This is a genomic window from Alteromonas sp. R7 (genome assembly GCF_055755235.1).
Genome location: NZ_JBVTQX010000007.1, coordinates 173,014 through 288,356, shown reverse-complemented (window position 1 = coordinate 288,356; position 115,343 = coordinate 173,014). Strand labels below are relative to the sequence as shown.

The 115,343-nt window shown below is 45.9% G+C and carries 102 protein-coding genes, 1 tRNA gene and 1 riboswitch (2 of these 104 only partly in view); of the genes, 57 read left to right on the top strand and 46 right to left on the bottom strand.

Annotation, left to right across the window (positions count from 1 at the left end; all coding sequences use genetic code 11):
- Together coaD and AC0J2X_RS13575 are read right to left on the bottom strand one after the other, a co-directional pair.
- Nucleotides 1–155, bottom strand: partial view of a pantetheine-phosphate adenylyltransferase gene (coaD, locus tag AC0J2X_RS13580; protein WP_014947760.1) — the start only. The gene continues 334 nt to the left of window position 1, outside the view; the window shows 155 of its 489 coding nt (coding positions 1–155); its start codon is at nucleotides 153–155; its stop codon lies beyond the left edge, outside the window.
- A gap of 98 nt (nucleotides 156–253) precedes the next feature.
- Nucleotides 254–976, bottom strand: coding sequence for a 3-deoxy-D-manno-octulosonic acid kinase (locus tag AC0J2X_RS13575; protein WP_231513016.1), 723 nt, complete (start codon nucleotides 974–976; stop codon nucleotides 254–256).
- 488 nt (nucleotides 977–1,464) lie between these two features.
- On the opposite strand from AC0J2X_RS13575, the gene AC0J2X_RS13570 reads away from it, so the two are divergent.
- From AC0J2X_RS13570 to glpG, 7 genes are all read left to right on the top strand, one after another.
- Nucleotides 1,465–1,938: a hypothetical protein gene (locus tag AC0J2X_RS13570; protein ID WP_156077648.1), complete on the top strand. Its 474-nt coding sequence runs from the start codon at nucleotides 1,465–1,467 to the stop codon at nucleotides 1,936–1,938.
- Nucleotides 1,935–3,110, top strand: coding sequence for a hypothetical protein (locus tag AC0J2X_RS13565; protein WP_014947763.1), 1,176 nt, complete (start codon nucleotides 1,935–1,937; stop codon nucleotides 3,108–3,110). The genes AC0J2X_RS13570 and AC0J2X_RS13565 overlap by 4 nt, the downstream gene beginning before the upstream one ends.
- 9 nt (nucleotides 3,111–3,119) lie before the next feature.
- The gene (locus AC0J2X_RS13560; protein ID WP_472996111.1) at nucleotides 3,120–5,564 is read left to right on the top strand and encodes a putative bifunctional diguanylate cyclase/phosphodiesterase; all 2,445 of its coding nucleotides are present in this window, start codon (nucleotides 3,120–3,122) and stop codon (nucleotides 5,562–5,564) included.
- Nucleotides 5,565–5,727: 163 nt separating this feature from the next.
- Nucleotides 5,728–6,924, top strand: a complete 1,197-nt coding sequence (locus AC0J2X_RS13555) for a glycine C-acetyltransferase (protein WP_014977894.1) — start codon at nucleotides 5,728–5,730, stop codon at nucleotides 6,922–6,924.
- On the top strand, nucleotides 6,921–7,946 hold the full coding sequence (tdh, locus tag AC0J2X_RS13550) for an L-threonine 3-dehydrogenase (protein ID WP_069943483.1): 1,026 nt from the start codon (nucleotides 6,921–6,923) through the stop codon (nucleotides 7,944–7,946). Before AC0J2X_RS13555 ends, tdh begins: the two co-directional genes overlap by 4 nt.
- Nucleotides 7,946–8,257 carry a thiosulfate sulfurtransferase GlpE gene (gene glpE, locus AC0J2X_RS13545; protein ID WP_014947767.1) on the top strand — a complete coding sequence of 104 codons (312 nt, stop codon included), beginning with the start codon at nucleotides 7,946–7,948 and terminating at the stop codon, nucleotides 8,255–8,257. Before tdh ends, glpE begins: the two co-directional genes overlap by 1 nt.
- Before the next feature lie 140 nt (nucleotides 8,258–8,397).
- The gene (glpG, locus tag AC0J2X_RS13540) at nucleotides 8,398–9,261 is read left to right on the top strand and encodes a rhomboid family intramembrane serine protease GlpG (protein WP_069943484.1); all 864 of its coding nucleotides are present in this window, start codon (nucleotides 8,398–8,400) and stop codon (nucleotides 9,259–9,261) included.
- Between the two features lie 55 nt (nucleotides 9,262–9,316).
- Here the strand turns inward: glpG and AC0J2X_RS13535 are convergent, their stop codons facing one another.
- On the bottom strand, nucleotides 9,317–9,730 hold the full coding sequence (locus AC0J2X_RS13535) for a flagellar basal body-associated protein FliL (RefSeq protein ID WP_069943485.1): 414 nt from the start codon (nucleotides 9,728–9,730) through the stop codon (nucleotides 9,317–9,319).
- A 148-nt stretch (nucleotides 9,731–9,878) separates the two neighbouring features.
- Here AC0J2X_RS13535 and AC0J2X_RS13530 point away from each other — a divergent pair, with 148 nt between their 5' ends.
- The 4 genes from AC0J2X_RS13530 (at nucleotide 9,879) to AC0J2X_RS13515 (ending at nucleotide 12,150) form a co-directional block, all read left to right on the top strand.
- A complete protein-coding gene (locus tag AC0J2X_RS13530; RefSeq protein ID WP_014975276.1) occupies nucleotides 9,879–10,448 on the top strand; it encodes a chorismate--pyruvate lyase family protein in 570 nt (189 codons plus the stop codon).
- Complete coding sequence (gene ubiA, locus AC0J2X_RS13525) at nucleotides 10,445–11,305, top strand: 4-hydroxybenzoate octaprenyltransferase (RefSeq protein ID WP_069943486.1); 861 nt, start codon at nucleotides 10,445–10,447, stop codon at nucleotides 11,303–11,305. The genes AC0J2X_RS13530 and ubiA overlap by 4 nt, the downstream gene beginning before the upstream one ends.
- 163 nt (nucleotides 11,306–11,468) lie before the next feature.
- Nucleotides 11,469–11,843 carry a type II toxin-antitoxin system RelE/ParE family toxin gene (locus tag AC0J2X_RS13520; protein WP_069943487.1) on the top strand — a complete coding sequence of 125 codons (375 nt, stop codon included), beginning with the start codon at nucleotides 11,469–11,471 and terminating at the stop codon, nucleotides 11,841–11,843.
- Nucleotide 11,844: 1 nt separating this feature from the next.
- On the top strand, nucleotides 11,845–12,150 hold the full coding sequence (locus tag AC0J2X_RS13515; RefSeq protein WP_069943488.1) for a helix-turn-helix domain-containing protein: 306 nt from the start codon (nucleotides 11,845–11,847) through the stop codon (nucleotides 12,148–12,150).
- A gap of 110 nt (nucleotides 12,151–12,260) precedes the next feature.
- Here AC0J2X_RS13515 and ubiK read toward each other — a convergent pair whose 3' ends face one another.
- On the bottom strand, nucleotides 12,261–12,512 hold the full coding sequence (ubiK, locus tag AC0J2X_RS13510; protein WP_069943489.1) for a ubiquinone biosynthesis accessory factor UbiK: 252 nt from the start codon (nucleotides 12,510–12,512) through the stop codon (nucleotides 12,261–12,263).
- A gap of 112 nt (nucleotides 12,513–12,624) precedes the next feature.
- Between ubiK and rep the strand changes: the two genes are divergently transcribed.
- Nucleotides 12,625–14,640, top strand: coding sequence for a DNA helicase Rep (gene rep / locus AC0J2X_RS13505; protein ID WP_039226949.1), 2,016 nt, complete (start codon nucleotides 12,625–12,627; stop codon nucleotides 14,638–14,640).
- A gap of 45 nt (nucleotides 14,641–14,685) precedes the next feature.
- Here rep and AC0J2X_RS13500 read toward each other — a convergent pair whose 3' ends face one another.
- Together AC0J2X_RS13500 and AC0J2X_RS13495 are read right to left on the bottom strand one after the other, a co-directional pair.
- Nucleotides 14,686–17,286, bottom strand: coding sequence for a sensor domain-containing phosphodiesterase (locus AC0J2X_RS13500; protein WP_014947774.1), 2,601 nt, complete (start codon nucleotides 17,284–17,286; stop codon nucleotides 14,686–14,688).
- A 103-nt stretch (nucleotides 17,287–17,389) separates the two neighbouring features.
- Nucleotides 17,390–17,797, bottom strand: coding sequence for a c-type cytochrome (locus AC0J2X_RS13495; protein ID WP_014947775.1), 408 nt, complete (start codon nucleotides 17,795–17,797; stop codon nucleotides 17,390–17,392).
- A 264-nt stretch (nucleotides 17,798–18,061) separates the two neighbouring features.
- Between AC0J2X_RS13495 and AC0J2X_RS13490 the strand changes: the two genes are divergently transcribed.
- The 4 genes from AC0J2X_RS13490 (at nucleotide 18,062) to AC0J2X_RS13475 (ending at nucleotide 22,385) form a co-directional block, all read left to right on the top strand.
- Nucleotides 18,062–18,138: transfer RNA gene (locus AC0J2X_RS13490), tRNA-Arg, on the top strand.
- Between the two features lie 192 nt (nucleotides 18,139–18,330).
- On the top strand, nucleotides 18,331–19,743 hold the full coding sequence (gene nhaC / locus AC0J2X_RS13485; RefSeq protein ID WP_472996110.1) for a Na+/H+ antiporter NhaC: 1,413 nt from the start codon (nucleotides 18,331–18,333) through the stop codon (nucleotides 19,741–19,743).
- Between the two features lie 103 nt (nucleotides 19,744–19,846).
- On the top strand, nucleotides 19,847–21,616 hold the full coding sequence (locus tag AC0J2X_RS13480; protein WP_014947777.1) for a BCCT family transporter: 1,770 nt from the start codon (nucleotides 19,847–19,849) through the stop codon (nucleotides 21,614–21,616).
- 139 nt (nucleotides 21,617–21,755) lie between these two features.
- Nucleotides 21,756–22,385, top strand: a complete 630-nt coding sequence (locus AC0J2X_RS13475) for a hypothetical protein (RefSeq protein ID WP_472996109.1) — start codon at nucleotides 21,756–21,758, stop codon at nucleotides 22,383–22,385.
- A 136-nt stretch (nucleotides 22,386–22,521) separates the two neighbouring features.
- Here the strand turns inward: AC0J2X_RS13475 and AC0J2X_RS13470 are convergent, their stop codons facing one another.
- Nucleotides 22,522–22,770 carry a DUF2960 family protein gene (locus tag AC0J2X_RS13470; protein ID WP_472996108.1) on the bottom strand — a complete coding sequence of 83 codons (249 nt, stop codon included), beginning with the start codon at nucleotides 22,768–22,770 and terminating at the stop codon, nucleotides 22,522–22,524.
- Between the two features lie 114 nt (nucleotides 22,771–22,884).
- Between AC0J2X_RS13470 and AC0J2X_RS13465 the strand changes: the two genes are divergently transcribed.
- Nucleotides 22,885–23,055: a hypothetical protein gene (locus AC0J2X_RS13465; RefSeq protein WP_472996107.1), complete on the top strand. Its 171-nt coding sequence runs from the start codon at nucleotides 22,885–22,887 to the stop codon at nucleotides 23,053–23,055.
- Between the two features lies 1 nt (nucleotide 23,056).
- On the opposite strand, the gene AC0J2X_RS13460 is transcribed toward AC0J2X_RS13465, so the two are convergent.
- Genes AC0J2X_RS13460 through dcm form a run of 3 tightly spaced genes read right to left on the bottom strand, consistent with a single transcriptional unit; the run spans nucleotide 23,057 to nucleotide 28,452 of the window.
- Nucleotides 23,057–25,288, bottom strand: coding sequence for a DUF2357 domain-containing protein (locus AC0J2X_RS13460; RefSeq protein WP_472996106.1), 2,232 nt, complete (start codon nucleotides 25,286–25,288; stop codon nucleotides 23,057–23,059).
- A 15-nt stretch (nucleotides 25,289–25,303) separates the two neighbouring features.
- Complete coding sequence (locus AC0J2X_RS13455) at nucleotides 25,304–27,238, bottom strand: McrB family protein (protein ID WP_472996105.1); 1,935 nt, start codon at nucleotides 27,236–27,238, stop codon at nucleotides 25,304–25,306.
- Nucleotides 27,235–28,452 (bottom strand): DNA (cytosine-5-)-methyltransferase, encoded by a 1,218-nt coding sequence (dcm, locus tag AC0J2X_RS13450; protein ID WP_472996104.1) that lies wholly within the window; start codon nucleotides 28,450–28,452, stop codon nucleotides 27,235–27,237. The genes AC0J2X_RS13455 and dcm overlap by 4 nt, the downstream gene beginning before the upstream one ends.
- A gap of 331 nt (nucleotides 28,453–28,783) precedes the next feature.
- Here dcm and AC0J2X_RS13445 point away from each other — a divergent pair, with 331 nt between their 5' ends.
- Nucleotides 28,784–29,269, top strand: a complete 486-nt coding sequence (locus AC0J2X_RS13445; RefSeq protein WP_472996103.1) for a very short patch repair endonuclease — start codon at nucleotides 28,784–28,786, stop codon at nucleotides 29,267–29,269.
- Here the strand turns inward: AC0J2X_RS13445 and AC0J2X_RS13440 are convergent.
- The 7 genes from AC0J2X_RS13440 to AC0J2X_RS13410 all read right to left on the bottom strand — a co-directional run bounded on the left by AC0J2X_RS13440 (nucleotide 29,256) and on the right by AC0J2X_RS13410 (nucleotide 42,441).
- A complete protein-coding gene (locus AC0J2X_RS13440) occupies nucleotides 29,256–31,370 on the bottom strand; it encodes a 3'-5' exonuclease (RefSeq protein WP_472996102.1) in 2,115 nt (704 codons plus the stop codon). The genes AC0J2X_RS13445 and AC0J2X_RS13440 overlap by 14 nt on opposite strands.
- Nucleotides 31,371–31,406: 36 nt before the next feature.
- The gene (locus AC0J2X_RS13435; RefSeq protein ID WP_472996101.1) at nucleotides 31,407–32,819 is read right to left on the bottom strand and encodes a hypothetical protein; all 1,413 of its coding nucleotides are present in this window, start codon (nucleotides 32,817–32,819) and stop codon (nucleotides 31,407–31,409) included.
- Between the two features lie 3 nt (nucleotides 32,820–32,822).
- Nucleotides 32,823–34,193 (bottom strand): AAA family ATPase, encoded by a 1,371-nt coding sequence (locus AC0J2X_RS13430; protein WP_472996099.1) that lies wholly within the window; start codon nucleotides 34,191–34,193, stop codon nucleotides 32,823–32,825.
- The gene (drmB, locus tag AC0J2X_RS13425) at nucleotides 34,190–35,989 is read right to left on the bottom strand and encodes a DrmB family protein (RefSeq protein ID WP_472996097.1); all 1,800 of its coding nucleotides are present in this window, start codon (nucleotides 35,987–35,989) and stop codon (nucleotides 34,190–34,192) included. Before drmB ends, AC0J2X_RS13430 begins: the two co-directional genes overlap by 4 nt.
- Entirely contained in the window at nucleotides 35,986–39,123 is a 3,138-nt protein-coding gene (locus AC0J2X_RS13420; protein WP_472996096.1) for a helicase-related protein, read from the bottom strand. The genes drmB and AC0J2X_RS13420 overlap by 4 nt, the downstream gene beginning before the upstream one ends.
- 89 nt (nucleotides 39,124–39,212) lie before the next feature.
- A complete protein-coding gene (locus AC0J2X_RS13415; protein WP_472996095.1) occupies nucleotides 39,213–41,789 on the bottom strand; it encodes a DEAD/DEAH box helicase in 2,577 nt (858 codons plus the stop codon).
- A gap of 37 nt (nucleotides 41,790–41,826) precedes the next feature.
- Nucleotides 41,827–42,441 carry a class I SAM-dependent methyltransferase gene (locus tag AC0J2X_RS13410; protein ID WP_472996094.1) on the bottom strand — a complete coding sequence of 205 codons (615 nt, stop codon included), beginning with the start codon at nucleotides 42,439–42,441 and terminating at the stop codon, nucleotides 41,827–41,829.
- Nucleotides 42,442–42,632: 191 nt separating this feature from the next.
- On the opposite strand from AC0J2X_RS13410, the gene AC0J2X_RS13405 reads away from it, so the two are divergent.
- From AC0J2X_RS13405 to AC0J2X_RS13395, 3 genes are all read left to right on the top strand, one after another.
- Nucleotides 42,633–44,726 carry a TonB-dependent siderophore receptor gene (locus tag AC0J2X_RS13405; protein WP_472996093.1) on the top strand — a complete coding sequence of 698 codons (2,094 nt, stop codon included), beginning with the start codon at nucleotides 42,633–42,635 and terminating at the stop codon, nucleotides 44,724–44,726.
- A gap of 167 nt (nucleotides 44,727–44,893) precedes the next feature.
- Nucleotides 44,894–45,424, top strand: a complete 531-nt coding sequence (locus AC0J2X_RS13400; RefSeq protein WP_039227006.1) for a hypothetical protein — start codon at nucleotides 44,894–44,896, stop codon at nucleotides 45,422–45,424.
- Between the two features lie 24 nt (nucleotides 45,425–45,448).
- Nucleotides 45,449–45,976, top strand: coding sequence for a hypothetical protein (locus AC0J2X_RS13395; protein WP_278343626.1), 528 nt, complete (start codon nucleotides 45,449–45,451; stop codon nucleotides 45,974–45,976).
- 73 nt (nucleotides 45,977–46,049) lie between these two features.
- On the opposite strand, the gene AC0J2X_RS13390 is transcribed toward AC0J2X_RS13395, so the two are convergent.
- Nucleotides 46,050–47,270 (bottom strand): acyl-CoA dehydrogenase family protein, encoded by a 1,221-nt coding sequence (locus AC0J2X_RS13390; RefSeq protein ID WP_187446326.1) that lies wholly within the window; start codon nucleotides 47,268–47,270, stop codon nucleotides 46,050–46,052.
- 213 nt (nucleotides 47,271–47,483) lie between these two features.
- Between AC0J2X_RS13390 and AC0J2X_RS13385 the strand changes: the two genes are divergently transcribed.
- The 4 genes from AC0J2X_RS13385 to AC0J2X_RS13370 all read left to right on the top strand — a co-directional run bounded on the left by AC0J2X_RS13385 (nucleotide 47,484) and on the right by AC0J2X_RS13370 (nucleotide 52,019).
- On the top strand, nucleotides 47,484–48,407 hold the full coding sequence (locus AC0J2X_RS13385) for a LysR family transcriptional regulator (RefSeq protein ID WP_472996092.1): 924 nt from the start codon (nucleotides 47,484–47,486) through the stop codon (nucleotides 48,405–48,407).
- A 137-nt stretch (nucleotides 48,408–48,544) separates the two neighbouring features.
- The gene (locus tag AC0J2X_RS13380; RefSeq protein ID WP_472996091.1) at nucleotides 48,545–49,306 is read left to right on the top strand and encodes an MBL fold metallo-hydrolase; all 762 of its coding nucleotides are present in this window, start codon (nucleotides 48,545–48,547) and stop codon (nucleotides 49,304–49,306) included.
- A gap of 212 nt (nucleotides 49,307–49,518) precedes the next feature.
- On the top strand, nucleotides 49,519–50,904 hold the full coding sequence (locus AC0J2X_RS13375) for a YcjX family protein (RefSeq protein WP_075177657.1): 1,386 nt from the start codon (nucleotides 49,519–49,521) through the stop codon (nucleotides 50,902–50,904).
- Between the two features lie 2 nt (nucleotides 50,905–50,906).
- Nucleotides 50,907–52,019: a DUF697 domain-containing protein gene (locus AC0J2X_RS13370; protein WP_472996090.1), complete on the top strand. Its 1,113-nt coding sequence runs from the start codon at nucleotides 50,907–50,909 to the stop codon at nucleotides 52,017–52,019.
- A gap of 98 nt (nucleotides 52,020–52,117) precedes the next feature.
- On the opposite strand, the gene AC0J2X_RS13365 is transcribed toward AC0J2X_RS13370, so the two are convergent.
- The 11 genes from AC0J2X_RS13365 to hemC all read right to left on the bottom strand — a co-directional run bounded on the left by AC0J2X_RS13365 (nucleotide 52,118) and on the right by hemC (nucleotide 64,552).
- Nucleotides 52,118–53,344: a threonine/serine exporter family protein gene (locus AC0J2X_RS13365; RefSeq protein ID WP_014947791.1), complete on the bottom strand. Its 1,227-nt coding sequence runs from the start codon at nucleotides 53,342–53,344 to the stop codon at nucleotides 52,118–52,120.
- Nucleotides 53,345–53,572: 228 nt separating this feature from the next.
- On the bottom strand, nucleotides 53,573–54,706 hold the full coding sequence (thiH, locus tag AC0J2X_RS13360) for a 2-iminoacetate synthase ThiH (protein ID WP_472996089.1): 1,134 nt from the start codon (nucleotides 54,704–54,706) through the stop codon (nucleotides 53,573–53,575).
- Nucleotides 54,703–55,473: a thiazole synthase gene (locus tag AC0J2X_RS13355; protein WP_239259961.1), complete on the bottom strand. Its 771-nt coding sequence runs from the start codon at nucleotides 55,471–55,473 to the stop codon at nucleotides 54,703–54,705. Before AC0J2X_RS13355 ends, thiH begins: the two co-directional genes overlap by 4 nt.
- Nucleotide 55,474: 1 nt before the next feature.
- The gene (gene thiS / locus AC0J2X_RS13350) at nucleotides 55,475–55,684 is read right to left on the bottom strand and encodes a sulfur carrier protein ThiS (protein ID WP_014977924.1); all 210 of its coding nucleotides are present in this window, start codon (nucleotides 55,682–55,684) and stop codon (nucleotides 55,475–55,477) included.
- Entirely contained in the window at nucleotides 55,681–56,475 is a 795-nt protein-coding gene (locus AC0J2X_RS13345; RefSeq protein WP_472996088.1) for a HesA/MoeB/ThiF family protein, read from the bottom strand. The genes thiS and AC0J2X_RS13345 overlap by 4 nt, the downstream gene beginning before the upstream one ends.
- Complete coding sequence (gene thiE / locus AC0J2X_RS13340) at nucleotides 56,468–58,069, bottom strand: thiamine phosphate synthase (RefSeq protein ID WP_472996087.1); 1,602 nt, start codon at nucleotides 58,067–58,069, stop codon at nucleotides 56,468–56,470. The genes AC0J2X_RS13345 and thiE overlap by 8 nt, the downstream gene beginning before the upstream one ends.
- A complete protein-coding gene (gene thiC / locus AC0J2X_RS13335; RefSeq protein WP_472996086.1) occupies nucleotides 58,066–59,976 on the bottom strand; it encodes a phosphomethylpyrimidine synthase ThiC in 1,911 nt (636 codons plus the stop codon). The genes thiE and thiC overlap by 4 nt, the downstream gene beginning before the upstream one ends.
- A 274-nt stretch (nucleotides 59,977–60,250) precedes the next feature.
- A riboswitch (TPP riboswitch) is annotated at nucleotides 60,251–60,362 on the bottom strand.
- A gap of 111 nt (nucleotides 60,363–60,473) precedes the next feature.
- Nucleotides 60,474–61,649: a heme biosynthesis HemY N-terminal domain-containing protein gene (locus tag AC0J2X_RS13330; protein ID WP_039226928.1), complete on the bottom strand. Its 1,176-nt coding sequence runs from the start codon at nucleotides 61,647–61,649 to the stop codon at nucleotides 60,474–60,476.
- Complete coding sequence (locus AC0J2X_RS13325) at nucleotides 61,646–62,818, bottom strand: uroporphyrinogen-III C-methyltransferase (protein WP_472996085.1); 1,173 nt, start codon at nucleotides 62,816–62,818, stop codon at nucleotides 61,646–61,648. The genes AC0J2X_RS13330 and AC0J2X_RS13325 overlap by 4 nt, the downstream gene beginning before the upstream one ends.
- Nucleotides 62,819–63,550, bottom strand: coding sequence for a uroporphyrinogen-III synthase (locus AC0J2X_RS13320; protein WP_014947800.1), 732 nt, complete (start codon nucleotides 63,548–63,550; stop codon nucleotides 62,819–62,821).
- A 63-nt stretch (nucleotides 63,551–63,613) separates the two neighbouring features.
- On the bottom strand, nucleotides 63,614–64,552 hold the full coding sequence (hemC, locus tag AC0J2X_RS13315) for a hydroxymethylbilane synthase (protein WP_156085717.1): 939 nt from the start codon (nucleotides 64,550–64,552) through the stop codon (nucleotides 63,614–63,616).
- A 196-nt stretch (nucleotides 64,553–64,748) separates the two neighbouring features.
- Between hemC and AC0J2X_RS13310 the strand changes: the two genes are divergently transcribed.
- On the top strand, nucleotides 64,749–65,810 hold the full coding sequence (locus tag AC0J2X_RS13310; protein WP_472996083.1) for a GGDEF domain-containing protein: 1,062 nt from the start codon (nucleotides 64,749–64,751) through the stop codon (nucleotides 65,808–65,810).
- Nucleotides 65,811–66,005: 195 nt separating this feature from the next.
- Here the strand turns inward: AC0J2X_RS13310 and AC0J2X_RS13305 are convergent, their stop codons facing one another.
- Nucleotides 66,006–66,677 carry an alpha/beta hydrolase gene (locus AC0J2X_RS13305; protein WP_239302037.1) on the bottom strand — a complete coding sequence of 224 codons (672 nt, stop codon included), beginning with the start codon at nucleotides 66,675–66,677 and terminating at the stop codon, nucleotides 66,006–66,008.
- A 206-nt stretch (nucleotides 66,678–66,883) separates the two neighbouring features.
- Between AC0J2X_RS13305 and gmk the strand changes: the two genes are divergently transcribed.
- The 13 genes from gmk (at nucleotide 66,884) to AC0J2X_RS13240 (ending at nucleotide 80,880) form a co-directional block, all read left to right on the top strand.
- Nucleotides 66,884–67,525 (top strand): guanylate kinase, encoded by a 642-nt coding sequence (gmk, locus tag AC0J2X_RS13300; protein ID WP_156077709.1) that lies wholly within the window; start codon nucleotides 66,884–66,886, stop codon nucleotides 67,523–67,525.
- Between the two features lie 169 nt (nucleotides 67,526–67,694).
- Nucleotides 67,695–67,967: a DNA-directed RNA polymerase subunit omega gene (rpoZ, locus tag AC0J2X_RS13295; protein ID WP_014947805.1), complete on the top strand. Its 273-nt coding sequence runs from the start codon at nucleotides 67,695–67,697 to the stop codon at nucleotides 67,965–67,967.
- Between the two features lie 142 nt (nucleotides 67,968–68,109).
- The gene (spoT, locus tag AC0J2X_RS13290) at nucleotides 68,110–70,221 is read left to right on the top strand and encodes a bifunctional GTP diphosphokinase/guanosine-3',5'-bis pyrophosphate 3'-pyrophosphohydrolase (protein WP_039226917.1); all 2,112 of its coding nucleotides are present in this window, start codon (nucleotides 68,110–68,112) and stop codon (nucleotides 70,219–70,221) included.
- Between the two features lie 24 nt (nucleotides 70,222–70,245).
- A complete protein-coding gene (locus AC0J2X_RS13285; RefSeq protein WP_014975316.1) occupies nucleotides 70,246–70,632 on the top strand; it encodes a RidA family protein in 387 nt (128 codons plus the stop codon).
- Between the two features lie 3 nt (nucleotides 70,633–70,635).
- Nucleotides 70,636–71,343: a tRNA (guanosine(18)-2'-O)-methyltransferase TrmH gene (gene trmH / locus AC0J2X_RS13280; RefSeq protein ID WP_039226916.1), complete on the top strand. Its 708-nt coding sequence runs from the start codon at nucleotides 70,636–70,638 to the stop codon at nucleotides 71,341–71,343.
- Nucleotides 71,344–71,537: 194 nt separating this feature from the next.
- The gene (gene recG, locus AC0J2X_RS13275) at nucleotides 71,538–73,610 is read left to right on the top strand and encodes an ATP-dependent DNA helicase RecG (protein ID WP_014975318.1); all 2,073 of its coding nucleotides are present in this window, start codon (nucleotides 71,538–71,540) and stop codon (nucleotides 73,608–73,610) included.
- On the top strand, nucleotides 73,603–74,388 hold the full coding sequence (locus AC0J2X_RS13270) for a class I SAM-dependent methyltransferase (protein WP_456251989.1): 786 nt from the start codon (nucleotides 73,603–73,605) through the stop codon (nucleotides 74,386–74,388). The genes recG and AC0J2X_RS13270 overlap by 8 nt, the downstream gene beginning before the upstream one ends.
- A gap of 1 nt (nucleotide 74,389) precedes the next feature.
- Nucleotides 74,390–74,863 carry a peroxiredoxin gene (locus AC0J2X_RS13265; RefSeq protein WP_014947810.1) on the top strand — a complete coding sequence of 158 codons (474 nt, stop codon included), beginning with the start codon at nucleotides 74,390–74,392 and terminating at the stop codon, nucleotides 74,861–74,863.
- A gap of 431 nt (nucleotides 74,864–75,294) precedes the next feature.
- Nucleotides 75,295–76,104: a hypothetical protein gene (locus tag AC0J2X_RS13260; protein ID WP_014947811.1), complete on the top strand. Its 810-nt coding sequence runs from the start codon at nucleotides 75,295–75,297 to the stop codon at nucleotides 76,102–76,104.
- 9 nt (nucleotides 76,105–76,113) lie between these two features.
- A complete protein-coding gene (locus AC0J2X_RS13255) occupies nucleotides 76,114–77,148 on the top strand; it encodes an extracellular solute-binding protein (RefSeq protein ID WP_014975320.1) in 1,035 nt (344 codons plus the stop codon).
- A complete protein-coding gene (locus tag AC0J2X_RS13250) occupies nucleotides 77,145–78,665 on the top strand; it encodes an ABC transporter permease (RefSeq protein ID WP_014975321.1) in 1,521 nt (506 codons plus the stop codon). Before AC0J2X_RS13255 ends, AC0J2X_RS13250 begins: the two co-directional genes overlap by 4 nt.
- Nucleotides 78,665–79,696, top strand: a complete 1,032-nt coding sequence (locus tag AC0J2X_RS13245) for an ABC transporter ATP-binding protein (protein ID WP_239302035.1) — start codon at nucleotides 78,665–78,667, stop codon at nucleotides 79,694–79,696. Before AC0J2X_RS13250 ends, AC0J2X_RS13245 begins: the two co-directional genes overlap by 1 nt.
- Before the next feature lie 2 nt (nucleotides 79,697–79,698).
- Nucleotides 79,699–80,880, top strand: a complete 1,182-nt coding sequence (locus tag AC0J2X_RS13240; RefSeq protein WP_472996082.1) for a BaiN/RdsA family NAD(P)/FAD-dependent oxidoreductase — start codon at nucleotides 79,699–79,701, stop codon at nucleotides 80,878–80,880.
- A 53-nt stretch (nucleotides 80,881–80,933) separates the two neighbouring features.
- Here the strand turns inward: AC0J2X_RS13240 and AC0J2X_RS13235 are convergent, their stop codons facing one another.
- On the bottom strand, nucleotides 80,934–81,134 hold the full coding sequence (locus AC0J2X_RS13235; protein ID WP_171336960.1) for a LapA family protein: 201 nt from the start codon (nucleotides 81,132–81,134) through the stop codon (nucleotides 80,934–80,936).
- A gap of 152 nt (nucleotides 81,135–81,286) precedes the next feature.
- On the opposite strand from AC0J2X_RS13235, the gene AC0J2X_RS13230 reads away from it, so the two are divergent.
- Nucleotides 81,287–81,499, top strand: a complete 213-nt coding sequence (locus AC0J2X_RS13230) for a hypothetical protein (RefSeq protein ID WP_061438965.1) — start codon at nucleotides 81,287–81,289, stop codon at nucleotides 81,497–81,499.
- A 43-nt stretch (nucleotides 81,500–81,542) separates the two neighbouring features.
- A complete protein-coding gene (locus AC0J2X_RS13225; protein ID WP_061438967.1) occupies nucleotides 81,543–82,061 on the top strand; it encodes a hypothetical protein in 519 nt (172 codons plus the stop codon).
- Between the two features lie 72 nt (nucleotides 82,062–82,133).
- On the opposite strand, the gene AC0J2X_RS13220 is transcribed toward AC0J2X_RS13225, so the two are convergent.
- The 5 genes from AC0J2X_RS13220 to AC0J2X_RS13200 all read right to left on the bottom strand — a co-directional run bounded on the left by AC0J2X_RS13220 (nucleotide 82,134) and on the right by AC0J2X_RS13200 (nucleotide 85,719).
- Nucleotides 82,134–83,006 carry a mechanosensitive ion channel family protein gene (locus AC0J2X_RS13220; protein WP_171336958.1) on the bottom strand — a complete coding sequence of 291 codons (873 nt, stop codon included), beginning with the start codon at nucleotides 83,004–83,006 and terminating at the stop codon, nucleotides 82,134–82,136.
- 48 nt (nucleotides 83,007–83,054) lie between these two features.
- Nucleotides 83,055–83,882, bottom strand: a complete 828-nt coding sequence (locus tag AC0J2X_RS13215; protein ID WP_171336957.1) for a glucosaminidase domain-containing protein — start codon at nucleotides 83,880–83,882, stop codon at nucleotides 83,055–83,057.
- Nucleotides 83,883–83,976: 94 nt separating this feature from the next.
- Entirely contained in the window at nucleotides 83,977–84,576 is a 600-nt protein-coding gene (locus AC0J2X_RS13210) for a sigma-70 family RNA polymerase sigma factor (protein ID WP_171336956.1), read from the bottom strand.
- Nucleotides 84,577–84,584: 8 nt separating this feature from the next.
- Nucleotides 84,585–85,445, bottom strand: a complete 861-nt coding sequence (locus tag AC0J2X_RS13205; protein WP_061438978.1) for a mechanosensitive ion channel family protein — start codon at nucleotides 85,443–85,445, stop codon at nucleotides 84,585–84,587.
- A 1-nt stretch (nucleotide 85,446) separates the two neighbouring features.
- Nucleotides 85,447–85,719, bottom strand: a complete 273-nt coding sequence (locus tag AC0J2X_RS13200; protein ID WP_203229262.1) for a hypothetical protein — start codon at nucleotides 85,717–85,719, stop codon at nucleotides 85,447–85,449.
- A 203-nt stretch (nucleotides 85,720–85,922) separates the two neighbouring features.
- Here AC0J2X_RS13200 and AC0J2X_RS13195 point away from each other — a divergent pair, with 203 nt between their 5' ends.
- The 4 genes from AC0J2X_RS13195 (at nucleotide 85,923) to AC0J2X_RS13180 (ending at nucleotide 90,491) form a co-directional block, all read left to right on the top strand.
- A complete protein-coding gene (locus AC0J2X_RS13195; RefSeq protein WP_061438980.1) occupies nucleotides 85,923–87,263 on the top strand; it encodes a magnesium transporter in 1,341 nt (446 codons plus the stop codon).
- Between the two features lie 32 nt (nucleotides 87,264–87,295).
- The gene (locus AC0J2X_RS13190) at nucleotides 87,296–88,408 is read left to right on the top strand and encodes a DUF21 domain-containing protein (RefSeq protein WP_239302033.1); all 1,113 of its coding nucleotides are present in this window, start codon (nucleotides 87,296–87,298) and stop codon (nucleotides 88,406–88,408) included.
- A 127-nt stretch (nucleotides 88,409–88,535) separates the two neighbouring features.
- Nucleotides 88,536–89,444, top strand: a complete 909-nt coding sequence (rimK, locus tag AC0J2X_RS13185; protein ID WP_061438984.1) for a 30S ribosomal protein S6--L-glutamate ligase — start codon at nucleotides 88,536–88,538, stop codon at nucleotides 89,442–89,444.
- Between the two features lie 3 nt (nucleotides 89,445–89,447).
- Complete coding sequence (locus AC0J2X_RS13180) at nucleotides 89,448–90,491, top strand: succinylglutamate desuccinylase/aspartoacylase family protein (protein ID WP_061438987.1); 1,044 nt, start codon at nucleotides 89,448–89,450, stop codon at nucleotides 90,489–90,491.
- Between the two features lie 34 nt (nucleotides 90,492–90,525).
- On the opposite strand, the gene AC0J2X_RS13175 is transcribed toward AC0J2X_RS13180, so the two are convergent.
- The 3 genes from AC0J2X_RS13175 to AC0J2X_RS13165 all read right to left on the bottom strand — a co-directional run bounded on the left by AC0J2X_RS13175 (nucleotide 90,526) and on the right by AC0J2X_RS13165 (nucleotide 93,794).
- Nucleotides 90,526–92,340 carry a cation:proton antiporter gene (locus AC0J2X_RS13175; protein ID WP_239244778.1) on the bottom strand — a complete coding sequence of 605 codons (1,815 nt, stop codon included), beginning with the start codon at nucleotides 92,338–92,340 and terminating at the stop codon, nucleotides 90,526–90,528.
- 177 nt (nucleotides 92,341–92,517) lie between these two features.
- On the bottom strand, nucleotides 92,518–93,189 hold the full coding sequence (locus AC0J2X_RS13170) for an OmpW/AlkL family protein (RefSeq protein WP_239302032.1): 672 nt from the start codon (nucleotides 93,187–93,189) through the stop codon (nucleotides 92,518–92,520).
- Nucleotides 93,190–93,326: 137 nt separating this feature from the next.
- Nucleotides 93,327–93,794 (bottom strand): hypothetical protein, encoded by a 468-nt coding sequence (locus tag AC0J2X_RS13165; RefSeq protein WP_014947817.1) that lies wholly within the window; start codon nucleotides 93,792–93,794, stop codon nucleotides 93,327–93,329.
- 224 nt (nucleotides 93,795–94,018) lie between these two features.
- Between AC0J2X_RS13165 and AC0J2X_RS13160 the strand changes: the two genes are divergently transcribed.
- From AC0J2X_RS13160 to AC0J2X_RS13150, 3 genes are all read left to right on the top strand, one after another.
- Nucleotides 94,019–94,327, top strand: a complete 309-nt coding sequence (locus AC0J2X_RS13160; protein ID WP_014975326.1) for a hypothetical protein — start codon at nucleotides 94,019–94,021, stop codon at nucleotides 94,325–94,327.
- A 150-nt stretch (nucleotides 94,328–94,477) separates the two neighbouring features.
- Nucleotides 94,478–95,665, top strand: a complete 1,188-nt coding sequence (locus AC0J2X_RS13155) for a diguanylate phosphodiesterase (RefSeq protein WP_041693652.1) — start codon at nucleotides 94,478–94,480, stop codon at nucleotides 95,663–95,665.
- 208 nt (nucleotides 95,666–95,873) lie between these two features.
- Nucleotides 95,874–97,421, top strand: coding sequence for a GGDEF domain-containing protein (locus tag AC0J2X_RS13150; RefSeq protein ID WP_239302028.1), 1,548 nt, complete (start codon nucleotides 95,874–95,876; stop codon nucleotides 97,419–97,421).
- A gap of 41 nt (nucleotides 97,422–97,462) precedes the next feature.
- On the opposite strand, the gene AC0J2X_RS13145 is transcribed toward AC0J2X_RS13150, so the two are convergent.
- Nucleotides 97,463–98,347: an ArgP/LysG family DNA-binding transcriptional regulator gene (locus tag AC0J2X_RS13145; protein ID WP_039226907.1), complete on the bottom strand. Its 885-nt coding sequence runs from the start codon at nucleotides 98,345–98,347 to the stop codon at nucleotides 97,463–97,465.
- A 177-nt stretch (nucleotides 98,348–98,524) separates the two neighbouring features.
- On the opposite strand from AC0J2X_RS13145, the gene AC0J2X_RS13140 reads away from it, so the two are divergent.
- Together AC0J2X_RS13140 and AC0J2X_RS13135 are read left to right on the top strand one after the other, a co-directional pair.
- Nucleotides 98,525–99,127 (top strand): LysE/ArgO family amino acid transporter, encoded by a 603-nt coding sequence (locus AC0J2X_RS13140; RefSeq protein ID WP_472996080.1) that lies wholly within the window; start codon nucleotides 98,525–98,527, stop codon nucleotides 99,125–99,127.
- Between the two features lie 115 nt (nucleotides 99,128–99,242).
- On the top strand, nucleotides 99,243–99,560 hold the full coding sequence (locus AC0J2X_RS13135; protein ID WP_014947823.1) for a DMT family transporter: 318 nt from the start codon (nucleotides 99,243–99,245) through the stop codon (nucleotides 99,558–99,560).
- Between the two features lie 74 nt (nucleotides 99,561–99,634).
- Here AC0J2X_RS13135 and AC0J2X_RS13130 read toward each other — a convergent pair whose 3' ends face one another.
- Nucleotides 99,635–100,351, bottom strand: a complete 717-nt coding sequence (locus tag AC0J2X_RS13130) for a DUF1499 domain-containing protein (RefSeq protein ID WP_014975331.1) — start codon at nucleotides 100,349–100,351, stop codon at nucleotides 99,635–99,637.
- 196 nt (nucleotides 100,352–100,547) lie between these two features.
- Here AC0J2X_RS13130 and AC0J2X_RS13125 point away from each other — a divergent pair, with 196 nt between their 5' ends.
- The 6 genes from AC0J2X_RS13125 to AC0J2X_RS13100 all read left to right on the top strand — a co-directional run bounded on the left by AC0J2X_RS13125 (nucleotide 100,548) and on the right by AC0J2X_RS13100 (nucleotide 109,287).
- On the top strand, nucleotides 100,548–101,219 hold the full coding sequence (locus AC0J2X_RS13125; protein ID WP_472996079.1) for a DNA-J related domain-containing protein: 672 nt from the start codon (nucleotides 100,548–100,550) through the stop codon (nucleotides 101,217–101,219).
- A 316-nt stretch (nucleotides 101,220–101,535) separates the two neighbouring features.
- Nucleotides 101,536–102,681 carry an efflux RND transporter periplasmic adaptor subunit gene (locus AC0J2X_RS13120; RefSeq protein ID WP_014947826.1) on the top strand — a complete coding sequence of 382 codons (1,146 nt, stop codon included), beginning with the start codon at nucleotides 101,536–101,538 and terminating at the stop codon, nucleotides 102,679–102,681.
- A 21-nt stretch (nucleotides 102,682–102,702) separates the two neighbouring features.
- Nucleotides 102,703–105,801 (top strand): efflux RND transporter permease subunit, encoded by a 3,099-nt coding sequence (locus AC0J2X_RS13115; protein WP_014947827.1) that lies wholly within the window; start codon nucleotides 102,703–102,705, stop codon nucleotides 105,799–105,801.
- A gap of 56 nt (nucleotides 105,802–105,857) precedes the next feature.
- Nucleotides 105,858–106,355: an alpha/beta hydrolase gene (locus tag AC0J2X_RS13110; protein ID WP_014947828.1), complete on the top strand. Its 498-nt coding sequence runs from the start codon at nucleotides 105,858–105,860 to the stop codon at nucleotides 106,353–106,355.
- Between the two features lie 113 nt (nucleotides 106,356–106,468).
- Nucleotides 106,469–108,310, top strand: a complete 1,842-nt coding sequence (locus AC0J2X_RS13105) for a bifunctional acetyl-CoA hydrolase/transferase family protein/GNAT family N-acetyltransferase (protein ID WP_014947829.1) — start codon at nucleotides 106,469–106,471, stop codon at nucleotides 108,308–108,310.
- A complete protein-coding gene (locus AC0J2X_RS13100; RefSeq protein WP_014947830.1) occupies nucleotides 108,307–109,287 on the top strand; it encodes a histone deacetylase family protein in 981 nt (326 codons plus the stop codon). Before AC0J2X_RS13105 ends, AC0J2X_RS13100 begins: the two co-directional genes overlap by 4 nt.
- Nucleotides 109,288–109,382: 95 nt before the next feature.
- Here AC0J2X_RS13100 and AC0J2X_RS13095 read toward each other — a convergent pair whose 3' ends face one another.
- From AC0J2X_RS13095 to AC0J2X_RS13085, 3 genes are all read right to left on the bottom strand, one after another.
- A complete protein-coding gene (locus AC0J2X_RS13095) occupies nucleotides 109,383–110,123 on the bottom strand; it encodes a MauE/DoxX family redox-associated membrane protein (protein ID WP_014975335.1) in 741 nt (246 codons plus the stop codon).
- 122 nt (nucleotides 110,124–110,245) lie between these two features.
- Nucleotides 110,246–110,764 (bottom strand): DUF6436 domain-containing protein, encoded by a 519-nt coding sequence (locus AC0J2X_RS13090; protein WP_014947832.1) that lies wholly within the window; start codon nucleotides 110,762–110,764, stop codon nucleotides 110,246–110,248.
- A 36-nt stretch (nucleotides 110,765–110,800) separates the two neighbouring features.
- Complete coding sequence (locus tag AC0J2X_RS13085) at nucleotides 110,801–112,282, bottom strand: methyl-accepting chemotaxis protein (RefSeq protein ID WP_278345906.1); 1,482 nt, start codon at nucleotides 112,280–112,282, stop codon at nucleotides 110,801–110,803.
- 173 nt (nucleotides 112,283–112,455) lie between these two features.
- Between AC0J2X_RS13085 and AC0J2X_RS13080 the strand changes: the two genes are divergently transcribed.
- On the top strand, nucleotides 112,456–113,328 hold the full coding sequence (locus AC0J2X_RS13080; RefSeq protein ID WP_278345907.1) for an ATP-grasp domain-containing protein: 873 nt from the start codon (nucleotides 112,456–112,458) through the stop codon (nucleotides 113,326–113,328).
- Nucleotides 113,329–113,409: 81 nt separating this feature from the next.
- Here AC0J2X_RS13080 and AC0J2X_RS13075 read toward each other — a convergent pair whose 3' ends face one another.
- The gene (locus tag AC0J2X_RS13075) at nucleotides 113,410–114,852 is read right to left on the bottom strand and encodes a DUF3300 domain-containing protein (protein WP_282764750.1); all 1,443 of its coding nucleotides are present in this window, start codon (nucleotides 114,850–114,852) and stop codon (nucleotides 113,410–113,412) included.
- 135 nt (nucleotides 114,853–114,987) lie between these two features.
- Nucleotides 114,988–115,343, bottom strand: partial view of a GTP cyclohydrolase II gene (gene ribA, locus AC0J2X_RS13070; RefSeq protein ID WP_014947836.1) — the 3' portion only. It continues 259 nt past the right edge of the window; only the last 356 of its 615 coding nucleotides appear in the window; its start codon lies beyond the right edge, outside the window — the gene reads right to left on this strand; its stop codon occupies nucleotides 114,988–114,990.

Genomic DNA, 115,343 nt, shown 5'->3' with positions numbered 1-115,343 from the left:
ACGCGCTCTTCTAACGTAAACAGTGGCTTTTTACTTGGGTTAGAAGCAATCGCTACAATCACATGAGAAAATAACTGAGATGCGCGTTCAATAAGGTCGGCATGACCGTTAGTGATCGGGTCGAAAGTACCAGGGTAAAGTGCTCTAGTGTGCATAAAGTCGAATCTTTTCGTTGTAGAGGGTTTATGTGTTCAACGTGGCTAATGTAACACATTATTAGCTTATACCAATCCGCTTACCACATGTGCTTTTATTACTTCACTGCCTCGCGGTAACCATTCATACACGCTGACCAGTCGCTCTCTTGCCAGTGAAAGACAGGGTTCTTCGCTTTCTCTTTATGTAAAGAACGCAGCAGACGGTCTAAATTACCTTGTTTCCAGCTGTTACCTTGACGCTGCTCGCAGCGATCGAAATCAATAAGCCAAATTTGCTTATCGCTATCAATCATGATGTTTCGAACGTTGGCATCATGATGGTACACCTGACAATTGTGCATAGCTGCTAGCGCTCGGCCAACCTCATACCACTCATCTTTATCCAGTGGTTTATCGCACAGTGCGTGGTGTAAATCTTTGCTATTTGGAATACTTAAAGTAATTAAATCGCCGCGGTAAATCAGGCCTCGGCGGTGTATACGCGCCGCAACAGGAACAGGCACAAGAAGACCTTGTGCTCGCATATATTCGAGCAGCCTGAACTCTTCAAACGGGCGAGAACGCTCAACACCAATAAACATATATTGGTCGCTCAGTACGTTGCCCACCAAGCCACCACGTTTGAAATGGCGTAAAACCCAGCGCTGACCCTCATGCTCAATGAAAATGGTTGTACCACGTCCCTTGGCTTGACCTGTTATTTTGTCTTGAAGCTGCCAAAAGTCGGGGGTAAACATCTCCGCGTTGGGATGACTGACTAAAGTGTCGTCGAAAATAAAGTGGTGCCCAGCACCTATGTCTCGTCGTATTGTCGCCATGTCGCCCACAACTTATGGTAAATTCTTTATTCTAATGATTTATTTTGGTTTTTCAGCAACGACCGCGTTTCAGAGGTAAAAAAGTCTGTTTACGCGCTCATAGTTTTTACGTACTAAGATTATTTGTTGAAATAATGAATCTAATTCAACGTCTTAAGTATAAAAAACTAAGTCGTTATGCTCATACGCGAGTATCGTTGACCATATTCATCATTTTAGAATGAGCATGTTAAATTGCGGCGGCCCGGAGAGTTCTATCTGAAAAATAAGCATTTATTTGGCGCGAATAGGTAATACTCGAGCAAATAGGCTTCACCTAGCGCATGCCAAAAGATACGAACAATAGGAAAAAATACTGTTGATAGACCAGGGCACCATCACAAGCTAATTGTCGCTTAATTTACTTAATTGTAAGGTAAAACTATCAACTATTATCTACACTTAGCGTTGCGAAGTGTTCCTTTGAAATAACAGGGAGTCGTTACTGAATGAAAAAGCCCGCTTTGCGATGGCTATCCACTGTTCTTGCTTATACTCAATTTAGACAGGTGCTATTACTGAATATTGCACTGTTTTCAGGCGTGCCTGCCGCACACGCAGCAGAACTAAACGTCATGGTTAATGAGAGTGTCATGGTTTCAGAGCTAAACCGCTCTGAGCTTCGTCAGATATTTACCGGCCATCGTCAATATTGGAGCGATGGTACCAAAATCACGGTATTTGTATTGCAGGATAACGATGAGCTCCACAAGCAGTTTTGTCGTGAAGTACTTCAGATGTTCCCTTATCAATTATCTCGCTTATGGGATCAAATCACCTATTCTGGGCAGGGCGTTACACCCGTTAGGGTCACGTCTTACCAAGCGTTGATAGAGGCGTTAGAAAGTACCACAGGCGCTATCGGCTATGTTGAACATACCGAAATTGTGAAATTAAGACGCGTAGAGGTAGGAACAGAATGAATAAATACATCGCTCTCGCGTTTGGCATGATAAGCATGCCTGTCCTTGCTTCACAGGGAGATTTTTCGTGGCACGGTTATGTCTCTCAAGGTGTAACTCAGTCACATGGAAGTAACTTTATAACTGACGATAACGCAATAACAGGTGAGCTCACCGAAGTTGGGCTAAATGGTTACTATCGAATAGCGGAAAACATCTCTGTTGCCGGGCAAATTAATTATTTAGACGGCGGGAATCGTTTTGAGCAGGGCGCTCGTTTAGATTATTTGTTTATTGACTGGAAATTGCCTGACTTGCCCGGTAAATGGCAAGGACAAGTCCACATTGGTCGCTTCAAAAATCGCCACTGGCTGTATTCAGTGACCAGAGATGTGCCACAAACACGTTACACGTCTGTTCTTCCCCAGTCTGTGTACTTTGACGGGTTTCGTGACGTTGCTTTAGGAAGCAACGGTATCCAAACCAGTTTCTCACACTATGGTGCTCAGAATATCTGGGAACTAAACTGGAGTTACGGTCGCTCTAATATTAACGACTCCCAGCGAGATTTTTTACTCGGTGACGAAGCAAAAGGCGACATCAAGCAAGACTTTGTTCATCAAGCCAGCGTATTCTGGCAACCGGCTACCATGACATGGAAACTAGGTGCCAGTTGGTTGAATTCTGATTTCAGATACACACCTTCTCAGGATGACAACCGTGTTGCAGGTAATGCAGACATAGAGCGTATTATGTTGTCTGCGCAATACTTTGCAGAAAACTGGGAAGTGTCGGCTGAGCTAATTCGAGAAGTCCAGGATAGCAAAGGGCTATTCTTCCCTGGTTTTGCCTTTAAACGCACGGGCGAGGGCGGTTTTGTTCAGTTTAGGTATTTGTTTAATAACAATGTAAGTGGTCTTATTGGCTACGACACATACATTAACGACAGGTCAGATCGAGACGGAAGGCAGTTAGAGGCTATGACAGGCGGCGTGATCCCCGCCTACTTTGGCTACCAAGATACATATACCCTAGGCTTGCGTTGGGACATTGCACCGAAGTGGCGACTTCAAGGTGAGTATCATTGGGTTGAAGGTGCGACAAGGGTAGTGAGCTTACTGAACTTAGATGTAGCGTCTCATGCCGATAAGCATTGGGAAATGTGGTCAGTGCAATTGATGTATTGGTTTTAAGGGCATTAGATGAAGGTTCAGGTATCTTTCACCACTAAAACCATCACAATTCTATTGGCTATGGTATTAACTGTGGCTGTGGTTATATCAACGGTTCTTATTCAGGAGTCTGACGCTCGAATTCTGCTCCAGCAACGGGAAAACCAAGTCAGTAATCAACGACGGGTTCAGCTTTTTGAAGACATTCTGCACGGCAGAATGATCACGCTTATTGATATCATCAGCCATAAGAGTGGAGGCAACGCAGATAGCCTTGAATCGCTACAACAAACGCTTAGCGGTCTTAGTGAATACCTAACCCTTAACTTTCAAGTTGAATCGCTGTACTTGTTTGACGAACACGGTGTTGTTGGCAAGCCGCTACAGCCAGTAAATAAAACCATTGAAAAGCTAGTGAATACCACTCGGGCGTCATTTGAAAGCCGCTCACTATTGTCCTGTGACTCGGTATGCACGCACTACATTTCTATTCCAATTATGGCAAACGGTGAAACCTTGCCTGTCATCGTTGTGTCCACGTCGATGAGAGAACTGCTATACCTGTTTAGTCGCGCTACCGATGTACACAAAGTTGCTGTCGTCCAGCACAAAGAAACCTCATCTGAGTTGTCAGAATTAAGGGTGGCAAGCCAAGTGTCTGCGGCTAATCGACAGTACTTTCAATCTCTATTTGATGCGTTACCCGAGAATTGGCGAGTTGACGATTTAGTTATTAGAGGCATGAACGTTGCGTTGGAAAATCAGCAGTTGCTGGTTAGTTTATTGCCTTTTAATCACGCATCAGGTGATCATCCTTACTTGCTTATTGTGCAAGACGTGTCGGCCATGGTGCGTCAAAACGAACAATATCAGTACATAGTTATTTCTAGCGCTATTGCGCTATTTTTTATCTTCTCTTCGCTGCTTTACCTTTTCCTAAATCAATACAGAATACGCTTGTTAGATGTAAGCGAACGTTTGCCTATGCTGGCGGAACACAAGTTTAGCGAGTTTTACACCATTGCAGCTAAACGAAGGAAGTCGCCTATTTTCAAATTCACAGATGAATTGGACGTAGTTGAAGACGCGGCAAATAATCTGGCGCGCCAGCTAGAAAGCTTTGACGGACAAATGGCTATTAACACCGCGAAGCTTGAAAAAATGGCGATGTTTGATGTGTTAACCGGACTTCCCAACCGTAATATGCTGACGTTTCAAATAGAAAAGCAGCTAGCTAGTTCAATTCGCGACGATAGGTTAGTGGCACTGATGTTCATGGACCTTGATGACTTTAAAAAGGTTAACGACAGTCACGGTCATGACGTCGGTGATAAACTCTTAAAAGCTGCTGCTATGCGTATTTCTAAGCCGATTAGAGAGTCGGATATTGCATCTCGATTTGGCGGTGATGAGTTTGTTATTTTACTTTCAAATATCGAAAGCAAAAAGCACGTAGATACGGTAGCCAAAAAGCTGATAGAAGAGTTTAAAGAGCCAATCATTGTAGATGGCGTAACCTTTTACGTTTCTATCAGTATCGGTATTGCTATTACCAACCACTCTCGCGCCACGCCAGTAGAACTGCTAAGGCATGCGGATATTGCGATGTACGAAGCCAAAGCCAAAAAAGGGGCGGAGTATCGCGTGTATGACGCCACCATGAACCTTAAAGTAATGCAGAAGGTTGAGCTAGAGTCAGAGGCGCGTGAAGCCCTTAGAGACAATCAGTTTAGCTTAGCGCTTCAGCCCCAAATTGAGATGCACACGGGAAGGCTGGTGGGCTTTGAAGCGCTATTGCGTTGGCATCACCCTAAAAAGGGTAATATTTCCCCGGCCGATTTTATACCGCTTCTTGAAAACACGTCATTCATGCTTGAGCTTGATTACTGGGTAATTACGCGCTCAACTTATTTAATCAGAGAGCTTAAAAATAGCGGCTACCCCGACGTAAAGATGGCGATTAATTTGTCAGCGGGTCAGTTCTTAGACCCGAGTTTGCCTGAATTCTTGCAGCAGCAAATTATCAAAAATGACATAGCGCCCGACCAAGTTTGCTTAGAGTTAACCGAAACGGTATTGGTATCAGATATCAAGCGCGCAACCAGCATCATGCAAAATATTCGCGACATGGGGTGCATGCTGGCTATCGACGATTTCGGCACGGGCTATTCGTCGTTGAGTTATCTTAAATCGTTACCCGCCGACTACATCAAGATTGACCGCTCGTTTGTGGCAAATATCGCCAGCAGTGCTGATGATAGAAATATTGTTCACTCTACGATTTCTATGGTGCGCAACATGGGAATGCAAGTGGTGGCAGAAGGAATTGAAACCAGTGAACAGTACGAGTTGCTGTGTCATTTCGACTGCAACCTAGGTCAAGGCTACCTTATCAGCAGACCTATTCCTGAGGTTAACATTTGGGACGTGTTAAGCGACAAAGTAGAGTTTGGTTTTTGGAAAGAATCCGCCTAGAGCTACTTTACCGTTTCAAAAGGTGCACGCTTCATCAATGTAGTGTGCTGAATAATTTACAAACTTAGTCGACAAACCCATTAAATACAGCGCAAGGGTGTGTACCCTTTACCGCGCTTTCATTAAACTAACGGTTTTAATATACCTACACTCGGAGAATGGCATGTCTGCGGCATTTATTTCTCATTTGCAATCGCAAATTGAAGCCACGAAAGAAGATGGTTTGTACAAAAAAGAGCGTGTTATCACGTCGCAACAACAAGCGGATATTGGTGTTGCTAACGGCGAGCACGTTATTAACTTTTGTGCCAACAACTACCTTGGTCTTGCAAACAATGAAAGCTTGATTGAAGCAGCAAAGAAAGGCCTGGATAGCCATGGTTTTGGTGTAGCATCTGTACGATTCATTTGCGGTACACAAGACATTCACAAGCAGCTGGAAGCCTCTATCAGCGACTTCCTCGGTACAGAAGACACCATTTTGTACCCATCGTGCTTCGACGCGAATGGCGGTTTATTTGAAACGCTATTAGGCCCTGAAGATGCCATTATTTCTGATGCCTTAAACCACGCCAGTATCATTGACGGTGTGCGCCTGTGTAAAGCTAAGCGTTATCGCTACGCCAATAACGATATGGCAGCATTAGAAGAGCAGTTGAAGCAAGCTGATGCCGATGGCGCACGTTTCAAAATTATTGCCACTGACGGTGTGTTTTCAATGGACGGCGTGATTGCTGACTTAGCCTCTATTTGCGACCTGGCCGACAAGTATGACGCCATGGTAATGGTAGACGATTGTCACGCAACGGGCTTCCTTGGCGAAAACGGCAAAGGCAGCCATGAGTATTGTGGCGTTATGGGTCGTGTAGACATCATCACCGGTACTCTAGGTAAAGCACTAGGCGGCGCGTCTGGCGGTTACACCTCGGGCAAAAAAGAAGTCGTAGAGTGGTTACGTCAACGCTCGCGTCCTTATCTTTTCTCAAACTCGGTTGCGCCACCTATCGTTTCAGCATCGCTTAAAGTGTTTGAAATGATGAAAGAAGGTGACGAGCTTCGCGCTAATCTATGGCGCAACGCCAATCACTTCCGTACGCGTATGGAAGAAGCGGGCTTCACATTAGCCGGTAAAGATCACGCTATTATTCCTGTTATGCTAGGCGATGCCCGTTTAGCTAGCGAAATGGCAGACAAGATGCTTGAGAAAGGCATCTATGTTATCGGTTTCTCTTACCCTGTTGTGCCGAAAGGTCAGGCCCGCATTCGTACGCAAATGTCAGCAGGTCATAGCCTTGAACATGTTGATAAAGCGGTAGATGCATTTATTGAAGTCGGCCGTGAATTGGGAGTAATTTCATGAAGTCGCTAGTTAAAGCGAAAGCAGAAAAAGGCATTTGGCTACAAGACACGCCAGAACCTGAAGTAGGACATAATGACCTACTGATTAAAATTCGCAAAACCGCCATTTGCGGCACCGACATGCACATTTACAACTGGGACGAATGGTCTCAGAAAACCATTCCGGTACCTATGGTTGTAGGCCACGAGTATGTGGGTGAAGTCGTTGGTATGGGCCAAGAAGTGAAAGGGTTTGAGGTTGGCGACCGTGTTTCGGGCGAAGGCCATATTACCTGTGGTCATTGCCGTAACTGTCGTGCAGGTCGCGTACATTTGTGTCGCAACACTGAAGGCGTAGGCGTAAACCGCCCGGGCGCTTTTGCTGAATACTTGGTAATTCCTGCATTTAACGCGTTTAAAATTCCAGGCAATATTAGTGACGACCTTGCGTCTATCTTTGACCCGTTTGGCAACGCTGTTCACACTGCACTAAGTTTCGACTTGGTGGGTGAAGACGTGCTGATAACCGGTGCCGGCCCAATAGGTATTATGGCTGCTGCAGTTGCAAAGCATGTAGGTGCTCGTCATGTCGTGGTTACCGACATCAACCCTTACCGTCTTGAGCTTGCTAAAAAAATGGGTGCAACCCGCGCCGTTGACGTAAGCAAGGATGACTTGAAAGACGTAATGAACGAACTTGGTATGACAGAAGGCTTCGATGTGGGGCTGGAAATGTCTGGTGTGCCGGTGGCTTTCAGAGACATGCTGAACAAAATGAACCATGGCGGCAAAATTGCCATGCTGGGAATACCTCCACAAGATGTTGCCATCGATTGGAACCAGGTTATTTTCAAAGGCTTGGTGATAAAAGGTATTTACGGCCGTGAAATGTTCGAAACATGGTACAAAATGGCGAGCTTGCTGCAGAGCGGCTTAGATCTATCGCCTATCATCACACACACCTTTTCTATTGATGACTTTCAGAAAGGGTTTGATACCATGGGGTCTGGACACTCAGGTAAAGTTATTCTGGACTGGCAATAATGACAACATTCTCACACATTAGCGTAAACGACGTTGCAAACTTTCAAGGTGACGTAACCATTGTGGATATTCGCGATCCGCAATCTTTTGCTAATGGACACATGCCTAACGCAGCGCAGCTGAACAACGACAACTTTGCAGCGTTTATCGACCAAACGCCCAAAGATATCCCAGTGGTTGTAGTGTGCTACCACGGCGTAAGCAGCCAGCAGGCGGCCCAAGTCATTGCACAGCAAGGCTTTGAAACCGTTTATAGTATGGACGGTGGCTTCGAAGCATGGCGACTGGCAAATCCGGTAGTCACGGCATAGCGATTTGATAAAGGTGCACAATGTGCACCTTTATTTTTTGCAGCTACTGCAGTATTTCAGTATAAAGAGGTTATATACCGCGCCCTTGGTATATGTCATATCGCATTCATATTCTTCTGTTTCGGGGTAACAACTAGCTTATGGCTCATCCTTTAATTGCGTTCAATCAGCAAAGTCCTGCACATCTTCTCGCCAATTATTTAACCAGTCAGCACATTCAGGCCGCTGTAGTACAGCACGATAAAGAGTTCGTGGTGGTATTAGATAATCACGACCATCTCGACCGCGCAAAAGTTATTGCAGATGGCTTTTTGGCAAACCCTACCGATCCGAAGTACCAGCAAGCAGCATGGGATAATGGCAAGAACGTACGGCTGGCGCCTTCGGGTAATGGCTTTTCCATGGGTAATATCATTGCCGATGCTGTGAAAGCGCCTTTTACCTCGGTGGTATTTATTCTGTGTGTTGCGGTTTATTTACTGTCGTTGTTTGGGCTGTTTGCCCCTATCGCACAGCATTTATTGATGCAGCCATTTTCCATTTTGTCGCAAAATCACGAATGGTGGCGATTACTAGGCCCTGCGTTCATTCATTTTTCGGCGCTACACATTATATTTAACCTACTGTGGTGGGGCATGTTGGGAGCTAAAATTGAACGCATCCTTGGCATGAGCATGCTGCTTATAGTGTTCTTAGTGTCGGCCACTATTTCGAACGCCGCACAAGCCCTATTTAGTGACCCTGTGCAAGGCAATCTGTTCTTGTTTGGCGGCTTGTCTGGTGTGGTGTATGCCGTAATGGGCTTTGTGTGGTGGCTAGGCTGGTTGCGACCAAGTTGGGGCTTGTCGCTGCCAAATTCAATTGTAGGCTTTATGTTGGTGTGGTTGGTACTAGGTTATGCCGATATTTTGTGGGTAAACATGGCGAATGCTGCGCATACAGCGGGGCTTATTTCTGGATGTTTGCTCGCCGGAGCCTTAAGTCTTGGGTCGGGTAAACGCTAGTGGCGTTTTATGTAGCTAAAAGGCGTACGTTAGCCTTTTAGCCCGTTATCTACTTTTAACCGCCTTGGTATAAGTATTTGGTGAAGATAACGTTCTTCACCACTTCGCCGCCCGTCTCTTGCTTCATGTGCTCTTGCAACGCTTTAAGAATAGCGCGGCGAATATCTTCACGACCAGTTAGTGATTTAACTTTCTCTGCCGGTTGCTGGCCGAATATTTCAATGGCAGTAGAGCGCAGTAACGGCATGTGGTGTTCAGCAATTTCAAGCTGGTTAACATCGTGGATCATCAATTCAACTGACACGCGTACATAGCCTAGCTTTTGTGCGCTATCGCTAATGTAGTTGGTAACAATCTCTGGCTCTAAGCCCAAATAAGCATAGTTGGCCTTGTCTTGCGCCACTGCTGCGTTCCAACCAAGAACCAAAAAACTAACCGCAAATACGCGTAAAACTAAAGACTTAAGCATAGTGAAGTCCGAAACACCAAAGTAATAAATTCACTTGGTAGTGTAGCAAAACTCTGATTAAACACACTACTGCAAAAGTTTAACCGAGTGAAAATAATTGAACATGACGTGTTATCATACTAACAGATTCATTATTCGGGCTTTTCGTGTGAGTTTTAATGCCACTTTTCCAGTGGGTTTGGCGGTTGACTGGCAAGCACCTTCTGGCATCACAATTCCTAATGCACAGCTAAAAAACTGGCTGTTAGACACTGGGTCGTTAACCGAGCGAGTACAGTCTTTAAGCAACCACTTTTCTCTGGAGCTTATTGGCCAGCACGAGCAGATTCCTCACGACAATGAACTGTCGTTGTTACTCGACAACGGTGAAACCCATTATCAAGCGCGAGAAATTCTCCTATGTGGCGATCATAAGCCGTGGGTGTTTGCACGTTCTATCATCCCTCAAGCCTTTGTTGACAGCGAGCTTTCAGATCTTGGTCGAGAGCCTTTAGGAAAACGTTTGTTTAACGATAAGCGCTTTACACGCTCAGAGTTTCAACTGTGTACAGTGCCAGCTTCGCAGTTTGGTATTAACAGTAATCAAACCTTGTGGGGCAGGCGCTCGTTGTTTACGTTAGGCAACTACAGCATGATAGTAGCAGAGGTATTTCTTCCTTCCTCACCGGCCTATAGCCGCTCTGCTAAAAACGAAAAGGAAAGCGAAAAGCAATTATGAAGCACAATTGGAACGCCTATGCGCGACTGATGCGCCTTGATAAACCAGTCGGTATTTATCTTCTACTGTGGCCTACCCTGTGGGCGCTTCTTATGGCCGCACAAGGCTTACCACCTTTAGGCATTACGCTCATTTTTGTGGCTGGTGTAGTTGTCATGCGTTCAGCCGGATGTGTGATTAACGATTATGCAGACAGAAAAGTAGACGGTAGTGTAAAGCGAACTGCCCAGCGTCCGCTTGCAACCGGAGAAGTGTCTGCGAAACAAGCGCTACAACTTTTTGGTGCGCTTATCGCTTTAGCATTTGTCTTAGTGTTATTCCTCAATTGGCAAACCATTGCGTTGTCGGTGGTAGCCTTACTCCTAGCAGCAAGCTACCCCTTCATGAAGCGCTATACCAATTTACCGCAGGTGGTATTGGGGGCCGCGTTCGGTTGGGCCATTCCTATGGCATTTATGGCGGTGCTAGAAACAGTACCAGCGTACGGCTGGTGGTTGTTTATTGCTAACTTACTATGGACGGTAGCTTACGACACCATGTACGCCATGGTAGACCGCGACGACGATTTGCAAATAGGCATTAAGTCTACGGCCATATTGTTCGGAAAAAACGACGTGCTAATTGTGATGTTGTTGCAGGGCTGCGCGCTAACTATTCTGTGGTGTATAGGCTTAACAATCAACGCGACATGGCCTTACTACACAGCCGTGCTGTTTTCTGCTTTGCTATGCGTGCGCCAATATCAGCTCATTAAACGCCGACAGCGTGAAGGCTGTTTCACCGCGTTTATTGAAAACCACTACATTGGTTTAGCCATTACGCTTGGTACGGCGCTGCATTTTTGTTTGGTAAGGTAAAACTTACCAACAGCAAACTTCAACCTGTACCAACGTCCCCTTATAACTTATTTATAGCCAGTCTAAAGTATTCACTAGCTTATACAGGAACGCGCTTTAATTACTAAATGTTTTTAAAGCTGTGCACAAATTATGCTACTAAGTGTTATACTTTAGGTGTCGAATGGAATCTATACGCATATATAAATTGAAGTGGTTCAAGAGGTGGGCGAGTAAGGAAGGTTTATCAGACAGCGTGCTAAAATTAGCAATTACAGAAATGCAACAGGGATTAGTTGACGCCGATTTAGGTGCAAACGTGTATAAAAAGCGAGTACCTCTTTTGGGGCAAGGCAAAAGTGGAAGTTTAAGAACCCTCATAGCTTTTCAAGTGGATAATAAAGCCTTTTTTATTTACGGTTTTTCCAAAAGCACCCGCTCTAACATTAGTGTTAAAGAGATGAAGTCTTTAAAACTCTTAGCTAAAGAGCTACTGAACTACAGCGAGGAAAAGCTTAAGAAAGCTATTGATTCAGGTAGTATTGAAGAGGTGAGATAACATGAAAGAAAGCATTTTAGATGTAGTCCATAGTACAGCAAAAGATTTGAGCGAAGCCGGAGTAATGGATAAGCAGACTATGCATAAGTTTGATGCATTATGTTTACCCAAACTCAAGCAATATGATGGACAGCGGATAAAAGCAATACGTGAAAAAGCAAGAGTAAGCCAAGCTGTTTTTGCTGCCTATTTAAATATCACGCCATCTACAATCAAGCAGTGGGAGCAGGGGAGCAAAAAGCCTCGAGGTACTTCTTTAAAGCTTCTGAGCCTTGTTGAGCAGAAAGGTCTAGAGATCTTGATGTAACGTTTCTTTTGTTCTGCGCTTTTGCAAAGACAGAAGAGCATTCTTTATCTCATCGGTTTTAACAAAAAAGCGCCATAAAGGCGCTTTCAGGTTTCTAGAAGTACCAATGTCTACTTTTCTGATAGCTTTGCTTCTAGCTCGGCAATGCGACTTTCCATAGCGTCTAGCTTTTCGCGAGTGCGAATAAGCACTTGGCTTTGAATATCGAACTCTTCGCGAGTCACTAAATCAAGTTTCGACAGCTGCGATTGCAATACTGTTTTCACTCGGCCTTCAGCTTCTTCAGCCATGTTTTTAACGCCTGGTGGTACGGCATCAGCAATTTGTTTCGCTAAATCTTCGAGTTTCTTCGGATCCAACATGGAATTCCCTTATAATGCGCAGCTCAAATTATGAAAGCTATTCTATCGGTATCGACACGACATGCAATGAAAACTGTGTCGCGCCAAAAATGTACGTTGTTCTAGGTATTAAATGAAACTAAATGAAGCTCAAGAGTCTGCCGTAACCTTTGTGTCTGGCCCATGTTTGGTGCTGGCGGGGGCGGGTAGTGGTAAAACGCGCGTAATTACCAATAAGATTGCTCATTTAGTTAGAAACTGCGATATGCCAGCTCGCTACATTGCAGCGGTAACCTTTACCAACAAAGCAGCACGTGAAATGAAAGAACGTGTAGCGCAGACCTTGGGCAAGCCGGAGGCGCGCGGGCTAAAAGTGTCGACCTTCCACACCATGGGCTTAACCATTATTAAAGCGCATGTGAAAGATCTTGGCTTAAAGCCAGGTTTCTCGTTATTCGACGATAAAGACTCGTTCGCGTTGCTTAACGATTTGACGTCCGACACCCTCGATGGCGATAAAGATCAGCTTCAGCTTTTACAAAGCTGCATCTCGAACTGGAAAAACGATCTTATCTTGCCTGATGCTTTATTAAAATCAGCAACCAGCACGGGCGAGAGAGAGTTTGCAGAAGCCTACAAGCGTTACCAAGACAACCTTAAGGCATATAACGCGCTAGACTTCGACGACCTAATTTTATTACCTACATTGCTTTTAAAAAGTAGCGAAGCAATAAGAGCCAAATGGCAGAGCAAAATTCGCTACTTGCTGGTGGATGAGTACCAAGATACCAATACCAGTCAGTACGAGTTGGTAAAGCTATTAGTAGGTGAGCGTGCGCGCTTTACCGTGGTGGGCGACGATGACCAGTCTATCTATTCATGGCGTGGCGCTAAGCCACAGAATTTGCACCTATTACAGCAAGACTTTCCGCGCTTAAACGTCATTAAGCTACAACAAAATTACCGCTCGTCAGGTCGTATTCTGCATTGCGCGAATATTCTTATTCAGAACAATCCGCATTTGTTCGATAAAACCCTGTTCTCAGAGCTGCAGTACGGCGAGCCGCTAAAAGTAATAGAGGCGAAGAACGAAGAGCATGAAGGTGAGCGCGTGGTGGCCGAACTGCTGGCGCATAAGTTCATGAACCGCACCCAGTTTAAAGACTACGCCATATTGTATCGCGGGAATCACCAAAGTCGTATTTTTGAAAAGCTGTTAATGAGTAACCGCATTCCGTACAAAATCAGCGGCGGTATGTCGTTCTTTGGTCGTGCTGAAGTGAAAGACATCATGGCGTATTTAAGGTTGTTGGTGAACCAAGACGACGATAACGCTTTGCTTCGCATTATTAACACGCCAGGGCGCGGTATAGGCCGCGCTACGCTGGAAAAACTGGGTAACTTTGCAAATAGCTTGGGCGTGTCTATGTTCGAAGCGGCGACGCACCCTAACTTAAATAGCGTGCTGCCCGACAAAGCCTTTCATTCGGTTTCTACCTTTGCCCGTTGGGTAGTAGAGCTATCGGACAATGCGGAACGAGGCAACACCGCTGACGCGGTTCGCACCATGATCCGCACGATGGGCTACGAAGAATGGCTATATGAAACCAGCGCCAGCCCCAAAGCCGCCGAAATGGCCATGGCCAACGTAAGTACCTTATTCGGTTGGGTTAACGATATGCTGGAAGGCAATGACCTAGACCAACCCATGACATTAACCGAAGTGGTGAACCGTCTGATATTGCGCGACATGATGGAGCGCGGCGAAGACGACGGGGAAGGGGATCAAGTTCAGTTAATGACGCTACACGCCTCAAAAGGTTTGGAATTTCCTATTGTATTTTTAGTGGGCATGGAAGAAGGCTTATTGCCGCACCAAAGCAGCATTGACGAAGACAACGTAGAAGAAGAGCGCCGACTTGCTTATGTGGGAATTACTCGCGCCCAGCGCGAGCTTATATTCAGCCTTGCTAAAGAGCGTCGACAATTTGGTGAAGTGATTAACCCAGAGCCAAGCCGCTTTCTGTTCGAACTGCCGCCTGACGATGTACAGTGGGAAAATCAGAAACCGAAGGCGACAAAAGAAGAGCGCCAGCAAAAGGCACAGGTGGGAATTGCTAACCTACGGGATATTCTAGGGAAAAAGTAGCCTGCTATTTGAGATGAGGTTATGCTGGCAAGTAAGTACTAACTATCAGCTTGCTAGCGACGTCATATCCAGCACTTTGGCGTGCTTCAATACTTTGCCTTGGCCATAAATGCATTCAATTTCATTAAGTGCATCTAGCTGCGCCTGTGAGTCTACGCCTTCAGCAATAACCTGAAACTTCAAGTGCTCTGAAATAAGCATAACAGACTGAATAAGTTTTAAGTTTCGTTGAGAGCGAGGCAGTGACTTAACAAAGCGATGATCAATTTTGATGAAGTCGAAGGGGTAGGCAAACAAATAACTTAATGAAGCCAATCCGCTTCCAAAGTTATCCAACACCAAAGTTACGCCCGCACGTTTTAACTTCTTAATAGCAGGAAGAATGAACTGAGAGCGGCGATTTAAGTCGTTTTCATCAAACTCAAATACCAGCTGGCTAGGCGTAATACCTGATGTTTCAATCACATTAATCATCTGGTTTACCATAGATGCCTGTAGCAAATGATTAATTGAAACGTTAACCGCTATTTTATTTATCGGGTCGTCGGTGTTTTTATAGTGGTTTAACAGCTCGCAGGCTTTGGTTAGCTGGAACAGGTCTAAATCTAGCGTAAGGCCACTATGTTCTGCCACTTGTCTAAACTGCTCTCTGGCAATCTTGCCGTAGGCAGGGTGCGACCAGCGAATATACATCTCTTTATACAGTGTGCTGTCGTCATTAAGCTTTATAACGGGCTGTAGGAAGTAATCGAACTCTTCTTCGCGCAGTGCACGTCTGAATTCATTTTCAAGCTCAAGTTCTTCAATAAGCCTGTCGCGCATGCTCTTGTCGAACATAACAAAGCGTCCGCGGCCTAGCGTTTTCGCCTGATACATGGCTGCATCGGCATCACGAAGCACTTCATCAGCGGCGCGATAGTAGGTTTCTAAGTGCGCAATACCAATACTTGCACCTGAATACATCTCTCGACCATCAAGCAAGAACGGTTCGGAAATAGATGAAATTATACGGCTAGCCACTTCTTCTACGTCTGCTTCATCTTCAAAGTTATCAAGCAGTACAACAAACTCATCGCCGCCTAAGCGCGCTAGCAGGTCGTGACCACGAATACATAGCGCAATACGTCTAGCTACTTCAATTAAGAACTCATCGCCCGCGTGGTGACCTAGGGTATCGTTAATAACCTTGAAGCGATCTAGGTCGATAAACAGCACCGCAAACATGTTTTCGCTGTAACGCTGCTTACTGGCAATAGCCAGCTCTAGGCGACTAGTGAACATGGCGCGGTTAGGCAAATCAGTTAACGAGTCGTGATGCGCATCGTGAATAAGCTTAAGCTCAATCTCTTTACGCTCTTCAATTTGTTGCTTTAAGAACTTATTAGCACGGTTTAGCTCAGCTGTGCGTTCTTTAACGCGCTCCTCAAGCTCAACGTTATAGCGCTGCATAGACTCGGTATTGCGCTTACGCTCAATGGCTACCGCGATATGGTGTGATACAAAACGCAAAAGCTCTTGGTCGCGAGAATTGTATTTAGCGTGTTTACCGTAGGTTTGTACAGCAATAACACCTGCTATTTCTCCATCTACAACAAGCGGCGAACCTAACCACGAGTTCGCACTGTTTAGCATGGTTTGCGCAACCGACACATCCAAATCGCCAGACTCTGCAAGCTCCAATACTCTGGGCGGGTTGACCAGCTCAGCTTGCCCCGTTCGCAATACGAATTCAGTTAGACCAAGCCCCAAAGGCCTTGAACTTATGTTCTTTTCTTGTGCGTCACTAAAATACGGGAATGCGAGTAGCTCTTTTTCCTTATCAAGAATGGCAATGTAACAGTTAGGTGCGCTAATTAGCCTGGCTAAAATTTCGTGCAGACTGGAGTAAAACACATCCATATCGCCTTCAAGGTTAGCCGCCAGCTCAGATATCTCGAATAAAGCCTGCTGTAGCGACTCTACTTTTTGGCGCTCTAATATTTCTTCTTGAAGGTCGTCGTTAATTTTTCGCAGTTGGCGGGTGCGTTCGCGGATGGTGCGTTCAGTGAGCTCTCGGTTTTTTACTCTATCAACCGTGGTAACAATGTGTTGAGAAACGAACAGCAGTACTTCTAAATCTTCTTGAGTATAGTGCACACCTTCATCATAAGTTTGCACTACCATGGCACCTATGACTTGGCTTCCTCGTTTAAGGGGCACGCCCAGCAGCTCAAACGGCTGCGAGCCAACTAGCTTTATATCATGCTGAGAGGCAAAGTTTTCTTCGTCGTCACGTTTGTAAAATAGATGATCGCCGGTTTTTAGAATGTAACCGGTCATGCCGTCCATTAACGATTCAGCGGGGAGCTGGCGAACGGTTTGTTCGTCGAATTCGTCAATGAAGTAAGCGAAATCGACAACGTTACTGTCGGGTTCGTAAAAGGCGACAAAGAAGTTATCGGCATTCATAAAATCGGCAATGATTTCATGAATAGCGGAATAAAGGCGATTAAGGTGACTTACAGAACTGGCAAGTTCAGAAATGTCGAAAAGCGCCTTCTGAACACGTTCAGCGCGCTTGTACTTGTCAGTGAGTTGCTGAAGCTGCGGTATAAGTTCGCGCAGTTCTTCTTCCGTCAACTCATGTTGCGTCGAATCTTGTGACATTCCGCTCGCCAGTAAAAAAGTAACGTTTCCCCAAAGAGTTAAATTACCCGATTAGAGGGTAAAACGCTACTTTTTCCATCAAGTTGTTACGATTTAGCGGGTATTAGATACCTTCAATCATATACTCGATTGCAGCTTTAATTTCGTCATCAGAACAGTTACCGCATGTACCACGAGGAGGCATAGCGTTAATACCGTTCAATGCGTTTTGCCATACGCCATCAAGACCGCGCTCATCTAGACGTGGTTGCCAGTCTGCTGCAACGTGAACTTTAGGAGCTCCTAAAACGCCTGCTGAGTGACATGCAACACATGCAGAGTTGTAAACGTCTTCACCAGACTTTGCACCGCCAGCTGCGCCAGCACTTCCTTCAGCCGCTGCGCCTGCAACGTGTACCTGACCTACCGGCTTAATGCGATCGGCAATTTCATCGTTACTCATTTCTTGTGCTTGTGCTGCAAAAACAGTTAGCGCAGTAGCAGCAACAGTTAACCAAGTCTTTAATTTCACATCTGTCTCCAGGCAATGATGAATTTGTTTAAAATATAACTGGCCAGATTATAACGGTTAATTGGGGTTGAACAACTATTTGAAGCCAATTACCCATAAAAAGTAAGGATTTTTAACACTTGTTCCAAGCCACCTAAAGAGATTTTAATAAATGAGTTGAAGCTAACCCACCGCGTAAGTATTATTACGCCCCGTTTGCAGCGTACATCTAACTGCGTATTTTTCCTTTGCGAACGTACACGGTTATTACAACCGTAGCACGATCCGCCCTTAGCTCAGCTGGATAGAGCGCGGCCCTCCGGAGGCCGAGGTCAGAGGTTCGAATCCTCTAGGGCGGGCCATTTCCTTTTCTAGTGACCTATGAAGGAATAATCTCCTTCAGCCTTTCTATATCAGAATCGAGCACGCCTACCTTAGACGTGGCTGCAACTCTAACGTCCAATCCAATGCAACATCAAAGTCATTCCAACGCATAGCAAAGTCGTTATACTGTTTTTCATTAGTTCATCTTAAAGCGTATCAACGTGCCTATAATGTCGCCGCAGTCTATTCAACGCCCAAGCTTTACTCAGTCACTACTTTGTTTTGGTGTTATTGTCGCACTGATAACAGGCGGATTATTTGGCCTGGGCATTAGCCTGCATGCATTACTATTTCTGTGTTTGCTATGGGCTGGTATCAATGCCTTTAGCTTGGGGTACACGTACCTGCAAATCCGCGATTTAATGACCAGCGCATTAACCCGGGCCATGCCAGCAATCTATATTTTTATCCTCATTGGTATGGTTATCGCCAGCTTTATGCAAAGCGGCACTATCTCAACGCTAATTTATTACGGTTTAAGCTGGCTAAGCCCCAGTATCTTCCTGGCGGTGGGATTAATTTTGTGTGCGGTAATGTCGGTGGCTACAGGCACATCGTGGGGTACGGTGGGCACTATGGGTGTAGTGCTGATGGGTATTGGCGCTGCCATGAACATACCACTCCCCATTGTGGCAGGCATGGTGGTATGTGGCGCGACGTTTGGCGATAAAATGTCCCCGGTGTCTGATACCACCAACCTCGCATCCATGAGCGCGGGTACTAACCTGTATCGGCATATGTACGCCATGCTGCTAACTACACTGCCTAGCTTTCTTCTAACTTTTGTAATTTTCTTGGTAATTGGCTTTAGCTACGCAAATCAAAGCTTAAATGTTGACGAAATAACTGAAATAAAAGCAGCACTCGCCAGTCACTATAACCTTGCACCCTATATAACACTGTTACCGCTGGTGTTGCTTACGGTAATGAGCATCAAGAAAGTGCCGGCTGAAGTAACCATGTCGTGCAGTATTCTGCTTGCCGTTATCATTGCTATTTTCTACCAAGACACCAATACCATTAGCGTGCTTAACGCATTGTGGGAAAACACCCCTCAAAATACGGGTATCGCAAATTTAGATGCCTTACTAGGACGAGGCGGCATTAGCAGTATGAGCTGGACGTTGCTCCTCGCCTTAATGGCAATCGCATTGGGCGGCATACTGCACGGTGCAGGCTTTCTAGCTGCTTTACTGACAGGCATTATTGAACGGGTAAAACGCACAGCAACCCTAATTGCCGTGACCATTGCGTCTGGTTTTCTAGGCAATGTGGCCATGGGCGAGGCCTATATCTCTATCATTTTGAGTTGCCAGCTGTTTAAACCGAAATATGAACAGCAGAACCTTGACCCCGCTGTGCTATCTCGGTCGGTAGAAGAAGGTGCCACTATGACCACAGGCCTTATTCCGTGGACAACGGCTGGTGCGTTTTACTCTGCCACCCTGGGCGTTAACGTGCTCGATTACGTGCCCTATGCGTTTTTCAACTATCTAAACGGCGTTGTTGCGGTATCTATGGCCGCATTGGGCATTGGCATGCTAACAACCAAAGCACGAATGAATAAACACACAACGATTTGAGGCAGCCCAATAGCTAACACAATTCTGATAAACTGTTTTTTAAGATCGCCCGTTTAAAGCCAAACGTATAAGGCATCTATAAAAACAAAACAAAGGATCGTGTATGAGTAGTAATACCCGAGATGCGGCCTCCTCCAAGGCCATTATTAAACAGGAAGGCGCGTTTAGCGTTATCGACAAGCCCACTTTTTTTGGCTCTCTTATTCTTCTTCTCTCTGTCACCATTCCCCTAATTATTTGGCCGGACCAAGGCGCACAGTGGGTGGCAGCCGCAAAAGACTTCGTAACCAGTAAGCTTGGGGTTTTATACCTCTTGCTTGGTGTTGGCGCTGGTGGGTTCATGGTTTACATCATGTTCAGCGACATCGGGCAAATAAAACTAGGCGACCCGGAAGAGAAGCCCGAGTTCTCGCCAGTATCATGGGCTGCCATGCTGTTTTGTGCAGGCATAGGCGCGTCTATTTTGTATTGGTCCATGATTGAATGGGTGTACTACTACCAAGCGCCACCGTTTCACATAGAAGGTGAAACCCCCGAAGCCGCAAAATGGGCTGCAGCCTATGGTATCTTCCATTGGGGCCCGCTTGCCTGGGCTATTTACCTCATTCCCGCCGTACCTATTGCGTACTTCTACTATGTGCGCAATCACAGCGTACTTAAAATCTCTGAAGCACTCATGCCGGTTATTGGCGAGAAAATGGCTCACGGCTGGCTGGGTAAAATTATCGATATCAGCTTTATCTTCGGAATGTTAGGCGGCGGGGCGACCACGTTAGGTTTGGCAGCGCCAATGATAAATGAAGGGGTGCACGAACTATTCGGCGTGCCTAAATCACTTACCACCCAAGTTCTGGTGCTAGTAACCTGTACAGCTATCTTTGGCTACAGCGCGTATGTAGGTTTAAAGAAGGGTATTAAGCTGCTGTCAGACATTAACTTTTGGCTGGCCATAGGGTTGCTACTATTTATATTTGTTGTGGGACCTACGTTGTTTATGGCCAATACCGGCCTAGATGCTTTGGGCCGAGTACTTAGCAACATTATTAAAATGGCTACCTGGCTAGAGCCTTTCGCTGAATTTAATGGCTTTCAAAACACGCATTTCCCTCAAGACTGGACCATATTCTACTGGGCATGGTGGCTGGTGTTTGCACCAAGCGTAGGGCTTTTTATTGCCCGTATTTCAAGGGGCCGGACTATTCGTACTATGGTAGCGGGCTCCATGTTCTTCGGCACTATGGGCTGCTTTTTATTCTTCATGGTAATGGGAAATTATGGCTTGTATTTACAGCTTTCGGGTGAACTAGACGTGGTGAGTATTCTTAACCAAGAAAGCCCTACGGCCGCTATTTTCGCTATGCTACACACGCTGCCATTGGACTACATAGTCATTTTTGTATTCACCTTGTTAGCGCTAATCTTTACCGCAACTACCTTCGACTCCATTTCTTACATTCTGGCAGCTGTAGTGCAAAAAGAAGTAGACGAAGAGCCATTGCGATGGAATCGTTTGTTCTGGGCATTCGCGCTATCGTTTATGCCTATAGTGCTTATGTTTGTAGGTGGGTTAGAAACGCTTCAAACGGCGTCGATAATAGGGGGCGTTCCGCTATTAGCTGTGGCCTTAATGTTATGTATTGCCATAGTGCGGGCGGCCAATTACGACATGCGTTACCAGCCCGACTACTCGGTAAAAGAAATCAATATAGGGGAATTTCCCGACGACGACCCGTGGAGCGAAGAAGGCACATGGGATATTGATGAAGAAGGCGAAGAGAGTGATGGCGAAACGCCTATTGCCGCAAAGCCTAAACAAAGACCGCCAAAAGGCCACGTTGAGGGCGACCCGCACAGCAGACCGTCGCGGTTGTAGCTTTTATCGTAACTGGATGAAACAAACGCCGCACAAGGGCGGCGTTTGTATTAGCTGAGCACAATTAGCGTACCCTAAAAAAGCGACTGTGGTACCGTAATAATCGTTTGCACCCTTTCAACTTTACGTATGTAGCAGAATGTCAGTTAAGAATTATCAGAAATTCTATCAGCCACTAAACGCGGTACATTCGGCTGATTTTAATCGCTGCATTTACTGCGGCTGCGAAGCTGCACGGCAAGACTTCATTCCACCCATAAAATTCATTCACGACTGGCAAGACGGACACCTGCAGGCCGACTTTATTTCTGTGCCTGCATGCAACGAATGCACTGATCTTTTAACAAATGAAAACAACGCCACGCTAGAACCCAGAATAACGGTGTTAAAAAAGCGTTTGGCGGAAAAGTACAAAAAGGCCATTCGGGTATTTAACCACTGGAGCATGGAAGAGATTGAAGAAATGGACGCGGCATTTCAAATAAGCCTAAAAGGCGGCATGCGATTAGGCAAAGAAACCCTTTCCCGCCTTCAATTTGCAGGGTTCGATTATGAAGTGAATGGGAGTATTACGCGGGTGGCAAAACCTCAGCGCGAGGTATTCACTGTATTCAATGAAGAATTTAGCAGCTTTAGAGAAGCACTAGCCTTTGCCAGTGCGACATACCAAATAAAGAAAAGCCGACTAAGTCAGCTTTATTTCGATAATGACGAAAGCTTTGATAGGGCGATTGAGGCTTTTCATGGGTTGGTTGAGGGTAACCCATAAGGCGCTGATTGGTAGCTTTGCACTTCGGAGTCAGAGGCTCGAACACAATCGAGCACTCGATTTTGCAAGGTTTGGCCGTTAATCACCAAAAGCAAAGTAGCTCAAAGGTCTAGTATGTGTTGAAAGGGCGCAACCATCATTCTTGCCCGTTTTTTAAAAAATACAATTCGGAAAACCCCATTTTTTCAAATTCGGTATCTCTGAAGTTTCTTACGGTTTTTTTGTCTTTACTGATAGCGGCAAGTTGCTGTTCAGTTTGCAGGAACTGGGAAAGGTCTATTCCCTCAGCTTCGGCCACGGCTTCATGCATATTTTGATGGCGGCTGTAAGAAAAGTTTATCTCTTTTGCCACACCTTTAAACTTATAACGTACTTTATGGGCCATGTTCTACTCAAGTTGGTCGATGTAATTCAAAAACTGTTTAACCGGTATTATAAACTCAATTAGTGCCAATGATTAGCGTGTTAAAAAAAGCGGGTGGCAAAACCGTAGCGTGAGGTGTCCGATGAAGAATTTAGTCGCTTTAAAGAAACGCTAGCCTTTGCCAGTGCGACATACCAAATAAAGAAAAGCCAGCTGAGCCAGCTTTATTTCGACAAGGATGAAAGCCTTGATAGGGCGATTGAGGGTTTTCATAGGTTGGTATCAAATATTCAGCAGTTAATTTGAATTATAAAAATTCTAATAAATGATGACCGTTGGGTTTACTCATAGGGGAGCTAAGTTCACCGTCGTCTTCAATACTGAACAGCCAGTAGTTTTCATTGGCACGAAGATAGTTCGATGCTCCTGTCTGCTCGACGGTCAGATCCTTTCGCATCTTCTTTGCTACTTCTTTGACCTTCCATCGCCTTGTGGCAACACGAGGTCGCTTATCATTGCAAGGTCGACTTACTATAACTAAATATTGAAGTGATCTAATGATTTGCTCTTCAATGTGCTCTCGTTGGGTTGCTTCACAGCGCATATGGAAGAAATTTGCAGATCCGTCATGAAATCGTTCGTAGTATCCATCTGTCCTTAAATCCTCAGGTCCGGTAACAAGTAAAGTTCGGCCGACATTTCTAAATTGGGTCATTCCATAAGTTGGGATTCGAGGGGGTTCTTCAACGTAAAACCGATCAACTGAGTCATAGTCAGTTGCGTAAGAGAAACGTGCACTATCTCCGAATTTTGTTTCAAGAAATTTTTTGAGCCAGTAATGACCTGTACCGTCAGTAGTTGGTAATAGTGCGAAAGCTCCAATACCTATTTCATCTATGGCAGTTTTGTAGATGTTGTTGACACTTGGGTCTGACTGTTCAAAGTATCCTGGATACAAAGCGAATGCGCCAAAGACTGGTCTGCTGTAGCCTTTTTCTGATTTGTATAGCAGCGAGTCACGGTAGCGGTGCATCTGATTTATTGCATCGTCAGGTACGCGGTCTCGATCGTCAGATTTGCTCTCAAGCCGGTACTTGGCATCAAACAGCCATATAAGCGTCTCACCTGAATCGAACCTGGCCTCGAGCACAATATCAGGCTTCTGATTGACAGTAAGCGTTCTGACCTCACCTTTCGTTTTACAGTAGGTAACTTCGTGAGAAAGACGGATGCTGATACCCTTTTTTTCCAGTCTGAACGCACCGCCGAACCCATCTTCTGTTTGCCATTCCAGTCCGGCCTGCCGGACATTAGCGCTTTCATGTGATGTGACGTCAAAGCCGCATCCTTCCAGTAGCTTCTTGATCTTAAGAAAGCACCAGACCTCATAAAGCTCATCCATGCTCTTTACTGAAGCGGACGCACCGTCACCTATGGCGTCCAGATACATCTTCAGTTCCTGCCACGCACGATAGAACCCCGAGTAACCAGTGCGTTGCTGCAGTACCAGTGACTCCTTTTTCAGGCCGTTAAACGGACTGAGTTCCGCAAACAAGGAGGCACGGTGAAGCTTGATTAATGTGTCTTTCCACAGTTTCAAATCGGAGAAAAAGTGTTCCGATAATCCGTAATCAGCACTTTCGCGGGTTGACTTTGTTTTGCGGGTCATTGTCTCCAGCTGAGACAGGCGGTTGACCATTGTGGAGATCGCAAATTTTATAAAGCGGTTCTCAGGCGTATCAACGCTCAGTTTTTTCTTTTTTACGGTATATCGTCTGGCGTACTCACCTGCAGCAAAATCTCCGGAAATCTTCTGCTCCAGACGGGCCGGAATTTTTCCTTTAATTCTTTCTGCACGGAGTTGTTTTTCGTATGAAAGTAACCTGTTATGGGGGGCGTTAATGATCAGCCGGGCTTGCTTTTGCAACTCGTGCCAAAGGCTCTTGAAATGAGCCAGCCAGAGTAGAGGAAAATCCTTTTGCTGTGAATGTTGCCGCTTAAAGCTGTGCTCAGTGGGGGCAACCAGAGCATAACGCCACTCATCGTACTCCGGTAAAAAATCCGCAAAAATTGCTTTGAAATCGCTGCGCAGATCCATCTTGGTTGGCCATACCGTGAACGAGACCGAGACTTCCTGTAGCCCGTCAGCAGTGTGGTAACGTAAGGGCAGGGTGGCCTTGCCCAGATGATTGCGGAAATTTATGGTGCCGGAAAGACTGTTTGTGCGCTTCTTAGAGTGAAACGCATCTGCAAATGCCGCATAGTGATGAGCTATTTCAGGCTTTATGTTTTCAACAAGCAGAGGGGCTTTAAATATAAATTCAAATTCATAGTCTGTATTTTCAAAAAACAGCGGCTTCTCAAACTGCTCACCGTCTTCCTCCTGATGCAAAGAAAAGTCCTGAGCAGGCAGGACAGCAGACTGCGATCTTTTAGTCAGTGCGGCCTTTAATTTTTCCTGTTTTACGCTGACATCCTTCGTCCATACAATCAGCGTAAAATCCAGCTTATCATTATCAATCGTGATAATATCCGGCATGACTGCCTTCTCCCTTTATGGCCAGAAGCTGGTAAATCCACCTGTCAGCTTTTGCTTCATCAGCTCAATTTTTCTTTTCGAGCGGCATGCTATGTACTCATTGTTTTCCCGCCAGAGATCAGGGCGAACATTATCCCCGTTCCAGATTTCACCGAGTTCCGTGTTTAACACGTTTTCAAGAGAGTCCAGGATATCTCCGAGCTTATCTGCATCACCTTCAATTCTGGGTAGCAGTTTCATCATCAGGAAGTCATCCCAGACAGCCTGTAACCTGAATTTGTCAGCCACGTCTGCGTTGAATGACTCCACTGTGAGTAACAGTTCATTCAGGGCACGGAAGGCGAGTTCAAAAGGCGATCCTTTCAGCTTTTCATTAACGGCTTTAAGGAATGAGCGGCTTGCTTTTGCGGCGTCTGTCGCTGCACCTGTATGAGAAGACAGCGGAAAACTAAGCATTACCGGATATTTTTTTTCAGCCTCTTCGTCATCAAAAAAAGCTTCAAAATCATTAGGAAAGAATTCACCAAAATCAAAGGTGATTGCGCGGTCGATGACCTTGCGGGAAAAACCGTGGGTTGTCTCATCCATATTGACAGTACCAGCCACAATCAGATTGAAAGGGATAGGCAAACCCGTTTGCAGGAACAATTCCCACAGCTCAGCATATTCCGGCGCATCCATCCCTAGCTCTTGTTTGAGTTTGACGCCACCCACGTTCAGCTTTCCGCTATCAAGCAGGGCATCGCAGGAATACATAAACGAACCATCTTCTTTATGCCATTTGCGGGTTTCCAGAACCGACAGGTAATCTGAGAAATATTGTTCTACAGGCGCAAGATTCATTTCATCCAGACACAGCCAGTGCGCACGAACACGGGATAGCGCATCCTGTTCGCCGGAAACATGCAATGATTTTATTCCATCCTGTTCTCCGGCTTCCGTTTCAAGACCTGCATCAACCAGTGCTTTCCAGGCTGCCGCAATAAATTTCAGCACTTCCGTTGAAACGTACTCAGGGCTACCGGAACCCGTCAGGCGGGTTTCGTAACCAAGTAAGTCGCCCGGCTCATGCCAGTCTGGCCTGACAGCAACCAGCTTATAGGTGCCGAATCTGGCTTGTTCGCGGACAAAGCGTGTTTTACCTGTTCCGGAAATACCTGCCAGTAGAAGAAAGGGTTTGGGAAGGTGGATGAAGGTATGCAGCGAATTTTCACTAAGGAACGCTGCTAACTTTTTACAAGCGGCACTATACATGCCGTTGCCACCTTCATCAGCCTCTTTCCAGGAAGGAATTGCGTATAGAGCCTCTAATGTTGCAGATACACCATCCGAACTAAGTTCATAAAGGCTACTTTCCTTCAGCCCAATATCAGTCAGGTATTTATCATTGAACTTTATAGCTGTACCTGAATAGGAGTTCGCAGTTCTGGGTGACAGACCGTTCTCCAACATCCATTGACGAAATAGCTCTCTGATATTTCGTTTGTCTGGGGATCTTATTTCTTTTGTCTGTGGAACATCCAGTTTGTTCCAGTTACTAAGAGCCTGCGCTATAGAACTCTTTTGGAAATATGTATTTTCTTCCGGAGTGCTGTATTTATTTCCAGTAAGATAACCAAGTAATTTGGAAATTAATAAAGTCAGCGCTTTCGTCTGGCTACTACCGGTCGAGGATATTATTTTCAGGTCAGGGGATGACGCAGTTTTAAAAATTGCTCTGTAAGACTTTTCTTCATACTGATGCAAATCAGCCTTTTTACTTGGTGTATTTCCCCACGCATTATGGATAAGGTGATAGTTCTCAACCGCAAAAACTAAAAAACTGTGAATTTTCTCTGGTGAGATACTGAATTCTTCATCTTTTGAATTAGTGAATGTGAAAAGCAGTGATTTTTCAGCATTGACCTTCTGCTTGTCTTGAGTTAATTCACAGTATTCCTCAAAGTTCATAAGATTTCCTTTCTTATTCTATTTGCAATTTTTTCGATAACAGGAACCACTACAGAGTTGCCAAATTGCTTGTACGCAGGTGTTTTGGCGGCCGGAATAATAAATGAATCCGGAAAGCCTTGTAGTCTTGAGCATTCTTTCGGAGTCAGCAATCGTGGATTTTTTCCTTCCTGTGGGATAAGGCATTCTTTTCCATCTTTCCCATATCGCGCGACGATAGTATTCGAGGGCTTATTCAGGTCTGCTGTATGAGCAGTGAAGCCGGTTCCACGCTCGAGGTTTCGCTTAGTACGGTTGATATGCCCTTGCCACAATTTATCGGAAATTGTAAATTTATCATCTACTTCTTTCTCAAGAATGGTTTTTAGTGGCTTCGACTCACCTGTAAAATCAGGAAAGGAAAAGTTTGATGAAATATCATTTCTTACCGCTACCATATAGCATCTTATTCTTCTCTGCGGTACTACAGTGCTTGAGTCAATAACCTTATAACTGAATTTATAGCCGCTCTCTTTAATCGTATTCTGGATTGTCTGAAATGTACGTCCCTGATCATGTCTTTCTAAATTGCGTACATTCTCCAGGAATACCACTTTGGGTTTTTTTGCATCGATAACTCTCATTACATCGAAAAAAAGAGTTCCCTGAGTATCACAAAGAAATCCGTGCTGTTTACCAACAGCATTTCTGGCAGATACGCCCGCGTTGGAGAAGGGCTGACATGGAAAGCCCGCTAACAGAACGTCATGGTCCGGTATTTCGATCTCATTAACCTTTGTAATATCGCCGAAAGGTAGTTCGCCATGATTGTCTTTATAAGTTTTCTGTGCAGCGCGATCATACTCAGAGGAAAAAACGCAGGCTCCGCCGTTTTGCTGAAAACCTAGTCTCACTCCCCCGATTCCCGCAAACAAGTCAATAAACCTGAACTCCGGATTCAGGACTGGTTTGAGCGATAACTGGCTGAATACCACATCATAAAACTGTTCACGGGATTCGTATAGCCTCGGTTCTTTGAGAAGAGATATCGCAGAAGTTTTCAGTGCTTCCGGGCTGGAGATATCAGGATTGCAATATAGCTGGCTGTCAGTGGCAATTGCATGTAACCACTGGTCAACGACTGCTTCGACACGACTTTCCTGCGGAACATGCGGAATTGCCAGGGGGGTAAGCAGAGCTTCTGCCTGATTAAGCGCGTCGTTTTTATTCGTCATTGTATTACTACTAAAGCTGTAAGAGTCTGGAATGATGTAAAGTTGTTTCCGTAATTCAGCGTGCTATGAATACAGATAAAGTCCGGAAAAGCCTCCCGCAGATTTTATATAGGGAAGCAAAGGAATACCAGCCTGCATGATCTGTACGGATATACATATAATCGGGCAGGTTAGCAATTATTTCAATTAAAGCAAACTTAAATATTTCGTGAAATGTTGCAGTCAGGAGGCATGTTCGGTGGCTGATCCATGTCTCTGCAGGAAAGTATGTATTTAAAACCCTCTTGCCTGATTCTGGCTTGAGCTGGTAGATAATCAGGGAGTGCCCAGAGTGACTGACGTACATTCCAAAGCAATCCGGTCAAAAAACATGAGTGCGATCCGCGCCTCTGATACCACACCAGAACTTGCCGTTCGCCGGTCACTACATGCTATGGGATTCCGGTTCCGGCTACACTGTAAAAAATTGCCGAGTAAACCGGATATTGTTCTGCCCCGCTACAAAGTTGTCATATTTGTGAACGGTTGCTTCTGGCACAAGCATGACTGTGGTGTATTCAGGTTACCTGCTACCCGCAGGGAGTGGTGGAATAGGAAGCTGACAGCAAACAGGCTGAAAGATGAAGCTGTGCAGGATAAGCTGAGAGAATCAGGCTGGCGGGTAATGGTTGTATGGGAATGTGGCTTGCAAGGCACGAATCGCATTCCGTCTGATGAAGTAAATAGCTTTCTCCGGAAATGGATCCGGGAAGCACGGAGCAGTTATGCAGAAATACCTGCTCCGGTTTTTTCTGAAAGAAAATTTATTGCTGAGTAACAAGCGCCGACAACTCACCGTAACCGCTGATAAAAAGTCTTACTATCGCCCGCGTGGCGGCCACGTGAAGAAGCGCACGCTCTCTGACAAGCCGCTCTTTTTCTGAAAATTCAAAACTGTAGTCAGCTGCCGGAATAATGTTGGCATTGGTTGATGCAATGAACAGAAATCTGAATTCCAGTCCCTTAACCCTGTGCATGGTAGACAGGCGGACTCCCCCCACGGAACGGTCATCCTGCCCTTTTTTCAGGACGACTGTCGTAATACCACGGGCTTTCAGGGCTGTGGCCAGTTTGTCTCTCACTGCCTTTGTTCTGGCTACAATACAGATATCTGAATCCCGTTCACCTGATGAACACAGCTCACCAACTGTTTCTGCAATCCAGTCCTGCTCCTCTTCCTCTGTTGTAAACTGTTTCAGTACCGGGTCATTACCGTGTGTCAGTGAATAGTAGTCACTGCCGGAATCAAGCTGCCCGTTCAGGTCGTCAATCTCAAGTCCCTGCAGCAGCTCCTGCGCGAAGAGTTTGGTTTCGTGAGTCGTTCTGTAATTAATTTTGAGCTTTCTCCCCCGGCCCTTAATACCTATGCCGGAATGACCAATAACAATCCGGTCTCCGTAAATCCGCTGGTGGGCGTCACCTACCAAAAGGATATTGTTATCTGCATCGGGTACCAGCGCATTTATGAGTTTGAGATGAGGCAGGCTGAAATCCTGTATTTCATCGACAATGACAGACCGGTACAGCGGCGATTCTGCTTTTTGCAGCATTTCCTCAATGTCGAAAACAGACTCAGGGTAGTACCTGTATCTTTTGAACTCAGAGTGCTTTTTGAAAGCTTCAAATATCTCCCAGCAGTTTATACGCTCTTTCCGCGTCAGTCGTTTACCACGGCCGTACCGTGAAACACTCAGATAAGCTTCACGGGTTGTGATTTGATTATTCACAACCACTTTCAGAAACTCTGTTTCGAGAAACTGTATTGATGGTGCTGGTTTTATTCCGGTACTTTTAATCGCCTTATTCCAGAAAAACTCTGAATTTGAATTACCGGGGAAAAGCGGGCTGAACGGATAGCTACCGGACCTGAGGAAGTTGGCTATCCACTTATCGATATGGATAACCTCGATTTTGCTGAATTCGTCAGCACTGCAAAGCGATTTAAGAGCTGTAGAAATATCAGCCGCGAGATTGGCGCTGAAGGTTGAAAACAGGATTTTTTCACCCGGCTGTAACGTATTCCCGGCCAGCCAGCGCGCTCTGTGCATCGCGACAACTGTTTTCCCGGTTCCCGCACCACCAAGAATTCTTACTGGTCCGTTCCAGTTCCGTGTAACCAGCTTTCTCTGCGCAGGATGCAGAAAAGTGCGCCAAAGCTCCAGAGGCTTATCGAGCATGTCTCTGAGCTCGTCTTCGCCATCAATTACACGGAATCCGGAAAGCGAGCGCCCTCTAGTCAGTGCAGCATCGATATCACCAGTATCGTAAAGCGGCTCGTCCTGTTCAGAATAGATTTCCTCAATACTCTGCCAGGATTCACCTTCCATATACAGCTCCAGAGCTTCTGCAACTTCCTGAGGGAGTTTGTCAAACAGAGCGGTAATTTCTCCACGCGTTCCGGCTGAAAGCAGGACACCGGTATAGTCATTCGGTGTGCCGATCCTGAGGAGCTGGTGTGTTTCAAGTCCCAGGGTATAGGACGCTTCTGCCGTGCTGGCTGTTTCATTCGCTTTGCTTTCAGCGCCGTAAGTACCCTGATTCACATGATAAGCGCTGTCATCAGAATCAGTGTGACTGAAAGACTCATAGATTTGAATCATACCGGTGTAGGCATTTACCAGACATTTTTTGCGTCGTGCCCAGGCGTAAGCGCTGTCATGACTATTTACATGTACAAGAAGAAAGTTATTCCCTTTTTCTGGTTTCAGCACAATACCGCGATGATTCTGATCGATTCTGACGGATCTGTAGCCCAGATGTGCGGCATCATTAATTTTTTCGTAGTTAATTCCCGGAGAGTCTGGGTTATCCGTAAACTTAAGAACAAACTTAACAAAACCAGCCTGTACTCTGCCCGAAAGTCGATCGATTGCCCTCATACAGTCTTTTGAAACAGCCAGACTACATTTCACTGCTTATACTTCCAAATAGTATTTGCACTTTTTAAGGTGAAGGTTCAGTGCATTGGTTACCGGGAATATGTCCGCGCTCAGGATACTGAGAATCTCATCTGGCTTTGCGTCAGCAGAATATGTGAATTTAAGGACAAACGAATTATCAATAACCTCAAACCGGCTTCCGCAAGGTAACCTGTGCTGGTTACTAATTGACGCTTTTGCTAATGAAGGAGAGAACTTTTTATTGCCTTCGCCCACTATATCGTTAATCAAAACCAGGTAAGCGCTGTTGGTTTTGCCGAGAACTAAATCTCCGCTGAAACCTTTCTTGAGGTTCAGATCGCGTACTTTGTAGTATTTATGTTCGTCGCTGGTTTCTGCAGTGAAAAACTGGATCAACGGCTCACCGGTAATACCGAGAGACATTTGGAGATCGTTACTCTCAGGTTTTTCCTCAACATGCTGAGGCAAGGAAGCAGGCACAAAACCTGACAGGCGATTGTAGATTTCAGCAGCGATATCTCTGAGGCTGTTTACCGCATCCGGGCCGGGGCGCAGACGATCCTGGTGGTCCAGACGGCTGTAGCCATAGCGGAAAATCGCCAGTTTCTGAGCCAGCTCTGTAACCAGTTTGCCGGTTTCCAGCGTTGTATCCTGCTTTATTGCGCGAAGGGCATTCTCGTCAGGATTCAACAGCAGCAGTAAAAATGCTTTTTCAACCAGGTATTCGTCGTCGCTGAAATCCGGGGTGTCTGTTACGCCCGACTCAAGTGATGCAAAGGCCGATGCTATATAGTTACCAGACTCCGGGTGAAGCTGCGAAAGCTCAGTGATAATATCTGCTGCATTCCAGCCGGCCTCCTTATCATACTTTATACACAGGCTAATCAGGTCGCAGAGTAAGTCTGTATTGCCATACCGGCTGAAATACACATCTGCGAGTGCTTCCAGAGGGTTAATGGAGGAGCCGGTCAGTTGCAATGAAAATTTTTCCGCAGAACCTTTTAACGCAGCGTGAAACAGAAAACCTCGTACTGCATCTGTCTGACGGAGGATTTCGCCGGGCTTCGTGTCCGCTGGTTCATCAGGTTCAGTTTCGCCCTGCTGCCAGTCTTCCGGTAAAACCCCGAAAGTAAACTCGCCAAAGTCATAATTAGATAGAGGCGTGGCTGTGAGCTTGTTTATGACAGCTTCGCTGGTCGCAAAAATTTTCTCTGCCAGCGAGATGGGCAGAGCGGCGTTTTCTACCGCCGGCGCTGACAACTGTATAACCAGCAGCGACCCGGTCAGCCTGACTTTCTTTAGCTGCTGCTCCGAAAAACAGGTCTGCCCATTTTCGCTGACAAACAGGTCTGGCGTTAGCAGGTCGTAAACCAGCGATACCCTTTTAAAGGCTTTGCTGGGCATAATGATAAATGTGGGTGTTTGCATTAACTATTCCCGGCTGGATATTAATTCGAGCAACTCCGGCTCACTCACCGGCAGATATTTCATCGCGCCTGCATCAGACTTTGCAGGGGTCTCTGACATCATGATCAGTTCATTTCTTGCCCGCGAACACATTACATACATGTTCATTTTAAAGGTGTCTGAATCTGTATCTTCTGCCTCATAATCCTGTAAGCAGGGAAGAAATACAACATCAAATTCAAGACCTTTGCAGCTCTGCCGGTTAAGAACGGTTACAACCCCCTGCCTATCAAATATGAGACTGTCACTTGTACTGCGGTCATTACTGTCATAAGTCTGGACGGTATAATTTGTTAGCATTCCGGTCAGTAAACTGAAGAACTGCTCTCTGAGTTTATTGTCAGGTAATACAACGCCGACTTCATGATTTCCACGGAGTCTGAGATAGCGGGCGATGTATTCAACCTGCTGCTGCACGTTTGCGTCACATACCAGTCTCGGTTTGTTTCCCTTTTTATCGGGTAAATCCGGTGTTCCGGATGGTAAGCCAGTATAAAACTTGCGTGCCAGCAGAGCGATTGGCCGGGTATTCCTGAAATTCCGGCTTAATGTAAACTTTCTGTCTTCGCCGATATTCAGCAAATCAGCAATCTGCGTTGTGGTTGAATTCTCTTCGCCCAGCCGCTGGTTATCATCAGCAAGTACCGTAATGGCAGAGTCACTTTCAGAAACGCGTGACGCGTATTTAAGAAATTTGTAGGTGTCATTGCAGAAGTCCTGCCCCTCATCAATGATCAGGTGTCCCCAGCCTTTCTGTTTTTCCGGCTCTGCATCGGTGTACAGGTCGATGAGCCTGTCCCAGTCAGGCTTAAACTTTCGTATTTCCGGCGCATCATACGTAGCCTTATTTACTCTGGTTATCGGGGTTCCGTCCCTTGGACCTGGTAACCACGGCGCAAAGACTTCGGGCGCCCTGTTTATTACTGCCTGAGTTGCAGTCCATGAACGCGCATTATTATCCCATCTTGCTCCTTTCTCTTTCACCTCTAATCGCCTTTCAAAGGGAGTCGTCAGATAGATGAGCTCCGCGCTTTCTTCATCCTGGTTTTCAATCCGCAGATTTCCCCACCAGTTATAGAACCACGAATGGAATGTGCTGCAGCTCACATTCCGCGAGTCAGCCCCTACATTCTGGGCAAACCGCTTCAGCACCCGGTTGTACATAATAACGTCAACTTTTTTATTTTCCTTTGCGAGCAGCATGGCTCTCAGGAATGCGATAACGGTTTTTCCTGTGCCCGGCGGGCCGGTAACCAGTACGCGACCATCCAGCGGAGCGTCTTCGAAAATGTCCTGCTGTTCATCGCTCATATCGCGGGCATTCGGCATTCTCATTTAACGTCCTCCTGAGTTGCGGCGACCGGGCTGAGAAGTCCTTCCAGTCCCTCATCGTTGCCGGTGAGCAGTGCTCTGTCCAGCAACAGGTTGTTGTATTCACAGCCTGTCTCCGAAATCAGTGAACAGGAATGACAGGCCGCTTTGTTCATTTCCATCACGCCCTGGGTTTCTGCCTCAGAACATACCGGATCGTTGGAACACCATTGCGCGGTTTCAACAGCTGATTCAATAGCTGCATAAAGACGATGATATTCGCCCTGCTGAACCAGGCCTCCCAGACTGCCCTCAGAGTCGCCGTCTGCGGTGTAGATCATGATGCCCGCCTGATCTTCGTCAAACGCATAAATACGTTCGCGCAGAGAGCTGGCAGAGTAGCCGCTTTCAAAAGTGAGCTGACGAATAAAAATGTGCGCAAAAGTATGCAGAGCTATAAATTTAGCTGACGGCTCAGGCAGATAAAGGCTGTTCAGCGATGCATGCTTGGCCTTTATATTTTCCAGTCTCGCAGTGAGCTGACCGTGGTTGCGGTCTTCCCAGTCGCTGATTTGCGTACTGCTGAACTCGATGAAAATGCCTTCCCCGAATACTTCAGTGGCAGGCAACCATTTCCTCTCATCTCTGGTAGTCGTTGCGGCAATAATATTACCGTCCGGCTTTATCCGTTCAAAACCACAGAAAGCACGTACTTCCCTGAGTTTATCAATCAGTACAACTCGCTTTATTAATTTTCGTAGTTCTGATGGTGAACCGGAAGGTTGTTGCTGCACCCGTGCCTTAAAAAGAGGCCACGAAAAAGATGCCGGGTCCGCAGAGGTCAGGATCTGACATTCAGCCTTTCTGATATCTTCATCCCTGGGTATTTTAAATTCCCTTTTTTCGGTGTTTTTCCCGCGGATAGCCTTGAGTACGGATTCCTTATCAGTGCCCAGTGTTTCGGCGATTTCTGAAGCAATGACTTCTGCCCGCTTCGCTTTATTTCTTCTTTCTGCCTCAATCAAATCCTCGTATTCACTATTCTGCTTTATTTTTTCAATAAGCGGATCTGTCTCAGAACTGGAACTGACCGGAATATCAAGCGCAGATTTGATAATGCCGTAATAGAGGTTGCTGGCGCCTCTCTGTAACACCCGAAGCGTTTCATTGCAGGGAGTGAAAGTTTCCCTGTATTCGTAAGGTTGCTTGCCAAGGCAGGAGCCGGGCAGGCTGCCAGGCGCCATGATGGAACCGAGAGACTGTGAACTGCCACAGCCGGGATTTCTGCAGGTTACTTTAAGGGCATCCAGGCCACTGCCTTCACCGGATTTGCTTTCAAAATAAAGTTGCGCACGGGAGTCACTGCCTTCCGTACATGTGCCGCCGGATTTTTTATGTGCCCATTTGTCCCACGGGATATCCTGAAGGTGACCGTGGTTACAGGCAGCAACAAAACGCATTGGTACCAGCGTTCTGTCTTTACAGGCAGAGTTCTTACAAACGGGAACGCCGTCAGCATTAACTGCTTGATCACTTGTTTTGCGGTATTCCAGCTTTCGGCAGCGTGAGCAGAAAAGCCAGGCAGGGAAGCGCGAAGCCCACAGCCCGTCGTGTGAATCCCTGAAGACCGGAGGGGCTTTTTTAAGATGAAACACACCGGTGGCCTCTGTAAGCCTTTTTAGTTCAATCCGCTCCAGCTTAGAGGGCCACTGATCCGTTCCGTTCATGATAAGCGACTCTTCACCAATATCCACAATGGCGCCCGGGCCGAAAGGGCTGATTAACTGTGATGTCCGGAAGGTACGACGGTTTCCGCTCATCTCTTTTCTCCTTTAACCTTAATTAATGTCTCACTATCCACGTTGCGCATGGAGTTCAGTGTGGCCCAGCCTTTTTCGTCACTTTTATCATCAAAGCTCTTTATCAGCGGCATGAACTGCTTACCTGCTTTCCGGCTTTCATAGCGGTTAATATCGCCCGATTCGGCTTTGCCGTGCCATTCATCAATTAGATTGTCCAGAAACAGAAAGATATCCTTCTGCTCTTTCCCGGTAAGGCCTTCCATTGCGTTTTGCATCCTTTCTTTAAGTGCACCGGTTACCCGTTTTATGTCCTCGTTATCCTTGCGGAAGTGCTTTGCGCTTCCGCTATCACGAAGGCCTGCCGTAGCCCGGATGGCAATGATGAGAGCAGCGTGCAGCGCCCGTTCCATTGCCGGCTCGGTCCACGGTGTCACGCTGGTGGCCTCCACATGCCGGTAAAGCGCCTGATGGTAGCTTCTGAATGTCTCGTAGTGAGAAATGTCCCGCGGCTTGTTTGGTGAATACAGCGTGACCACAAGGCCGGGAGGATATTTGCTGCTCCGGCCAACACGGCTGGATGCCTGAATATACTCAGCTGAGGACTTGGGTTGCCCGACCACGATCATCGTATTAAGCCGGCTGATGTCCACACCAACAGAAATCATGTTGGTGCAGGGCAGTGTGTCGACGGCTTCACCCGAACGCTGCGGTTTAGCAAGATTCTTAAGAAGCTCGGGAATTTTGGGCCCTTTTACGTTTGCACTCAGTTCCTCGACACGCGTAATGTCACGCGCATCCTGTTCGTCTGTTGCTATAACCTTAATCCTTGCAGGAATGTCATCCCGCGCCAGGGTCATGGTTTTCCCCAGTTCCCGGCGGCTGTTGTGATAAACCGGTAGCGTCCAGTAACTGTCAAGTACAGCGCCCTGCATGCCCAGTGAAACGGGGGCCTGCAGAATTGCTGCTGCAGACTGCACCATGGATGTCTGACCGGTATGCCCCGATGGCATTACGCCCAGATACATCCGGCCCGGCCGCGATGTATCAGACTTTGAAAAGAATGAATCATCATCCTCAATGCCGATCGGCGGGAATATATTCACTTTTCTGCCAAACAGCCGGTTTACCTGGTAGGGGGCATTTCTGATGGTTGCTGTTGCTGCCAGTATTTTGGGCCGCTTACCGGCCATACTGATGGCTGTATCGATGCCCGATTCATACACTGACGCAATGGTGCCCAGTGGCCCGGATATCAGATGCAGCTCGTCCTGAATGATCAGCGTCGGTGGTAACGTGTGTTCGGGGGCAATCAGATTGTGGGCTTCTGCAATCCAGGCGAGTTGTGCAAACTTGTCAGTGGTTGCGATCAGCAGCGTTGGTGGCTGGCTGTAAAGCTGTTCATCGATAACCGAAACGGGCAGAGATTCGTGAAAGTCACAGCCTTTGTCCGGACAGTAGAATTCAAATGAGGTCGACGTTGAATGAATACCATAATCTTCGTTGTTATCTGAGAAGTACTGGGGGATTACAGGCTTGCTGCACCACGGACAGCTTCTGAGTTGAAACGGGTTGTCGGGGTCATTCTCATTCCGCAGCGTTTCAAACTGCTGAACAGCAGCCTTATATTTATTAGGAGAAGTGTTGCTGCCTGCCCAGAACCCCAGGGTAATCTGTTCTTCGCCAAGACGTTCCGGATCCTCTTTTCTGAGTGATTCCAGCGCACAAATCAGTGTGCCGGCGCGTTCAAACTGCTGTGATGTAAGCAGTCTCAGAGTATACCGTTTGATGACGGCTGTACCGCCACCTCTGGTGCCGTGCAGTATACGGCGGGAAATAATTTCCCAGGCTGCCACTGCAAGATAGGCTTCTGTTTTTCCACCACCAGTGGGGAACCACAGCAGATCTGCTTCATCGTGTGATTCAGGGAGTTCCCCGTTTTCATCCGGGATCATCGATTCCAGTACTATCAGCTGATAAGCCAGCTGAAACGGCCTCCACCGGTATTTATCCTTAAACTGTGCAGTGCAGTAATCGGGAGCTATAAATAACCCGTCTGCGTCTCTGGATGCTGAGGTGATCTTTTCATCTGAATGAATCATCTGCATAAGCATGGCACGGTTGGCCATTCTGAATGCAAACATGGCATTCTTGTTCCGGCTCAGTTTCTCAATGCCACTGAACAGTCTTTCTGACGCCTTTTTCAGCCGCGAAAAAATATTCGCTCGTGCGGTGGCATGCTGTTCCGGAAGGATCCTGTGTTCCAGTTCCTCAATCCAGTAACTGTAGCCATTAGCCAGCGTTTCCAGCGAAGTAATAACATCTTCATCAGAACTGTAAGTGGGAAAAGCAAGTTTGTGCAGATTCAGTACATCTGCGGATATTTCCCATTTCTCAAGATCCTCATCACTGAAGTCTGCAGTAAGCGGCTGAATTTCGTAGGCTGGCAGGTGCTCGGAAAACAGAGTCTCAGGGGAGGCATTGCCCTGCGAAATCCAGTTTGCAGAAACACCGTGACCCACAGCCCATGTCACACGGTTTCTGTAGATAAGGGAGAGCTCAGCATGCTCTTCGTCATTCCTGAATCTGGCAGAATCTGGATACTTGAGAACAGCGCCTTCCACGACGGATACTTTAATACCGGCTTGGAAAAGGCAATATCCCACTTCCAGCTTTTCTGTTCCAGTATGACGGTTTGTTAGTGCAATAGTGACGATAAAATCATCGCCGCTTTTGCGTTTTTTAAGAATAAGTGCGGCGTTATTATCCCAGATTTTTTTTTCGACTTTACCGTATTCATTCAAAATATAAGTCTGGCAAAAGCTGAGAGGTTTTCTGCGCCATTCGCTTGCCTGTCCAGCAGTATATTTGCCGGCACTCAGCTCTATTTTGAGCGAAGTACCTTTTTTCACTGCGAATGAAAGCGCCATTGATGAAGGTTTGAAATCTGATTTGAGTGCATCCTCATCACTTTGTGAATCCTGCTCGTCATCAGTAATTTTTGTCGCTGCTACGGGGTAGAGTATTCCTGATAAATAGCGTTTTTGTGGCGAATCTTTGAGAAGTTCTGTCTCTGAACTATATGGGCCTGTAAGTTGCTTTCGGATAAAAGATAAAAGCTCGTTTCTTTGCGCATTGAAGTACGCTGTGTCCATTTGCACTCGTCCCTGATAATTATACTGCTAATATTTTATTATACTAAAGTCTAACGCGTAACCTAGTTTTTTTAATATGTCACTCATATTTAAAAAAATTCGCTGTCTGCTAAGAGTGTATTTCTTTCTATGTATTTATAAAAATAATCATCACCATCTTCAAACATTTGAATCCTTATCAACTCTATATCGCTGCTCTCTAGCTTGTCCCACAAAACAGCATCAAAGGCTAGTTTGTCTAAATCCTTGGCGTGGTACATAAAGCTTTTGCGCTCGAATTTTTCGAATGGGTTCTGAAGAATGCTTTTAGTTAGCCGACTTTTGTCATTTAAAAACTCTTCATTATTCAGAGGGCTGTTTGGTTTTTCAGCTTTTCCGTATTTTGTCAGTAAGTCTTTATAAAATGACTGGTAATCATCTCTTAGCAATGTAAGTGATACTTCGCCAGTTTTATCTGCGTGCTTAAGCATCAATAGCAAAAAGATGATTTTGAATGAAAACGTATAATCTCGTTGCTCCAAAAACTCGAAAAAATCATCCCTTCTCGTGGCTTCGCTACGAAGCTTCAGGTTTTTTTCTTCGCGTATCTCGTGAACTCTACTTTGTTTGTAATAGTTAAGCATTTTATTGCCAAACGGTAATTGCTTGTCAGGAACTACACTTAGGTTTTTTACCCATTTTTTTACTGTGCCCGTGGAAACAAATAGTTCTCTTGCAAGTTGTTCATCATTTACATAATCACCGAATTCATCCTCGAAATTAAATAGTTTAATAGGTCTTAGAATTCTTTCGGATTCATAAAGGTGATCTAGAACAATCTCTTCACCTACAGGTGCTGCGTTAGGGTTGAATACATCAGCGAAAGGCCTGTAATCAGTTAAATTGAATATACTGTGCAAACTCCACGGTTGAAGCGCAGGTCCATATCTATCAACCACATCAACTACGTAAAGCGCTTCTTTGCCTAGGTAGTTCCTTGTGCCTCTTCCTAACTGTTGCATGTAAAGCACTTTGGACATTGTTGGTCTTGCCATTACGACAATTGAAGTGTTAGGCGCGTCCCACCCCTCATTTAATAAATCACATGCACATAAAAACCGTAGTTTTCCATCCTTATATTTTTTAAGGCCTTCGCGGCTGTTTGCTGATACTGCTTCTGCACTAATCATGTGTTTATTTAGCAGTGCAGCAAGTCTATTAGCGTGTTTTACGTCTACGCAAAATATTACACCTTGAAGTGACGATAGAGATTGGTGGGTAGTGGTGTCTTCTTGGCTAAAGTATTTAGAAATAACATCAACGATCAGCTGATCTCGAGAAGGAATAATGACGTTTTTATTTAGGTCGCTTTTTACGAATTCTTTCCCATTGAATCGTACTTGTGAAAAATCAATATTACTCTCTAATCGAAAAGCCCGTATAGGTGGTAAGAGGCTTTGTTTTATCGCCTCTTCTAGGGTCATATTTATTTGGTATCTACCAAATATTTCAGCTAAATCTTTCTGGTCTAGCCGTTTGTCGGTTGCTGTGCAACCAAGTAGGGTTTTGGGCTTGAAGTGTTCTAAAACCCTTTTAAGACCTTGTGCTGGTGCATGGTGTGCCTCGTCCACCACAATATAGTCAAAGTAATCTGATGAAAGAGAAAAGAAGCTTCGTTGTATGGCTTGTGTTGTTTGTACAATTACATCTGCTTTGGTATCGGTTATATCCGAAGATACTACTAGGGAAGAGTTGCGCTCCAAAAAACGTGATTTTGTTTGGTCGCGAAGGTCTTTGAAAGGTACTATGACCAATGCACGTTTAGCCCGTCCCAACTTCCGCTGCCTTTGGTGGTCTGCAATAAATACTTCTGTCTTGCCTGTACCAGTAGGAAGTATCAGTAAGAAAGTATCCTTTCCCGCTTCCCTATTATTTTGTATGTCAGACAGTGCGTCTTCTTGATATTTGAAAAGTGAAAAACAGATATGACGAAACTGACTTGCTGAGGGTTTTTCGCAGAACGTTTCTGGCGCTCCAAAATACAGGTGAATTTGATCAGCAAACTTTTTTTCGTCTGCCATTCCCGCATTTGACCAACGATACACTTTTATACCGTCTTTCACTAACGAGTTCTGTTTTAGCAGTTGTGAAAGATAACGCTTCCTATCAATAACCAAAGGGTGATGAAAAGCTTCCCCATTTAGTTCAATTGCAATCTCACCGCTTTGCGTCTTTAGCATGTAGTCTACATAGCGGCTTTTACCCAGTAGATCGATATATTGATATTCACGCTCCAAAGCATAAAGATATTTAGAGCCGTAAACCTGCTCGAATAGACTTTCGAAATTGTATTCAGGCTTCGTTGGATCTATTTCGTTTATGTGCCTGTCAGTACCGTAATGTTGAAAGTCATATTCCTCGTTTGTTTCACCTAAAACAGCATCAACGAGCCACTTATTGTCCGGTTCTTGATCATCAATGAATCTGTAAAGCTTGGTAAATTTATGCATAAGCATATTTTGCCAACCCGTATATTCATGATATCGATATTGAGGCCTGTCATTGCCATAAAACTGCGTATCGAGAATAACTCCAGTCTGTTGCTCGGCGTCACTATATAGGTATGAGGTGTATTGTGAGTCGATGAGTTGAAATCCCTTTCGCTCTAACAATTTTGATAAGCTCATCCATTTAAATCCGTTGTTATGACACTTTTCACTGACACTATCTTTTCACCACTTCTACCGTAACCCACTTGACATCATCACGCTTCAAACCATCTTGGCTCGGAACAGGGTTTAAATTGCGTGCAGTTAGTCCGTTGCTTTGCGCTAAAGTCGCCAATTCTTCATAGCTAACAGGGTGCATAGGCCTAGCCTCATCATTTGGGCCGAATCGTAGACTTATATACATGATTCCATTTTCTGAAAGTAAATCAGCTAAACGGTTTAACGCGAGTGGCCTTTCAGATTCTGGTAAATGCATCCAAACAGCAGAAAGCAGTATTAGGTCGTATGTTTTTGGCGCTTGGGGGAGGGTGGTAAGCGCAGGTAAGCTGGCGTTACACCATGTAACACTGTTATGTGAATTGGCTTGTGCTAGGTTTCTTAGCTCATTTGCAGGCTCTACAGCTATTACTTTCCATCCTTTTTCGGCTAACCAATTTGCATCGCGGCCACTGCCAGCGCCTACGTCTAACGCAAAGCCTACTTCAGCTTGCTGTAAAGATGCTTTCCAATCAGTGTGCACACTTTCAGCATCAACCGAATTGTATAAGTCGAAGTAATGCTGCGCTTTTTCACTGTAATGCTTAATGGTGTTTTTTGTACTGCTAGACAAAATGTCGATGCCTCCCTGATCTGAGGTACAGATTATCGCATTCCCACAAACGCAGCTACCTTTACCATTTTGTGAAATCTCTTTTTAGAAACTTAAATAGCAATAATTATCATTTGAATTAGCTTTAATTTATCTTATACTCCCCCGCCGTAAAGTTCTTAACCCTTCATAAACAAATAACAGAGAAAACCATGAAACTAAGCAGTTTATTTGCACTAACGCCTATCGCGTTTGCTTTGTCGGTAAATGCGCAAACAACTCAAAGCGATACAGTAGAAGTTAAAGAAGCAGACGTAGAAAAAATTCGTATTGTAGGTGTTCGCCAAAACCGTGTTAGCCGCGGTGCAACTGGCTTAACCATGGAAATCAGTGAAACGCCTCAGTCTATCAGTATTCTTTCTGAAGACCTTATGCAGTCGTTCGGTGCGTTCAACATTAATGACGCACTAAAGCTAGCACCAGGTATTAACGTAGAAGAGTGGGAAACTAACCGTACTAACTACACCGCACGTGGTTTTGAAATTAAAAACACCCAAATTGATGGTGTAGGCCTGCCTAACGACTGGGGTATTGTTACCGGTTCGGTTGAAGCTTACGGTTACGAAGAAATTGAAGTTATTCGTGGTGCGAACGGCCTGCTTACTGGTGTAGGTAACGCGTCAGGCACCATCAACTATGTGCGCAAGCGTCCTACTAACGAAGAAGGCGGCGAAGTGGGTGCAAGCATTGGCTCTTACAACTTCAAGCGTGTTCAAGGCGACTACTCTATGCTGCTTACAGAAGACGGCAGCTGGGCGGCGCGTGTAGTAGGTAGCTTTGAAGATAAAGAGTCTCACCTAGATGGTTTAGAAAACGATCGCGGCTTTGTATACGGCGTTATTGACGGTCAGCTAACGGATAACGCAACGATAACCTTCGGTTTGTCATACCAAGATGCCAATACCGACGGTAACACGTGGGGCGGGCTAGTATTCAACTATACCGACGGCACGCAAGCTGAGTGGGATATTAATGACACCACTACGCAAGAATGGACCAAGTGGGATACTGAAACCACTAACGCCTTTGTTGAACTAGACTATGAGTTCGACAACGACTGGCAATTGCTACTTAGCTATAACTTCCGTGGTTACGAAGATGAAAGTAAGCTGTTTTATGCTTACGGTGCCATTGATAAAGAGACTGGCCTAGGCTTAGTTGGCTGGCCAGGTCGTTACGATTCTGAAATTGACTCTCACCTGTTAGAAGGCCGTGTATTCGGTGATTTCGAGCTGTTTGGTCGCAGCCATGAAGTTAACTTTGGTGTAAGTCACGCTACTAGCGACGACGTGTCTTTTGTTCATGCGTTTGACTACGCTACTACTCCTGCATACGGCCCAACACCAGCATTCCCGTACGGCTTAGATGCGATTGCTGAGCCAGAGTGGTTAGGTGTGTCTGAGTACTCAAATATTGAGCAAACACTAACGCGTTACTTCGGCTCTGCTCGATTCAGCGTAACAGACGCAATGCACATCATCGCTGGTTTTAACGCGATCGACTTCGAGCGTACTGGCCAAAACGCGGGCGCGGTTATCGATAACTCAGAAAGCGAAGCCAGCCCTTATGTTGGTGCGACTTACGCGGTAACAGAAGATGTTAATGCGTATGTGAGCTACTCTGACGTGTACCAGCCACAAGAACAGTATGACGTAAACGGCCAATACCTTGACCCAACTAAGGGTAAGAACTTTGAAGCGGGCTTCAAGGCGCAGTGGTTCGACGACAGACTACTAACAACTTTCGCTTACTTCACCGCTGAACAAGATAACTTGGCAGCATATGCAGGTACTAACCCTGAAACTCTTCAGTACTACTACAAAGGCGTATCGGTAGAGTCTGATGGTTTTGAGTTTGAGCTAGCGGGTCAGTTAACTGATGATCTACGCATTAACGCGTCTTACACCAACATTGATGTAGAAGACGAGCAAGGTAACGACGCTAACCTATGGGCACCACGTGATGTAGTGACGTTCCAACTAGGTTACACCGTACCGCAAGCGCCAGAAATTGAAGTAGGTTTTGGCGGTAGATGGCAGTCTGAAGTCAGCAACGTAGACTACAATGTAAAGCAGGGCGCTTACTTCTTAGGCAACGTTTATGCTTCACATGCGTTTACAGAAGATTTCACCGTTCGCATGAACATCAACAATATCTTCGACAAGAAGTACATTAACAGTCTACATACGGTTGGTTACTACGGTGCGGGAATCAACGCTCAGTTGAGTGCATCATATACGTTCTAATATGAACCAAAACATGAATAATTAAAATGCGGCTTAGGCCGCATTTTTTGTTTGTGATTCATCACTAATGGAACAGTTTGCTTAGACTCTTAATTTAAATTTTTATTAATTGATTAAAATTAGACCAGTTGCTATTGTTTTAAAACGTTCAGAAGATGGAGTTTCAAATGAATAAACACTTAAACAAAGTGTTCCCAAATGCCGTTAAGTTGTCAGTACTAACGTTAGGTGTTTTTCTTGGCGGCCACCTCGCCGCACAGACCGATAAACAAAGCTACGAAACAATCGACGTAGTAGGTGAGAAAACTTCTCCCCAACTGAAGCGTGCATTCGACAAGCAGCGTTTCGAGTTCCTAGAGTTGTATAACAGCATTAATGAGGTCGCAAAGTTCGACGTAATCTGTAAATACCACAAGCCAATTGGAAGCCAAATTGCACGTAAAAGTTGCGAACCGCGTTATGTGAAAGACTTTCGTTCAATGATGATGCAAGTCTCGTCTACTGGCCCGGGAATTGATTTTAACCGCTTACCCAGCGATGACCATATTCGCTTTCTTACTAACGACACGAGAGAAGATGCATTCGAGCATGTTGCAGCGTTGATTGCCACCCATCCAGAACTATTTGATAGCTTTACTAAACTAGACGCTATTCACCAGCGCATTGAGCAGCGTAAAGAAGAAGTTTACGAAGATTAATTCATGAAAATCACAGGAATTAAAATGAACCGTATTCTTAAAAAACATTTCGCACTAAGCGCTGCTTTAGCGCTTTTTTCACTAACCAGTGGCCACGCAATGGCCCAGTTAGATAAGCAGAAAGTAGAGCGAATTGATGTTGTGGGGCAGAAAACAACGCCTCAACTCGTAACAGCTTTTGAGCAAGAGCGCTTTGCTTTTTTGGAGCTCTACAACGAAATTAATAACGTTGCTAAGTTTGACATGATATGTCATCGCAGTAAGCCCACCGGTAGCCAAATTGTGCGTAAGCATTGCGAGCCTAGGTATTTGAAGTCTTACAGGGCTATGATGATACAAAAAGCCAGCAATACGTCGACAAGCGATAATACGTACATCAACTTTGGTCTATTACCTCATGATGACGACATTAAATTTCTTACCAAAAATACTCGTGAAGAAAATCACGACCATGTTGCAGCATTAATCGCAACACACCCAGAGCTATGGGAAAGCTTCAAAAAGCTTGATGCTATTCACCGTAAAATAAAGCAGCGGGAAGAAGGCAACTAGCGCTGTTTGGTGCAGCTGTTTAACCTATAAAAAATGCGGCTTAATGAAGCCGCATTTTTTGTATTAATTATAACTACTGATATTTCTTAAGCTCTAGTCGTGACACCATGCCTTTATGCACTTCGTCAGGGCCATCAGCTAACCGAAGGGCTCTTGCACCAGCGGCAAATCGCGCCAGTGGGAAGTCGCTACACATACCCGCACCGCCGTGAATTTGTAGTGCCATATCCACCACGCTTTGTAGCATATTCGGCACCACCACTTTAATGGCTGAGATTTCGGTCATAGCGTGCTTTACGCCTAAGTTATCAATTTTCCAAGCGGCGTGGAGCGTGAGCAAACGCGCTTGCTCAATAGCCATGCGAGCATCGGCTACGCGTTCTAAGTTGCCACCTAAGCGTATGATTGGTTTACCAAACGCAACCCGTTCGTGACCACGTTTAAGTGCAAGCTCTAGCGCTTTTTCTGCCATGCCGATAGCGCGCATGCAGTGGTGAATACGGCCTGGGCCCAAACGCCCTTGTGCAATAGCAAAGCCTTTGCCTAAACCCATAATTAGGTTGTCTTTGCTCACGCGCACATTATCGAAATGCATTTCCCCGTGGCCGTAAGGCGCATCGTAATCGCCGTAGGCATCTAGCATGCGCTTAATGGTAATTCCAGGCGTATCAAGCGGCACTACGACCATACTGTGGCGACTGTGCTTGTCGTTATCAGGGTTAGATAAACCCATGAATATAGTTATAGCAGCATTAGGATGGCCTAACCCTGTCGACCACCACTTTTTACCATTAATGACTACGTCATCGCCATCTTCAATAATGGTGGCGGCCATATTGGTGGCGTCAGACGATGCAACATCAGGCTCTGTCATACCAAACACTGAGCGTATTTCACCTGCAAGCAATGGTTTAAGCCATTTCTCTTTTTGGGCGTCGCTGCCGAAGTGATACAGCACTTCCATATTGCCGGTATCAGGCGCATTACAGTTAAAAATCTCTGGTGCAAAGAGGTATTTTCCCATGCGCTCTGCCATAGGCGCATATTCAAGCGTGGTAAGGCCCTGGCCTAGCTCGGCATCGGGTAAAAACAGGTTGGCTAATCCTGCTTCACGCGCTTTAGCTTTAAGCGCTTCAGTACCAGGGTGCAGCTTCCAGCTTTTCCAGTCGCCGTGATTATTCTCTTTGTGGTGAAAGTCGTAAACTTCATCTTCAATTGGCGCTAAATGCTCGGCTATAAAATTATCGAGCTTCTCTAGTAAGGCTTTGGTTTTGTCGTTATGTGAAAAATCCATAGGGCACCTTTTTACATTCATTGAAATTGTACTAATTAAATATAGAGAGTATTTGCTTCGCATCTCGCACTTGGGTCGCCGCAAGTTAAAATGTAGGGACTGTCTCTAAAGCGTGCGATAACTGTTTGTTAAACGCATAGTAGAGAAAGTTGTTAAGTGAATAAAATGAAATATAATCCTTAAATGGTGTGAATTTCATTCATGGTTGTGGCAATGTTCGAAAACAGACAATTCGAGAAATTGGATCTAAACCTGCTCAAGGTTTTTGAAGCGCTTTGGCAGCATAGGAATATGACCCGCGTAGCTGAAGCGCTTCACATTACGCCATCGGCCGTTAGCCATGCCATGCGCAGGTTTAGGGATATTTTGGGCGACCCACTTTTTGTTAAAGAAAAACAAAGCATGTTGCCTACTGCAGCCTGCGAACGGTTAGCGCCCGCTATTCTAAAAGCCTTAAGCGATATTCGAAAAGCATTGGGGGAGTTTGCCGACTTCGACCCGTTACACAGCCATCAGCGCTTTGTTATTGCCATGCAAGAGTCTCTTGAATTAGGCGTTTTACCTGTTCTGCTTTCAACCCTTGAAAAACAAGCACCTAATATTGAAATAGTAAGCACTCGCTTACATCGAGATGCAATGCTGGCAGACTTAACAAATAGAAACCTCCACCTCGTTATTGATATTGGTCGCGCTGTTGCTGCGCCCATCTCTCACTCACTATTGCGCCGCGACACCTACAAGGTGCTTATGAATAAGCAAAACCCGTTGGCACAAAATATAGATAAGAAAAAGTATGTGGCGGCACGCCATATAACGGTGTCGAACCGGGCAAAAGGGGCGTCGGTAGAAGAAATTGCGCTGCAGCAACTAGGTATAAGCCGTCCTTCATTATGGCGTTGCCAAAACTATCGCGCCGCGGCAGATGTGGTGGCTAGCACTAACGCTTTGTTAACTTTGCCAGGCTCTGTGGCTGATGCGGTAAGCGATGATAACTTGATTAGCACCAAACTGCCGTATCAGCTTCCCGCGTTGGAAACACACCTTTACTGGCATAGCCAGCAGGAAGGCGAGCCCGGGCTAATGTGGTTACGCAATTTAATGCTACACTTGTTCGCTGAATCTGGTCTTACCAGATAGGTTCTGATAGGATTCAGCGCTATAGGCATTATCACGCAGACCACACTTTGCCAACGATTAGCGGGGTTTAGTGCTAGCGTACATGAGGTATGTCAGATACCGCGGTTGGCGCGTGTTTTGGTGAAAAGGAAGCAGTAATGAATATTCACACACTTGCAGGCTACATACAGCATATTTATCTTGTTGAAGACAGCAAGGGGTTGCTATTGCTTGATGGCTGTAGCCGCGCCGATGTAGACAACGTGTGTCGATACATTACGCAAACCTTAGGTCGTCCGTTAAGTGACTTAAAGCTGATTGTGGTTACACACATGCACCCAGATCACGCCGGAGGCGCCATTAAACTACGTGAACGTGCTGGTGCGCAGGTGGCATCTCATCCCAAAGCCATCAATTGGTATGCTGGGTTTGCTGGGCGTACTGCTCACGGCATAGATTTGTTGCTAACCTGGTGGGTGGCCAATCTTATTGGCAAGCCAAGAATGCCTATTTGGTACAACCCAATACTAGCGCCAGATATGACGCTTGCCGACAATCAGTTACTGCCCGGTTTTCCTGACTGGCAGGTTATGTACACGCCGGGCCATACCGACCACGATTTAACGCTAATGCACATTCCCACGCAGCAGGCTTACATTGCCGATGTATTGGTACAGGTGAAAGGTGAACTAGTACCGCCATATCCGTTATGTCACCCAAACCAATACCGCGAAAGCTTAAAGAAGCTGGCCCAGTCACATATTGATACATTCTTTTGTGCTCACGTTCCGCCCACCAAAAAGTCGGATATCGATTTTGAACACGTTATTGAAAACGCGCCGCGCAAACCTAAGAATCACTGGCATTCCAGTAAAAATCGCATAAAGAAAAAGCTATTCAATAAGACTCGCGAGCATTAGTTTATTAGCTGTCACTAACGTTACTTATTTACGAAGCGGCGTGTTTAGCTGGCACTGCCCTTGCTTTTCCCCCTTAATAACCACATTAATCCTATAGGCATATCTATAATAACGAGAGGGCAATAATGTATAGGCCGCACTCTCTGGATATTATTTTTAAAGGTTTAGGTTTAAGGGAATAGGAACTGCAAAGGCAGAATACAAACAAAATAATGCAAAAAAATATCGCTACGCTTTTTGACAAGACTCGGGCAATGGCGTCGCTAACTGGCGACAAACTTAGCAGTGTGTTTAACAAAGAAACTCACAGATTCACCATTACTGGGCTAAGTCGAAGCGGTAAATCTATGCTGTTCACTAGCCTTATCACTATGCTGAAAAGCCGTAGTGAAGAGGGCTATGCGTGTTTGCCTTTGCTACGTTATTTGCCGCCATCCCAAGTGCTTGATATGCGCATAGAGCCCATTGAAGGCTACAAACCGTTCCCGCATATACAGAACATTGCTGATCTTGAAAACGGCCAATGGCCTAAAGCCACCGAAGAAGCATTCGGTTTTAAGCTGGTGGTGCGTTTAAAAGAAACCGCCTCATTGAAGCGTCATGTATTGCCTCATAGCGATGTGGTGTTTGAGTTTATCGATTACCCTGGAGAATGGGTGACCGACATTCCCATGCTAAGTAAAACCTATGCTCATTGGTCAGACTCTGCGTGGGCTCAGCTTAGCAGTGGGCCGCAGCAGTATTTTGCCAACCAGTGGAAAGCGTTTGTTAATCAGTTTGATTTTGAGCAAGAGCCAACCGAACAGCGTATTCAGCTGCTGGTTAATGCCTATCGCGATTATTTAGTAGAAGCGAAGGCCAACGGCATCTCGCTTCTTCAACCGGGCAGTTTTTTATTGGAATCGAGCGACTTCGATTGGCAGGCCTTTGGTTTTACGCCGCTTCCGTCTAGCATCACCAGCGATGTATCACACCCTTGGTTTAAAATATTCGACAAGCACTTTGCTAAATTCCAAAGTGGGTGGTTAACGCCGCTGAAGCAGTCCATTTTCAAAGAAACCGACAAGCAGATAATTCTTGTCGATTTGTTTGAAGGGCTTAACCACAGCAGACAGCATTTGTATCAGTTAAAAGAAACTCTGAGTCATTTGGCCGACACCTTTGTGTACGGGCAAAGCACGTGGTTTTCACGCAATGTGCTGAAAAAAGAACAAATAGGCAGAGTGGCGTTTGTGGCCACTAAGTCTGATTTAGTGCCTGTAAGTCAGCGCGCTAACTTACTTAATTTACTTACCCAAATTACCGAAGGGGCGAGAGCACGGTTTGACGGTAAACCCATACAATTTGAGCATTTTTTAGTGTCTAGCATGCAAGTAACCGACGAAGGTAGTAATGATGATGCTATTCGTTACAAAGACACTGATGGCCGCTATGTAGAGTCTACGTTCGAACCTATTCCCAGCACTTTGAAAGAGATGGAAGAGGGTAGCCACTTTCCAGTACCTGATGTGAGTGTACCTAGCGATTTTAAGGCGCGTATTTTAGCGGGTAAGGGCGTAGATAGATTGCTTCAGTTTTTACTGGGCAAAGGAGAGTAAGAATGAGCGATAAACCTTATACATTTGACGAAAGCCCAGAACAAACAAGCCAGTCTACGCTTAGAAGCGATGCAATTTACGGCGATGTCGGTGAGGAAGATCAGCATAATGCGGTGACTGGATATGGTAAACCTAATAATGACCATGAAAGGGATGCGGTAACAAAACCACAGTACAAAACCAAAGTTAAAACACAAACCTTAGACATAGCGCAGCCTGAAACCAAACTTCCGCAACAAGTTACCGAGGATGTATGGGAAGTGGATACTAAAAAAGGTGGCCTGTCGTTAGGTGCGGCAACATTAGGATTTGGCGTTGTTTCATTAATTGGCTTTTTTGTTTTTGAAGCTTATACCACCCTTGCGGCAAATGTTTCTGAACACCCCATCGGTACGGGCGTACTGGGCGCATTATTGGTTGGTTTTGTAAGCTGCTTTAGCTTTTTGAGTTTTAAAGAGTGGCGAGGCTACAAGCAAGTAAATACGGCGATGGAAGATGCAAGCGTTATCCGAGATTTGCTGGCTAGTAATGGGACAGAGCCTTCAGCGCAGAAAGAGCCTTCAGCGAAACAAAATCCATCAGCGGGAACAGAAGCATCGCCACAGAAAATTGATCGCGTGCTAAGCCAGCACGGCAAACGCTTTTCGCGGGGGTCTTACGCAGCGCATTGTTTCGACCGTTATAAGCAGCAGCTTCAAGACGAAATGACAGGCCCAGAACGATTAGGCCTGTACGAAGACACGGTACTAAAACCTGTTCAGGAAAAGGCGCACAAGGTGCTGAATAAAGAGTCGGTGACCGCCGGAAGCCTGGCGTTTATAAGCCCAAATAATCTTATTCAAACTTTTGCTGTGGTATGGATTAGCTTTCGTACCATTCGTCGAATGGCCCGCGTGTATGGGCTAAGGCCAAGTACAGCAGGCAACTGGAAGTTGCTTAAAGTGTTGGCGCAAAACATTGCGGCGCAAGGCGTGTTTGACTTAGCTACCGACGAAGTTGCCAATCAAATTGGCGGCAGCTTGTCGGCGAAGTTTATGGAAAATTCTGCTGAAGCGATTGCTGCGGGCGCGCTCAACGCCCGTTTAGGGCGAGCGTTGATCAAGTTACTTAAATAGCGTGTCTTGCCTGCTTGTTAGGCTGCGCTAGTGATTTTGCGCAGCCTAGTTGCACCAGCCGCGCTCTAGCACGAAACTCTTAGGTTACTGTATCAACGTTATAGCGCCTTTTTAGTGGGCACCACCACGTTAGCAAAGATTAATCCCGCCACTAGTGACATAAAGATAAGAAATACTTCCTGCCCCAAATGGTCGGCCTTCACAAAGTCTTGGCCTGTCATAAACGAGTTCAAGCCAATATAGGTCTTAGACCCCGGCACCAGCACTATAAGTCCGTGCATAGCCACAATGGTCGCGGGTTGGTTAGCAATGCGGGTGAACGCATTCGCAAAAATGCCTAATGCAAACGCACCCACGAACGCGCCCAGCCCAGGGCTCATGTAGTCAGAGCTCCATGCGGTAGCACTGTAGGCAATAAATGCTGCTGCCAATGCCCATGGAATGTGTTTAATACGCGTTCTGAATATCGCAACTAGGGCAATACACAGCAAGAATACCGCTAGCCAAGTAGCCCAGTAAGGCAGCGATTCTGCAGGGGTATACACGTTTTCACCAAATGCACTAAAGCCCACTGACACACCCAAAAAAGCACCGAAATACAGCTTAAACAGCTGCATGATGGCGTCCATAGTACGAGCCGTGCCCGACACCATGTTTCGCGATGAAAGCTCGGCAAGGCCCATAGTCAGCGCTAGTCCGGGTACAAATACAATCACCGATGAAAGCACAACCAGCGGAATGTTAATGCCAGGGTCAACGTATTGACCAATAGCACAGGCAAGAATGCCGCCAACGAACGCGGTGACAGGCTCTAGCATCAAGTTTACGCGTTTAGACTGCTGTGCCCATAAAGTCCAAAGATAAGCCACTATACCCAAGGCACCCGACCAGCCAATTTCACTCCAGCTTGCACCCATTAGCATAGCAAACGCGCCGGTGGCCATAGCAAAGGCTACGCCTGTAACCCATTTACCATAAGGGCTGCCCATGGCATCTATTTCATTTAAGCGCTTGTCAGCTTCACTTAAGGTTAATTTGCCCGACAGCAGTTCGCTGGCCAGTTCATCGGTAAGCGACAACGCGTTCATGTCTAATTCGCCAGGAAGCAAACGCGCAGCATGGTTATATTCGTCTTCGTGACGGTCACTCCAGATAACAAAAGTCAGTGAAGTTGGCGTTGAAATAAATGAAGCGTGTACGCCTAAATACTTAGCGACTTCACCTAGGTAAGCTTCAAGACGGAACGCAGGGGTACCGTACTTGTGCAGCATTTTGCCTAGCTTCACTATAAATCTACGAATTTGAATAAATTCAACGGTATCCAACGCACTGCCCTTTAGTTTTGATAAATCTAATATGAGATAAATGAGACAAAAAAGCCAGACGCATAGGTAAAGTGTCTGGCTAAAATTTGGGCGGATTGTACGGAGGGTTTTGCACGAAAGCAAAACAAATTTTCTCTTATTTTCCCTTACAAAAACTAATCGATTAATCCATTAAAAGTGCGCTCTTTAGCGCGAGTTTTCAAACGAAAAATACAGGTATTCTTGCGCTTAAACACGTTCTGTAAACGGCATCCAGTCTTTCCATACGGGTTCCAGTCCTTTCATTGAAAGTGCGCTCACGACATCTGATACAGATCGGTTATCGTCAATATCGAATTGATTTAGTGCCTTCGATGGGGCGCTGTAACCGCCAGGCTGTGTTTGCGACGCTGCACTCATAGACGTTATGCCAAGCGGCATTACGCCATCCCGAAATACTGCCGACTCTCGGGTAGACAGCGAGAGTTCTGCTTGTGGGTTAAAAATGCGGTGGGCGCATATTAGCTGCAGCAAATCTCGCTCGTTAGGGAGTTTACTGTTGGTGTGGGCATTGCCCCCTGTGCTGTTACCTTCACAGCTACGAAGGCGCGGAAAAGCAATGGATACACGGCTTTGCCAGTAGTGTTGCTGTATTAACTTGCCGTGAAGGGCGGTCATGGCGCTATCAACCCGCCAGTCGCCTAAACCAAGTAGCGCGCCAATGCCAATTTTATCAATGCCGGCTTTCCCTATGCGATCGCTGGCTTCTAAGCGCCATAGGAAGTCCTGTTTTTTACCTCGAGTGTGGTAATTAGCGTAATGCTGCGGTGAGTAGGTTTCTTGATACACTAACACCGCGTCTAAGCCCAGGTGCTTCAAGGTTTCATATTGCTCGCGCTTTAAAGGCTGTACCTCCATCATAAGGTAGCTCACCTTTTCGCGAATGGCGCTTAGTGTTTGCTCAAAATATTCCATCCCCACTTTGGTTTCATGTTCGCCAGTAACCAGTAACACCTGTGAAAAGCCTAAATCTTTGATGGCTTCAATTTCGGTCAACACTTCGCTTATAGACAGGGTTTTGCGCTTTATTTTGTTGCTCATTGTAAAGCCGCAGTAGGTACATTCGTTGGCACACAAGTTTGATAAATACAAAGGTACAAACAGCTGCATGGTATTGCCAAAGCGATGGCGAGTAATTGCTTTAGCGCGATAGGCCATGGCTTCTAAGTACTTAGCGCCAGCGGGGGAGATCAGCGCCATGAAGTCGTCTAAAGAAAGTGTATCTTTACCTAGCGCTCGTTCTACGTCTCCTGCTGTTTTGCTGTTTATCGACATAGCCACATGCGACAAGTCTTGCTGCATTAATGCCTGTGCTACCTTCATACCGCCGGCTCCAAAAAGGCGGTAAGCGGGCTAGAGGCTTGGGCAAAACTGCTGGTAGCACCAAGTCCAGCTTCAAAGGCTTTTCGCCCCGTTTCTACGGCGCTTGCGAAAGCTGCTGCCATAGCAACTGGGTCCTTAGCCGTGGCGATAGCCGTATTCACCAGTACCGCATCTACTCCCAGCTCCATGGCCGCCATAGCTTCGCTTGGCTTACCAATGCCTGCATCTACAATGACGGGTATCGACGCTTGTTCAACAATAATTTGCAAAAAGGGTTTGGTTTGTAATCCCTGATTGCTCCCAATTGGCGCGCCCAATGGCATGACGGCAGCGCAGCCTACCTCTTCTAAGCGTTTACATAAAACGGGGTCTGCTCCGCAGTAAGGCAAAACGTGAAACCCTTTTTTAACCAGTGCCTCTGCGGCAAGCAGGGTTTCGATGGGGTCGGGCAACAAGTAGCGTTGGTCTGGATGAATTTCCAGCTTCACCCAAGGACTACCTAATGCTTCATAAGCAAGTTCAGCGGCGAATATGGCTTCTTTAGCGTTCTTCGCTCCCGACGTATTCGGCAAAAGAGTAACGCCCAATGCTTTTAATGCCGAAAGCGTTTCATCTTGTGAACTATGGCTGGCGACACGCTTCATTGCCAAGGTCACCATGCTGCTCTTGGCTGCCTGTACCGCGCTTTTCAGGGTGTCTGGGTTACTAAATTTGCCAGTGCCAGTTAACAGGCGGGAAGGGAAGGTATGATTTGCGAGTGTTAGCATTTTAGCCTCCTGCCACTAGGGTAAATATATCCACCGTATCGTTGTTACTTAAATACGTCGTCGGCCATTCTTGCTTGCTGACAATAGCCGCGTTTTTGGCAACGGCAGTGCCTTCGTCTTTCAATTGTTTAAGGGCAATTAATTCACTAAGTGATATAGGAGAAATCACGCTCATTGGTTGATTGTTCACGTTGATATTAATTTGGGTCATTGGCATACCTCACAATAAGAAGAGGGGGGAAGCTTGAAACTTTGCAGCGTACCTTGGCCTGCATGGGCGTTTACGTACTGGCCCCATTTAATATCGGCATCGAAGCCTCTTGCCAGAAATAACAAGGCTTGGGTAGCTTGGTGGCATGCTGCCATGCCTACAACGGGGCCCAGTACACCTTTGCTAACGCAATCCTCGCGTATGGCAACATTATTCACTAAACACTCGTAGCAACCGCAGGTGGCTGAGTTTTGAGGCAAGTTCAGCGCTTGCCAGGTAAGCCCACTGGCTGCTGCAATAAAAAGCGGAATAGAGGCGCGAAACGAGGCCAGGTTTATCTGTCTTCGTACCGTAACGTTGTCGGTGCAATCCAGCACGCAGGTGGCTGATGCAATTAACGTTGGTAAGTTGTTACTATCAGCAAATAAACTTTTAAACTGTATGTTTAAATGCGAGTTCACTTTACGCAGTTCATTGTAAAGCGACTTGGCTTTTAGCTCGCCTAGGTGCATTTCGTTGTAGCTTATCTGGCGCTGCAAATTACTAATGTCGACGGTGTCACCATCTATAAGTGTAATGTTGCCCACGCCTGCGCCTGCTAAATAGCGGGCGGTTAAGCTGCCTAATCCACCTAAGCCAACGATAACGGCGTGTGCACTCGACAAATAAAGCTGTCCGTCATGATCAATGCAATCAAGTAAGAGTTGTCTGCTGTAGCGACGTATATCCTGATGCGCTAACTGCTGGCCTACTGAGTGACTAAGTGAATGAGTAGCTGAATGACTAAGCAAACCCAGCCTCCTCAACCAATGCTTGGTAGGCTTTTAGCGGGTGTGCTGCCTGAGTGATTGCACTTACCACAGCAATGCCGCTAACGCCGGTTTTAGCTACATTGCCTATACGCGATAAGTTAATACCACCAATAGCAACGGTGGGAATGCCATCGCAAAGCTGCACATACTTTTCTAAACGTGCTACACCTTGGGGCTTCGAAGGCATGTCTTTGGTATTGGTGGGGAAGATATGACCAAGGGCAATGTAAGACGGGTTTAAAGCGCGAACACGTTGAATTTCAGCGAAGCCGTGCGTTGATATTCCAAGCCGTAAACCCGCACTACGGATGGCGTTTAGGTCTGCGGTGTCGATATCCTCTTGCCCCAAGTGCACACCGTAAGCCCCGAGTTCTATGGCCAGCTCCCAATAGTCATTAATGAATAATTGGCAGTCGGTGTGTTTCACCAATTCTATTGCCTCTTTTATTTGCTGACGAATGTCTTCTTGGGAGCCTTGTTTAACCCGCAGCTGCATGATTTTTATGCCCGTTGGCCAGAGGCGGGCTATCCATTGCACGCTATCCACTACAGGGTAGATGCCTAAATGAGTATGAGTAAGTGCAGGAAAGTGGCCTTCTTTACAAGACGAGGCTTCAAGAAGGGTATCCTTATCCCGCTCTTTTTCATTGGCAGTGGCACCACGTTGGTGAAAGGTCACCAGCGGAAAGCTCTCTGGTTTTGCGGGAAAGCCGTTGGTTCGTGCAAAGTAGGCGGTTAATTCGTTACTTATGGCGTTTGCGTTAGCCGCTGCGCATTGCTTTGGTAGTGTATGGCCACGAACTTCGCTGACGTAAGCATTAGCAAGCGTAAGTGCGTCTTCAATGCAGTAGTCGTGCACAATGAATGCCGCTAATGCGCTGGCTAACATACAGCCTGTGCCGCGAAGGTTGCCGTTAGCGTATTTCAGCTGGCTAAAACGAAGAGTGTGAGAGGCACAAACAAAAATATCGCTTACATTTTTTTGCCAGTGGGCGTGACCGCCCTTAACGTAAACGCTCTTTGCGCCTTTACCCCTTAGCCGATTGATTGCATTTAGCAAGCTCGCTTCATCAACAACTGGCAAATGGGTGAGCCACGCAAGCTCATCGATATTTGGCGTAACGATATCTACTGTATTCAACAGTTCGTCAACTACGCTTTCGCTTAACTCACTCAGCACGCCACCTGACGAGGTAGACAGTACAGGGTCCCATACAACGAAGGGGCGAGGGTTAGATGTTTTTTGAATACGTGCACACAACAACAGCGCTTGCTCATCATTAGCAATAGCGCCAATTTTAATAGCGCGTGGCGGGGTATCTTCAAACAGCACCTGCCACTGCTGATTTAATGCCGACGCGCACATGCTTTCCTTACTAAGCATGATTGAGTTGGATTGCACGGTAAGTTGTGTAGTGAGCACACAAGCATGGATGTTCAGATCGGCCAATGTAATGGCGTCGCGGGTAACGCCCGCACCACCGCTACAGTCCACACCTCCCACACACCACACTACAGGAAGTGCAGTGGTGAGGTTGTTGGATGCAGGGTTTATGGACGCTTTCGCCATCATGGTAGCTCTACCTTGCTATCTGCAGTGTGATAAAGCTCTGCGCCAGACTGATTGAATGCCTGGGCCATCTCTTTCATGCCTTTTTCTTTCTCAAACTCTTGCTGCTCTGCTTTTTTAGCCACATCGCGCACTTCCTGAGAAATTTTCATGCTGCAAAATTTAGGGCCGCACATAGAGCAGAAATGCGCAACTTTGCCAGACGCCTGCGGCAAGGTTTCATCGTGATAAGCGCGCGCAGTATGCGGGTCGAGAGCTAAATTGAACTGATCTTCCCACCTGAATTCAAAGCGTGCTTTCGACATGGCGTTGTCGCGAATTTGTGCACCTGGGTGTCCTTTTGCCAAGTCGGCAGCGTGGGCTGCAATTTTGTAGGTGATCAGCCCCTGTTTAACGTCTTCTTTGTTAGGTAGGCCTAAATGCTCTTTAGGTGTTACATAGCACAGCATTGCGCAGCCATACCAACCGATCATGGCGGCACCTATACCTGAAGTGAAGTGATCGTAGCCAGGAGCGATATCGGTGGTGAGGGGGCCAAGGGTATAAAACGGCGCTTCGTGGCAATGCTTAAGCTGCTCTTCCATGTTCGCTTTAATCATATGCATTGGCACATGCCCCGGGCCTTCAATCATTACCTGAACATCGTACTCCCATGCAATTTTCGTCAGCTCTCCAAGGGTACGTAATTCAGAGAATTGCGCGTCGTCGTTAGCGTCAGCTACGCTACCAGGGCGCAGGCCATCACCTAGCGACAGCGCCACATCGTACTTAGCGCAAATTTCGCAAATATCGTGAAAGTGCTCATACAGAAAGCTTTGTTGGTGGTGGCTTAAGCACCACTTTGCCATTATCGAACCGCCGCGCGATACAATGCCGGTTACCCGCTTTGCGGTAAGGTGTACGTACTCAAGCAGCACGCCAGCGTGAATGGTGAAGTAGTCTACGCCTTGTTCAGCTTGCTCAATTAGGGTGTCTTTAAACATCTCCCACGTTAAATCTTCGGCTACACCGTTTACTTTTTCTAGCGCTTGATAGATGGGGACGGTGCCAAGAGGAACAGGACTGTTTCGCAGCAGCCACTCTCGGGTTTCGTGAATGTTTCTGCCGGTAGATAAATCCATGATGGTATCGGCGCCCCAGCGCGTTGACCACACCAGCTTTTCTACCTCTTCTTCAATAGACGAGGTGACTGCTGAATTACCAATGTTTGCGTTAATCTTTACTAGAAAGTTACGCCCTATAATCATTGGTTCCAACTCGGGGTGATTGATGTTGCATGGAATAATGGCGCGGCCTGCGGCCACTTCCTGGCGTACAAATTCAGGCGTGATGGTATCGGGTAAATTCGCACCAAAGTGTTCGCCTTTGTGCTGCTGCGTCAGTTCGGCATCTTTAATGGCCTGGCGACCCATATTCTCGCGAATGGCAATGTATTCCATTTCAGGAGTAATAATGCCCTGTCTTGCGTAGTGAAGCTGGGTTACGTTTTTGCCTGCTTTTGCTTTTAGTGGTTTGCGGCTGCGAATAAAGCGGAAATCTTCGGTAAATATGTCGTTTTCTCGCTCTTTTGCAAAGCTTGACGAAACGCCCTCTAATTCAAGGGTATCGCTACGCTCTTCAATCCACTTTTGGCGAAGCGGAGCTAGGCCTTTGTGCACATCTATGTTTTCTTGTGGGTCGCCGTAGGGGCCTGAAGTGTCGTAAACAGGAATGGGCGGATTTGGTTCTAAAATAGGGTTGTCTTCTGTTCCACCCACTAAACGGTCGTGTTGGTGAATAAGGCGCATGGCCACACGAATATCGTCACGGCTGCCACACTCGTAGTGGCGTGTTGAATTTGGGTAAGCTTCGCCCGCAAGTTCATTAATGAATTGTTGTGCTTGTTGGCGCTGTTCGCGTCTGTTCGACATAGCATTTTACCTTGTAAATTTAGGTTCTAAAAATGCTTGTCAGGAGTGAAGGAGAATACAAAGTGGAAGTGTAGAGGGAAACAATCCCGTTACTTTAGCGAGATTGTTGGTAAAGGTTCTGGTGATTGCAGCCCTTTACACCGTTGATGTTGACTTGGCGATAAACTTGAACAGTTTACCTTGAGTGACGAGCAGCACCGGAATGGGTGTGTCTGTATCATCAACAGCAAAACAACTTCGCTTCACAACGCTAAACCACGGTTTAACATTGTGCACATTGTATTTTCTTGTTCCCTTCGCAGGTATTAGCCTGATCAGGTTCTACGGATCCCACTTTCGCGGTCTCAGCTTACTGGGTTACCAGTGAAGCACTCCGACAAGTTGTTTAAGTCAATTCGGGTTGTTGTTGAAACAACCCGAATTGAGAATTCCTTTTTACTATATCTTCAATTTTACGGGTAATACAAGTACTACCAGAAAGCTAAATGAATATTCATCTAGCTGGCTAGCTGCTGACCTTCCTTGTAAAGCTGAAGTGCAGTGGCTGTGTCGTGCTTGCGTTCGCTAATTGCAGACAGCAGCAATAAGTCTTCTTTGCGCGACTTCATTTTAGTGGCTTTAAGCAGCGCTTTTTCCGCCAACACATCATCGCCTGAGTTAAATGCAACTTGGCCTAGCGTGGAGTATAGCGACACGTTTTCTTCGTCTTGCTTTATCCAGCTTTCAAGCAGTCGTAGTGATGGCGATGCATCAGGAATATTAAGCTGCGTGAACAGCGGAAACAGGGCGCTATTCGGGCCACGTTTTTGCCATTCAACTAGCAAATTCTGTGCGTCGGCATGCATACCTTGGTCAAGCAACTGTTGAATGTAAGCCGCGCGGTAAGCATCGTCGTGACGAAGCTTGCGGGGTAGGGTTTCCCAATATGATTTAAGCTCGACAGCGCCTTGCTTACTGGCAATTTCCGCAAACTTACCTTTGGCAATACGCTGGCTCCATGTAGTGTAGTCTGCTTTGGGCAATGCTTTACGCCAGCCTGACAAATTTTCTTGAAGTACTTGCCATTTACCTAGCTTGGCAAGAATTTGCGCTTTTAACTGCACAACCTGCTTGTTCTCGCGCTCTTGCTCGTCAAGTTCGTTAAGTTTCTCTAGTGCCGCATCGTATTTTTCTTCAGCCATATCAATACGCGCGTGCATGACCGTTGCGGCTACTTTCGCTTTTGGAAAGTCAGTTGCCTGAACAAGGAAATAACGGGCTTTGGCTAAATCGTTATTGGCAAAAGCAATTTGCGCTGACGCCAAATAGTTAACGCCTTCGAAATCGCCGTTGGTGGTTTTGCTTAGCGCCTTTTGAGCCGTATCAAAATCACCTGCAGCCATTGCGTGTAAGCCGTCGTAAAACGCACGCTTACGTTTGCGCTCACCTAAGGTGCCAAACCATTTATGTGAACCTGTGATCAGGCTTAACGCCCACAATACAAGTCGAGATAGTACGTACCAGGCAATGACGGCACCTATCACTAAAATACAAAAGCTAATCACCGTCATTTCAACAGCGGTGTTACCCAGTGATATGAGTACGTAGCCCTTATCGCCTAACAACATCGGGCCAACAATTAGTGCAACAACGAATGCGGCTAATACCGCAAGGGCAATAGCTAACCATTTCATAGTGCACTTGCTCCTTGTCCGAACACTTGCTTAACGCGGCTATCCAATAGACGCTCTAGCGGTTTTTGTGACACTAGCTCTGTAGGTATTGGGCGCGATACATCAGTAGCAATGAGGTTTTGTAGTGCATCTACAAAGCCCGTTACTTGGCTTTTTTCTGTGTCGAACTTTTCAATAATTAACGTTTGAGCGTATTGAAGCGACTGGCTGTAAAGCCCTGCATCGCCCTGAAGCGCGGCGGTTTGCGCGTGCATAAGCTGCAGACGAAGTTGTTCTTTTGCTAAAAACTGCGCTTCCAGTGAAAGCACCGGTTCAACCGGGCCTTCAATGGTTTTTACGGTAAGAAAATCGTTCACCAGTGAACGCCACACCTTTGCAAGGTTCTCTTGCCAGTCGTCAGTAGACTGCGATAAGGTCGTGTCTTCTGCATTAGCGTCTTGTGGTTTTTCAAAGGTATCAAGTGGTAGCTTATCTATTTGCGCTATCATGCCTGTAAGCGCAAGGGCTACGGAACTTTGTGATACAGGGTTAAGCTGTTGAAGTGTTTGAATGTCTTCAGCGAGTGTTGCGCGAACCGGAAGTACCGATGGGTCGGCCAACGACTTTAAGCGTTTATCTGCGTTAACTAGCAGCAAAATTGCTGTGCGTACGTCGTTTTCCAACCAAAGCTTTCTGCCTGCCATGCGAACTAAGTAATCAGCTTCAGCAATGAGCCAGTCTGCCGGGCGGCGACCTTCCATATTATTTAGTTGCTCAAGCGTCGATTCAGCTTGCAGCGTCAGCTTTTCGTTTTGCGCTTTTAACTCGGCTACCGTGCTTTCTAACGTCTGGTTGGTGCGAGCTACTTTGTCGATAGAGGCAACAAGACCAGCGCGCTCACGCTCAATAGTGTTTAGCTGAGAGGTCGTCGTTTGAAGTGCAGATTCAGAGTCCTTGCTTGCCGACTGTTGCTGCATGTAATACCAGTAACCTGCGCCAGCCATACCAAGCACAATAAGGAAAAGGATGATTACAACAAACCACAGTAGACCATTTCCCGACGATTTCTTTTTAGCAGCACCCGATGGTGTTGATTCACTGTGCGTGGCAGAAGATTCGATAACGTCTTTTTTAGCTTCCACTTTCACGAGTTCCTCTTTTTGTGGGCTACTTTCATTGTTGTTGGCCATTCAATACTCCCAGTTATCCTTTACCCAGGCGATGAGTGCCTGATCGGTGGCTCGCTGACAAACCGCTACCTCTTTAATGCCTTGGCTAGTAAGGGTTTTGGCAATTCGGTCGCTCACTGTTAACCATTTAATAGATTTAAGTGCTTGGCCAAATTGCGCAATTAGTTGCAGTGCCATTGCTTCGCTTGTAGCGATAATGCCGCTAACTTCGCCCATTTTCCACCGTTTTGTGTAAATTGGGCTTGTAAGTTGCTCTCTCTTATAAACGCAAAAGCTATTCACTAAAATACCTTTTTCGTCTAATCCAGTGGCTATGGCGTCGCGCCCACCTTCACCCTTAATGATAACGACATGCTGACAGTTTGCCTCATTAAGTTGGTGCATTGCCAGTATACCTTCGGATGTATGGGCTTCGGGAATAGCAACCTGCGCCGATGAAAACGCCTGAAGTCCCGCTTGTAATTTTCGTGCAGTGGCATCGCCCACAGCTATGATCAATGGTAATTCGTTAGCCGTTTCGCGTAAGCCTTCAATAACGGTGTCTACAGCATATACGCTGGTAACAACAATTGCGTTTACTGCATTTGACGCTAAAAATTCTGCAGCAGCTTTTCTTTCAGACGAAATATCAATGATGTTAGACGTGGCAACGCCTACCGCGTCAATTCCGGCTTTTTCAAAGGCAGAAGCACTTGCTTTTAACTTTGGCAGTGGGCGTGTAAACAGCAACATACTATCGAATTTTCATCCTTTTATTTTACTGCGTAAACCTGCACGCATTCGACAAACTATAACTTAGTTATAAAGCGCCTTTAAGATTTCACCGGCACCTTGCTCAAGAAGGGATTCCGCAACTTCAACACCAATATCTGCGGCTTTTTCTCGCGACGCTGTAGCAGAAGCAAAGAGCAGTTCTGAACCATCTGGCTTACCAACCATGCCGGTTAGTGTCAGCACATCGCCATCAAGCGTGGCAAAGCTACCAATAGGTACTTGGCAGCCGCCTTCCAATCTCTCGTTCATGGCGCGTTCCGCAGTAACGCGTGTATTGGTGTCCGTATGGTTCAGCGCCTGTAGCAACTTAATTAGCTCTTCATCGTCGTTACGGCACTCAATACCTACGGCACCTTGTCCAACGGCGGGTAGTGAAATATCAGCGGGTAACGGCATGCGAATACGAGATTCCATTTCAAGGCGAATAAGGCCAGCAGAAGCTAAGATAATGGCGTCGTACTCATCTGCGTCTAGCTTGGCTAGACGAGTATTCACGTTTCCGCGCAGGTCCTTGATGATAAGGTCAGGGCGATACTTGCGAATTTGGCACTGTCTGCGAAGGCTAGACGTACCTACTACTGCGCCCTGGGGTAGGGCATCTAAACTGTCGTGGTTATTTGAAACAAAAGCGTCGAACGGGTTTTCTCGCTCACAAATAGCGTGAAGGCCAAAACCTTCAGGAAATTCAACCGGTACGTCTTTCATAGAGTGCACGGCAATATCGGCACGGCCTTCAAGCATGGCAATTTCAAGCTCTTTTATGAAAAGTCCTTTACCACCAATTTTCGCCAGAGGTGTATCTAAAATTTTGTCGCCCTGCGTGCTCATAGGCACAAGCTCAACGGTCATTGACGGATAATGCTCCAACAATTTTGCCTTCACATACTCTGCTTGCCAAAGCGCTAAAGCACTTTTTCTAGTAGCAATTCGAACGGTGCGGGTAGTGTTGAGGTGACTCATGGCTATTCCAAACTATATTAAAAGAAACTAAAACGATGTATCACAAAACGTCATACGATATACCCCGTAGTATACGCATTTTCTGTATTAATGTTTGAAATTAGGCGCAGTTTTCTCCTTGGTTATTATTAGACATTCAGTCTATGCTGAAAGGAATAATGGTCAATTAGTTTTAAATGCGGAGATAAGTCTTTTTATGGACAGTTCGTCGTTGCGTCAATTACTTAGAAGTGCTCAGCAAGATGAAGCGGAAGCAAAACGAAGGCGCTTAACGCTATATTTCATATCTTATGTTGGTGGCACCATTATGGCGTTTATGGCGTGGATCAACATGGGCACAAACAACCCATTGCTCGTTGGAACGCTGGCGGGGTCAGCTGCTTTTGTGTACGCCAATGTGGCGTTATCCCATATGTTCCCTCGCGTCGATGTCTTCTATTATTTAGCAGGCTTAGTGGTAGCATTTACCATAAACGGCTTGGTTTATACCGGCGGGCTCAATAACACTGGGCTTTATTTTATTTTTCCCCTGCTTTTTATTCAGATAGTTGTTGTGCGTTTCAAGCCCGCCATGGTTTACGTAGCAGTAACCATGGGTATCGCTATTTTTATGCTCTACAATCAAGAAAAAATAGTGGCTGAGTACCCAGCAGAGCATGTTTCCCGCTTCTTAATCGCTACGTTCTGTTTTATTTGCGTCGCCTTTATAGGTGAAAATTTCTGGCATCAAAGCAGAAAAGAAATGCTGCGTGAAAATTTAGAGCGCATGCGTCAGGCTAATACCGATCCGCTTACAAAACTTCCTAACCGGCGATTCCTTGAGGCTGTTTTTTTTGAACGCGCAATGCAAGATCCCGGTGCTCATTTCCCTTTAAGTGCGGTGGTGGTAGATATTGACCATTTCAAAACAATCAACGATACCTATGGCCACGATATTGGTGACGAAGTGCTTATACATATCACTCGCCTAATGAAAGAAGCAGTAAGAACTACTGACGTGGTGGCAAGAACCGGTGGTGAAGAGTTTTTGGTCCTATTCCCTCATGCAACGTTGAGCCAAGCGGTAAAATTAGCGGAAAAAATAAGGAAGGTGGTTGAAGCTAATCCGTTTGTAGAGGGTGATGTGAATCACTCGATAACCGCAAGCTTTGGTGTAGCCACAGCGCTTACTGATACAAACTTGCACGCTTGTTTGAAGCAGGCCGATGACAACCTTTACAAAGCTAAAAATGCGGGGCGCAACAGAGTCGTCGAATAGTTATTGGAATAAACGCGAAATAAAGAAGAGACGGAAGGCGCAACTTTGCAATCGATAGACGTGTACCCACTTACGCTAAGAATAAAGCTGGCTTTTGTTGCGTCACCAGCTTTCTCTTTTGTTCAAATACTAGGGCCTGTTGGGTTTTATTATATGAACGTAATTTGCAGCAAGGGCCAACAGGCTCTTAAGGCATTACCCTAGAACTTTTTGAAGCCACGCACTTATGTCGTTAAGCTCTTGCATACAAACATTGTGCTGCATAGTGTAAGTCTGCCATGTGGCATTAAAGCCACTTTCGCTCAGCGTTTTAAACGCAGCATTGCCCATAAATACCGGCACCACTTCGTCTTGCTCACCATGTGCCATCATAATTGGCGTTTCGCGGTTTGTGTCTTTTGCTTCGCTTTCAAGAAGTGATGGCTCGCACATGTAGGTAGATAGAGCGATAACACCTGCAAATTTGTTGGCATATCTAGGTGCCAAGTGCAGAGCAATAACACCGCCTTGAGAAAATCCTGCAAGTACTATACGTTCGCTAGGAATGCCACTTTCAATTTGTGCTTCGATAAGCGCTTCTACCTGAGCAGCCGACTCTTTTACACCTTCTAAGTCCGCACGGCTTTCAAAATCTAACGATTTAATATCGTACCAAGCGCGCATTCTCATGCCGCCATTGATAGTCACAGGGCGTTCTGGAGCGTGAGGAAAGAGAAATTTAACCGCCATTGATTCGGGCAGTTTTAGCTCGGGCACAATAGGCGCAAAACCATGGCCTGAATCGCCAAGACCGTGAAGCCAGATAACGCAGGCATCAGGCGTAGTGGATGGGTTTATCTCTACGCACGGCAGAAGTTGCTGAGTCATGCTTTATTTCCTAGTTTTGGGGTCAGAGTACATTTAGGGCCAGAAAAGTACTCTGACCCCATTAATTTTTGCTGTGGTAACCCATCGGCATAAGCTTGGTAGAGTGATCCAAGTTTTCACTATGCAATGAAAGGTACGGCACAACCGCTTAATATGCTATCATTGCCACTTGAAATCACCACATTTTGAAAGAATTTTAATACCCTATGGCTTCACTACTCGGCAACTTATTCATTCTTGCAGCTCCTTCTGGAGCAGGAAAATCAAGCCTTATAAAGGCGCTAATGGAAAAGTATGAAAGCAATACAGCTACGCCAATGCAGGTGTCTGTATCTCATACAACACGTCAACCTCGTCCGGGTGAAGTCGACGGCGTGCACTACCATTTTGTGAGCCGAGAGCAGTTTGAAGCGCTGATTGAACAGGGTGTGTTTTTTGAATACGCAGAAGTATTTGGCAATTATTACGGCACATCCCGCGTGACAATTGAACAAACTTTGCACCGTGGCATTGACGTATTTCTAGATATCGATTGGCAGGGCGCGCGCCAAGTTAAAAAGCTTATGCCAGACACATGCGGTATTTTCATTCTTCCGCCTTCACTCGACGTGCTAGAGCAGCGTTTAAATAATCGCGGTCAAGACAGTGAAGAAGTCATTGCAGGGCGTATGGCGCAAGCCGTAGCTGAAATGTCTCATTTCAATGAATTCGAAAGTGTAATTATCAACGACGACTTCGCGACTGCATTAAACGATTTGGAAGCCATCGTTACAGCACAGCGACTTCGCACGGGAAAACAACAAATGCGCCATCAAGTGCTATTGGACGAACTGCTCGGTAGCGCGTAAGCTTAACTTAACAACACGTGTTTTGTTTTAGCATCGAACGATCGCTGCATAAATTGCATGATCTGACTGCTTCAAATTCAAACAAAACGCTAGGATCGCGCCACGTATCTGTGTATACTACGCGGCCGTTTTTTGAATAACTTGCTCAACCTAATTTTCGGAGAAATACATGGCTCGCGTAACTGTAGAAGATGCCGTAGATAAAATTGGTAACCGCTTTGACCTAGTGCTTGTTGCTGCACGCCGTGCACGTCAAATTGCCACTGAAGGCAAAGATCCTATGGTTGACGTTCAAAACGATAAGCCAACTGTTACAGCACTTCGTGAAATTGAAGAAGGTTTGGTAACGGCTGCTACGCTTGAACAAGCAGAACTTCAAGCTCAAGAGCAGCAAGAACATGCTGAATTTGCATCAGTAGCAAACATCCTATCTGATCAATAAAACCTCTTTTTAACGGTTTTATCGGTATTTTAGCGCCAGTGCTTTGAAAAAAGCACTGGCGCTTTACTTTTGGCGTATTGGCTTCTTGCACAATTAAACGTATTCTTAGGGTTGTAACGTTAGATAAGGGTCACGCTTCACTGTGTATTTGTTTGAAGGTTTAAAGCAGAAAGTTTTAGAGTACTTACCAGCCGACCGCGTTCAGTTGGTACAAGAATCTTTTGTGCTTGCGCAAGAAGCGCATGACGGACAAATGCGTTCAAGCGGCGATCCGTACATTACTCACCCAGTTGCAGTTGCCGGTATTTTGGCTGACATGCACCTTGATCACGAAACGATCATGGCGGCACTCCTTCACGACGTTATTGAAGATACCCATTACAGCAAAGAAGACTTAGCCGAAGCTTTTGGCGATACCGTTGCTGAACTGGTAGAAGGTGTTAGTAAGCTAGATAAACTCGCGTTTAGCACTAAACAGGAAGCGCAGGCGGAGAACTTCCGTAAAATGATGATGGCCATGGTGCAAGACATCAGGGTTATTCTTATCAAGCTTGCTGATCGCACGCACAACATGCGCACGCTCGGGTCATTACGACCAGACAAGCGCCGCCGCATTGCGCTAGAAACGCTAGAGATCTACGCGCCAATCGCCCACCGCTTGGGTATTCACGACATTAAAAATGAGCTTGAAGATTTAGGTTTTCAGGCCATGTATCCTATGCGCCATCGCGCACTAAAGTCTGCTGTGCGCCAGGCCCGCGGTAATCGTAAAGAGATTATCGAAAACATTCGCGAAGAGCTGAACACTCGTTTAGACGCCTACCAAATTGAGTCGAATGTATTGGGTCGCGAAAAACACTTGTATTCCATTTACCGCAAAATGAAAAACAAAGAACTTATGTTCAATGAGGTAATGGATATTTATGCGTTTCGCATCGTTGTTCAATCGGTAGATAACTGTTATCGCGCCCTCGGTGCTATGCATGGGCTGTACAAGCCTATTGAAAACCGTTTTAAAGATTATATCGCTATCCCTCGAACCAACGGCTATCAGTCGTTGCATACGTCATTAATTGGCCCGCACGGCATTCCTGTGGAAATTCAAATTCGAACCCAGGAAATGGACCAAATGGCAGACAAAGGAGTGGCGGCGCACTGGCTTTACAAAGAGCCTGGCGATAATGGCACCACTGCACAGCTTCGAGCGCGCAAGTGGATGCAAAGCCTGCTTGAGCTTCAGCAATCGGCCAGCTCATCCTTTGAATTCATCGAATCGGTAAAAACCGACCTGTTCCCTGATGAAATTTACGTATTTACACCAGACGGACGTATTATCGAGTTGCCAATGGGCGCAACCGCCGTTGACTTCGCTTATGCCGTGCATTCCGATGTGGGTAATACCTGCGTAGGTGTGCGCGTAGAGCGCAGAAACTTTAGCTTAAGCAAGCCGCTTGAAAACGGTCAAACCGTGGAAATTATTACCTCGCCGAAAGCGAAGCCTAATGCGAACTGGCTAAACTTTGTTGTGAGCGCTCGCGCGCGAACCCGTATTCGTCAGTATCTGCGTAAACAGCACTCTCAAGAAGCGGTCAACATGGGTAACCGTCTACTTCGCCATGCGTTAGGCAGCGTGAAATTAGACGATATTCCAAACGAAGATATCGAACGTGTGGTGGCCGAAACTAAGCATGCTAATTTTGACGATTTGCTAGTAGATATCGGGCTTGGTAACGAGCTAAGCGCAATTGTAGCGCGCCGTTTATTGGGTGAAAGCACAACAGACTTATCAGACAAGAAAGGTAATGTGGCTATTCGCGGCACAGAAGGCCTGCTTGTTCACTATTCTCGTTGTTGCCATCCTATTCCAGACGATGAAATTGTAGCGGTTTTAAGCCCAGGCCGCGGCATGACTATTCACCAAATTGGGTGTAACAATATTCGCAAGCTTACGCGAGAAGAACCTCAACGCGTATTGCCCATGCAGTGGGACGACAACCCGCAAGGCGAATTTAAAGCGTCATTGCGTATAGAGTTGTTTAACCATCAGGGCACACTGGCAACTTTAACGAACACCATTTCAGGGTGCGATTCCAATATCATTGGTCTGCAAACTGAAGAGAAAGAGAGTAATATCTACTTTATTGACCTTGAACTAACCACGCACAACCGTGTGCACCTGGCTCGCGTAATGAAGAAAATACGTACTATGCCGGAAGTTCAAAGAGTGTCTCGTCATAGTCAATCACGACACTAATTACTACACTATTTAGGAACTACTATGTCTAAGTCTATTATTCAGACCGATAAGGCACCTGCTGCTATTGGTACTTACAGCCAAGCGGTTAAAGCAGGTACTACCGTTTATCTTTCAGGTCAAATTCCTCTTGTTGCTGAAACTATGGAAATGGTTTCTGACGACTTTGAAGCGCAAGCTGTACAAGTTTTTGAGAACATTAAAGCGGTGTGTGACGCTGCGGGCGGCACTACAAACGACTTAGTGAAGGTGAACATCTTCCTTATCGACCTAGGTCACTTTGCAACGGTTAATGAAATTATGAGTCGTTACTTCACCAAGCCTTACCCAGCACGCGCAGCCGTTCAGGTGTCTGCATTGCCTAAAGGTGCACAAATTGAAATTGATGGTGTAATGGAACTGCCGGAGTAAGCCATGTCACCTGAGCGTTACCAGCGCATAAGACAAGTGCTGGAAAGAAGGCAAACTGATCTTACGGTTTGCCTTGAAAATGTACACAAGCCGCATAATGTATCTGCAGTAGTGAGAACCTGTGATGCAGTGGGTATTCATCGCGTTCACACCGTGTGGGAAAAGAAATATCAGTTTCGTCGCGGCACTGCTATGGGCAGCCAACAATGGGTGCGTCAAACCAATCACGATAATATCAACGACGCGATGGCTGAACTAAAAGGCCAAGGCATGCAGGTGCTGGTAACCCACTTATCTGATACCGCTGTCGATTTTCGTGATATTGACTACACCAAGCCTACGGCTATTTTGTTTGGTCAGGAAAAGTATGGTGCTTCTGATGAGGCGAAAGCCGTTGCCGACCACGACATTGTTATTCCTATGATGGGCATGGTGCAGTCATTGAACGTATCGGTAGCCGCAGCGTTAGTACTTTACGAAGCCCAGCGCCAACGTACAATTGCAGGTATGTATAACACCCAGCAGTTATCAGAAGAAGAGTGCCAAGCATTGGCCTTTCAAAATGGTTACCCGCGTTTGTATAAACTTTGCCAACGCAAAGGTTTGCCTTTGCCTGCTATTAACGCCATTGGTGAAGTGGATGCCGACGATAGCTGGTGGAAAGAAATGCAGATCACAAAAGCAGAAGCAAACGCGCTAGAGGCCGACTAGGGCCTAACCTATTGGTTGCACTTTTAGTTTTGCTCTTACTTGTATAAGGGCCAGCGTAAAAAACTGGCCTAAAGCGTACTCGCCAACCTCTCAACAATCCTTTACACTTCTTTTCCTATAACACGTTGAATAACACCAGCTTGTGCCAATTCAAAGGTTAAATAGTTAATGTTCCAAAAGAAGGATATCGCTTGATGCAAGCACTGGCCACTACACCCATTACTGCGCTTAAAGGCGTAGGCGCAAAGGTGGCAGAAAAGCTTAACAAAATAGGTTTGTTTACCCTTCAAGATATTCTGTTTCATCTCCCTCACCGCTACGAAGACAGAACCCGTATTTATAGCGTGGCAGAGTGCCGCCCGTTTACCCATGTAAGCGTGCAGGGCGAGGTAATGAGCGCCGATATTCAGTACGGAAAGAAGCGCATGCTAGTGGTTAAGCTTAGCGACGGTACGGGTACCATAACCTTACGCTTTTTCCACTTTGGTGCAGTGCAGCGGTCTATTATGACGCCGGGAAACACGGTGCGGTGTTTCGGAGAAGTGCGTACTGGAAAGTGGGGCATTGAAATGATGCATCCCGAATTTAAATTAGTGGATGAAGACGCGCCACCATCAGAAGAATCACTAACGCCAGTTTACCCCACCACAGACGGTGTTAAGCAGTTAACCCTTCGCAATTTAACTGATCAGGCCTTAAAACTACTAGATAAAGGCGCGCTGGCCGACCTACTGCCCGACGGTATTTACGATGACCAAATTAGCCTTAATGAGGCGCTTCATTTGGTGCATCGCCCGCCACCAGATGTAGACGTACACGAAATGGAAGAGGGGCTGCACCCTGCTCAGTATCGGTTAATTCTGGAAGAGTTATTGTCACACCACCTAAGTGTGTTGAAAGTACGCAAGCTATCTGACGCCCAGCCCGGTATCCCTATTAAGGTGAATCAGCCGCTTATCGATAAAATGCTCGCTCAACTGCCATTCTCACCAACGGGGGCGCAGGCTCGGGTAGTGGAAGATATTCAAAAAGATATGCAGCACGCGCGGCCTATGATGCGCCTTGTACAAGGCGATGTAGGGTCGGGCAAAACCTTAGTTGCGGCACTGGCCGCGCTATCAGCCATTGGTGCAGGGCATCAGGTAGCGTTAATGGCACCTACTGAGCTGTTGGCTGAACAGCATGCCAATAACTTTCGTGGCTGGCTAGAACCTTTAGGTATTGAAGTAGGTTGGCTTGCCGGAAAGCTGAAAGGCAAAGCCCGCAATGAAGTATTAGCCCGCTTAGAAGCTGGCGATATTCAAATGTTGGTGGGTACTCACGCCATCTTCCAGGAAAGCGTAAATTACCAGCAGCTAGCGCTGGTTATTGTAGATGAACAACACCGCTTTGGTGTGCATCAACGTTTGGCCCTGCGAGATAAAGGCGAGCAGCAAGGTCGCTACCCTCATCAGCTAATTATGACGGCGACGCCTATTCCAAGAACGTTGGCCATGACAGCCTATGCCGATTTAGACACCTCGGTTATTGATGAGTTGCCACCGGGCAGAACACCGGTGCAAACCGTGGTATTACCCGATACACGCCGCGCCGATGTGATAGAGCGCGTACGTCAGGCTTGTAAAGAAAACGGCCGCCAAGCCTACTGGGTATGTACGCTAATTGATGAGTCGGAAGTGTTGGAGTGTCAGGCAGCAGAAGACGCTGCGGTTACCCTTCGTACTGCGCTGCCAGACCTACACGTTGGTTTGGTACACGGGCGTTTAAAGCCTGCTGAAAAAGCGCAGGTTATGGCCGACTTTAAAGACGGAAAGCTGGATTTATTGGTAGCGACTACCGTTATTGAAGTAGGCGTAGACGTACCTAATGCCAGCATCATGATCATTGAAAACCCTGAACGATTGGGTTTAGCGCAGCTTCACCAGCTTAGAGGCCGAGTGGGGCGTGGTGCGGTAGAAAGTCAGTGTGTACTTATGTACCAGAGCCCACTATCGAAAACCGCTACTCAGCGCCTTGGCGTATTGCGCGAATCTAACGACGGGTTTTATATTGCCCAGCGCGATTTGGAAATTCGTGGCCCGGGTGAATTTATGGGTACTAAGCAAACGGGAATGGCCGAACTTAAAATAGCAGACCTAGTACGCGACGCCGCTCTTATCCCTAAGGTTCAGGAAATTGCCTATACCCTTTGGGACAAATACCCCTCTCACGCTCAAGCCATCATTAATAGATGGATAGGGCATAAGGAACAGTACGGTCATGCTTAATCATGTGCCTTTAATTATTTGTGATGACGCCAATAGGGATGACGCTGCATTAATTAGTGCAATCAGCGAAAAGTGGGGCTTTCCTGTTGTTAGCAGCAGTGAAAAACCTAACGAAGGCTTGTATTTGCAAGTTCAAAACGGCGTGCTTGGCCTTGCCGACGCAGGTGAGAAAAAAGTAAACCCGGTAGAGGTTGATTTTGCATCGCCCGCTAGTTTGTATCGCAAGCAGCACGGCGGTGGGCGCAAAGAGCCCATTGTTAAAGCCATTGGTCTTAAAGGCAATGAAGCATGGCACGTAGTGGATGCAACGCCTGGGCTAGGTCGTGATGCCTTTGTGTTGGTAAGCGTTGGCTGCAAGGTCACAATGATAGAACGCTCGCCCGTGGTTGCCGCCTTGCTTGAAGATGGTATTCGCAGATTAGCGCTTAGTTTTCCGGAACTTGCAGCTAAAATGTCGCTTCAACATGGAAATAGTGCTGAGGTAATGCAATACTTCACTGGTGAGAATGTGAACGCTATTTACTTAGACCCCATGTTCCCACACAAAAAGAAGTCAGCCTTGGTGAAAAAGGAAATGCGGCTGTTTCAGCAACTGCTTGGTCATGACCCAGACGCAGATGCGCTGTTACCGCCAGCACTAGAGCTAGCCACGCACCGGGTAGTGGTGAAACGCCCAAACAGTGCAGACGTGCTGGCAGGAATAAAAGCATCAATGGCTATTGAAAGCAAAAAACACAGATTTGATGTGTATTTGTGTCAAAAAAATCTAGGAGAGTAGCATGATACAAGTTGGGGGCACTTTGCCTGAAGTAGATTTTAGCCTTTTAGAAAACGGCGAAATAACCAACCCAGGAACGAACGAACTGTTTTCGGATAAACGCGTTGTATTGTTTGCGGTACCCGGTGCATTTACACCGACCTGTTCTCAAGCCCACTTACCGGGCTATGTAGCGCTTGCTGATAAGCTTAAAGCCAAAGGTATTGATAGTATTATTTGCTTAAGCGTGAACGATGCATTTGTTATGGATGCATGGGGCAAAGCGAGCAACGCTGAAGAGATCATAATGCTGGCAGACGGCAATGGTTTCTTTACCAAGCAAATTGGCTTAGACATGAGCACGGGCAATTTCGGCGGCTTGCGTTCGTTACGTTATTCCATGCTTGTGGAAGATGGCGAAGTGAAAAAGCTAAACGTTGAAGACCCAGGTCGTTTCGACGTTAGCGATGCGCAAACCATGTTAGATAGCCTGTAACACCGAAATTACGGCGTTAATAATATCAAGAGCCCGCAACTAAGGTTGCGGGCTCTTTTCGTTTAGATGTTTGTGAAGGTTCGTTCATACCAGTCCGCATAGTTAATTACTCGCACTTCGAGAAGGTCTGGCAAGCTTCTGAGTGGGCAACTATCTATGCAGCTTGGTATTCTTTAGTTAAGCGTATACTTGGTTGCCATTTTCATTAAAATGTAACCTATGTATGATCTGGCGCTCTGTAAATAGCGTTGAATATCAGTACGTTCAGTGAAGGTTAATGAACTAACATGTAGTATTCTGTGTCGAAAGTGCAGAAAAAATAAGGGCTAACACACTACGTTACTTAGCATGTGGGCTCGTTCAGTTACCTTTACTTGCTTAATGATAATAAGTATCATTTGCGTGAAAAGACAAACGTTTTAGGAATAATTATGACAACAACACTGAAAAAAATGAGTGCTTTGGTACTGGCTTCTGCGGTCACTTTCTCGATGCTATCTTCTCAGGCGCTTGCTAACGGTGCCATTGGCGATCACGTGAACAATCTTCACGCGCACATCGGCGAATATACGGAAGAGGTACATTGGTTAGAAAGCAAGTTTGGCAGTGTTGTTGATGCGTATGAAGCAAAAGATAAATCGCTTAAGACCGATGCACTGATTGAGTATTGGGAAGAGGTGGATTTTCACTCTGCTATTGAAACCCAGTATGTGCCTATTTACGCCTCTATTTGGCAAGGTATTTATGGTGTGAAAGTCGCCATTGATGAAGGCAAGCCTGTTGCAGACGTGCGCGTAGAGCAAGAGAAGCTAAATCATGCCTTGTGGCAGGCGTTAGGCGCAGTTAAACTTGCGTCCCAGTATCAAAAGAAAGGCTTAGTGAACAAGGTTCAGACCACCGAAAAAGAACCTACCACAGGCCCTGAAGTTATCGACGACATTAAAACACGTCTTGATCGTGTTGTTGCTAAGTACGCGGAACAGCTTCACGAAGTAGCAACTACACTCGTTCACGATACTTACCTTCAACGATTTGAAGGTGTGGAAGGTGATTTGATTGCGAAAAACGCAGCTTTGGTTGAAGACTTGGAGAAAGACTTTAACGTAACGCTTCCACAAGCTATCTCAAAAGACACTGGCGTTGATTCAGTTCGTAAGGTCGTAGAGTCTATGCAGGCCAAACTTGACCGCGCTCGCGCACTTTTGGTTGAAGTAGAACAAAGTCGTAAAGACGTATTTTAAGGAAGGTGTATGCAACGTAGAACATTCTTACAAGGCTTAGCAGCGGCCGGTGCATTATCTGGTTTGCCGTTTAGTTTTGCTCACGCTATGACACAAACAGGCAGTGTGTCAGTTGAGTCATTGCCTAAATTAGAAGGTGATCTCACACTTTACTTAGGTCGTGGTGAAGGTGGCTTGTACGAGAATGTTCTAAAGGCCATTGAAAAGCGCAACCCAAAGCTTAATCTTAAAATAAGACGCGGCGGCTCTGCGGCATTGGCCAACACCATCGTAGCTGAGACTAAGGCAGGCGTTAAACGCGCTGACCTTTTCTGGGCCGTAGACACGGGCTCGATTGGCATGGTAACTGATGCTGGCGCGGCTAAGCCGTTGCCAGACGACCTTACTGCGCAGCTGCGTGAAGATTTTCAGTACCCGAGCTGGTCACCGGTAACAGGTCGTGTGCGTACACTGCCTTACAACACTGAGCGTGTTAAACCGGAGCAAATCCCTGAAAGCGTGATGGCGTTAGCCGACAGCGATTTAAAAATTGGCTGGGCGCCAGCCTACTCATCGTTTCAGTCTTTTGTCACTGCAATGCGCATTTTAGAGGGTGATAAAGCCACTAAATCATGGCTTAAAGGCATTAATAAGCACTCGAAAAAGTACGCAGGTGAACTTGGTGTAGTGATGGGCGTTGAACGTGGTGAAGTCGATATTGGCTTTGCGAATCACTACTACACCCTTCGCCTTAAATCAGGTAAGCCGAATGCAAACGTAGCGCTTGCGTACAGTAAAAGCGACGCAGGTTGCCTAGTAAATGCGTCTGGTATTGTGGCATTGAGCGACGGTGACTTGCCGGTTAACTTTATTCGTTACCTGCTTTCGCACGAAGTTCAGTCTTATCTTGCTCGCGAAGCCTACGAAATACCTCTGGTTCAAGGGGTTGAACAGCCGCAAGGCTTAGCTGACCTAAGCACGCTGTCACCGCCTGAAATGGACCTTCGTAAACTGGCTGACTTACGCCCTACACTTAATCTTATGAGGGAAGTTGGCGTACTGTGACAAATTGGCCAAAGTCGTATCCACTGGCACTTCTTATCGCGCTGATGGCTTTATTGCCCGTCGGCGTTTTGTTTTCTCTAGCTCAAGATAGTGCGCAACTTTTTGATACTCATAACTTAAGGGTACTAGCGAACACGGTGTCATTGGTGGTGCTTACCATTATTGGCTCTGTACTTATCGGAGTACCGCTTGCCTTTTTAACCGCTTATGTGCAGATGCCATTTAAGCGGTTTTGGCTCATTTTACTTGCCGCGCCATTAGCACTACCAAGCTACATTGGCGCATTTGCGATGTACTTTTCATTTGGCACAGGTGGCGAAATTGAAAACGTACTGGGAATTAGCACGCCACCTATCAGCGGCCTTTGGGGCTCTGCGCTGGTCATGAGCCTTTATACTTATCCATTCGTCATGATGACAACCCGTTCAAGCTTACTGAGTTTAGATGCAAGCTTGGTTAACGCGGCGCGCACGCTAGGGTTAACCTTAGGCGCAAGCTTATGGCGAGTGGTTTTACCGCGTGTTGTGAATAGCGTTGCCGCAGGGGCACTCCTTGCTGCACTTTATGCGTTATCCGATTTTGGTACGCCTGCAATAATGGGCTTTGACACTTTTACCCGAGTTATTTTTGTTGAGTATAACGCCTTCGGTCTTAGTCAAGCCGCCATGCTGAGCCTTCAGCTAATGGTTATTGTTGGGCTTATTCTATTTATAGAAAGTCGTATTAGTGGCGCTCAAGAGCGCCCAGGTAAGCATTTATCGTTGTTTCCTGCTCGCTGGCAGCGAAACCTAATGTTGCTGGCTACTATGCCGGTGGTATTTATGGCTATTGTGCTTCCCCTTGCTATTTTTACGCTGTGGTTAGTGCGAGAAGGCGCCGGCGGTTTTGAATTTAGCTATGCGTGGAACTCAGCTCATGCGTCATTTATTGCAGCAATTGTTGCTGTATTACTCGCCATTCCGGTGGCTCACGCCGCTATTGCCGGAAAAGCTGGACGCTTTATGGAGCGCATTACTTATTTTGGCTTTGGGGTTCCGGGTATCGTAATGGGGACGGCCCTTGTTTATGTTGGCCTGCAGTTGCCCGCGCTCTATCAAACGTTAAGTTTGCTTGTGATGGCTTATGTGCTGCGCTTTATCCCACTTGCTGTGGGAAGTGTAAGAAGTACGGCTGAGAATATTGATTCAGGTCTGGTAAAAGCCGCTCGCGTGCTGGGCGCTAGCCCGCGTGAGGCATTTATGCGAATTACGCTGCCGTTAACCCTTCGTGGTATGATTGCGGGTGCAGCGCTTGTGTTCTTAGAAGCCATGCGCGAACTACCTGCAACGCTTATGTTAGGACCTACAGGATTTGAAACCTTAGCTACCTATATGTGGCGAGTTTACGAAGCGGGTTACTTTGGCCGCGCAGCCGTGCCAGGGCTTTTACTTGTTTTATTATCAGGTGTGGGGTTAATTCTCATGCTGTCGGGCGAAAGAAAAGCCCAGTTTACCGTTACCGAGGATGATCGTTCGTAATGCTTATTGTAAATAATTTGTCAGTGAATTATGGGTCTACCCGCGTTGTCGACAAGTTAAATCTTGAGCTTGGACAAGACGAAATCCTGATGCTGGTGGGGCCAACCGGCTGCGGTAAAACCACCATTTTGCAAGCGTTGGCTGGGCTTATTCCTATTTCAGAAGGTGCTATGAGCCTAGGTGAATGGGAAAGTACAGCAAACAAACATGTTCCGCCTGAAAAGCGTAACGTGGGTATGGTGTTTCAAGACTTTGCGTTGTTTCCTCATCTTACCGTTCAGCAGAACGTTTGCTTTCGTTTAAAAGACACTAAGCTGGCCGATCATTGGCTTCAATTATTAGGCTTAGATAACTTCCGCGATGCAAAACCTGCACGTCTTTCTGGCGGTCAAAAGCAGCGTGTTGCGCTAGCAAGAACGCTAGCTCACGAACCTTCCTTTGTATTGCTAGACGAACCCCTTTCAAACCTTGATGCTGCGCTAAAAGACAGCTTGCGCTGGGAAATTCGCGATGCCTTAAAAAAAGCAGGCGTACCTGCTATTTGGGTAACGCACGATCAAGAAGAGGCGCTAAGCGTTGGCGATAGAGTGGGTATACTTAATAAAGGTGTGCTTGAGCAATTAGACACACCTGAAGCCTGTTACTCTTCTCCTGCCAGCCGTTTTGTGGCGCGTTTTATGGGCGAGGCGAGCTTCTTAAGTGCGACGTTCGATAGCAGCGCAGCAAATACAGACAAAACAGTGGTTACCGATATTGGTAATGTGCCGGGCACACCGCTTCAAGGTGCAAGCGGCAACGTAGACTTGTTGGTACGCCCTGACGATTTAAGCTTAGATGCTACACTTAGTGAAACTAACTGTACGGTTGAATGGGTACGCTACGAAGGCGAAAGTCGGCTTTACGCGGTTGTCTTAGATTGCGGCGACGAGCTTAAAGTACGAGTAAGCCACGAAAATGCTATAAAGCCCGGTACTCGCGCCTTCGTACAGCTAATAACCACACATCCATTGGCCGTTTTTCCTAGAGGTTAATTGTGATCAAGCGCGATGTAATTGTTATTGGTGCAGGAGCTGCAGGGCTTTTTTGTGCGGCGCAGGCCGGCGCGCGTGGACGCAGCGTAGAAGTGCTTGATCACGCCAAAAAAGTGGGCCGAAAAATCCTAATGTCCGGCGGTGGCCGCTGTAACTTCACTAACATGTATGCAGGCCCTGAAAACTTTCTTTCGCAAAACCCTCACTTTTGTAAGTCGGCACTCAGTCGCTATACCCAATGGGACTTTATTGGCTTGGTTGCCGAGTATGGCATTGCCTACCATGAAAAAACCTTGGGCCAACTGTTTTGTGATGATAGCGCCAAAGAGATCGTCGATTTACTGCTAAATGAGTGCAACAAAGCGGATGTGACGATTACCACTCGTTGCGACATTCTAAGTGTAGAAAAGAATGAAAGTGGGTACTCACTTACAACCTCGAATGGTGAGTATGAATGTGAATCCCTTGTAATTGCTACCGGCGGTTTAAGCATGCCAAAGCTAGGAGCCACGCCATTTGGCTATAAAATAGCGCAGCAATTTGGTCTTAACGTTTTACCTACTCGCGCAGCACTTGTTCCCTTTACCTTGCACGATAAAGATAAAGACACACTGGCAGAGCTTAGCGGTATCGCAGTTGATGTATATGCCAGCTGCAACAATACTACGTTTAAAGAAGCGATGTTATTTACCCACCGAGGGTTAAGCGGCCCTGCCATGCTCCAAATTTCCAGCTATTGGGAAGCGGGTGACAGCTTAAGTATCAACATGCTACCTAATGATGATGCTACTGCGGTTCTACAGACTGCACGCACAGAGACGCCAGACGCATTGCTTGCCACCTGTTTAAATAAAGTATTTCCAAAGCGTATGGTACAGAGCCTTATTGAGTATCATAGTTGGCGCAACGTGCCGGTGAAACAGCTGACTCACGGCGAGTGCGACGCCATTGCTGACACCCTAGAGAATTGGCAAATAAAGCCAAACGGCACAGAAGGATATCGCACCGCCGAGGTTACTATAGGCGGTGTAGATACCAATGACCTATCATCAAAAACCATGATGGCGAAAAATGTCGAAGGCCTGTACTTCATTGGCGAAGTGGTTGACGTTACTGGTTGGCTCGGTGGCTTTAACTTCCAGTGGGCGTGGAGCAGTGGTTGGGCAGCAGGGCAGGTGGTTTAGTTCAGACCCCGCAACTCGTTATTAGCATGAATTGGTAATGCGTCAGTGACGCATTACCTCTTCTTTTTAACGCTAAAATAATCTAGCAAACCGTAGGTTAACGCTCCTAGCGCGAACATAACGACCATTAACAAAACCAGCGGAATCTGAAACTCAAAAAGCAAAATTTGAAGACTGATTGTATCAATATTTTGAAAAAGTATAGCGCCTAGTAAAGCAACTAATGACAAATAAATTGCGACTTTAGTTTTCATATAATCTCCTCTTCTTTCCCTTACTGACGATTTTTACTACGTCGAAGTCACAACTTTTGATAAAAAATTTTAATTTTATTTTTTCGTGTTTTGTGACTTTTGATCGCGGGGGCGCATCTATTACGACAAGACCCAGAAAAACGAGGTAAAGAATGAGAGTAATTGCAACTACGGTATCGCTTTTACTGCTTTTTTTGTTTGCGGCAAGTGTTCTTTTAAGTAAACAAGATACTTATATAGCGTCAAGTTTTAACGGTTTATCTGTTCCGGTTGCGGCTGTGATTTGTGCTGCATTTGCAATAGGAATGACGGTGGGTATCTTGATGTCCAACTCTAAGTACAACGTGTTTAAAAGCGAAAGCTAATAGATTAATTAAGTTAGAATCGATTAGTAGTAAGGAGAATTAAATGAAATATTTGGTTTTAGTTTTTGCAAGTGTAGTAATCCTATTGGGGTGTACTTCAACACCTAGCATGGAAAACTATACAAATGACCCAGATAGAATGTGGGAAGAAGGTAAAAAGCTTTCTGAGAGAGGGGAAAAATTATTAACAAGAGGTGAAAAAGATTTAGAGAAGGCGCGTGCCATGCTTAGAGAGGGTGAAGGATCTATTCAATCCGGAACCGAGAAAATCATCGCGGCAAAGCAAGCTTACCAGTTGGCTGTACTACAGCTAGGCGCTTCCACTAGTCCAAAAGAAGTTGCGTTTGAAGCGACCACACTCTCTTCAATAGGAGAGCGGTGGGAAGATGCCATCAATGAAGTTAGAAAGGGTAATTCGTTGATTGAAAAATCCAAAGATCGTCAAGTGGAAGCATTTGAGCGTATTAAGGAAGGCCAGCAATTGATTGAACAGGGAAGTAAGTTTATCCGCAACAGCCAGAGAATAAAATTAAACGCACCAATCATCGGTGAAATCGAATAAAACGAAGGCGTGGCTGCGATGCATGCACTGATGCGTCGCAGCTGTTCAGCTAGCAGAAATCTTGTGTCAGCATTAAGGACGCCAATTCTGTTCTGTTTTAGTCAGTACTAGCTCCCCATCAATATGAACATCTCGTTGCGGAAAGGCGACCACAATTCCCGCTTTTTCGAAGGCTTCACAGATAAGAAAGCGAAGGTCACTACGAGACTTACGCCGCTCCATCTCTGAGCTCGCATTTAGCCAATAGTACACCTCAAAATTAAGGGCATTGTCGCCAAAGTCGTCAAACATTACCGCGGGCGCCGGGGTTTTTAGAACACCGTCAAGCTTGCCTACGGCACTGTAGATGAGTTGTTCCACTTCTCTTACTGAAGAGCCGTACGCAACCCCTACCTTTACCGAGGTTCGCGTTTCAGTATTCACCAGATTCCAGTTAATGACTGTATTTTCCAGCAGCTTGCTGTTAGGGACTAGCATATGCACCCCATCTACACGGCGAATACGCGTTGAGCGGGTATTAATGGCTTCTACTCGGCCTCGGGTATCATCTACTTCTAATGTGTCTCCAATGCGAATTGGCCGCTCCCACATCAAGATCCAGCCACTTATAAAGTTGTTTATTATATTTTGCGCACCAAAACCAACACCAATCGCTACTGCACCTGATACAAAGGCGAAAGCAGTTAACGGGACATTCAAGATATCGAGGGTGGTTATCACTAACATGACCAGCACCAATATCTGCACAACGCGATTAATTAAGTGCACCGCGTCGGGTGTTACTCCATTTTTGATAAGCAAGCGTGGAATAATTTTAGAAATGAATTTAAGTAGCCATACCGCCACGATTAGCATTAACGGGATTAGGATCAGCATGCCAACCGTGAATTCACGAGACATAAACTCGAAGACAGGTCGGTTTACAAAAGCAATGAAATCGTTCATCGAGTCTCCTCAACGTTATAGTTTTGTACCAAGCTCAGCGGAATAAAATTATTCATTGTTTGAGGCTACAAGACTTTGTTCAAAACTGGTATTAAAACGGGATAGTTTATTGAATTTTATGAAGGCTGATACCTTGTCAACGTACGCATCGCCTTCCTCTGAGTAACGGGTTAAGGTTTTAGCGAGCGCGAGCCCCGTTAGGGGAATATCAGCTTCTCTCAGATATGCCCGGGTTTCTCTTAGCTCTATGTAGGCAAAGTGAGTGTTGAGGTTCTTTAGGTAAGCGCGTATCGAACCATTAACAGATTTGAAGCTAGCCAACTCGTGTTGTTTGCCCTTATCTCGCGATGACGGCACCACACCACATCCTTTTTCAAAACACCACTGTCCAAATAGGTTATTCGCTTTGCGTGTAAAACGAGAGCTTCCCCAGCCCGACTCAATCGCCGCTTGGGTTAACACAAGCGAAGGGGGAATATAGTCTACTCGGCGCAATAGAATCTCGTACTTATTCTCTAATGGCAGGGTTTCGTCAATGGCATAATGTGACATTATTTTATTAAGCCATTTCGATTGATGGGAGGTTAACACCTCTTGTTCGCGCAGTTTTATTATCGCGGCACGCTTTTTTAATAAATGGCGATTTTCCTCTTCAATAAGCGGATATAACGTATTAAAAAAACGTTCTTTTTTCTCTTTAACATCTTGAATAGAAGTAAAATTTGGCATCGACCGCAAGGTCACTTCGGGAGCAGGGTTAATATTGGGAAGCCCTGTTGAGCTGCGTTCGGTCAGATAGGCATGTAACGCCAATGCAGTTACAACCAAAAGTACCGCCATGAAAGCCCAAGACTTATTTATAGTAAGTTTTGTCATTGTCTGTCTCCAAAAGGGAGTATCAGATCATCCCTATAAAGGGATTGTATCTTGCTGGAAGGGCAGCAAAGATAAACCTGATACTCCGAAAACTTTATTCGCTAACGTGACTTTTCTTGGCAGACACTGCCATTTTTTCTAGGGCTCGTTTATACCGCATTTTCACTGCACTGAGTTTTACATCAAGTATTTGTGATATTTCGGAGAACTCTAGATTTCCCGTCATGCGAAAAACAACAATGGAACGCTCTTCAAGACTGAGTAAGTCCAGGAGTTTGTTCAGTTGTTGTTGCTCATTAGTATGGTCTTGCTGAGATTGCTCCTCGTGTTTTTCTATTTCTGGTAACGCTTCATTAAGCTCAACATGTTCTGCTTGTTTTTTTCTTAAGCGAGTCAATGCTTGATTGTGTGCAATTTTGTACAACCAAGTTCGAAATTTTGCTCGCTCTTCGAACTGGTTGATTTTATTAAATACAATCAGAAGCGTATCATTTACCGTCTCTTCTGCTTCTTCGGCTGATTTCAAATAACGGAAGCATATCTGCAGTAACTTTTTATGATAGCGGTGAAATATAGTTTCATACGCTGTAGTCACATAAGGAAGCTGCAATTTTGCAATACGCACTAATTCGTCATCACTGAGTTGCGACAGCCGATCAGAGAGACGAATCACTTCGTTCTCTAGATCGTTCATGTCTTATCTCACGTTTTATTATCTGTACGCTTTGTAGCTCCAAGCTTGGTGACTACAAACTTGCTTGAAAGTAAGTCTTGGTTCGGAATGCTCAGACGTTTACCCTCTTTGCTTTCCAATAACGTGTTTACTGTGCTTACCGACACTACGTTGCCAACGAAACCTTCAAACTCTACTTCATCGCCTGGCAGTAATTGCTCACGGGCGTATATGCCAGACACAATACTATTTGCCACTGTTTGCGTACCAAGTCCCAGTGCCAAGGCCAGCGCAATGCCTAAACTCGCAATTAACACAGTAAAAATTGTATTCAACAATTCTGTTTCTAACTCTAGCTGACCAATAACGAGAGAGAAGGTTATGAACAGAACAAGAAGTTGCAACACTCGTCCTGCCGCGGCGCCGTATTCAACACCAACGTTCTCTAAAGACGTCTCAAGTTGACTCTTACCAGTCTTAGCAATGAAAAGTCCGATTAAGGCAATTAGCAGTGCGCCAAATAGCTTAGGCAGATAAAGAATGAATTCGTCAAGGATTGCCGAGAAGCGTTCGAGCCCTAAGGTTTCTGCAGCTGCTACTAAAATTATCAGAATGAAAAACAGGTGAAGCAATTTGCCAATTAACTCAGAACCGCGAGTTTTAAATCCCATGGAATTTATTAATCGGTGAATACCCAGCTTTTCGCAGAGCGAGTCAAACCCTAATTTTTCAAGAAGCTTTGCTACCCATTTAGTTAATACCTTCGACACGAACAGGCCAAAAAGCACAACGATTACGGTTGCAATTAAATTAGGTAAAAAGCCGGCTACTTCGGTCCAAAACCGGTTAAATGCATTACTGAAGGACTGCGCCCATATATTGAGGTCCATGCTAATATTCCTTATCTAAATTTGTTTCACTTTTTATTCTTAAAGGTTTTTTCTTGGCTGATACGTGCTTTTCGTATTGCCTTTTTGCCGAGTAGAGAGAGGCGCCAAACCCTAGAAATACTACCCAAACCCATCCAACAAATAAGCTCGCCACATCTTTAACCGCAACAACCTTTTTGCCATCGGATAATACTTTTTCCAGAGACTGGTTCTCATTAACCCCGTCTACATCTTCATTTAGTAAGTGCCTGAGCTTTTCTTCATCTAAGTCCACGTTTCAACCCCATATGCCGTTAGGATGATGCGTCTGTCGTGACACTACATTATGTACAGACTGCGATGTCTCCTACTAGATAGCCTTTAGTTTAAGTATTGGTTAAAAAGACGAGGGCACATGAAGAAAAGTCACAAAAAAATGTGACTTTATTGAATCAAAGCTCGTCAGTAGCCGTAGTTTTTGGAATTAAGGAATGCGGCATGTCTGAAATATTGCCTACATTGGTTGAAGAAGTGATTCAACACTCGCCCGCAAATGAAGAGCTTCTTGGTAGCGCCACAGTGATAGCACAAGCTGATGAAAAAGAGTTGGCGCTTTTACTGGAATCCCTTCCTATTGATGAGCGTTTGTCATTATGGGACACCATTGCCGACGCGAAAAAGCTAGATGTACTGATAGAAATGCGCAGCGACCCACGAGAGGTTTTGATTAATTCAACAGACCCATCGTTATGGCAGACGTTGTTTTTTGACATTGAGGCTGATGACTTATTGGAGTTGGCTGACTCTTTACCCAAAGCGCTAGTGGAACAAGCATTTTTGGCGATGGATAAAGTTCAAAAAGCGTATTTCACCCAAGCTAACGAATATAGTGAAGAGGAAATTGGTCACTGGGCGTCGCATTCCTTTTTATCGCTGCCAAGCAACGCGAAAGTAAGAGACGCGCTTCGATTGATTAGAAGGGAAACCCCTAAACACTGCGACCTCTTGTTTTTGACGAACCGTTCTGGTCAATTTTCTTTGGCAGTGGAGATATCGCAGATACACGGACTGCCAGAGCATTTACCTTTGGTCGATGTAGCGTTGGAAGATGTGACCACTATAAGGGACACCGAAGACTGCGCAATGGCAGCGAAAACCGTGCAGCTTTCTGGGTTCGGTGCACTGCCGGTGGTAGATGAAAATCAAAAGCTGATAGGTAGGCTGGATGTCACTACCGCAGCCGAACTCTCGTTTGAAGAGCATGAACGCCAGCTGATGGCAGGTGCGGGTATGGATGAGGATGAAGATTTGTTCTCATCGGTTAGAAAAAGTGCCCAGGGGCGTGCGTTATGGTTGGGGATAAATTTGCTCACCGCTTTTCTGGCAAGTGCATTTATCGGCTTATTTGAGGCTACTTTGCAAGAAGTGGTTGCCTTGGCGGTATTGATGCCTGTTGTCGCTAGTATGGGAGGTATTGCAGGTAGTCAAACATTGACGTTAATCATCCGAGGGTTAGCGCTGAAGCAGGTGAACTCAGCAAACGTAAGCGCACTTCTTGTTAAAGAGCTAAAAGTAGGTGGGTTAAATGGTGTTATTTGGGCGTTTGTTATTGGTGCCGTTGCTATGCTTTGGTTTGGCAATACTTGGCTAGGGTTAGTTATTGGACTTGCGATCCTTTTTAATATCATTGCCGCCGCAATTGCAGGTATTTTTGTTCCTGTATTACTTGAAAAATTCAATATTGACCCTGCGTTATCGGGGTCGGTCATACTCACCACCGTGACGGATATTGTGGGCTTTGTTGCCTTTCTAGGTCTCGGTACTTTGTTACTAATGTAGTTAACTTAACGCTACAAGTTTAGGACGTTTTTATGGAGTTTTCTCTTACTCAACAAGAGCTCTACATTTGGTTGGGCATATTGTTTTGTATTTCACAATCAGCGATGTTTTCCGGGTTGAACCTGGCCTTTTTCTCGCTCAACAGATTGCAGCTAGAGATGGAAGTGTCTCATGGGCATAAATCCGCGCAGAAAATCCTTAAGTTAAGACAGGATTCGAACTTTCTGCTTACTACCATACTGTGGGGTAATGTTGGGATAAACGTATTATTAACGCTGCTTTCTGACTCGGTACTTGTTGGCGCCAGTGCGTTTATTTTCTCTACCGGCTTTATCACGATTTTTGGTGAAATCTTGCCGCAGGCCTATTTTTCAAGAAACGCGATGAAAATGGCGTCAATCTTGTCGCCTGCGCTGCGGTTTTATCAGCTGGTTTTATATCCTGTAGCCAAGCCTTCTGCACTTATTCTCGATGGCTGGTTAGGCAAAGAGGGTGTGGAATACATGCGAGACCGTGATCTTCGCCGCGTGTTAAAACAGCACGTTGAAGCCGAAGAAGCGGAGGTTGATCACGTTGAAGGTATTGGAGCACTGAACTTTCTGGCAATCGATGATATTCGCGTGTCTCAAGAAGGTGAGTTACTAGACCCTGACTCCATTATTTCATTACCTACAAAAGTGGACTTCCCAATAGTGCCTGATTTTGTGCGTGAGAGTTCTGACGAATTACTTCGTAGAATTAACCGTAGCGGACACAACTGGGTTGTATTGGCGGATGAAAACAACCAGCCGCACCTTATTTTAGACGCGGATGGTGCACTTCGCGCAGCATTGTTTGATACCGACAAGCCATTTGATATTTACGATTATTGTCACAGGCCGTTAATTGTTCGCGACGAGAACTTAACGCTGGGAGATGTAATTTGGCATCTAAAAGCGCAGGAATCGTTAGATGCCCATCACGATGGCACCATTGATGTGGATGTAGTGCTTGTGTGGGGAGAAAAGCCCCGCATTATCACGGGCGCCGATATCTTAGGTAGGTTGCTTAAGGGAATAAGCTCAGCCATGCCAGAGGCATTACTCTCTAATGTGGTAAGCGCGCAATCGGAGAAAAAGGAAACAGCTCCTTCTATTTCAGAGTAAATAAAGAAAAGGCGACGATTGAAGTGACCCCATTAAGTTGGACTCATTTCAGATGTCGCCTTTTTTTATAAAAGTTTGTGACTTTTGTTTTTGCGTAATCGTCTACAAAAAAAACAAAGGAGCATTTATGAAAATCGCTATCTTATCGAGAAACAAACGTCTTTACTCTACCAAACGTCTTAAAGAAGCGGCTGAAGCGCGTGGCCATGAAGTTGATATTATCGACACATTGCATTGCTACATGGACATTACCAGTAACAAGCCTTCGGTTCGATTCAAAGGCCAGCCTCTACCCAAATACGACGCCATTATTCCACGTATAGGCGCATCTATTACCTTCTATGGTACGGCCGTTGTTCGTCAGTTTGAAATGATGGGGGCGTTTAGTGTTAACGAGTCAGTAGCGATTAGTCGCTCTAGAGATAAATTGCGCTCAATGCAGCTGTTATCGCGCAAAGGTATTGGTCTACCTAGAACCGGATTCGCGCATAGCCCAGATAGCGTTAAAGACTTAATCGCGAACGTAGGTGGAGCGCCTGTTGTAATCAAGCTTCTAGAAGGTACGCAGGGCATAGGTGTGGTGTTAGCCGATACCAACAAAGCTGCTGAGAGTATTGTTGAAGCATTTATGGGTATTAAGGCGAACATCCTGGTTCAAGAATTTATTAAAGAAGCAGGTGGAGCAGATATTCGCTGTTTCGTAGTCGGTGGGAAAGTGGTCGCGGCAATGAAGCGTCAAGGCGCTCCAGGTGAATTCCGTTCTAACCTTCATCGCGGCGGAAGTGCAACGCTAATTCGACTTACATCGGTAGAGCGTACAACTGCAGTAGCAGCGGCTAAAGCAATGGGGCTTAACGTTTGTGGTGTTGATTTATTGCGCTCAAGCCATGGCCCAGTGGTAATGGAAGTGAACTCATCTCCAGGTCTTGAAGGTATCGAAAATGCTACCAATAAAGACGTGGCAAACATGATCATCGAATTTATCGAAAATACCAAAGCTAAGCCGCACAACACTAAAACCCGTGGGCAGGGCTAATACATGTCTCGTATTCCATCACTGTTTATCGGCGATACAGAGATAAAAGCGGGAAGTAGGGTTAAGCTTTCACTTACTTCTGCCAAGCTCTACACTGACACGGAAATGTCTATTCCCGTTGAAGTCATAAGAGCAAAGCGTCAGGGGCCGACAATATTCATAAGTGCGGCCATTCACGGAGATGAGCTTAACGGTATTGAAATAGTTCGGCGTTTATTAGCGTCGGACACCTTTAAGCTAACTCGAGGAACCTTGATAGCGGTGCCTATGGTGAATGTGTATGGCATGTTAACGCAAAGCCGTTATATGCCAGATCGCCGTGACCTCAACAGGAGTTTTCCTGGGTCTAGCAAAGGCTCATTAACGGGGCGTTTAGCTAACTTGTTTTTGACTGAAATTGTTAGCAAATGCGATTACGGTATCGACCTGCATACCGGCGCAATTCACCGAAGCAATTTGCCACAAGTTCGTGCGAATTTGGCTGACGAAGACACCTTAAGCTTAGCCAAAGCGTTTGGCGTTCCGGTGTTACTCAACGCCAATTTGCGCGATGGTTCATTGAGACAGGCGGCCTCGGAGTCTGGTACTCGTATTTTGCTTTACGAGGCGGGCGAAGCGTTAAGATTTGACGAGCTATCAATAAGAGCAGGAATAAAGGGTATTTACAACGTGCTAGCCAGCCTTGGCATGGTAGCGAAGCGACGCCGTAAAAAGCCGTTAATTGAACCTTTTATTGCGAATAAAAGTTCTTGGATACGTGCACCTGAAAGCGGGATAGTGCGTGATGTGAAGCAACTGGGCGATCACGTAAAAAAAGGCGATGTCTTAGCGCAGGTCTGTAGTCCTACAGGCACTTACGTTCACGATGTCATCGCGCCGCGCTCAGGTATCATCATTGGTAAACAAAACATACCTTTGGTACAAGAAGGTGATGCAATGTTCCACGTTGCGTTGTTTGAAGAGCCTGAGGATGTGGTCGACAACCTCGACCAGCTGGTGGAAAACCTCATGCCTGAGGAAACCATTCATTACGATGAAATGAAGTAGGGGGAAGCAATTCCCCCTCTTTTTTGCTCTTCTTTTAACCCATCTGGCTAATTAGGCTAATAATCTGGCAACCTTCACCGGGAGGTGTACTCTCTTTACTCTTAAATGCAGTAAGCTTGCCTTTTGAGTCCACAAAGAAAAGCGCGGTAAACTGACTCATATACTTGGCTTTGTAGTCATCAAACGTAAAGCAGGCCGTTAATGCAGTGCGTTTTATCACCGCGCCTTTGGAAGTCTGGCTAGCCAGTTTGGAGTAAGTTGTGTCTCCAAATAATCCCAAAGATTGCAGGTAATGTTCGCTCAAAGAATGGCCTTCAAATCCCTTTTGATCGTTGTGACTAATGCCCATCACGTGTTCATCACCGTAAATATACTGGAAGTGCTGAGTAACAATGGGGTTTAAATGTTTATAACTAGACATGACCAGTACGTTGCCAATGCCGGTTAAATCCATTGTCCTCATTGCGTGTGCAGAGCTTGGGTTTCCAAAATAAGTAGGTATTCCCTCCATTCTTGCAGCGCAAATGGATTCCCAGTTCGTATCAGCAATCTTTACTGTGTAGCCCAACGACATCAATTCTTTGCCCAGCATTCTCGCGAAGTGACCGCCGCCAAAGATAAGGTAACCCTTAGCAGCTTCTTCTCTTTGATCTAGTGCTTTGGCTATGTGCGTAGAGGTTAAGCTTTGTAACGTAACGGTAAACACAATAACAAAGAAGACCAGAGTAATAAGAATGTCGGCGTTTGCGTAGCCAATCATGTCGAGCTTAATAGCGAATAACGCAGATACTGCGGCAGCCACAATGCCTCGCGGTGCCATCCAAGATATCAGCCATTTCTCTTGCCATATTAACGACGAGCGCTTTGTAGAAAAGTACACGTTGAGCGGTCTTGCTATAAAAATCATCACTAGAAGTAAAAGCGTTGCTGGAAGAGCAATCGCATATAATTCCTCTAGCTTGATTCGCGCGGCAAGGATGACAAATAACCCAGAAATAAGCAGTACGGAAAGGGTCTCTTTGAACTCTACAATATCGTCTACTTTTATGTCACGTTTGTTGGCTAAAAACATACCCATTACGGTAACAGCAAGTAATCCACTCTCGTGCGCAAGCAAGTTTGATGCTTCAAAACTAATGAGCACGGAAATCAACACAGATGTATTGATCAAATATTCAGGAATGTATCCTCGCTTGATTGCTTTGGACAATACATATCCACTTGCCAAGCCGAAGAAAATACCAACCGCCACAGTTTTAAAGAAAACAAGCAGCGTGTGGCTCAACGCATTTTGCTGAGACACAATATATTCAAATACCAGTACAGCCAAAATAGCACCGATTGGGTCGATAACAATGCCTTCCCATTTTAAGATTTGAGCAACATTCTTAGATGGTCTAACGGCGCGTATCATGGGCATTACCACAGTAGGGCCCGTTACCGTCACGATAGCACTGAATAGAAAGGCTAATTCCCACGTTAAACCCATTAGATAATATGCAGCAGGCGCTACAATCAACCAAGAAAGGATGGCTCCTGATGAGCATAACCGCATAACGGTTTTCTTATGGTTGCCAAGTTCCTGAAGATTTAAGGTTAACGCACCTTCAAATAAAATTATGGCAACAGATAAAGAAACAATCGGAAACAGCAAATCGCCGAATACCGCATCGGGGTTAAAAATGCCGCTTACTGGCCCCATAAACAGGCCTGAAAGCAGTAAGAACAAAATCGCAGGTAGGCGCAATCGATAGGCTATTAGCTGACTCGCGATAGAAAAAAAGCCAATTAAAACAAGTAAAAAAATAGGCTCTAAATTATGCATAGACGCCTCAAGTTTGTTATTCATAACACTCAAGACGCCGATAACTATTGAAAAGTCACAATTAGCGTTAGCAGAGTCTTGTACATTATCCATAAACTCAATGAATAAAAACTTAAGTCGTAGATTAGCTTTTGTTTATTTTAGGCTTCTCAGCTCAAGACTGGGTTTCCACTCATAACTGCCTACGCATTAAACGGTTACCTAAAACCGGTAACCTAGCGAAATAGCATAGACAAAGGGGTCTATTTCAATAGCGCTCACAGAGCCCCGGGTATCACCTAGGTTGAAGCTTGCTTCTGTGTCTATTTCTATCCAACGAACGGCGGCATTCAAAAACCATCTTTCGCTTAACTGATAGTCTATTCCCGCTTGTGCGGCTAAGCCAAACGAGTTATCAAGAGATAAGTCACTAAGCCCTGCCTCTTCATTAGCTCCCGTAAATTGCTCGTCATAAATAAACGTATAGTTTAGACCTGCACCCACATAGGGCTGAAAAACACTTGATGGATCGTTAAAGTAATAGTTAACCGTCACTGTGGGCGGAAGGTGGGTTACTTCGCCTAGCTGGTTACCTGTTCCTAATGGGTTATCGATAGCGAAATTAACGTCATGTGTGAACGGTGTTGCGGCTAATACTTCTACGTTAACTCTATCCGTGATGAAATAGGCCGCGGTGAGGCCCAATTGCGTGTTGTTATCAATGGTCAGGCCAAAGCCCAAGTCGTCACCCACGTTAATGTTTGAAGACGATTCATCAGGTGCAACCGTGGCAAAGCCACCTCGGACGAGAATGTCGCCTTTTTCAAATGCAACTGCATTGGATGCTGAAGCAATAAAGGGAAGGGCGGTTAGTGCTAAAGCTAAGTTTTTCATCGTAGTCTCTCAGTCTGATAATTGAACACAGATAAGACTAAACAGACTTACTTAAAAAGAACTTTCTAGAAGATTAACGTTAGATTAAAAGCCTTCGTCATATAAAAAGCTAAAAACGGCGCAGAATTGCGCTGTAATCAAAACGACATACCAATTGCCAGACCAGCAACCACTGCACTTTTATGATTTCGATGATAGTCGTAATGAAGCTGCGGCGATATGGTAACCCCCGATACTTCAAACTCATACAAAAAGCCTAACCGGGCCACCTCCATTTTATGGCTGCCGTGAAACTCAACGCCGGGGCCTATTTGTGCAATAAAATTATTGGTAATGTGCAGGTCAGCAACAAGCAGGTAGGTGTAAGCGTCTAAGTCTTCAAACGCGTATTCAGCCACAAAGCCTACGCCTAAAAAGTCGCTCACACGGTATTCGTAATCGATACCTAGTGTAAAAGCGTTTCCGCACTCTTTTGTGTAAGTGGTACCTACCAATGCAGATAAATGATGGGGTGACGTTTCCCAATGATGAGCATTTCCCTTTGCAACAACAACGGGGGCAAATACTAAGGCCGCAACCAAGCCTAACGCTATTTGAACTCGCATAGTGATGCTCACATAAATTTAACGGTGACTACCTAGAAAGTTTCTTTCTAGCACTAATGAGAGCGTAGGCATCAAATGGCTATTTCACCAATGAACTTTAGTTGAAGTAATCGATAGGCCTAACTTAGTCGGCGTTAGGCGCATAGTTAAGCTTACATCTACCCATAACATCAAAATCTCGCTAAGGTGTTTGAATACAAGCCACCGAAGGAAAGAATAAAATAATGATTGATGAGAAACAGAAGGTACGTTTTTTAGATGCTTGTACCGAACAGCTTATCGCGCTTTATACAGCCAGCAAAAACGGTAAAAAGGTCGATGCTGAGAAATATCGGGTACAAGGGTTTATGCACGCTGGCGAGCTTCTAGGGATAATTACCAATGAACAGGGCAAGGCGCTGATTGCCGACTTACATGTACAGGTTTTTGGTGAAACTATTGATGAGCGAGCGACAAGAAAACGTAAACTTAATGCCCTAAAAGAATCTGATCCCGATGCATATATTGAGATTCCCGCAATTGAAAGACGTTAATTCAAGTTAAGCAAAGTTACCTAAACCGACTTTGCGAGATTCTCGTTTCTAAGACTATACTTTGCCCCACACTATGAAAAGAAAGCTGTAAAAAGAGGTTGCAGCTAGTTCGAAGCAGGGATGAAAACAAAGTTTAACAAGAGGCAACCCGTGCTTAAGCAGTTAGTTTACAGAAGTCAGTCGACGGTAAAAATTGATGAAAATGAACTTCTTAAAATAACAAACGATTCACTGCCATTTAATGCGAAAAACCACATTACAGGTATTCTTTTGTTTGATGGGGAATACTTCTTTCAAGTGCTTGAAGGAGATTGTGAGAAGGTAAACGCGCTTTTCGAACATATAAAAACAGACAGTCGTCACAGCAACATTATGAAAGTGACCGAAATGGTCATTCACAAACGCGATTTTGGAGATTGGCATTTAAGAACGCTTTCTGTCGCAGAAGGAAGCCGCTGCTATTGGTTACCTTCGGACATTAATATTAGCCGGGAAAGCCGGATATTTGCGCTTCTCAACAGCTTTGCTTCTGGGAAATGGCGAACTTGTTTAAGTGATAACGCGCGCAAAGACGTAAGAGCTAACGTTACGACGTCAGAGAAAGCAGTTAAACCCTTCGAAAACTCTGACATTCAGTTTGCCTTTCAGCCTATTGTGGATACCTACAGAGCTCGTGTCTCTTCAATTGAAGCCCTAATCAGAAGTAACGATGGGAGATACCCTGAGACTATTTTGGAGGAGCTGGTTGGGCCGGAAAAGTACGATTTTGACCTAAAAAGCAAAGCTATAGCAATTAAGCAAGGCGCTGCGTTGCTATCTTCAGACCAGTCTTTATCCATCAATTTATGCCCCGGAGCGATTACCTCCACCGTCAACGTCGCAGACTACCTTCACGAATTGGTTAAACGCAATAAATTGAAACCACAGCAGCTTGTTATCGAAGTTACCGAAACAGAAATAATCAGCGAAAGTGACACATTTTACCAAGCAATTGAGCAGATCCGTTCACGAGGCATGAGAGTCGCTATAGATGACTTCGGCGCAGGGTACGCAGGGTTATCGTTACTCGCAGACTTCACACCAGACAAAATTAAATTAGATAGAAAAATAACGACAGGCATTCACGAAAGCGGGCATCGACAAGCAATAACCGAGGCTGTACTCGAGTTTGCCAACTCTATGGGAATTCCCTTGGTGGTAGAAGGCGTCGAAACGATTGATGAGTGGCTGTGGTTGCAACATGCGGGTGTACAAAGATTTCAGGGGTTCTTGTTCGCAAAGCCCAAATTAAATGGTGTTAGTGGTATTGATTTTTCCTTCGACGGCGCTAGCAGCTAACTCCGCATAGGAAAAATATACATTTCTTGTCATTCCGCAGGATATTTTTCAGCGTTCTCACATTTTTAAACTAAGCTTAATGGGTGTGAGTTTTTATACCAGAATATAAATACTCATAACTCATCTTTGTGTAATAGCCGTACAGGGATATTTTTGCTACACGGATTTAGCTGCGGTACCAGTAGGAAGCAAATCTATGGCATGTGGAGTGTCGCGTAATTTTGTTCGCTTGTTGTTTGGGTTGATTTTGCTGACGTTCGGCACGTTTGCCAATGCAGCGTGCGTCATTAATGCTGAAAATGGTACTTCTGATACTGATACCGATAGTGCTCTGTCTATCGTACTTAAAGAAGGTGCACAGCGACTTTCGTTAAGCTGCGACGTCAACGCGACTCACGTTCTCTATTTCCCAAGAAACTACCTTTCTTATAATCAGCTGTATGACAGCGAGATGCAAAAAGTCCCCAAGTTAACCGGCGCATTTGAGTCCTATGCAATAGATAATACCCATAAGCGTCTATTTTTGGATATTAACTCTCAGGTACAGCGACCTGTCAGGCTAAATATCGCTACGTTAAATGATTTTCAGACGTTGGCGTCAATACATACCTTCACATTAAGCTTGTTCATCGGCTTTTGCTTAGCGTTAACCTTGTACGTAGGAATGCTGGGAACGAGTATGCGCAACTACGGCTTTTACTCCTACAGTTTCTATGTGCTCAGTGCGGCAATTTTCTTTTTGCTTCAAGAAGGGTTACTGAACATTGCGTTTCCCCATGTCGCCTTTTTCTCGAACTTTAAACTGCATCTGTTATTCGCAGGGATCACGGTATTTGCTGCGGTAAAGTTTCTTGATCAACTACTCGATTTCAAAGCACTGCTAAAAGTATGGCAGCGCCAGTTTATTCTGGGAATGGCGTGTTCGGCACTGGCACTTTCATTTGTGCAGATCATTCTGTCCACTTCTGATGCGATGAGAGTAAATAGTACGCTAAGTCTTATCACGCTGATAACAATGACCTGTACGCTATCAAGCTGTGTTTACGCCGCCTACCGCAAAGTACATTGCTCAAACTTAGTATTAATGGGTATTGCTGTCATGGTGTTTTCCATGATGTTTCGATTGGTTTTTTCAGACGTGTCAGCGTTTATGTACCGCTACGGACTTATTGTGGGAATAACTATTGAAGCGTTTATTTTTGCTATTGCCACGTCGAGAAAGGTAAAAAAGCTCGATGACGACAGGCTAAGTGCATTCAAACGTGCGTCTACAGATTCCTTGTGTAAAGTGCTAAACCGTAGTGGATGGGAAGGAATAGCACAAAGCCTGCTTACTAACTTCAACAAGGAAGGAGGGTATTTAACCTTGCTATTTATCGACGTTGATAACTTCAAGGAGATTAACGATCAATATGGGCACCATTGTGGCGATAAGGTGCTGCAGGTTATTGCTAAAATTCTGCTGAGCCGATGCCGAGACCAAGATGCAGTAGGGCGCCTTGGCGGCGATGAATTTGTGGTGCTAAGCCACTGTTACAGTGAAGGACAATCTGAGCGCTTGGCTGCGCGCATAGAAGCCAGTCTGCTGGAAAGGGATATTAGAACCGATAACGTTGTTATTTCTGTTACGGCAAGCGTAGGCACATACATCACAAATGAACGCTGCAAAGATCTCACCACTCTGTTAAATAAAGCAGATAAACTGATGTACAGCGTTAAGGAGAAGCATAAAACGGCTCAATTGGCGTCTTCTTAATTAACCTTGCAGCAACGTATCACACACGCAGCGTATTAGGATCATTTAAGCTGCGCTTTCGCTATATTCTTTACGGCTTTGGTCAAGTCGGCAAGCGCTGCCGATTCAAGGGTTGTCCAATGCCAAAATAACGGTACACCAAGCTCTTTTTGAGGAAATAACGGAACGAGATCGCCTTCGTTAACCTCTTGTTCAACTTGAAGCGTGGGTAGCAAAGCCCACACCACGCCATCTAGCGCCATTTTGACAAAGCCATGAGACGATGGATACCAATGACAAGTTGTAAAAGAGGGGGCTATGTTTAAACACTCTCGTTGATAATCAGTCAGCAAAGTCACATCGTATTCGTCGTACAGCAAACCCGGTGTACTCATCACGCTCTGGGGGGATATTTCTTTATGCAGGTATCGCTCAATGAAGCGAGGCGATGCATAAAGTTGATAGCGCATGGTTCCCAGTCTTATAGATTGCCCACCGGTAACGGGTGTACCTGTTTGGCTAATGCAAGCCATTACACGGCCTTGCTGTAATATGTCTCGGGTTTGAGTTTGATCCGCATTAACAATATGAATCGGGTTGGCACGCTTATCACTAAACGCGGCCATTACTTGCGAGAACCAGGTAGCCAGCACATCGTTATTCACGGCAACGCTTATAGGTGCAGCCGACGCTTCTAATCCACTTTGTATATTCAGCGCTTCTTCTAATACGCTTACTTTTTGAATATGCGCCAGCAGCTCTTTTCCCAGTGGCGTAGCGCGAAGCGGCTTGGTGCGAACCATCACTGGGCCGCCGACACTCTGCTCTAGCCGTTTTATTTTTTGCGATACCGCCGACTGGGTGAGGTTTAGGGCCTGTGCACCTTTTTCAAATCCGCCGTAGCGTAACACTTCATGAAAGCATCGAAGCGCGTCGTAATCCAACATTGATGACTACCTGTGAAAAGAAGGTTATAAGTATTAATTTTGCTTATTCAAAACAAATATCATTAATTTAATTTAGTCTTTCAAGGTGTATAAAATCAAGCCAATTATTCAGCATGTAACCTTAAACCGCGTTACAGCTACGGCGTTTGAACTTATTTACACTAAGAGGCATTTATCATGTTGGCGGCAGCAACAAGTGGTTTCGTGATGGGCGGTACCCTAATTATTGCAGTAGGCGCACAAAACAGTTTTTTGATTGAGCAATCGATGAAGCGACAGTGGACAACCTTATTTGTCCTGCTGTTTATCCTAAGCGATGCTATCTCAATAAGCTTAGGAGCGATGGGCTTTGGCTTGCTATTGCAGGAATACCCAATGCTGGTGTCTATCACCAAACGGGCTGGTGTTGCGTTCTTACTGTGGATTGCTTTTAACAAAATAAAATCATCTTTGGCCAACGACGCGCTTGTTTTAGAAATGGCGAAAAAGCAACTGTCGTTCAAAAAAGCACTGCTGATTGCGTTGGCAGTAACTTGGTTAAACCCCCACTTTTACTTAGACACTTTATTGTTGATGGGAAATTTAGCGAGTCAGTGGCAAGAAAATAAATGGTGGTTTGTGGGTGGAGCTATTGGTGCATCTGTAGTTTGGTTCGTCGGTTTGAGTACCTTAACCGCACGTTTTGCGCACCATATGCAGCGCCCTAATTTCTGGCGTTGGTTTAACCGTCTTAATGCTGCGGTATTAGGTATGGTAAGTATTCAGTTGGCGAGTTTGTAAGGCAAAAGCGCTAAATAGCAAAATATTACGACGCGTCGAGTACGCTTTATGATTTAAGACGGTACGCTACGCATCTGTGATAGTTGACGATGAGCGCGAAGAGAGGGATAGACTGGTGAGCTGGATTTATTTGATTGTGGCGGGCCTTCTGGAAATAGGTTGGCCTGTTGGACTAAAAATGTCACAAGAGGCGGAAACCCGCGTAATGGGTATTTTACTTGCGGTTGGGTTTATGGCTGCCAGTGGTTTTTGTTTATGGATGGCGCAAAAACAAATTCCAATTGGAACGGCGTACGCTGTGTGGACAGGAATTGGCGCCGCGGGCACATTTTTAGTGGGTGTTATGTTTTATGGCGACCCCTCGTCATTGGCACGATATTTCGGCGTAGCGCTTATTGTTGCAGGAGTCGTTGTCTTAAAGTTGGCCCACTAAAGTTAGGTCCAATTACAAAAAAGCCCGTTAGCTTAGTGCGAACGGGCTTTGTTTTTTAAGCGGGTGGTCAGATTTTAGTGATATCCAAGTTGGTTTCTAAGCTCTGCCATAAAGGTTTCGATACGTTCAGCATTCTTGCCTAAATCACTTTTCCCTACTCGTGATTTGCTGCGGATATCAACCAGTGTGTCGTCGCTTTTAGCGGTTAGACGAATAACTACGTCGTCTTTAAAACCAAACCACGCTGTGGTGTCGGTGGCTTCTAAGGTGTTCGGCAATGCGCCTTCATTAACGCGTTCCCATCCAAGCGCCTCTATGGCTTTTTCTGCAGCGATGAAGACCTCATTTGCAGGTTGCGGCAGCAATTGAGTTTTAATTTCAGGGTAAGCTTCTAGTTGCTGCTTAGTGACTTCACCGCCTTCGTAAGCGATGGAGTTAGGCGCACCTTCGCGTAGCGGAGCAATTGCAACGAACTCCGGCGGATTAGTGACATCGGTAGTAATGTCATGGATCGGAGGAACTGCGCTGGCTTTGCTCATCATGCTCACCGGCATTCCTACAGCAACCAGGGCAAGAATGGCACAGATAAAGGTGCTTCCCCAGCTAACGTTTTTACGGTTAATCAAAACCTGCAAAATAATGAGTATCAACGCTGCGCCGCCCACATACACGCCAAATCGCAGTGAAGTAAATGCGGTGCCTAAACTCACACCGGCATACTGATAAAGGGGGCCGGGTAATACCACCATAAGAAAACCGACAATACTGGTAAGGGCAATGAGTGCTTTCAAGTGAACTCCAAAGTTATTATTTTATTTTTACTAAGCTACTTTAACAGTGAACGTTGCGTTTTGGATTACTTTCTAGCAATAAAATCGGTACTAGGCCAATATTTAACATGTTTGTACACTAGGGCTGTTGGTCTTTAACGTACATCAAAGACCAGCAGGCCCTGGATGAACCCTATTTAAAGCAAGGTAATTAGTTTTGCAAAATCAGCCTGATGCCAGCGAAGCTTACGTGCTTCAAGCCGAACTACTTGTTGATGTGTTATCGACACAAAAGCCGCTTTTTCAACGTGGTGTGAGCGAGTATGAGCTCATTGATATTTTGAAAAAAGCGCCATATCACTTTTTTGATGACGCTTCGTTACGAGAGCCTTTAATGCTCTTTAAAACCCATTTCATTGTGTTTCACGCCCTTTATCAACTTAAACGAAGTTGGATAGAGCAGGGCGAAGGCGTGCTAGACATTCATACTCTTAATATTAAGCTAAACCAAGAAAGTGCCCACAGCGACAATGATAAAGAAAGCCAAGATAAGGTTAGAGCAATAACCGAAGCTGATGCCTTAGCTGAATACTACTTAGACTGGGGCAATTTTGAGAAGGCCGACAGAAAAAGTGTAGATGCACTGCTCAATGCGTTTTGGCATCGCATGGCCTCAGGAAACGCGCACACCTTTGAGCAGGAAGATATTTCTGATGCCCACGCGCTTCTGGGCCTGCCCCAAGATGAACATGTTTCTTTGTCGGTACTAAAACGAGTATATAAAAAAGCCCTGCAGTTGGTTCACCCTGATAAGGGAGGAACGCAACAGGAAGCCCAAGACGTCATTCACGCCTACCAGTTATTGCTGGGTTATTATTCGTTAAAATAGAACGTTAAGTGCGCTGTGATTTCGCTTTATTCGTATAACGTATACACGCTCAGGTATTTGACCGACAACTTCAGTAATTTCAACTTCATTGACTTTTATTATCATCTATAAATGCGCACAATATGACCTATAAGAGCGTAGATCCGTATCAATGATCGCTTAACTATGCCACTTCAAAACCAATTATCGCAGTTTCAGGCTTTGAAATGCGCTAGATAATTCGGTGCACCGGAAGCAATAAGCTTTAATTTTAAAATTGGATATGCAGAGCAAAGGCCGTGTTCTGTACAAAAAGTTATTGGGAAATAGAAAATTTATGAGTCGCATTTTTTATGTTACTGCAGCATTAATAACCCTTGTCGGCGTTATTGGGTGTTCGAATGAAGGCGAGCAAGCACAGCAAGGTGCTCAGCAAGGTATGCCTGCACCCTCAGTATCGGTAGTTACACTGAAACAAGAACCTGTAGTACATGAAATGGTGTTACCGGGCCGAGTAAGCCCGTCTCGTCAATCTCAGGTGCGTCCTCAGGTAGATGGTGTTATTACGGAGCGCTTGTTTGAAGAAGGCGCACATGTAGAAAAAGGACAGCAGCTTTATCAAATTGACGAAGCCCGTTATCTAGCACAGTTAAATAGCGCAAAAGCCGATTTGAAAAGTGTTCAAGCGAACCTTAAAACGTTGGAAGCAAAGGCGCGACGCTATGACGACCTTGTTGCGCAAAACGCGGTAAGCAAACAAGAATATGACGACGTAATTGCTCAGAAAGATCAAGCGCAAGCGGCAATTAGCGTAGCTGAGGCAGCTGTTGACGTAGCGAAGGTTAACATGGGTTACACCAAAGTGTACGCCCCAATTAGCGGACGTATTAGCCGCTCTTTTGTTACTGAAGGTACCCTTGTTACTACGAACCAATCTCAGCAACTTGCAACCATTACACAGCTTGACCCAGTTTTCATTGATATGCAGGAGTCAGGTGCGTCAATTATTACGCTTCGTCAGTCAATGAGAAACCAAGGCTCAATGGATGTTGAATTAACGGTAGATGAAGTAACAGGCAAGCGTTACGACCAAACAGGCAGCGTTAAATTTTCTGAGGTAACGGTTGATGAGACCACTGGGTCGGTAACACTTCGTGCTGAAATGCCAAATCCAGATGGTGTATTGCTGCCTGGCTTGTTTGTGAAAGGCCACGTCATTACTGGACGCGAAAATGCGCTGCTTGTTCCTCAACGCGCAACGACACGCCAACCAGACGGTTCGCTTTCAGTTTATGTTGTTAACCAAAACAACGAAGTTGAAGGCCGTACTTTGGAAATAGGCAAAATCTATCGAGACCAATATGTTGCCCTAAGCGGTGTGAGCGAAGGCGAAAAGGTAATTGTAACTGGATATCAGAAGGTGAAGCCTGGCGCGAAAGTTAATCCGTCAGAGTGGCAACCATCATCACGTGGCTCACGATAGCAAACAAGGGACTTAAGTAATATGGCTCGTTTCTTTATAGACAGGCCCGTGTTTGCATGGGTGCTGGCAATTATCACAATGATGGCGGGTGTGTTGGCAATTACCTCACTCCCCATTGAACAATATCCCAAGGTGGCACCGCCCTCGGTGACTATCTCAGCAACGTATCCTGGAGCATCTGCAGAAACCGTAGAGAACTCGGTTACTCAGGTAATAGAACAAAGCCTGACGGGAATTGATAACCTACGTTATTTCTCGGCAAGCAGTTCGAACAGCAGCATGTCTATTACGCTCACTTTTGAGCCTGGTGCTGACCCTGATATTGCGCAAGTACAAACCCAGAATAAGGTGCAGGGTGCACTGCCACTGTTGCCTACTCAAGTACAGCAACAAGGGGTAACCGTAACTAAAGCAAATAGCGCATTTGCATTGGCAGTTGGCTTCTATTCTGAAGACGACTCAATGACGCAATATGACCTGAGCGACCTGTTAGTTTCTCAATTTCGCGACCCGATTTCCCGTGTTAATGGTGTGGGAAATGTACGGGTATTCGGTGCGCAGCGTTCAATGCGTATATGGTTAGATCCAGATAAACTGTACAGCTACAATCTTACACCTACTGACGTTCAAGGCGCTGTTCAGGTACAAAATACAGATGTGTCTGCTGGTCAACTAGGTGGTATGCCTGCAATAGAAAATCAGCAAATTAACGCGACAATTCAAGCGCAAAGTCGCCTTCAAACCGTTGAAGATTTCGAAAACATCGTACTTCGTGTAAATACCGATGGTTCACAGGTTCGCGTGCGTGACGTTGCGCGTGTTGAACTGGGTGCGCAAAGCTACGACGTTATTGTTCGGTACGATCGCAAGCCTGCATCAGGTATGGCGATAAGCCTTGCCTCTGGCGCGAACGCACTAGATACCATTAAGGCAGTAAAAGCCCGAGTTGAAGAACTGCGCTCGAATTTGCCAGATACAGTTAAAGTGGTTTACCCGGTTGATAGTTCTCCTTTTATCGAGCTTTCTATCGAGTCGGTAGTACATACGCTTATTGAAGCGGTAGTACTGGTATTCTTGGTGATGCTACTGTTCCTTCAAAATTGGCGTGCAACGTTGATTCCTACCATTGCGGTACCTGTGGTATTGCTCGGCACCTTTGCTGTGCTACTGGCATTTGGCTTTAGTATTAACGTGCTAACCATGTTTGCTATGGTACTTGCTATCGGCCTGCTCGTAGATGATGCCATCGTGGTGGTGGAAAACGTTGAACGTATTATGGAAGAGGAAGGTCTCTCACCTGCCGAAGCCACTAAAAAGTCGATGACTCAAATCACAGGTGCACTTGTTGGTATTGCGGCCGTGCTTTCAACGGTATTTATCCCAATGGCGTTCTTCAGCGGCTCAGCAGGCGCTATTTATCGTCAGTTCTCGGTTACTATCGTGTCGGCTATGGCATTTTCGGTATTGGTCGCCATTGTCCTTTCACCGTCTTTGTGCGCCACGTTATTGAAAAAGCATCCGGAAAACCATGACAAGAACAAAGGCTTCTTTGGCTGGTTTAACCGCACGTTTAACAAAGGCCGCGATCGCTATCAAAAGACAACAACTCACATGGCGCAACGCTTTAAGCGCTATTTCGTTGTTTATGGTTTGCTGGTAGGTGGTATGGCATTTATTTTCAGCCAGCTTCCTGGCGCGTTTCTTCCAGATGAAGACCAAGGGCGTATGATGGTGTTGGTAAGCACACCGCCTGGTGCAACAGCTGGCCGTACGCTCGAGTCTATCAAGCAAGTGGAAGACTATATTCTTGAACAAGAACAAGACGCGGTTAACGGCATGTTCGCGGTTGTGGGCTTTAGCTTTGCGGGTCAGGCGCAAAACGCGGGTATGGCTTTCTTAAACTTCAACGACTGGAGCGTAAGAGACGAAAATAATTCTGCGTTTGCAGTGATGAACCGAGCTTTTGGCGCGTTTAGCCAAATTCAAGATGCCTCAGCCTTTCCTATAGTGCCTCCGCCTATCATGGAACTAGGTAATGCAACGGGCTTTGATATGCAGCTTGTCGACCGTGGTGGAAATGGTCACGAAGCGCTGATGAATGCGCGTAATCAGCTGTTGGGCATGGCAGCGCAGAATCCAAAGCTGGCTGGCGTTCGCCCCAATGGTTTAAGTGACGTACCTCAATTTAAAATCAATATTGATAGCGAGAAAGCGTCGGCACTTGGATTGAATTTAAGTGAGATCAATAACGCGCTTCAAATAGCGTGGGGGTCCAGCTACGTAAATGACTTCATTGATAAAGGTCGAATTAAGCGTGTTTACATGCAGGCAGATTTGCCTCATCGCATGACCCCTGAAGACTTGGATAAGTGGTTTGTTCGCAACAGCGACGGCGAGATGGTGGCGTTTAACACGTTCTCGACCACTGAATGGGTTTATGGCTCACCTAAGTTAGAGCGTTTTAACGGCGTGTCGTCTGTCAATATTCAAGGTAGTGCTGCTGAAGGTATCTCTTCGGGTGAAGCAATGGCTGAAATGCAGAAATTGGTTGAGCAGTTACCGCCAGGCTTTGCAATTGAATGGTCAGGCCTATCTTATGAAGAGCAGGAAGCAGGCTCGCAAGCGCCTATGCTTTATGCACTTTCAATCTTGATTGTTTTCTTGTGCTTAGCGGCCCTGTACGAAAGCTGGTCTGTACCATTCGCCGTTATGTTGGTGGTGCCTTTGGGTATTCTTGGCTCGGTAACCGCTGCGTTTATTTTCAACTTGCCGAACGATGTGTACCTGCAAGTAGCGTTTTTGACTACCGTAGGTTTGGCGGCGAAAAACGCTATTCTTATTGTCGAATTTGCAAAAGAGCAGTACGAAAACGGCGAAGATTTAATGACTGCGGTTTCAAATGCTGCCTCTCAGCGTTTCCGCCCAATTCTAATGACGTCAATGGCGTTTATTTTGGGGGTAACGCCGTTAGCACTAGCTAGCGGAGCAGGCGCAGCGAGCCAAAATGCAATAGGTATTGCGGTTATGGGTGGTATGTTCGCCGCTACTTTCTTGGCGATTTTCTTCGTGCCTATGTTCTATGTGCTGGTAGAAAAACTCTTTCACAGGGAAGACAAGTAACAAGCAAGTGCGCTAGAGTGGGAAAAACTTTTCATTTTTGAATAGGGATATCGGTAATGACCACCGTTGTTTTTTCTCACGGCAAAGAAAGCGGTCCATGGGGCAGTAAAATAACAACGCTTTCAAATGTAGCGAGCGATATGGGTTTTGGCGTCGAGAGTATTGATTATCAAGATCTCGACTGCCCGGAAGCTCGCCTAGCGCGGCTTAAAGAGTTTATTGCTGAAAAGTGCAATGATGTTGTTCTGGTTGGCTCAAGCATGGGTGGCTATGTATCACTTGCCGCAGCAAGCCAAATCTCGGCACGAGGGGTATTCCTTATGGCTCCTGCACTGTATTTGCCAAACTACGAAATTCAACGGTTCCCCTACGACGGCTATGTGAGCTTAGTGCACGGCTGGAATGACGATATCGTGCCTATCGAAAATAGCTTAAAGTACGCGCGCCATCAAAAAGCTCAGCTCTTATTACTTAATGACGGCCATCGCCTAGCGAATAGCAAATCTGTTATTTCTCCGTTTTTCAGAAATTGGTTGGAAAAATTTCGATACTAATGATGAATCGGTAAGCCTACGACCAATCGCTTATAGTTCACGCTTACGCAAATGCGGGAAAGCGCCTGTTTTTATGGCATGATGAGTTATTGCTTAAAACAGGGCAGATGGAAATGACATTTAGTTTACCTCAAGCGCCACAATGGTCGTCGCTGATAAAGTCTGGTTGCCGTGTCTTTGTTGGCGGAAATGCCTCGGTGCCGCATGCACTAGTGCAGCATCTCATTGATAACAGCGAAGGGTTTAGCGACATCGAGCTGGTTCATATGCTGGCTTTAGGCGACACCCGATGGGTGAAAGAAGAGTATAAAAACCTCTTTAAAGCGAATACATTCTTCATTGGTGGCGAAGCCATGCGTAAGGCGGTCGATGAGGGCCGTGCTGACTATACCCCCGTTTTCCTGTCTGAAATATCAAGCTTATTCAGCGACGGTACGCTGGCACTGGATGCTGCGCTGGTTAACGTAAGCCCACCCGATGAATTCGGCTATTGCTCACTAGGTCCTGCAGTGGATATTGCTATGTCAGCAATCAGACAAAGCAAAAAGGTCATTGCTCAAATTAATCCTCAGGTGCCAAGAACCGCCGGGCACTCTTATATTCATATCAGCGAAATAACGGCCTGCATTGAAGCCGAAGAGCCGCTTGTTGAAGTAACGCCGCCGCCTATCGATTCGGTGGCAGAGCGAATTGGTCAGTATGTATCTATGCTGGTGGACGACGGTGCTACGTTGCAATTTGGTATTGGGAAAATACCGAGTGCCACCCTTAAATATCTGTGTAACCATAAAGACCTAGGCATTCACAGCGAAATGCTCACCGACAGTATTATTGAACTGTTGGAGTCGGGCGCTATCACCAACAAGAAGAAGACTTTCCACCCCGGTAAAATTGTTACTAGCTTTGCTATTGGTACTCGCCAGCTTTACGATTTAATCGACAGCAACCCTCACATCGAGTTTTATCCAAGTAGCTACGTAAACAAACCCACCAATATTGCCAAGAACGATAATATGGTTGCCATTAACAGTGCGCTTGAAGTGGATTTAACCGGTCAGGTCGTCGCCGATTCATTGGGCTACGACTTTTACAGTGGCATAGGCGGGCAAGTTGATTTCGTAACGGGCGCGTCTATCAGTAAAGGTGGGAAAGCGATTATAGCGCTGCCTTCTACTGCCAAGAATGAAACCATTTCCCGTATCACACCCCGTATAAGTGAAGGGGCGGGTGTTGTTACTTCGCGAGGGAATGTTCAGTACGTGGTGACCGAATACGGCATAGCATCGCTTAAAGGCAAAAGCATTCGAGAGCGTGCATTGGAACTTATTCGTGTGGCACACCCCAAATTCCGTGCAGCGCTCTTAGAAGAAGTAAGACAGCATTATTGGGTACCTCATTATCAGGAAAAGTACCCAACCGATATTCCAGAACTGGGTGCTATTCAGCTTAAAAAACTGAATATTCAGGGGGAAACCTATTACATGCGCCCGCTGAACCCCGCCGATGAAAGGCGTTTGCAGGAATTCTTTTACTCCCATACGAAAGAAACACTAAGGCTGCGTTACAACTACGACCCGAAGCAAATGTCGCGCGAAAAGTCGTGTAATTTAGTGTCGGTGGATCAAAGCTCAGATGCGGCGTTATGTATTGTAAGGCAAGAAGGCTCCCGTATTACCATTCACGCAGTAGGGCGTTTTTACTTCAATCCAAATGACAATACCTGTGAAGCAGCGTTTGTTACCCGTGAAACCCAGCAAGGGAAGGGGATGGCAAGCAGGCTGCTAAACGAATTGATCAACGTTGCGAAAAAACGAGGCATTGCAAAGATGATGGCCTACGTGCGTGGCGACAACAGCCCGATGATTGCCATTTTCGAGCAAGCGCAATTTAAACGGAAGTTCACTGGCGACCCCAGTGACATAGAGTTAGTACTAGATGTGGCATCACTCGCATGACAATTAAAATTTTTCGCGGAAAACACGGCACTAAACACGACTTAGGGAAAGATCATCCCGAGTCACCGGATCGCCTGTTCGCCATAGACGACCAATTACTGTCTTCTGGACTCGATATGGTGTGTGAGCACGCTGATGCTACGCCTATTGCTGAAGCTTATCTTAAGCTAGCCCACGACCCTTACTATGTGAAAAGTGTGTTTGAGCATGCGGCTCAGTCCATATTTAGCGACCACGAAAAAACGCTCTATTCCGAACGCAAGGATAACGTGGCATGGTTAGACGAAGATACCGGCTTGATGCGACACAGCTTAAATGCAGCACTTGAGTCGGCTGGTGCGGGATGTAATGCGGTGGATTGGGTTATGGAAGGCAGTGACAGGCAGGCGTTCTGCGCGACAAGGCCGCCAGGTCACCACGCTACATACGACAGCGCCATGGGCTTCTGTATTTTTAATAACATTGTTATAGCTGCGCGCTATGCCCTTCAAAACTATGAACTAAAGCGCGTTGCCATAATCGATTTTGATGTTCACCACGGAAACGGTACCGAGCAAATTGTTGCTGGCGATCAACGCATCATGCTTTGCAGCAGTTTCCAGCATCCTTTTTATCCACACAGTGGTTCACCGGTGTCGGCAAGTAATATTCTTTCTGTGCCGCTAGAAGCAGGCTCTACAGGTGAAGTATTTAGAGAAAAAGTGCAGCACTGGTTTAACGCATTGCGCAACTTTCAACCTGAGCTGATTTTTATCTCAGCGGGTTTTGATGCCCACGCAGAAGATCCTATGGCGCATTTGCGACTGGTGGAAGACGATTATTTCTGGATAAGCCAACAACTTCGCGCAGTGGCTGACGAGTGTTGCCATGGTCGCATAGTCAGCATGTTAGAAGGTGGCTACGATTTAAGTGCACTAGGCCGCAGTGTGGTGTCGCACCTTAAAGGTATGAGCCGCCCTATTGAAGAAACTCAATAGGGTCTCATAGCAAGTGAATTATCGTGTTGTTAATTCAACGGGTAAACACGGTAATAGATACCAGCTCAACACCGGTGCATCAGCCTTCATTTAACTTAGGCTATCCACCGTGTAAGCATGTAAAGGCCAGCACCTAACATGGCAAGGTTTTCGGTAAGCGAGATAAACCCAAGAGGAAGGTCTGAATTACCGCCCACACAGGCGCACTTAAGTTCACGTTTATCGATGTATACCGCTTTAATAACTGAAACTGCACCTATTGCACCGATAAAAATAGAAACGGGGGAAACTAATAGTGCGGGAAGCCCCGCTAGCATACCAAGCCCAGCAAACGCTTCTGCGAAAGGGTACACATACGCGTACCTTACGTGCTTCATTGCAAGTAAGTCATAGGTAATGAATTGATTTGAGAACGCTACAATGTCCTGTAGTTTTTGTAATGCGAGGATCACCATGGTGACGCCAATGAAATTCATTATGAAAGGTTCAAGACCTGTCGGGAGTCCACCTTTTAGCATGAGCGCAAATACTACAAGGGCGGCTAAAGAAAAAATCACAATGATAGGTGTGTAGCGCGAACCGAACTCACTTTCTTGCTTCAAATTGAAATAATCTCGTAAGTCATCATAGCCACCAATTCGCTTATCATCGATAAACGTTTGCGGCGTGGTTTTCACATTGTGCTTCTCTTTAAAAGCGTCAGTTTCACTTCGGTTGGACAAGTGATGGTCTTCAACATCGTAGCCCTTTCTTTCTAGCAAATCTTTCGACTTAAGTCCGAAGGGACAAATGTGATCAGGGGTAACCATGCGATAAAGAACGGCGCGCTTTGACATTGTGGACTCCTTGTAAACCTTTCACGAAGTGGCACCTAGTGCGCAAAATATGCGCGCCTTCTGCCATATTCATAGTGATATCACGATATACAAAGATAAGTTACATAATCCATGCCAAGGGTTTAACAGAAGCATCCAGTTGCATCAGTGTTAATTACCGCACCGTTGTAGGGGAGTTGTGTGGTATAGCTTACAACCTGTTCGACAAGGTTCTTTCCGGTAAAGCATCCGTAGCCCGTTGCGTATGGACCTAAATAGCGAAGCTGATTTTGCATGTCTAAAACTATAAGCGCGGGCACTGCATCAAGCATAGCGGCGAGTTCTGGTACGTCTTCTATATTCACTCTGACTTGATGAAAGTCATTTCCTAGCTTTGTTAATAGCTGAGTTTGGTGAGGTGTAGTTAACGTTTCACAGTAGCAACGAGACTGCGTTCCCACATGAATAACAGAACCAGGGGCAATGTTTTGTTCGTTTAGTAGTTCGACAAGTGAAGCGTCAAAATTAGGCGCTGTTGTGCGGTGAAGTAAATCACCATTTGGGTCGAAGGAAGAAAGCTGGCGCTGACCGTAAACCAACAAGGCGGTGAGTAAACTCACCGCCCATAACAACAAAAGTATCCAGCTTGTTTTTTTATGCATAACCCAAATGCCAACAGCGTGCTTCTAGCGCTTTGGTTAAAGCTTAAATCGCTCGATAGCACTGCGCATGCGTTGAGAGATTTGTGACAACACCTCAACTTCGCCTGCTAGCGATTCAGCGGTAGCCAGTTCCTCAGAAGTGAATTCGCTTAATCGCGCCGTACTTTGCGCTATAGAAGACGATGCGGTTTCTTGCTCCACCGCTGATGTCGCTATTTCGGTCATGCTTTCGCTCGCTTCGCGAATTTGCTGCATGATCTGGGTCATGGCTGAAGTGGCGTTATCGCTCGATACAACGGCTTCATCAACCAGCTGAATGCAGGTTTGCATTTGTTCGACTGAACTGGCGGTTTGGGCAACTAGCTGCTCAGTAATACTTGTGATTTGGTCTGCACTTTCTTTTGAGCGAATAGCCAAAGTGCGTACTTCATCGGCAACAACGGCAAAACCTCTGCCGTGTTCCCCTGCGCGGGCTGACTCGATTGCTGCGTTCAACGCAAGCAAGTTAGTTTGCTCGGCAACGGCGGTGATGGAGCGCATTGCGTCAGAAATATGCGCGCACTGCTCGTTAAGCGCCGAGTTTGTCTGCGCTGCCGCATTTAATGTGTTGCGCAGCGAATCTATGGTGCGGCTTGTGTTGGAAATAGAGTCGCGCGTAGTCTGCGAAGAACTTTGTGCCGCAGAGGCTTTGTCGCTGGCAAGGGTTGTTTGTTCGGTAGACAGCTGCATCGTTTGTGCGATTTCTTCTGACGATGCCGATACCATGGCAATCTCTTGGTCAGTGTTTCTGCTGATTTCAAACATGTTGTTTGCCGCCAGCTCCATCTTGTCACAGCCTCTAACAACTTCGTCTGTTAAATTTGAAGCAAGCTCAATTAATGCTTTTACTTGGTCGATGAGCTCTGCGAAAGGTCTCACAATCTTGTGGCCTCGGTTAAGTTCAATAGATAAATCGAGTCTACCGTCACCCTTTTGCATGGTCTCAATAGCTAAGCGCAGTTCAGCCGCACCGGCACCTTCTTGATGACTTTGTTTAGCCATGTACATCAAAACACCGCCCTCAGAAAGCGCGAATACGGCGTGCATCAGCAAGATAGGAAAGGTTACGTGACCTTCTTCAAAAATAAATAACGGCGCGCCGCCCGCTTGTAAAAAGAAGAACGAAATATGATGGACAGCAACGACTGCGGTGCCGGTTGCCACCACTTTCCAGTCTCTAAAGTAGGAAAGAAATGCTAGAAGAACAAAGATTTCAAAGTGGACTTCAATTAACCCGAATGACTGGTGGATGTGGAGGGCTGTTAGCAGTTGAACACCGATAGCCATCGCATGGCGACTTATCGCTGAATAGGGATTTTGCAAACTAAGTACAAGTGGTACGGCAGCAATTGGAATACCAAGAACAAATGCAGGAAGAATCTCGCCAGTATAAAAACCGGTGCCAATCGCAATTAGCAGTTGGATAACAATTACAACGCGAAAAATCTTGTGACCTTCTAGGAGCCAAGGATACTGCATGCCAATCTCCGACAAGTATTTGGGATTAAGTGTAGGTTAAAAATAAGGGGTGTGCTAACTTCGCCACAGTTTACGTAAGTCACGGTTTTTACGCCATTTAACTTTTGTATAGAAGTTACTGTTATTAAAAAAGTTTAATCTTCGAATGCCTAAATAAGCTAAAGGACACAATCATGCCTGCTATCGCCTTTCTTTCTACTGACCACCTTGAAGACTTCTTTGTGTACGACGAGCTTTTGATCCCGTTTTTCAATGATAACGGTTGGTCTGTAGAAACCATATCTTGGCATAGTCAGTCAGAGAACTGGGATAGGTTTGACTACGTGATTGTGCGCAGTACGTGGGATTATCAGCAGCATGCAGAGGCCTTTCTGGCTTGTTTGACTCAAATTGATGCGTCGAGCGCAACCTTGCTCAATCCATTGCCTCTTATGCAGTGGAATATTGAAAAGCACTACTTAAAAGACCTACAGGACAAGGGCGTGCCTATTGTAAGGACACGGTGGAGTAATGCATTTAATAACAGTGTTATTGATGAGGCCTTTTCCCATTTCAATTGCGACACTGTGGTGGTTAAACCTACGCTTAGCGCTAATGCTGATGATACGTTTAAGCTCTCGGTCTCAAATTGGCATGAACAGCAACAGGCGCTTTCTGATACGTTTAATCAACGTGATTTCATGATTCAACCTTTCTTAAATAGCGTGGTTGAAGAAGGGGAGTACTCGCTTTTCTATTTTGGAGGGAAGTACAGCCATGCCATTAAAAAGGTGCCGCAGAAAGGCGATTTTCGCGTACAAGAAGAGCACGGGGGGAGCTTACATCCCGTAGCCGTAGATGAAGAACAACTTGATATTGCCCAGAAAGCATTATCAGCAATGCCTTGCGAAGCACTTTATGCACGGGTTGATTTAGTCAGGCAGGGCAGTGGCTGGGCGATAATGGAACTTGAACTTATTGAGCCCTCTCTTTACTTCAATTTAGATGAACAGTCTCCCCAGCGCTTTGTCGACGCATTGATAAGCTTTCATTTGAATAGGGCCTAAGCGTTGAATAAATGAAAAGTGAAGCCAGCAAATTATAGGTTTGCTGGCTTACTGATAGGAAACTAACGCTCTAATTTAGTGCTAACGCAGCGTCTTCTCAGTTCGTCCCTGCTTTATCGTCCTGTTTCTGCTTGATTCAGAATTCTTAACTTGAGCACGGCTAACTGAAGAAGTACTCGCCCGCTCAATTCGTCTTGGCTTACTGCTCTCTCGAGCCACCGGCTTGTTTTGCGGACTCGTTCTTTCAAATCGCTCTCGATTTATGTTTTGTTTAGCTGGGCGTTTTAGCGTGTTTTCTCTATTAGCATATCGCTTCGACTCTGACGGCGTTGATATCCGAGCGGGTTTGTCCCGCTTTAACTGGCTTAGCGTCCGGTCTCTAGTCGGCTTCTCGCTTCTGCTCGCCGCTTGATTGCGTTTTAGCGCGTGCTCAATGGATTGTTTGCGGCTTACCGAGTCTTGCTTGTTCTGAAAACGACTTTCTCTTAGTGGCGTTACCTTTTTTGGTTCAATAGTGCGTCTTACTGCCTTGATATTTTCCGTGCGCGCAATGGGTCTTACGGTATTTTTGTCATTGTGGCGTTTCGATGTGTTTAACGTGCTAGCGTGTTTATTCGACAAGTGCTTTGCCCGCGACACACCCGCATGTTCATATCGCGAAGGCGCATTGTGAACTACTCGAGTAGAGTAACGCGCACGACGATGCACCGTGTTGTGTTCCCAGCGACGATAGTCTCGGCTTATTACGCGTTTTCTTGGGCTACCGTGATAATACCGGCGTACAGGCTCGCGGTGAATAACCACATGGCGGTTATGCCAATGCACGCTACCAAAGAAAAAGAACGTAGAAAGATGGATGCTTGGAGACCAATAGACATTGCTATGATGATGATAGCTTACGTGATGACGCCAGCGAACTGGTGAAGTTGTGTGCCACCAGTGACCGTACACAACATGTGGGTCGTAATAAGGCACATACACCACTTCCCGCTGACGGGGCTCAATGTAAATTATTTCGCGAGTAGGCTCACGTTCCCGTTCAACTTCAATGTAGTCATTGGTCACCAGATTGCCAGTGTTGAGGGCGTGTTGTCGAAGCACCTGCACGCGGTCTAGCACACGGCTTTGATCAATTAATACGTTATCACCAAGTTGCTGTAACCACTGAAGATCATTCGCCATGGTGCTGAGTAAGTCGGTGAACGGAGCAAGTGCTTTTACGCTGGGATCCCAGTTAACACTCGCCAGCACATTTTCGACCTGTTCCGGGGTTAAATGCTTGTTGCTTTGGCGCCAGCGGTCGGCTGCAACTACATCAAGCGGGTAGGTAGCCGCAATCAGTATGTGAGTAAGCAGGGTATCAGGATAAAGCGCAATGGGCGCAAGTACACTGTCTAATTCAGCGTCAGAATATTGCTGCGTTGACGCAGAAACATGTGCAAGGTTGGCGTTCGACTGGGCGATGACAGGTAGCGCTGAAACACTAGACAGTGCGACAATCACAGATAAGGTTATGTTTTTCATACATTCTCCTTAGCGCATGAGCAACGGCTTTTCGCGCGCTAAATGGTAAGTCTGTATACGTTATAACCAGTCTATGATTAACCCAAGCTGAATAGAAAACGCCCACATTGGTGTGGGCGTTTTTAAATAACTTGTCTATTTGAAAACGTGGGGGTCGAAAGCGTGCCCAAGCTTTTCTGTTTTCGTCTTTAAGTAATGCTTGTTGTCTTTGGTGATACCGTGGTCAATAGGCTTACGTGCAACCACGTCTATACCAAGCGCTTTTAGTGCTGCCAACTTTTTCGGATTGTTTGTCATAAGCTCAACATGCTTCACATTCAGCGTATCTAGCATCAGCTTGCAGATATCGTAACTTCTTAAATCGGCGTCAAATCCAAGATGTTCGTTAGCTTCTACCGTGTCCATACCGCTATCTTGAAGGTTGTAGGCGCGAATTTTATTTAAAAGACCAATACCGCGACCTTCTTGGCGAAGGTATAAAAGCACACCGT

Bases quoted from the DNA above. Each gene is read 5' to 3' on its own strand.
- AC0J2X_RS13480 (WP_014947777.1), top strand. From the start codon at position 19,847: ATGAGTAGTAATACCCGAGATGCGGCCTCCTCCAAGGCCATTATTAAA.
- AC0J2X_RS13180 (WP_061438987.1), top strand. From the start codon at position 89,448: ATGTCTCGTATTCCATCACTGTTTATCGGCGATACAGAGATAAAAGCG.
- AC0J2X_RS13305 (WP_239302037.1), bottom strand. From the start codon at position 66,677: ATGACTCAGCAACTTCTGCCGTGCGTAGAGATAAACCCATCCACTACG.
- AC0J2X_RS13165 (WP_014947817.1), bottom strand. From the start codon at position 93,794: ATGCGAGTTCAAATAGCGTTAGGCTTGGTTGCGGCCTTAGTATTTGCC.
- AC0J2X_RS13535 (WP_069943485.1), bottom strand. From the start codon at position 9,730: ATGCTTAAGTCTTTAGTTTTACGCGTATTTGCGGTTAGTTTTTTGGTT.
- AC0J2X_RS13575 (WP_231513016.1), bottom strand. From the start codon at position 976: ATGGCGACAATACGACGAGACATAGGTGCTGGGCACCACTTTATTTTC.
- drmB (WP_472996097.1), bottom strand. From the start codon at position 35,989: ATGAGCGGAAACCGTCGTACCTTCCGGACATCACAGTTAATCAGCCCT.
- AC0J2X_RS13380 (WP_472996091.1), top strand. From the start codon at position 48,545: ATGAATATTCACACACTTGCAGGCTACATACAGCATATTTATCTTGTT.
- AC0J2X_RS13355 (WP_239259961.1), bottom strand. From the start codon at position 55,473: ATGCTAACACTCGCAAATCATACCTTCCCTTCCCGCCTGTTAACTGGC.
- ubiK (WP_069943489.1), bottom strand. From the start codon at position 12,512: ATGTTGGATCCGAAGAAACTCGAAGATTTAGCGAAACAAATTGCTGAT.
- AC0J2X_RS13395 (WP_278343626.1), top strand. From the start codon at position 45,449: ATGAACCGTATTCTTAAAAAACATTTCGCACTAAGCGCTGCTTTAGCG.
- AC0J2X_RS13120 (WP_014947826.1), top strand. From the start codon at position 101,536: ATGAGTCGCATTTTTTATGTTACTGCAGCATTAATAACCCTTGTCGGC.
- thiS (WP_014977924.1), bottom strand. From the start codon at position 55,684: ATGACCCAAATTAATATCAACGTGAACAATCAACCAATGAGCGTGATT.
- AC0J2X_RS13455 (WP_472996105.1), bottom strand. From the start codon at position 27,238: ATGAACTTTGAGGAATACTGTGAATTAACTCAAGACAAGCAGAAGGTC.
- AC0J2X_RS13220 (WP_171336958.1), bottom strand. From the start codon at position 83,006: ATGAACGATTTCATTGCTTTTGTAAACCGACCTGTCTTCGAGTTTATG.
- AC0J2X_RS13105 (WP_014947829.1), top strand. From the start codon at position 106,469: ATGACATTTAGTTTACCTCAAGCGCCACAATGGTCGTCGCTGATAAAG.
- AC0J2X_RS13325 (WP_472996085.1), bottom strand. From the start codon at position 62,818: ATGGCCAACAACAATGAAAGTAGCCCACAAAAAGAGGAACTCGTGAAA.
- AC0J2X_RS13440 (WP_472996102.1), bottom strand. From the start codon at position 31,370: ATGAGGGCAATCGATCGACTTTCGGGCAGAGTACAGGCTGGTTTTGTT.
- AC0J2X_RS13555 (WP_014977894.1), top strand. From the start codon at position 5,728: ATGTCTGCGGCATTTATTTCTCATTTGCAATCGCAAATTGAAGCCACG.
- AC0J2X_RS13175 (WP_239244778.1), bottom strand. From the start codon at position 92,340: ATGAATAACAAACTTGAGGCGTCTATGCATAATTTAGAGCCTATTTTT.
- AC0J2X_RS13205 (WP_061438978.1), bottom strand. From the start codon at position 85,445: ATGGACCTCAATATATGGGCGCAGTCCTTCAGTAATGCATTTAACCGG.
- glpG (WP_069943484.1), top strand. From the start codon at position 8,398: ATGGCTCATCCTTTAATTGCGTTCAATCAGCAAAGTCCTGCACATCTT.
- AC0J2X_RS13405 (WP_472996093.1), top strand. From the start codon at position 42,633: ATGAAACTAAGCAGTTTATTTGCACTAACGCCTATCGCGTTTGCTTTG.
- nhaC (WP_472996110.1), top strand. From the start codon at position 18,331: ATGTCGCCGCAGTCTATTCAACGCCCAAGCTTTACTCAGTCACTACTT.
- AC0J2X_RS13390 (WP_187446326.1), bottom strand. From the start codon at position 47,270: ATGGATTTTTCACATAACGACAAAACCAAAGCCTTACTAGAGAAGCTC.
- AC0J2X_RS13500 (WP_014947774.1), bottom strand. From the start codon at position 17,286: ATGTCACAAGATTCGACGCAACATGAGTTGACGGAAGAAGAACTGCGC.
- AC0J2X_RS13285 (WP_014975316.1), top strand. From the start codon at position 70,246: ATGTCTAAGTCTATTATTCAGACCGATAAGGCACCTGCTGCTATTGGT.
- AC0J2X_RS13475 (WP_472996109.1), top strand. From the start codon at position 21,756: ATGTCAGTTAAGAATTATCAGAAATTCTATCAGCCACTAAACGCGGTA.
- AC0J2X_RS13160 (WP_014975326.1), top strand. From the start codon at position 94,019: ATGATTGATGAGAAACAGAAGGTACGTTTTTTAGATGCTTGTACCGAA.
- AC0J2X_RS13565 (WP_014947763.1), top strand. From the start codon at position 1,935: ATGAATAAATACATCGCTCTCGCGTTTGGCATGATAAGCATGCCTGTC.
- AC0J2X_RS13420 (WP_472996096.1), bottom strand. From the start codon at position 39,123: ATGGACACAGCGTACTTCAATGCGCAAAGAAACGAGCTTTTATCTTTT.
- AC0J2X_RS13310 (WP_472996083.1), top strand. From the start codon at position 64,749: ATGGACAGTTCGTCGTTGCGTCAATTACTTAGAAGTGCTCAGCAAGAT.
- AC0J2X_RS13385 (WP_472996092.1), top strand. From the start codon at position 47,484: ATGTTCGAAAACAGACAATTCGAGAAATTGGATCTAAACCTGCTCAAG.
- AC0J2X_RS13245 (WP_239302035.1), top strand. From the start codon at position 78,665: ATGCTTATTGTAAATAATTTGTCAGTGAATTATGGGTCTACCCGCGTT.
- rpoZ (WP_014947805.1), top strand. From the start codon at position 67,695: ATGGCTCGCGTAACTGTAGAAGATGCCGTAGATAAAATTGGTAACCGC.
- thiH (WP_472996089.1), bottom strand. From the start codon at position 54,706: ATGAAGGTAGCACAGGCATTAATGCAGCAAGACTTGTCGCATGTGGCT.
- AC0J2X_RS13075 (WP_282764750.1), bottom strand. From the start codon at position 114,852: ATGAAAAACATAACCTTATCTGTGATTGTCGCACTGTCTAGTGTTTCA.
- trmH (WP_039226916.1), top strand. From the start codon at position 70,636: ATGTCACCTGAGCGTTACCAGCGCATAAGACAAGTGCTGGAAAGAAGG.
- AC0J2X_RS13460 (WP_472996106.1), bottom strand. From the start codon at position 25,288: ATGCCGGATATTATCACGATTGATAATGATAAGCTGGATTTTACGCTG.
- AC0J2X_RS13095 (WP_014975335.1), bottom strand. From the start codon at position 110,123: ATGTCAAAGCGCGCCGTTCTTTATCGCATGGTTACCCCTGATCACATT.
- AC0J2X_RS13570 (WP_156077648.1), top strand. From the start codon at position 1,465: ATGAAAAAGCCCGCTTTGCGATGGCTATCCACTGTTCTTGCTTATACT.
- AC0J2X_RS13330 (WP_039226928.1), bottom strand. From the start codon at position 61,649: ATGAAATGGTTAGCTATTGCCCTTGCGGTATTAGCCGCATTCGTTGTT.
- recG (WP_014975318.1), top strand. From the start codon at position 71,538: ATGCAAGCACTGGCCACTACACCCATTACTGCGCTTAAAGGCGTAGGC.
- thiC (WP_472996086.1), bottom strand. From the start codon at position 59,976: ATGTCGAACAGACGCGAACAGCGCCAACAAGCACAACAATTCATTAAT.
- AC0J2X_RS13100 (WP_014947830.1), top strand. From the start codon at position 108,307: ATGACAATTAAAATTTTTCGCGGAAAACACGGCACTAAACACGACTTA.
- AC0J2X_RS13260 (WP_014947811.1), top strand. From the start codon at position 75,295: ATGACAACAACACTGAAAAAAATGAGTGCTTTGGTACTGGCTTCTGCG.
- glpE (WP_014947767.1), top strand. From the start codon at position 7,946: ATGACAACATTCTCACACATTAGCGTAAACGACGTTGCAAACTTTCAA.
- AC0J2X_RS13225 (WP_061438967.1), top strand. From the start codon at position 81,543: ATGAAATATTTGGTTTTAGTTTTTGCAAGTGTAGTAATCCTATTGGGG.
- AC0J2X_RS13270 (WP_456251989.1), top strand. From the start codon at position 73,603: ATGCTTAATCATGTGCCTTTAATTATTTGTGATGACGCCAATAGGGAT.
- AC0J2X_RS13145 (WP_039226907.1), bottom strand. From the start codon at position 98,347: ATGTTGGATTACGACGCGCTTCGATGCTTTCATGAAGTGTTACGCTAC.
- AC0J2X_RS13415 (WP_472996095.1), bottom strand. From the start codon at position 41,789: ATGAGCTTATCAAAATTGTTAGAGCGAAAGGGATTTCAACTCATCGAC.
- AC0J2X_RS13400 (WP_039227006.1), top strand. From the start codon at position 44,894: ATGAATAAACACTTAAACAAAGTGTTCCCAAATGCCGTTAAGTTGTCA.
- AC0J2X_RS13265 (WP_014947810.1), top strand. From the start codon at position 74,390: ATGATACAAGTTGGGGGCACTTTGCCTGAAGTAGATTTTAGCCTTTTA.
- AC0J2X_RS13170 (WP_239302032.1), bottom strand. From the start codon at position 93,189: ATGAAAAACTTAGCTTTAGCACTAACCGCCCTTCCCTTTATTGCTTCA.
- hemC (WP_156085717.1), bottom strand. From the start codon at position 64,552: ATGAGTCACCTCAACACTACCCGCACCGTTCGAATTGCTACTAGAAAA.
- ubiA (WP_069943486.1), top strand. From the start codon at position 10,445: ATGAAGCACAATTGGAACGCCTATGCGCGACTGATGCGCCTTGATAAA.
- AC0J2X_RS13115 (WP_014947827.1), top strand. From the start codon at position 102,703: ATGGCTCGTTTCTTTATAGACAGGCCCGTGTTTGCATGGGTGCTGGCA.
- AC0J2X_RS13140 (WP_472996080.1), top strand. From the start codon at position 98,525: ATGTTGGCGGCAGCAACAAGTGGTTTCGTGATGGGCGGTACCCTAATT.
- AC0J2X_RS13090 (WP_014947832.1), bottom strand. From the start codon at position 110,764: ATGCATAAAAAAACAAGCTGGATACTTTTGTTGTTATGGGCGGTGAGT.
- tdh (WP_069943483.1), top strand. From the start codon at position 6,921: ATGAAGTCGCTAGTTAAAGCGAAAGCAGAAAAAGGCATTTGGCTACAA.
- dcm (WP_472996104.1), bottom strand. From the start codon at position 28,452: ATGACGAATAAAAACGACGCGCTTAATCAGGCAGAAGCTCTGCTTACC.
- AC0J2X_RS13470 (WP_472996108.1), bottom strand. From the start codon at position 22,770: ATGGCCCATAAAGTACGTTATAAGTTTAAAGGTGTGGCAAAAGAGATA.
- rep (WP_039226949.1), top strand. From the start codon at position 12,625: ATGAAACTAAATGAAGCTCAAGAGTCTGCCGTAACCTTTGTGTCTGGC.
- rimK (WP_061438984.1), top strand. From the start codon at position 88,536: ATGAAAATCGCTATCTTATCGAGAAACAAACGTCTTTACTCTACCAAA.
- AC0J2X_RS13560 (WP_472996111.1), top strand. From the start codon at position 3,120: ATGAAGGTTCAGGTATCTTTCACCACTAAAACCATCACAATTCTATTG.
- AC0J2X_RS13210 (WP_171336956.1), bottom strand. From the start codon at position 84,576: ATGAACGATCTAGAGAACGAAGTGATTCGTCTCTCTGATCGGCTGTCG.
- AC0J2X_RS13515 (WP_069943488.1), top strand. From the start codon at position 11,845: ATGAAAGAAAGCATTTTAGATGTAGTCCATAGTACAGCAAAAGATTTG.
- AC0J2X_RS13235 (WP_171336960.1), bottom strand. From the start codon at position 81,134: ATGAAAACTAAAGTCGCAATTTATTTGTCATTAGTTGCTTTACTAGGC.
- AC0J2X_RS13080 (WP_278345907.1), top strand. From the start codon at position 112,456: ATGCCTGCTATCGCCTTTCTTTCTACTGACCACCTTGAAGACTTCTTT.
- AC0J2X_RS13195 (WP_061438980.1), top strand. From the start codon at position 85,923: ATGTCTGAAATATTGCCTACATTGGTTGAAGAAGTGATTCAACACTCG.
- AC0J2X_RS13215 (WP_171336957.1), bottom strand. From the start codon at position 83,882: ATGACAAAACTTACTATAAATAAGTCTTGGGCTTTCATGGCGGTACTT.
- AC0J2X_RS13110 (WP_014947828.1), top strand. From the start codon at position 105,858: ATGACCACCGTTGTTTTTTCTCACGGCAAAGAAAGCGGTCCATGGGGC.
- AC0J2X_RS13320 (WP_014947800.1), bottom strand. From the start codon at position 63,550: ATGTTGCTGTTTACACGCCCACTGCCAAAGTTAAAAGCAAGTGCTTCT.
- AC0J2X_RS13375 (WP_075177657.1), top strand. From the start codon at position 49,519: ATGCAAAAAAATATCGCTACGCTTTTTGACAAGACTCGGGCAATGGCG.
- thiE (WP_472996087.1), bottom strand. From the start codon at position 58,069: ATGATGGCGAAAGCGTCCATAAACCCTGCATCCAACAACCTCACCACT.
- gmk (WP_156077709.1), top strand. From the start codon at position 66,884: ATGGCTTCACTACTCGGCAACTTATTCATTCTTGCAGCTCCTTCTGGA.
- AC0J2X_RS13430 (WP_472996099.1), bottom strand. From the start codon at position 34,193: ATGAGAATGCCGAATGCCCGCGATATGAGCGATGAACAGCAGGACATT.
- AC0J2X_RS13255 (WP_014975320.1), top strand. From the start codon at position 76,114: ATGCAACGTAGAACATTCTTACAAGGCTTAGCAGCGGCCGGTGCATTA.
- AC0J2X_RS13190 (WP_239302033.1), top strand. From the start codon at position 87,296: ATGGAGTTTTCTCTTACTCAACAAGAGCTCTACATTTGGTTGGGCATA.
- AC0J2X_RS13370 (WP_472996090.1), top strand. From the start codon at position 50,907: ATGAGCGATAAACCTTATACATTTGACGAAAGCCCAGAACAAACAAGC.
- AC0J2X_RS13520 (WP_069943487.1), top strand. From the start codon at position 11,469: ATGGAATCTATACGCATATATAAATTGAAGTGGTTCAAGAGGTGGGCG.
- AC0J2X_RS13435 (WP_472996101.1), bottom strand. From the start codon at position 32,819: ATGCAAACACCCACATTTATCATTATGCCCAGCAAAGCCTTTAAAAGG.
- AC0J2X_RS13230 (WP_061438965.1), top strand. From the start codon at position 81,287: ATGAGAGTAATTGCAACTACGGTATCGCTTTTACTGCTTTTTTTGTTT.
- AC0J2X_RS13085 (WP_278345906.1), bottom strand. From the start codon at position 112,282: ATGCAGTATCCTTGGCTCCTAGAAGGTCACAAGATTTTTCGCGTTGTA.